The organism is Bradyrhizobium sp. AUGA SZCCT0431 (assembly GCF_018131065.1).
Taxonomy (GTDB): Bacteria; Pseudomonadota; Alphaproteobacteria; order Rhizobiales; family Xanthobacteraceae; genus Bradyrhizobium.
This window is the reverse complement of the sequence record NZ_JAFCLR010000014.1, coordinates 111,663-198,191: the sequence shown is the minus strand read 5'-3', so window position 1 is coordinate 198,191 and position 86,529 is coordinate 111,663. Positions and strand designations below refer to the sequence as shown.

Annotated in this window: 81 protein-coding genes (1 of these 81 cut by a window edge); 35 read left to right on the top strand and 46 right to left on the bottom strand. The window is 63.2% G+C overall.

Annotated elements, in window-relative coordinates; translation table 11 throughout:
• Nucleotides 1-376: 376 nt before the first annotated feature.
• The 6 genes from JQ567_RS16320 to JQ567_RS16295 are packed head-to-tail and all read right to left on the bottom strand — an operon-like array spanning nt 377 to nt 6,540.
• Nucleotides 377-1,318, bottom strand: coding sequence for an ABC transporter substrate-binding protein (locus tag JQ567_RS16320; protein WP_212439768.1), 942 nt, complete (start codon nt 1,316-1,318; stop codon nt 377-379).
• Entirely contained in the window at nt 1,315-2,415 is a 1,101-nt protein-coding gene (locus tag JQ567_RS16315; protein WP_212439767.1) for an LLM class flavin-dependent oxidoreductase, read from the bottom strand. Before JQ567_RS16315 ends, JQ567_RS16320 begins: the two co-directional genes overlap by 4 nt.
• A gap of 37 nt (nt 2,416-2,452) precedes the next feature.
• A complete protein-coding gene (locus JQ567_RS16310; RefSeq protein WP_212439766.1) occupies nt 2,453-3,637 on the bottom strand; it encodes an acyl-CoA dehydrogenase family protein in 1,185 nt (394 codons plus the stop codon).
• Entirely contained in the window at nt 3,631-4,428 is a 798-nt protein-coding gene (locus JQ567_RS16305; RefSeq protein WP_212439765.1) for an ABC transporter ATP-binding protein, read from the bottom strand. Before JQ567_RS16305 ends, JQ567_RS16310 begins: the two co-directional genes overlap by 7 nt.
• Entirely contained in the window at nt 4,422-5,462 is a 1,041-nt protein-coding gene (locus JQ567_RS16300; RefSeq protein WP_212439764.1) for an ABC transporter permease, read from the bottom strand. Before JQ567_RS16300 ends, JQ567_RS16305 begins: the two co-directional genes overlap by 7 nt.
• Entirely contained in the window at nt 5,440-6,540 is a 1,101-nt protein-coding gene (locus tag JQ567_RS16295; RefSeq protein ID WP_212439763.1) for an ABC transporter substrate-binding protein, read from the bottom strand. The genes JQ567_RS16300 and JQ567_RS16295 overlap by 23 nt, the downstream gene beginning before the upstream one ends.
• Nucleotides 6,541-7,027: 487 nt before the next feature.
• Here JQ567_RS16295 and JQ567_RS16290 point away from each other — a divergent pair, with 487 nt between their 5' ends.
• Complete coding sequence (locus JQ567_RS16290; RefSeq protein WP_212439762.1) at nt 7,028-8,011, top strand: ABC transporter substrate-binding protein; 984 nt, start codon at nt 7,028-7,030, stop codon at nt 8,009-8,011.
• Nucleotides 8,012-8,083: 72 nt separating this feature from the next.
• On the opposite strand, the gene JQ567_RS16285 is transcribed toward JQ567_RS16290, so the two are convergent.
• The gene (locus tag JQ567_RS16285; RefSeq protein WP_212439761.1) at nt 8,084-9,295 is read right to left on the bottom strand and encodes an LLM class flavin-dependent oxidoreductase; all 1,212 of its coding nucleotides are present in this window, start codon (nt 9,293-9,295) and stop codon (nt 8,084-8,086) included.
• A 184-nt stretch (nt 9,296-9,479) separates the two neighbouring features.
• Between JQ567_RS16285 and JQ567_RS16280 the strand changes: the two genes are divergently transcribed.
• Nucleotides 9,480-10,589: an ATP-dependent RecD-like DNA helicase gene (locus tag JQ567_RS16280; protein WP_212262780.1), complete on the top strand. Its 1,110-nt coding sequence runs from the start codon at nt 9,480-9,482 to the stop codon at nt 10,587-10,589.
• A gap of 137 nt (nt 10,590-10,726) precedes the next feature.
• On the opposite strand, the gene JQ567_RS16275 is transcribed toward JQ567_RS16280, so the two are convergent.
• On the bottom strand, nt 10,727-12,403 hold the full coding sequence (locus JQ567_RS16275; RefSeq protein ID WP_212439760.1) for a caspase family protein: 1,677 nt from the start codon (nt 12,401-12,403) through the stop codon (nt 10,727-10,729).
• A 263-nt stretch (nt 12,404-12,666) separates the two neighbouring features.
• On the opposite strand from JQ567_RS16275, the gene msrA reads away from it, so the two are divergent.
• From msrA to JQ567_RS16250, 5 genes are all read left to right on the top strand, one after another.
• Complete coding sequence (msrA, locus tag JQ567_RS16270; protein ID WP_212439759.1) at nt 12,667-13,386, top strand: peptide-methionine (S)-S-oxide reductase MsrA; 720 nt, start codon at nt 12,667-12,669, stop codon at nt 13,384-13,386.
• A 24-nt stretch (nt 13,387-13,410) separates the two neighbouring features.
• Nucleotides 13,411-13,809 (top strand): peptide-methionine (R)-S-oxide reductase MsrB, encoded by a 399-nt coding sequence (gene msrB / locus JQ567_RS16265; RefSeq protein WP_212439758.1) that lies wholly within the window; start codon nt 13,411-13,413, stop codon nt 13,807-13,809.
• A gap of 270 nt (nt 13,810-14,079) precedes the next feature.
• A complete protein-coding gene (locus JQ567_RS16260; RefSeq protein WP_249165492.1) occupies nt 14,080-14,454 on the top strand; it encodes a hypothetical protein in 375 nt (124 codons plus the stop codon).
• 269 nt (nt 14,455-14,723) lie between these two features.
• Entirely contained in the window at nt 14,724-14,888 is a 165-nt protein-coding gene (locus tag JQ567_RS16255) for a DUF3309 family protein (RefSeq protein ID WP_212439757.1), read from the top strand.
• Nucleotides 14,889-15,123: 235 nt separating this feature from the next.
• Nucleotides 15,124-15,408 carry a hypothetical protein gene (locus JQ567_RS16250; protein ID WP_212439756.1) on the top strand — a complete coding sequence of 95 codons (285 nt, stop codon included), beginning with the start codon at nt 15,124-15,126 and terminating at the stop codon, nt 15,406-15,408.
• A gap of 172 nt (nt 15,409-15,580) precedes the next feature.
• On the opposite strand, the gene JQ567_RS16245 is transcribed toward JQ567_RS16250, so the two are convergent.
• From JQ567_RS16245 to JQ567_RS16230, 4 genes are all read right to left on the bottom strand, one after another.
• Nucleotides 15,581-16,117 (bottom strand): DUF4112 domain-containing protein, encoded by a 537-nt coding sequence (locus tag JQ567_RS16245; protein WP_212439755.1) that lies wholly within the window; start codon nt 16,115-16,117, stop codon nt 15,581-15,583.
• A gap of 1,047 nt (nt 16,118-17,164) precedes the next feature.
• On the bottom strand, nt 17,165-17,587 hold the full coding sequence (locus tag JQ567_RS16240; protein ID WP_212439754.1) for a DUF5413 family protein: 423 nt from the start codon (nt 17,585-17,587) through the stop codon (nt 17,165-17,167).
• A gap of 111 nt (nt 17,588-17,698) precedes the next feature.
• Entirely contained in the window at nt 17,699-19,306 is a 1,608-nt protein-coding gene (locus tag JQ567_RS16235) for a hypothetical protein (RefSeq protein WP_212439753.1), read from the bottom strand.
• A 37-nt stretch (nt 19,307-19,343) separates the two neighbouring features.
• Complete coding sequence (locus JQ567_RS16230) at nt 19,344-20,636, bottom strand: adenylosuccinate synthase (protein ID WP_212439752.1); 1,293 nt, start codon at nt 20,634-20,636, stop codon at nt 19,344-19,346.
• A gap of 371 nt (nt 20,637-21,007) precedes the next feature.
• Here JQ567_RS16230 and ybaK point away from each other — a divergent pair, with 371 nt between their 5' ends.
• Complete coding sequence (gene ybaK / locus JQ567_RS16225) at nt 21,008-21,481, top strand: Cys-tRNA(Pro) deacylase (protein ID WP_212439751.1); 474 nt, start codon at nt 21,008-21,010, stop codon at nt 21,479-21,481.
• Nucleotides 21,482-21,485: 4 nt separating this feature from the next.
• On the opposite strand, the gene JQ567_RS16220 is transcribed toward ybaK, so the two are convergent.
• The 4 genes from JQ567_RS16220 to JQ567_RS38180 are packed head-to-tail and all read right to left on the bottom strand — an operon-like array spanning nt 21,486 to nt 24,636.
• Nucleotides 21,486-22,685 (bottom strand): MFS transporter, encoded by a 1,200-nt coding sequence (locus JQ567_RS16220; RefSeq protein WP_212439750.1) that lies wholly within the window; start codon nt 22,683-22,685, stop codon nt 21,486-21,488.
• A 16-nt stretch (nt 22,686-22,701) separates the two neighbouring features.
• Nucleotides 22,702-22,905, bottom strand: a complete 204-nt coding sequence (locus JQ567_RS16215) for a hypothetical protein (RefSeq protein WP_212439749.1) — start codon at nt 22,903-22,905, stop codon at nt 22,702-22,704.
• Nucleotides 22,898-23,503, bottom strand: a complete 606-nt coding sequence (locus tag JQ567_RS16210; RefSeq protein ID WP_212034333.1) for an isochorismatase family protein — start codon at nt 23,501-23,503, stop codon at nt 22,898-22,900. The genes JQ567_RS16215 and JQ567_RS16210 overlap by 8 nt, the downstream gene beginning before the upstream one ends.
• Entirely contained in the window at nt 23,500-24,636 is a 1,137-nt protein-coding gene (locus JQ567_RS38180; RefSeq protein ID WP_249165491.1) for a GNAT family N-acetyltransferase, read from the bottom strand. The genes JQ567_RS16210 and JQ567_RS38180 overlap by 4 nt, the downstream gene beginning before the upstream one ends.
• Before the next feature lie 197 nt (nt 24,637-24,833).
• Here JQ567_RS38180 and JQ567_RS16200 point away from each other — a divergent pair, with 197 nt between their 5' ends.
• The 11 genes from JQ567_RS16200 to JQ567_RS16150 all read left to right on the top strand — a co-directional run bounded on the left by JQ567_RS16200 (nt 24,834) and on the right by JQ567_RS16150 (nt 35,409).
• Nucleotides 24,834-25,883 (top strand): LysR family transcriptional regulator, encoded by a 1,050-nt coding sequence (locus JQ567_RS16200; protein ID WP_212439748.1) that lies wholly within the window; start codon nt 24,834-24,836, stop codon nt 25,881-25,883.
• A 9-nt stretch (nt 25,884-25,892) separates the two neighbouring features.
• Nucleotides 25,893-26,282, top strand: a complete 390-nt coding sequence (locus tag JQ567_RS16195; RefSeq protein ID WP_212439747.1) for a helix-turn-helix domain-containing protein — start codon at nt 25,893-25,895, stop codon at nt 26,280-26,282.
• A 292-nt stretch (nt 26,283-26,574) separates the two neighbouring features.
• A complete protein-coding gene (locus JQ567_RS16190) occupies nt 26,575-27,504 on the top strand; it encodes a DMT family transporter (protein ID WP_212439746.1) in 930 nt (309 codons plus the stop codon).
• A 76-nt stretch (nt 27,505-27,580) separates the two neighbouring features.
• Complete coding sequence (locus JQ567_RS16185) at nt 27,581-28,381, top strand: MlaD family protein (protein WP_212439745.1); 801 nt, start codon at nt 27,581-27,583, stop codon at nt 28,379-28,381.
• 42 nt (nt 28,382-28,423) lie between these two features.
• Nucleotides 28,424-29,641, top strand: a complete 1,218-nt coding sequence (locus JQ567_RS16180; protein ID WP_312017411.1) for an alpha-hydroxy acid oxidase — start codon at nt 28,424-28,426, stop codon at nt 29,639-29,641.
• A 141-nt stretch (nt 29,642-29,782) separates the two neighbouring features.
• Nucleotides 29,783-30,079, top strand: a complete 297-nt coding sequence (locus tag JQ567_RS16175; protein ID WP_212439744.1) for an antibiotic biosynthesis monooxygenase — start codon at nt 29,783-29,785, stop codon at nt 30,077-30,079.
• 202 nt (nt 30,080-30,281) lie between these two features.
• Entirely contained in the window at nt 30,282-30,827 is a 546-nt protein-coding gene (locus JQ567_RS16170) for a TRAP transporter small permease (RefSeq protein WP_212439743.1), read from the top strand.
• Between the two features lies 1 nt (nt 30,828).
• Nucleotides 30,829-32,136, top strand: a complete 1,308-nt coding sequence (locus JQ567_RS16165; protein ID WP_212439742.1) for a TRAP transporter large permease — start codon at nt 30,829-30,831, stop codon at nt 32,134-32,136.
• Nucleotides 32,137-32,177: 41 nt separating this feature from the next.
• A complete protein-coding gene (locus tag JQ567_RS16160; RefSeq protein WP_212439741.1) occupies nt 32,178-33,140 on the top strand; it encodes a TRAP transporter substrate-binding protein in 963 nt (320 codons plus the stop codon).
• A gap of 244 nt (nt 33,141-33,384) precedes the next feature.
• Entirely contained in the window at nt 33,385-34,320 is a 936-nt protein-coding gene (locus JQ567_RS16155) for a DMT family transporter (protein WP_212439740.1), read from the top strand.
• Nucleotides 34,321-34,431: 111 nt separating this feature from the next.
• Nucleotides 34,432-35,409, top strand: coding sequence for a tripartite tricarboxylate transporter substrate binding protein (locus tag JQ567_RS16150; RefSeq protein WP_212439739.1), 978 nt, complete (start codon nt 34,432-34,434; stop codon nt 35,407-35,409).
• Between the two features lie 116 nt (nt 35,410-35,525).
• On the opposite strand, the gene JQ567_RS16145 is transcribed toward JQ567_RS16150, so the two are convergent.
• Together JQ567_RS16145 and JQ567_RS16140 are read right to left on the bottom strand one after the other, a co-directional pair.
• Complete coding sequence (locus JQ567_RS16145; protein WP_212439738.1) at nt 35,526-36,887, bottom strand: amidase; 1,362 nt, start codon at nt 36,885-36,887, stop codon at nt 35,526-35,528.
• Nucleotides 36,888-37,134: 247 nt separating this feature from the next.
• Nucleotides 37,135-38,820, bottom strand: a complete 1,686-nt coding sequence (locus JQ567_RS16140; protein WP_212439737.1) for a methyl-accepting chemotaxis protein — start codon at nt 38,818-38,820, stop codon at nt 37,135-37,137.
• A gap of 240 nt (nt 38,821-39,060) precedes the next feature.
• Here JQ567_RS16140 and JQ567_RS16135 point away from each other — a divergent pair, with 240 nt between their 5' ends.
• The 4 genes from JQ567_RS16135 (at nt 39,061) to JQ567_RS16120 (ending at nt 43,618) form a co-directional block, all read left to right on the top strand.
• Complete coding sequence (locus JQ567_RS16135) at nt 39,061-40,104, top strand: C-terminal binding protein (protein WP_212439736.1); 1,044 nt, start codon at nt 39,061-39,063, stop codon at nt 40,102-40,104.
• Nucleotides 40,105-40,261: 157 nt separating this feature from the next.
• The gene (locus tag JQ567_RS16130; RefSeq protein ID WP_212439735.1) at nt 40,262-41,602 is read left to right on the top strand and encodes an ABC transporter substrate-binding protein; all 1,341 of its coding nucleotides are present in this window, start codon (nt 40,262-40,264) and stop codon (nt 41,600-41,602) included.
• A 155-nt stretch (nt 41,603-41,757) separates the two neighbouring features.
• The gene (locus JQ567_RS16125) at nt 41,758-42,723 is read left to right on the top strand and encodes a carbohydrate ABC transporter permease (protein ID WP_212439734.1); all 966 of its coding nucleotides are present in this window, start codon (nt 41,758-41,760) and stop codon (nt 42,721-42,723) included.
• Complete coding sequence (locus JQ567_RS16120; RefSeq protein ID WP_192737599.1) at nt 42,716-43,618, top strand: carbohydrate ABC transporter permease; 903 nt, start codon at nt 42,716-42,718, stop codon at nt 43,616-43,618. The genes JQ567_RS16125 and JQ567_RS16120 overlap by 8 nt, the downstream gene beginning before the upstream one ends.
• Before the next feature lie 8 nt (nt 43,619-43,626).
• On the opposite strand, the gene JQ567_RS16115 is transcribed toward JQ567_RS16120, so the two are convergent.
• The 6 genes from JQ567_RS16115 to JQ567_RS16090 form a co-directional block, all read right to left on the bottom strand.
• Complete coding sequence (locus tag JQ567_RS16115; RefSeq protein ID WP_212439733.1) at nt 43,627-44,451, bottom strand: energy transducer TonB; 825 nt, start codon at nt 44,449-44,451, stop codon at nt 43,627-43,629.
• A gap of 5 nt (nt 44,452-44,456) precedes the next feature.
• Nucleotides 44,457-44,906, bottom strand: coding sequence for a TonB system transport protein ExbD (gene exbD / locus JQ567_RS16110; protein ID WP_212439732.1), 450 nt, complete (start codon nt 44,904-44,906; stop codon nt 44,457-44,459).
• 3 nt (nt 44,907-44,909) lie between these two features.
• The gene (gene exbB / locus JQ567_RS16105) at nt 44,910-45,710 is read right to left on the bottom strand and encodes a tonB-system energizer ExbB (protein WP_409363609.1); all 801 of its coding nucleotides are present in this window, start codon (nt 45,708-45,710) and stop codon (nt 44,910-44,912) included.
• A 26-nt stretch (nt 45,711-45,736) separates the two neighbouring features.
• Entirely contained in the window at nt 45,737-46,246 is a 510-nt protein-coding gene (gene hutX / locus JQ567_RS16100) for a heme utilization cystosolic carrier protein HutX (RefSeq protein WP_212439730.1), read from the bottom strand.
• Between the two features lie 12 nt (nt 46,247-46,258).
• Nucleotides 46,259-46,594, bottom strand: coding sequence for an antibiotic biosynthesis monooxygenase (locus JQ567_RS16095; protein ID WP_212207247.1), 336 nt, complete (start codon nt 46,592-46,594; stop codon nt 46,259-46,261).
• Between the two features lie 149 nt (nt 46,595-46,743).
• Nucleotides 46,744-49,119: a TonB-dependent hemoglobin/transferrin/lactoferrin family receptor gene (locus tag JQ567_RS16090; RefSeq protein ID WP_212439729.1), complete on the bottom strand. Its 2,376-nt coding sequence runs from the start codon at nt 49,117-49,119 to the stop codon at nt 46,744-46,746.
• Nucleotides 49,120-49,381: 262 nt separating this feature from the next.
• Between JQ567_RS16090 and JQ567_RS38175 the strand changes: the two genes are divergently transcribed.
• The 5 genes from JQ567_RS38175 (at nt 49,382) to JQ567_RS16065 (ending at nt 53,956) form a co-directional block, all read left to right on the top strand.
• Nucleotides 49,382-49,588 carry a hemin uptake protein HemP gene (locus tag JQ567_RS38175; RefSeq protein WP_249165490.1) on the top strand — a complete coding sequence of 69 codons (207 nt, stop codon included), beginning with the start codon at nt 49,382-49,384 and terminating at the stop codon, nt 49,586-49,588.
• 20 nt (nt 49,589-49,608) lie between these two features.
• Nucleotides 49,609-50,562, top strand: coding sequence for a hemin ABC transporter substrate-binding protein (locus JQ567_RS16080; protein ID WP_212439728.1), 954 nt, complete (start codon nt 49,609-49,611; stop codon nt 50,560-50,562).
• Nucleotides 50,559-51,662 (top strand): iron ABC transporter permease, encoded by a 1,104-nt coding sequence (locus tag JQ567_RS16075; RefSeq protein WP_212439727.1) that lies wholly within the window; start codon nt 50,559-50,561, stop codon nt 51,660-51,662. Before JQ567_RS16080 ends, JQ567_RS16075 begins: the two co-directional genes overlap by 4 nt.
• The gene (locus tag JQ567_RS16070; RefSeq protein ID WP_212439726.1) at nt 51,659-52,459 is read left to right on the top strand and encodes a heme ABC transporter ATP-binding protein; all 801 of its coding nucleotides are present in this window, start codon (nt 51,659-51,661) and stop codon (nt 52,457-52,459) included. The genes JQ567_RS16075 and JQ567_RS16070 overlap by 4 nt, the downstream gene beginning before the upstream one ends.
• Nucleotides 52,460-52,600: 141 nt before the next feature.
• Nucleotides 52,601-53,956 carry an esterase-like activity of phytase family protein gene (locus JQ567_RS16065; RefSeq protein WP_212439725.1) on the top strand — a complete coding sequence of 452 codons (1,356 nt, stop codon included), beginning with the start codon at nt 52,601-52,603 and terminating at the stop codon, nt 53,954-53,956.
• Between the two features lie 194 nt (nt 53,957-54,150).
• Here JQ567_RS16065 and JQ567_RS16060 read toward each other — a convergent pair whose 3' ends face one another.
• From JQ567_RS16060 to JQ567_RS16000, 13 genes are all read right to left on the bottom strand, one after another.
• Nucleotides 54,151-54,987 (bottom strand): enoyl-CoA hydratase-related protein, encoded by an 837-nt coding sequence (locus tag JQ567_RS16060; RefSeq protein ID WP_212439724.1) that lies wholly within the window; start codon nt 54,985-54,987, stop codon nt 54,151-54,153.
• Between the two features lie 142 nt (nt 54,988-55,129).
• Nucleotides 55,130-56,797, bottom strand: coding sequence for a mucoidy inhibitor MuiA family protein (locus JQ567_RS16055; protein WP_212439723.1), 1,668 nt, complete (start codon nt 56,795-56,797; stop codon nt 55,130-55,132).
• A gap of 156 nt (nt 56,798-56,953) precedes the next feature.
• Nucleotides 56,954-58,927 (bottom strand): methyl-accepting chemotaxis protein, encoded by a 1,974-nt coding sequence (locus tag JQ567_RS16050; RefSeq protein WP_212439722.1) that lies wholly within the window; start codon nt 58,925-58,927, stop codon nt 56,954-56,956.
• 197 nt (nt 58,928-59,124) lie between these two features.
• Nucleotides 59,125-60,714 carry a phosphoglycerate dehydrogenase gene (gene serA, locus JQ567_RS16045; protein ID WP_212439721.1) on the bottom strand — a complete coding sequence of 530 codons (1,590 nt, stop codon included), beginning with the start codon at nt 60,712-60,714 and terminating at the stop codon, nt 59,125-59,127.
• 138 nt (nt 60,715-60,852) lie between these two features.
• The gene (locus JQ567_RS16040; protein WP_212207237.1) at nt 60,853-62,025 is read right to left on the bottom strand and encodes a phosphoserine transaminase; all 1,173 of its coding nucleotides are present in this window, start codon (nt 62,023-62,025) and stop codon (nt 60,853-60,855) included.
• Nucleotides 62,026-62,104: 79 nt separating this feature from the next.
• Nucleotides 62,105-62,317 (bottom strand): hypothetical protein, encoded by a 213-nt coding sequence (locus tag JQ567_RS16035; RefSeq protein ID WP_212439720.1) that lies wholly within the window; start codon nt 62,315-62,317, stop codon nt 62,105-62,107.
• A 177-nt stretch (nt 62,318-62,494) separates the two neighbouring features.
• Nucleotides 62,495-62,965, bottom strand: a complete 471-nt coding sequence (locus tag JQ567_RS16030) for a GNAT family N-acetyltransferase (RefSeq protein ID WP_212439719.1) — start codon at nt 62,963-62,965, stop codon at nt 62,495-62,497.
• A 17-nt stretch (nt 62,966-62,982) separates the two neighbouring features.
• On the bottom strand, nt 62,983-63,573 hold the full coding sequence (locus JQ567_RS16025) for a glutathione S-transferase family protein (RefSeq protein ID WP_212439718.1): 591 nt from the start codon (nt 63,571-63,573) through the stop codon (nt 62,983-62,985).
• 115 nt (nt 63,574-63,688) lie between these two features.
• The gene (locus JQ567_RS16020; protein WP_312017412.1) at nt 63,689-64,492 is read right to left on the bottom strand and encodes an outer membrane beta-barrel protein; all 804 of its coding nucleotides are present in this window, start codon (nt 64,490-64,492) and stop codon (nt 63,689-63,691) included.
• A 231-nt stretch (nt 64,493-64,723) separates the two neighbouring features.
• Nucleotides 64,724-65,569 (bottom strand): outer membrane protein, encoded by an 846-nt coding sequence (locus tag JQ567_RS16015; protein ID WP_212439716.1) that lies wholly within the window; start codon nt 65,567-65,569, stop codon nt 64,724-64,726.
• A 279-nt stretch (nt 65,570-65,848) separates the two neighbouring features.
• The gene (locus JQ567_RS16010; RefSeq protein ID WP_212439715.1) at nt 65,849-67,108 is read right to left on the bottom strand and encodes an MFS transporter; all 1,260 of its coding nucleotides are present in this window, start codon (nt 67,106-67,108) and stop codon (nt 65,849-65,851) included.
• A gap of 266 nt (nt 67,109-67,374) precedes the next feature.
• On the bottom strand, nt 67,375-68,721 hold the full coding sequence (gene glmM / locus JQ567_RS16005) for a phosphoglucosamine mutase (protein ID WP_212269256.1): 1,347 nt from the start codon (nt 68,719-68,721) through the stop codon (nt 67,375-67,377).
• A gap of 208 nt (nt 68,722-68,929) precedes the next feature.
• Nucleotides 68,930-69,109 (bottom strand): hypothetical protein, encoded by a 180-nt coding sequence (locus JQ567_RS16000; RefSeq protein WP_212439714.1) that lies wholly within the window; start codon nt 69,107-69,109, stop codon nt 68,930-68,932.
• A 115-nt stretch (nt 69,110-69,224) separates the two neighbouring features.
• Here JQ567_RS16000 and JQ567_RS15995 point away from each other — a divergent pair, with 115 nt between their 5' ends.
• Complete coding sequence (locus JQ567_RS15995) at nt 69,225-70,361, top strand: alpha-hydroxy acid oxidase (protein ID WP_212439713.1); 1,137 nt, start codon at nt 69,225-69,227, stop codon at nt 70,359-70,361.
• 174 nt (nt 70,362-70,535) lie between these two features.
• Here JQ567_RS15995 and JQ567_RS15990 read toward each other — a convergent pair whose 3' ends face one another.
• The 6 genes from JQ567_RS15990 to JQ567_RS39070 all read right to left on the bottom strand — a co-directional run bounded on the left by JQ567_RS15990 (nt 70,536) and on the right by JQ567_RS39070 (nt 78,047).
• Nucleotides 70,536-71,147, bottom strand: a complete 612-nt coding sequence (locus tag JQ567_RS15990) for a hypothetical protein (RefSeq protein ID WP_249165502.1) — start codon at nt 71,145-71,147, stop codon at nt 70,536-70,538.
• A gap of 186 nt (nt 71,148-71,333) precedes the next feature.
• Complete coding sequence (locus JQ567_RS15985; protein ID WP_409363611.1) at nt 71,334-71,912, bottom strand: hypothetical protein; 579 nt, start codon at nt 71,910-71,912, stop codon at nt 71,334-71,336.
• A 122-nt stretch (nt 71,913-72,034) separates the two neighbouring features.
• Entirely contained in the window at nt 72,035-72,877 is an 843-nt protein-coding gene (locus JQ567_RS15980; RefSeq protein WP_212439711.1) for a shikimate dehydrogenase, read from the bottom strand.
• An 80-nt stretch (nt 72,878-72,957) separates the two neighbouring features.
• Nucleotides 72,958-74,979 carry a WG repeat-containing protein gene (locus JQ567_RS15975; protein WP_212439710.1) on the bottom strand — a complete coding sequence of 674 codons (2,022 nt, stop codon included), beginning with the start codon at nt 74,977-74,979 and terminating at the stop codon, nt 72,958-72,960.
• Between the two features lie 183 nt (nt 74,980-75,162).
• Nucleotides 75,163-77,211: an elongation factor G gene (locus tag JQ567_RS15970; protein WP_212439709.1), complete on the bottom strand. Its 2,049-nt coding sequence runs from the start codon at nt 77,209-77,211 to the stop codon at nt 75,163-75,165.
• Nucleotides 77,212-77,492: 281 nt separating this feature from the next.
• Nucleotides 77,493-78,047 carry a helix-turn-helix transcriptional regulator gene (locus tag JQ567_RS39070; RefSeq protein ID WP_409363608.1) on the bottom strand — a complete coding sequence of 185 codons (555 nt, stop codon included), beginning with the start codon at nt 78,045-78,047 and terminating at the stop codon, nt 77,493-77,495.
• Nucleotides 78,048-78,197: 150 nt separating this feature from the next.
• Between JQ567_RS39070 and JQ567_RS39065 the strand changes: the two genes are divergently transcribed.
• Nucleotides 78,198-78,566 (top strand): hypothetical protein, encoded by a 369-nt coding sequence (locus JQ567_RS39065; protein ID WP_409363607.1) that lies wholly within the window; start codon nt 78,198-78,200, stop codon nt 78,564-78,566.
• A gap of 22 nt (nt 78,567-78,588) precedes the next feature.
• Nucleotides 78,589-80,274 carry an outer membrane protein gene (locus tag JQ567_RS15960; protein ID WP_212439707.1) on the top strand — a complete coding sequence of 562 codons (1,686 nt, stop codon included), beginning with the start codon at nt 78,589-78,591 and terminating at the stop codon, nt 80,272-80,274.
• A 55-nt stretch (nt 80,275-80,329) separates the two neighbouring features.
• On the opposite strand, the gene JQ567_RS15955 is transcribed toward JQ567_RS15960, so the two are convergent.
• The 3 genes from JQ567_RS15955 to JQ567_RS15945 all read right to left on the bottom strand — a co-directional run bounded on the left by JQ567_RS15955 (nt 80,330) and on the right by JQ567_RS15945 (nt 83,121).
• A complete protein-coding gene (locus tag JQ567_RS15955) occupies nt 80,330-80,812 on the bottom strand; it encodes a DUF992 domain-containing protein (RefSeq protein ID WP_212439706.1) in 483 nt (160 codons plus the stop codon).
• A 279-nt stretch (nt 80,813-81,091) separates the two neighbouring features.
• Complete coding sequence (locus tag JQ567_RS15950) at nt 81,092-81,622, bottom strand: DUF992 domain-containing protein (protein ID WP_212439705.1); 531 nt, start codon at nt 81,620-81,622, stop codon at nt 81,092-81,094.
• Between the two features lie 296 nt (nt 81,623-81,918).
• Nucleotides 81,919-83,121: a pyridoxal phosphate-dependent aminotransferase gene (locus tag JQ567_RS15945; RefSeq protein ID WP_212439704.1), complete on the bottom strand. Its 1,203-nt coding sequence runs from the start codon at nt 83,119-83,121 to the stop codon at nt 81,919-81,921.
• A 613-nt stretch (nt 83,122-83,734) separates the two neighbouring features.
• Here JQ567_RS15945 and JQ567_RS15940 point away from each other — a divergent pair.
• The 4 genes from JQ567_RS15940 to JQ567_RS15925 form a co-directional block, all read left to right on the top strand.
• Nucleotides 83,735-84,388, top strand: coding sequence for a glutathione S-transferase family protein (locus tag JQ567_RS15940; RefSeq protein ID WP_212439703.1), 654 nt, complete (start codon nt 83,735-83,737; stop codon nt 84,386-84,388).
• Between the two features lie 182 nt (nt 84,389-84,570).
• On the top strand, nt 84,571-84,747 hold the full coding sequence (locus tag JQ567_RS15935) for a hypothetical protein (protein ID WP_212439702.1): 177 nt from the start codon (nt 84,571-84,573) through the stop codon (nt 84,745-84,747).
• 67 nt (nt 84,748-84,814) lie between these two features.
• On the top strand, nt 84,815-85,975 hold the full coding sequence (locus JQ567_RS15930) for a PQQ-dependent sugar dehydrogenase (protein ID WP_212439701.1): 1,161 nt from the start codon (nt 84,815-84,817) through the stop codon (nt 85,973-85,975).
• A gap of 183 nt (nt 85,976-86,158) precedes the next feature.
• Nucleotides 86,159-86,529 carry the 5' portion of a hypothetical protein gene (locus JQ567_RS15925; RefSeq protein WP_212439700.1) on the top strand. 55 nt of this gene lie beyond the right edge of the window, so 371 of the gene's 426 nt are visible here — the first part of the coding sequence; it begins with the start codon at nt 86,159-86,161; the stop codon falls past the right edge of the window.

Here is an 86,529-nt window from a genome sequence, read left to right as displayed (position 1 = left end):
CCCAAGACTGCCTCCCCAAAAGCAGCCTTGAATCTGATTTGCTCTTAAAAGGGAATCCTTAGAGTCCACACCACCTAGAGCAGGACGACTTTTGCTTCATTCGGTCTGGCCGCGAACTCGCTGCACCTCTCCCGCTTGCGGGGTCGAGACGAGCGAAACTCGCTCTTAGGTCGGATCGCATCGAAGATGCGATCCGGGTGGGGGCTCTCTCCTCGCGAAGAGTGTGACTCGCGGAGGCAACCCCCACCCATAGCCGATGTTGCGCATCGGCGTTCTTTAAACCCAAGGACGGCGGCCGTAGGCCGCCTACGCCTCCCCCGCAAGCGGGAGAGGGAGCGCAGTCCCTTCGCGGCTGCTACTCATCACGCTTAAGAGTCTAAAGACCCGCGCCCTTGCCAATGGCTCCGGAAAACGAACGATCGACAATGTCGGCGGCGTTGAGCTTCTGCTTGATCAGGCCCGATCGGAAATAGAGATCGATGGTTTGCTGCTCATCAGCCACCACACCGTCATCGATCGGGGCGACGCGGATTTTAGCGCGGCTCAGCCAGTTCAGCGGCACCGCGGGCGGAATGTTCATCAGCTTGCCCCACGTCTCGGCATAGGCGCCGACATCGGTCTGCGACCACGCCCGCGCGGCCGTCAGCCGCCTGACAAAATCTTCCAGTTCCGGCCGCTTGTCACGGATTGCGTTCGGCGTCGCGACCTGGAATCCCAGTCCCGGCGTCAGTCCCTCCGCCGTGATTACGCGCCGCGACTGGAACAGGACTTCTTCCTGGCTGACATAGGGCTCCCATGTCGACCAGGCATCGACGGAGCCTTGTGTGTACGCAACCTTGGCATCCGACGGCGCGAGGAACACGATCTGGACGTCGCTGGTCGACCAACCCTTCGATTCCAGAGCTGCAAGAATCAGTTGATGTCCGATCGAGCCGCGGCCGGTCGCGATCTTCTTGCCTTTCATGCTCTCGAAATCGCGGACGGCTGAGTCCTTCTGAACCAGCACCGCAAGGCCCTCGCGGCTCTGCCGGATCGCCGCGATAGCTTTCACCGGAACGTTGGCCGCCGCGGCGAAGGTGAACGGCGCGTCGCCGACCAGGCCGGTTTCGATCGCGCCCGCGCTTAACGCCTCCAACAGCGGCGCCGCAGCCGGGAATTCCTTCCACTCGATCTTGTAGGGAACATCCTTGAGGACGCCGGCCGCTTCCATCACGGCCTGCGAATTCCCCTTTTGATCGCCGACCCGCAACGTGGTCTGGGCATCCGCCGAGGCAATCGCACCCAGCAGCAGGCCCGCAACGAGAAGGGCGCGCATCATTCCGCTGCCACTCCCCGGGCAACACTGCGTCCGGCGATCAGTTGACGCGTCAGCGGGATCAGTTCGCGGCCGTAGTCGATGGCATCGATCAGGGGATCGAAGCCGCGAATCAGGAAGTGGCTGATGCCGAGATCGTAATAATCGCCGAACACTTCGGCGACCTGTTCGGGCGTCCCGACCAGCGCCGTGGTGTTGCTGTTGGCGCCGGTGAGTTTGGCGATCTCGGTCCAGAGCCGTTTGTCGATCCTTGTCCCCTGCTCGGCCAGCGCCAGCAGCCGCTTCGCGCCGGCGGTGGCATGGCCGTCCGCCGGCTTGCGATATCCGGTCTTGTCCTGCAGCGCGGTGGCGCGGGCCAGAATTTCATCGGCCTTGGCCCAGGCCTTCTCCTCGGTATCGGCAAGGATCGGGCGCACCGAGAGGCTGAAGCGCGGCGTCGGCCGGCCGTGTTTCGCAGCCGCGGCGCGAACCCGGGACGTCACATCACGCACCTGCGCATAGGATTCGCCCCACAGCGCGAACGTATCGGCGTGCTTGCCTGCAACCTCGATTGCCGCGTCCGAACCGCCGCCGACGAAGATTGGAATCCCCTCGCTGCGGTACGGCTTCAGCTGTGAGAAGCCGTTCTGCACCTGATAGTACTTGCCCTCATAGGTGAACGGTTTTTCGCTGGTCCATTCGGCGCGAACCACATCGAGGAATTCGCTGGTGCGGGCGTAGCGCTCGTCCTTATCATCGATGACATTGCCGTCCTGCCTTAGCTCGGTGGCGTTGCCGCCGGTGATGACATGCAGGGCGACGCGGCCGCCGGAGAGTTGATCGACGGTCGCAAGCTGCCGGGCGAGCAGCGTCGGCGCGGTGAAGCCGGGCCGCTGCGCGATCAAGACATTGAGCTTGTCGGTGACGCCGAGCACGTGCTGGCCGATCTGCAGACCATCCGGCGTGGTGGAGTGAAATGCCAGCAGCGCGCGATCGAATCCGGCGTTCTCGTGTGCCTTCGCTACGGTCTCGATATAGTGACGGTCGAGAATCGGGCCGTTCCGCACGACGGTTTCGGACGAATAATTGCTGCCGATGTATCCGATGAATTCCACTGACATGGGCTTGCTCCAGAGTTTGGGATTGGTTCGTTGATATTCAGACGCCGAGCGCCAGACGTCCGGCGTTGACGCGGGTGGCGTCGTCCTGCGGCGTGTGAACCCGCCCGCACAGGACATCGCGATAATGCCGCTCCAGCGGATTGGCGCGGGTGAGACCATGATTGCTGGTCAGCGACAGCGCGTCTTCGAGAATCGCGACCGCATTGTTCGTGACCGTGAGCTTGACGATGCTGGATTCGGAGGCGCTGAGCAGCACGCCATCGTCGAAATCGCCGGCGAAACTGTCGATCAGTCGCGCATTGACGGCAAGCCGCGCCTCGATGCCGCCGACGATCTCCTGCACTCTCGGCAGCGTTGCCAGCGATGCGCCGAGATTGGATGGCTTCCGGTTCTTCAGGAACTCGACCAGCCAGTCGCGCGCGGCACGGGCGACGCCGTCATAGATCGCGGCGACGAAGATCGCATGCACCACGGACTGGGTGAAATCCGGCACCTGCCAATCCTCGGGCGTACGCACGTCGATCTCATGGTCGAGCGGGAACACGACGTCTTCGAACACGACGTCATGGCTGCCGCTGGCGCGCAGGCCAAGATGATTCCAGGTCTCGACGATCCGCGTGCCCGGCAATCCCGCGGGAACCAGGAACAGGCCGACGCGCGTTTCCGGCTCGTCAGTCTTCGCCCACACCGCATACCATTTCAGGATCGGCGCACCGGTCGAATAGACCTTGCGGCCGCTGAGCCGCCATCCCGTCTCGGTCTTTCGCGCTGTTGTCGCCGGCAGCCCGCCGCGTGCCGGCGAGCCGAGATCTGGCTCGACCCGCAGCGCATTGATCAGCGCCACGCCGTCGACCGCCTCCCGCGCCAGCTTGCGGGAGAGACGCCCCGGCCAGCGTGTGCTGCGCGCCATCACCAGATGCTGGATGTAGTGCATCGACAACACCAGCGCCGTCGATGGATCGGCCTTGCCGAAGATGCCGAGGATGCGCGCCGTATCGAGCGCACCGGCGCCGTGGCCGCCCAACGCCGTCGGCACGGTCAGCGCCAACAATCCCGCCTCGGCAAGCTCCTTGAAATTCTCATGCGGAAAACTGGCGTCGCGATCGTGCTGCGCCGCCCGGGCCGCGAATTCGGAAGCAAGTGCCCGCGCGCAATCGTACGGCACCGGCGCGGCATCCGTCAGCGGCTCTTTGCGTATCGAACTGTTGATCGCGCTCACCATGTGGCGTCCAATCCGAGCAGGCCAAGGATGTTACGGCGCAGCTCCGCCAGCCTGGGATCGCCGCGGTGCCGCGGATACGGCCGATCGACCGCGATGTCGGCTTTGATGCGCGCCGGCCGGTCGCTGAACACGATGACGCGGTTGGCGAGGAACAAGGCTTCCTCGACGTCATGCGTCACCAAGAGCGTGGTAAATCCCTTGCGCTGCCACAGCGCCACGATTTCGGCCTGCATCGTGATGCGCGTCAACGAATCCAGCTTGCCGAGCGGTTCATCGAGGATGAGGATCTTTGGATCGTTCACCAACGCCCGCGCCAGCGCGACACGCTGCGCCATACCTCCCGACAATTGATGCGGATAGGCGTTGCGAAACTGCGACAGCCCGACCAGCTGGAGTGCGGCATCGACACGATGGCGCTGGGTCTTCAAGATGCCCTGCGCTTCGAGCCCAAGCGCGACGTTGTTCCAGACCGTTCGCCACGGAAACAGTGTTGGATCCTGAAACACCACGACCCGGGATGGGAACGGTCCGGTGACGGGATCGCCGTCCTCGCGGAGCACGCCCGATCGCGGCGCCTCGAGCCCCGCGACCAGCCGCAGCAAGGTCGACTTGCCGCAGCCGGATGGACCGAGCAGCGCGATAAATTCGCCGGGCTTGACGCTGAAATTGACGTCGTCGAGCACCGGCAAGACGCTACCGTCGATGTCGAAGGCGTGGCTGATGCGTTCGACATCGAGCGAGGCGCCGACGGCCGGATAAGTGACCGCTTCGGCAAGGGCATGCGCTACCATTTGACGACTCCCTTCTGCCAGATCAGCAGGCGGTCGCGCGTTCGGAACAGCAGCGTGATCGCGCCCGAGCACAGCAGCGACATCACGATCAATGCGGCATACATGTTCGCGTAGGCCGCCCAGCCCTGCGCCCATTGCAGGTACCAGCCGAGCCCGGCCTTGACGCCGATCATTTCGGCAACCACCAGAACCGCAAACGACGATCCGAGGCCCATGAACAGGCCGACGAACACGTGCGGCAAGGCAGCAGGAATGGCGACTTTCAGCACCAGGAACGAAGGTTTCGCGCCGAGCGTCCGCGCCACGTCGTAGTAGGCGTTGCTGACGCTCGCGACGCCGGACCAGGTCAGCACCGTGACCGGAAACCCGGTCGCGAGCGCGATCAGGAACGTAGAGGCGCTCCAGCTCGACGGGAAGGTGAAGAACGCGATCGGCAGCCATGCCGTCGCCGGCAACGGACCAATGAACCGCAGCACCGGATGCACCCAGTAACCCACGCTGCGCGACCAGCCGATCGACACGCCGGTCAGAAAGCCGACGGTGGCGCCGATGACATATCCGCCGAGTTGAAGTTTTACAGAAGCAAGGATGCTGTCCAGCAATTTGGGCAGATCATCGGTGTAGACCTCGATGATGGATTGCGGCGGCGGGAAGAACGGCAGCGGCAGCCACCCGAACTTTGCGGTCGCGACTTCCCACAGCGTCAGGAACAACGCTGATACCAGCAGCCACGGCGCACGCCGTTGCAGGCCAGCATTGAACCGCCCGAGCCGGCTGCCCGCCACCGTCGCCAGGAAAATGGCGCCGGAGATCACGAAGGCGGCGGCGGCGAGCTGATGGGTACGCGTCCAGTCGCCGATATCCGGCCACCACAGGCACGATATGCCGAACCCGACCCACGCCAGGCTTGCGATCACGCCGGTCCCACCTGATGGAAACGAGACCGCCAGCGACAGCGGCCGCCCTGAAAGTGCTGCGCCTTCTTCCGCCGATTGCGCCAGTGCGACCGTCTTAGACGCCGAATACGTCGACATAGATCCGCTCCGCAAATTTCGCCGTATCGGTGCTCGCCTTGAAGACCGAAACGCTCTTCAGGTCGTCCGCATAAGCCTTCAGTTCCCGCTTCAACACTTCGCCGACGGGATGGTGATGATGGGTGTGGTAGCGGACCATCGCCTGCAGATCCTGCAGGCTCGCCGTCTTGGGGGCGTAAGGCTGGAACGAAGCCGCGGCCACGTCGGGGTTTTGCGCGGTGTACATCGCGGCATCGAGCAGCGCCTGCGTGATGGCGCGCGCGACCTGCGGCTCTTCGCGAACCAGACTGCCGCGCAATCCGAGGATGCAGCAGGTCTTGTCCTTGTATTCACCGTCGAGGTTGGAAGCGACCTCCTTGTAGGCGCTGTCCTTCAGCCAGATATGAGCAATCGGATCGGATGCGAGGAACGCCTGAACCTCGCCCTTCTCGACGGCGAGCTGCAGCAAATTGCCGGGATAGGCGCGCCAGTCGACATCCTTGTTGGGATCGATGCCCTGTTTGGCAAGCTGGATCGAGAAGAAATTCTTGTCCGGCCCGCCGAGATCGCCGACCGCGACGATCTTGCCCTTGAGGTCGGTCAGCTTGTCGACACCGGAATTGGTGCGCGACAACACGCGCATGCAGCCGCCATGGGTTCCAGCCGCGATCTTGACGTCAAACCCCTGCTCCAGCGGCTTCAGCCAGCGCAACGCCATGCCGAGCCCCGCGTCGCTCTTGCCGGTCGCGATCGCCTCCAGCAACTGGTCGGTCGAGCCGCTGTAGTTGATCAGTTCGACGTCGAGATTATGCTTCTTGAAGAATCCGTGGTCGATGGCCACTGGCACCGGCACGAGGCAGACCGCGCCGGCATTCCATGACAATTTCAGCTTTCGCGGCGCTCCGGTGAGCGCCGGTGCATTGGACGCGGTCCTGCAGATCGGGAATTCCGAGAAGTCGATGCCGGGCGCGGCCGCACGAAACGGAAAGGCTTGCGCGCCAAACACGCCTAACGGCGCGGCGAGCGCCGCGGCAGCCCCGCCGCGCAGCAACGTTCGGCGATCCAGCCGCGTTACGCCATTTTTTTCATCTCGTGACATCCTGCACTCCTGCTCTCAAAACGGCATGGCGCCGCCGTCGGCGCAGCACATGGATGCTGCGGCCCGTTATGTTCCACACTGGCGATCGGTTATTTGGTTCAATCCCGGCGAGACTCCGATCTCGCGCCGTTGATCTGACGTTCAAATGATGCGCGGCCGCAACGTCGTCGTCAATGAAATGGAATTTTGAATGTGAAAGCGAACGGAGAGATTATCTCCACGCTGATATCGTCGTGCGATGAAACGGTTTTCGCGCGCTCGCAAGATATGCAGCGCCTTCACATCTATTCAATTCTTCCGGTTTCGAACGAGTTCAAGCCGCACAGCAGACACCTTTCATTCGCCAGTGAGTAGCGAGACGATCGTTGCCGGCACATCAAAATATTCAGTCAGCCATTTCATTGACTGCGGAGCTGTCGCTCGTACGCTTGGTGCATCGCTGATTGCCTCACGCAATGCAGCGGATCACACCGGAAAGAACAAAGGCATGAACAAACTCGAATCAAGAACGGGCTCACGCATCCGTAAATTCAGCGCCACGCTGTTCGGCGCGGCGCTGGGACTGGCGATGACAGCATCGGCCATGGCGGCAGACACCATCACGCTGCGCGTCGGCGACCAGAAGGGCGGCAACCGTTCGCTGCTCGAAATCGCAGGATTAGCGAAGGATCTTCCCTACAAGATCGAATGGTCGGAATTTCCTGCCGCAGCGCCGATACTCGAAGCGCTGAACGCCGGCGCGCTCGATGTCGGCTATACCGGCGATCTGTCCTTCCTCACCGTCTATGCCACCGGTGCACCGATCAAGGCGATTGGCGGCACGCGATCCGACGCCCGCACGCAGGCAATCCTGGTTCGGCAGGATTCGCCGATTAAGACGGCCGCGGATTTGAAAGGCAAGCGGCTGGCGGGAACGCGCGGCGGCTGGGGCCAGTTCCTGATCGACGCGACGCTGGAGAAAGCCGGATACAAGGTCGACGACGCGACCTTTGCGCCGCTCGGACCGGTCGATGCCAAGATCGCGCTGGTCGCCGGCTCGATCGACGGATGGGCGGTGTGGGAGCCCTACGTGTCCTACGCGACGCTGAAGGATAAGGCCCGCGTCGTCGCCAACGGCGAAGGCCTGACGCCGACCATCACCTTCATCGTGGCATCTGATTCCGCCATCGCCACCAAGCGGGCGGCGGTGCAGGATCTCGTGCAGCGACTCAACAAGGCGCGGCTGTGGTCGCTCGATCACCTGCCCGAATATGCCAGGAACACGTCCGAGCTGACCAAGCTGCCGGAAGACGTGCTGCTCAGCGCCTATACCGCGCAAAAAACCAGCCCGATCGTGATCGACGCCGGCATCGTCAAGGAAGTGCAGGAAGCCTCCGACCGCGCCACCCGCTACGGCATCCTTTCCAAGACGCTCGATGTCAGCAAGGCCGTCGATCGCAGCTTTACGGCGGCCGCCGCCGGATCGAACTGACGCCAACGCATCGACCCGAACGAACGGGCCGGCATCGAATGCCGGCCCGTTGCGCGTCTTCCGCCGAACCCGCTATCCCGCCGCCGCGACCTTTTGCGTCGGCGCGACGCTGACCGCCAGTTTGCCGTAGCGATCCCTAAACGCCTCGGTGTCGATTTCCTCGAGCTGGATCGCACCGCTCATCACGCCGGCCTTCCAGGCCTCATGTTCGGGATCGTGCTGGAATTCCGGCATCACTTCCCTGGCGAACAATTCCAGCGACTCGCAAATGTGCTCGTGGCTGTTCTTGCCGGCCTGGTTGAGCAGGATCACCTGGTCGATGTGCGAGGAGCGAAACCGGCGCAATTTCTTGCGGATGGTTTCCGGCGAGCCGATCAGGCCACCACGAAGGGCCGCCTCCTGCGCCTCCGGATTTTCGCGCTTCCACTTGTTGTATTCGTCCCACATGTTGACGGTGCCGGGGTCCGGACGCTGCCGGTTCTGCGACGCGCCGTAATAGCGCAGCGCGAACTGGAAGAAGGTCGCGCCATCGGCGCGCGCCCGCGCCTCCTCATCGGTCTTGGCGCACATGAAGAACGACACCAGCGCCATGTTCGGGTTGATCTCGTAGTCGGCGAGCTTCTTCAGCCGCTTGGTGATCGCGTTGTAATAGGCGTGCACCCAGGCATGCGCCGCTTCGGCGCTGACGAACTGAAAGCCGAGCGCGCCAAAGCCGTTCTCGCCGGCGCGTTCGATGGTCTGCAATTGCGAGCACGCCATCCACAGTGGCGGATGCGGCTTCTGCACCGGCTTCGGCACCACGTTGCGCAAGGGGATGTCAAAATATTTGCCGTGATGCTCGGTGCCCACTTTGGTGAACATCGGAAAGATCGCAGCGACAGCCTCCTCGAACACCTCGCGCTTGGTCTCCATGTCGCGGCCGAACGGCGTCAGCTCGGTGATCGAGGCGCTCTCGCCCATGCCGAATTCGCAGCGTCCGTTGCTCAGCAGATCAAGCACCGCGACGCGTTCAGCGACGCGGGCGGGATGGTTGGTGGTGAGCTGGAAAATGCCGTGGCCGAGCCGGATTTTTTTGGTGCGCTGGGAAGCGGCGGCGAGGAACGATTCGGGCGACGGCGAATGCGAATATTCTTCCAGGAAGTGATGTTCCACCACCCAGGCGTGGTCATAGCCGAGCCGGTCGGCGGTCTCGAGCTGCGTCAGGGCATTCTGGTAGAGCCGGAGCTCATCGCCCTCTTCCCACGGGCGCGGCAGTTGCAGCTCATAGAAGATGCCGAACTTCATGACGTCGCTCCCGATTGTTGTTTTGTTGCAGTGTATTCGCGGCAGGGAGCAAGTCTAGCCTCGGGCATGAAACTCCAATTCCGCGTGGCGGAAGCCGGCTTGCATGGAACGCGCGAATGATTAGTTTGAGGGTCTGCCTGAGTCGCGGCCGATCACGGCCCGCTCGCCCCTCCGCCGAGACCAAATGACCACGTTTACGCCGCATCAGGATTCCGCGCTGAAGGCCGTTGCCGACTGGATGAAGGCAAAGCCCGGCAAGAACGGCACGCCGCCGGTATTCCGGCTGTTCGGCTATGCCGGAACCGGCAAGACCACGCTGGCGCGGCACATCGCCGACGGCGTCGATGGCGAGGTGAAATTCGCGGCCTTCACCGGCAAGGCCGCGCTGGTGATGCGCAACAAGGGCTGCGACAACGCCTCCACGATCCATTCGCTGATTTACCGCGCCCGGGAGTCCGGCGTCGAGCAGCCGAGTTTTGAACTGTGGGATGATGCGCCGGCCTCGAAGGCGAAACTGATCGTGATCGACGAATGCTCGATGGTCGATGCCGAGCTCGGCCGCGACCTGATGTCGTTCGACTGTCCGTTGCTGGTGCTCGGCGATCCCGCGCAGCTGCCGCCGATCCAGGGCGGCGGGTTCTTTACCGATTGCGAGCCCGACGCGATGCTGACCGAGGTGCATCGCCAGGCCCAGGACGATCCGATCGTGCGGATGTCGATGGATATCCGCGAGGGCCGCGAACTCGAGATCGGCCGCCATGGCGAGAGCGAGGTGGTGTCGCGCAACGAACTCGACCCGGACCGGGTGATGAAGGCCGATCAGGTACTGGTCGGGCGCAACAATACCCGCCGCGCCTACAACATGCGGGTGCGCCAGAAACAGAACATCGAGGATCCATTGCCGGTTGCCGGCGACAAGCTGGTCTGCCTGCGCAACAACCGCAAGAAGGGCCTGTTCAACGGCGGGCTGTGGCGGGTCAAGTCGCGCGCGCAGTCGAAATCGAAGATCATCACGATGCGGCTGTCGCCGGATGAGGATTTCGGCCACAAGGTGACCAAGGTCTCCGTGCGCGGCGATTGCTTTGGCGGCGCCATCGAGACCATCCCGTGGGAGCAGCGCAAGCCCTATGACGAGTTCGACTATGGCTATGTGCTGACCGTGCACAAGTCGCAGGGCTCGCAATGGGACGACGTGGTGCTGTTCGACGAAAGTTTTGCGTTCCAGGACAGCCGCGCGCGCTGGCTCTACACCGGCATCACGCGCGCGGCGAAGCGGCTGAGCGTGGTGGTTTAGCGCGACTTGCCTGCCCTCAGCGTCATTGCGAGCGAAGCGAAGCAATCCATAGGGCGGCAAAGCAAGCGTGGATTGCTTCGTCGCTGCGCTCCCTTGCGCAAACGCTTCGCGTTTGTCGCAGGCAATGACGCCATCCGTCACTTCTCCGCGACAAAATAAAAATCCTCCCTGCCCGGCGGCGAGCCGTAGGTGAAGGGCTGTTGCGCGCGCTTGGTCATCGTCCAGACGTCGTCGCGGACGATATCGAACAGTTTCCGCACCTCGACCTTCGGCGTCTTGAGTTCACGCGCCAACACGGTTGCGAACGGGCTGTTGACGGAATCGCCGTCGAGCGCGGTCTCGCCGTGCTTGGCGGCATAGACCACCATGAAGCCGGCCTCCGGCTCGATGTTGGAAAAGCCCTTGTTGACCAGCTTCAGCGCAATGGTCCGCTGCATGTTCTTCTCGAACGGATTGTCGCGGCAGGCATCGAGTATCACCAGCCGCAGCTTGCGCGCGCCGGAAACCGCGGCGATCAATTGCTCAAGCGCCACCGCTTGCGTTTCCGCATCGCGGTCGGCGGCGAGCTTGGCGTCGGTCGGGATCAGATAGTTGACGCCGCCGATCTCCATGCCGTGACCGGCATAATAGACCACCGCCCAATCGGCCTTCTCGGCTTGCGTGCCGAACTCGTGCAGGGCCGCGAAAAATCTGTCGCGGGTGAGGTCCGGCGCCAGCGTCACGGTCGCAAAGCCGAGGTCGCGAAGCGTGGACGCGATCAATTTCGCGTCGCGCGCCGGATTGGCGAGCGGCTGCACGTTCTTGTAGGCGCTGTTGCCGACGATCAAGGCGACCTTGCGCGGACCTGATGACGCGGGGGCTGAGGTCGTCAGCGCCGCCAGGCGCTCCTTGGCGAAGCGGCGCGCAATGGCGGTATCGATATCATCGAACTTGGTCAGGGCCGCGCTCGCCGAACGGTATTCGCCACGCGCACCGGCGACGTCGCCGCGCTTTTCGAACACCTTGCCGCGGTTGGCGTGCGCGCGGATGTTATTCGGGTTGATCTTGAGCGCCTCGTTGTAATCCTTCAGCGCAGCGTCGAGGTCCCCCTTTGCCAGATAGACATTGCCGCGGCTGGTCATCGCATAGACCGAATTCGGAGTGTGGGCCAACGCCACGTTGCAATCCGCGAGCGCTTCGTCAAACTTCCTGATCTCGGTGTAGGTGATGCAACGGTAGGCCGCGACCTGCGGGGCGTCGGGATTGATCTTTTTCGCCTCGGCGAAATCGGCGAGCGCCGCATCGTATTGCTTGCGGTACGTCTGCACGCGACCCCGGTTGAAGCGGTGATTGTAGCGGCTGGCGTCGTTGTTCGCGAGCCTGACGGCGGAATCGAGTTCGGTGAGGGCGCGCTGCAGGTCGCCCTGACGCATGAAAATAAGGGCGCGGTTGTTGTAGGGGCTCGAGAAATTCGGCTGCAGTTTCGAACTCTGCGCGTAGTCGGCCAGGGCGCGCTCGTCCTCGCCCTTGCTGCTATGGGCGAGGCCGCGCATGTTGATGTATCCGGCGTTATCGGAAACCAGATCGATCGCCGCGTTATAGGCAGCGATCGCGCCGTCATAGTCGCGCTTCTTGATCAGCGCCTCGCCGCGAACGGCGAAAGCGCCCGCCCTGGCCTTGGCGGGCATTTTGTTGTCGGCAATGACGGTCTCGCAGGCGGCCAGCCTTGCGACGGGTTCCGCATCCTTATTCCGGCAGGTGTCGACATCGCCCGCCGCCCGCGCGGAGCCGGCGGTGACAAGCGTGACGATGACCAGGAAGAAGGCGCGCAACATCAGTGAAACGCTCCGGCGCATGAATTTTGGTCGCCGGAGGCTGCCGGCGGTTCATTGTGGGAAGCTGTGCGAGGTCCGGTCAAGCGTGGCCAAACATCGCGCCTAACGTGTTGCGCCGGCGCGGTTTTATTCACGAACTCGTGTGTCGCCGGCCGTAACAAAATGAGCCCGGGCCCGTATCTCGGCGTATCGGAGGGAGCTGCGCCGATTGCGAAACGCGGCTCCCGCTTTAAACTGCCTTCCAACAGCCCCAAGAGGAAACCATGTCCCCTCGCCGATCCAGCCGCCTTTCGCTGTGCGCCGCCGCCATCGGCGCGCTCGCCATTGCCGCGTTCGCCGTTACCCCCTCGCGCGCCGCGGAAGAAGCCGTGATCGTCCCCCCGCCCGCCGCCGACGTGCAGCCGGCCAGCGGCCTCCAGACCGCGGTCCTTGCCGGCGGTTGTTTCTGGGGCGTCCAGGGCGTGTTCCAGCACACCGCGGGCGTGGTCAACGCCGTGTCCGGTTACGCCGGCGGCACCAAGGCGACCGCCGACTACAATCTGGTCTCGATGGGAACCACTGATCATGCGGAAGTGGTCGAGGTCAAATACGACCCGAACAAGATCAGCTACGGCAAGATCCTGCAGATCTTCTTCTCTGTCGTGCACGATCCGACCCAGCTGAACCGCCAGGGCCCGGACACCGGCACGCAATATCGCTCGGCGATCTTCACCACCAGCGACGAGCAGAAAAAGGTCGCGGAGGCCTATATCGCCCAGCTCAACGCCGCCAAGGTCTACAAGAAGCCGATCGTGACCAAGGTCGGTCCGCTGGAGGCGTTTTATGCGGCGGAGGCCTATCACCAGGACTACATGACGCTGCACCCGAACCAGCCCTATATTGCCTTCAACGACATCCCGAAGGTCCATAACCTCAAGAAGATCTTTGCGAGCGACTACCTCGATAAGCCGACGCTGGTGAGCAGTGCGAAAGCCAGCAACTGACGGATCGAATTCAAAGGAGACTCCATGTCCGACACCAAGGTGGAAAAGAGCGAGGCCGAGTGGCGCCGCGAGCTGACGCCGATGCAGTATGCGGTGCTGCGCGAAAAGGCGACCGAGCGGCCGTTCTCCGGCGAATACGAGCATGAGCACCGCAAGGGCACCTATACCTGCGCCGGCTGCGGGCAGACGCTGTTCGAATCCGACGCCAAGTTCGATTCCGGCTGCGGCTGGCCGAGCTTTACCGCACCCGCCGCGGAAGGCCATGTCGACGAGGAACGCGACATCAGCCACGGCATGATCCGCACCGAGGTCTTGTGCTCGAAATGCAATGGCCATCTCGGCCACGTCTTCGAGGACGGCCCCGGCCCGACCGGCCTGCGCTACTGCATCAATTCGGCCGCGCTGAAGCTGCAGCCGAAGTAAACGGCCGTACTCTCTCGTCATGCCCGGGCTTGTCCCGGGCATCCACGTTTTCCGTGCCGCCAATAAGACGTGGATGGCCGGGCATAGGCGAGCGGAAGCGACGCCGTCCTTCGGACGGCCATGCCCGGCCATGACGACAGGATGGATAATAATCACCAATCATTCGAACTCGTTTCCCACCCCGTGCGACCAAGTGCTGGTCGCGCGGGGTTTTTCATTTTTCAGGGGTGCTTCTCCGGTTTGCCCGGCGCGCAAATCAAGGAAAGTTCAATGCAAATATCGAAACGTCTGCTGCTCGGTCTCGGCGCAGCCACCCTCATCATGGAGAGCGTTGTGATCCAGCCCGCTTTTGCCGCCGACAAGGTCTCCCTGTTCAAGGTCATTACCGCCAAAGATGAAATCGTCATCGGCATCGCCGAGGACGATCTGGCGCAGATGGACGGCAAGAACGCCGGCGGCATCGCCAAGATGTTGGTGGCCAAGGGCTCGATGAGCGTCTGGCGATACGCCGTGCACAAATCCGCCAGCGGCGACCTCGAACAGGCGCCGCTGCACAAGATCGGCCTGCTCGCCTCGGACTCGCTGCGCGTCGAGCCCTATGCGACACCGCTGAAGGTGCTGCCGATCGACGAGACGAGGAAATGATCTCCTTCCTTCTCCCCCTGTGGGAGAAGGTGGCGCGAAGCGCCGGATGAGGGGTTTGCATCCGCGGAGACAGACCCCTCACCCGTCTCGAATGAGCTGGCGCTCATTCGATCCACCCTCTCCCACAAGGGGAGAGGGGAAGAAGCGCCAGCGGCAATGACACTCTCCCAAGGTTTCGGCGGAGCGAGGACTCGCGGCCTGGAGTATGCTTTGCTCCGGGCCGCGGGGGCGTTTTCACCTGACGCCGGCCACGCTTTCAGGAGGTCGCCATGTCGCTGGGCACGATCCTCATCATCATCCTGATTATTTTCCTGTTGGGCGGCTTCTCCGGCCGTTTTGGCGGCTATGGCTATGGTCGCGGCCATTCCGGCATGGGGCTTATCGGGGTGATCCTGATCGTGCTGCTCATCCTGGTGCTGCTCGGCAAACTTTAGGCTTCGTAGCCCATTGAAATAACAGGGCTTATTTCGGTCCGAAACGGGCCCAAAGCCAGCCATGCGCAGATTCATCATCACCCCCGATCTGCGCATCAGGAGTCGCATTTCTGTCAAACAGGCTTATATTGGGGGTCGAAATGACGTGCACGGCGCGCCGCCAGGGATAGCGGCCCACCGTCATCCAATCCCCACTCGCTCGACGAACGAGCCAAAAAGATTGAGGTCACAAACCATGCGTCCATTCAGCTACGATACCGCTGCCGAACTGTTTCCTGCCGCGATCCGCAAGAAGAAGCGGGCCGGCTTTGCATATCGGCGTTTTGGCACCGCGGCCGAAGCGGTTCGCTTCGCGATCGAGGAGCTGCCGGCGGACTCGCTGAACGGCGCCTATCTGCAGGTCGAGGAAGCGCGCTTCGACCAGAGCGGCATCCGCACTCTCTATGAGAGCGAGGCCTTCCCGCTGACGCGCCGCCCCCGTGCGCCCGTTGCGACCGAAACCAACGCCGACGCTGCGTAAGGTTTAGCTTTCGAGCTGTCTGCCCTCGGACGATGTCCGGGGGCATTTTTTCGCGCGCTCTTTAGTCTCCGTCATGGCCGGGCTTGACCCGGCCATCCACGTCTTTCTTAACTAGCTGAAGGAAGACGTGGATGCCCGGCACAAGGCCGGGCATGACGAAGTTAGGACGCGATTAGCGCGGCTGCTTGTCGAGCCAGCGCTTGAGCATCCGCACATTGCGGACGTTGGCGCGGAACATGACATCGAACGCGTCGCCCGCGACCGGCACCAGGCCGACCACGCCATCGAGCGCGACATTACCCAGCATCCGCGTCGTGATGTACCAGGGCGCGCCGAGCGCGCGCGCCTCGCGCACCACCCACAGCGAGATCGCTGTCGTGATGATGTCGCCGACGACAGGGATCAGCCCGATCAGCCCGTCGATGCCGTAGCGGATATTGGTGCCCGGCACGATGAAGGCGACGTCGAGCAGTTTCGACAGCGCTTCGAGCCGCGCCAGCCGTTGCTCGCGGGTGAGGTTGCCGAACGGGTTGGCGCTGGAATTCCCGAAGTCGATCCGGAAACCCTCGAACTGCCCGCGCAGGCTGGGGTCGGGAATTTCGCGCCCCTCCTGGTCGATCACAGGCCCACGGCCCTTCGCGCGGCCCTGCGAGGGACGTTCGGTGCGGGCGCGGTTCGGCACAAAAATATCGTCGTTTGACATGGTCATCAGATGGTAACGCAAAAGGCGTGCGCAAGTTGCGTCAAATTATCGCTGAACTTGCTGAGCTAGCACCCGTGCGGCCGTCAAGTCCGTCCCAACGGCGCACGAACCCGCTTCCGTCATTGCGAGCCACCGGGTCGCGCGAACGCGCGCCCGATGACAGGCTCCGCGAAGCAATCCATCGGGCCGCAGCAAGAATGGATTGCTTCGTCGCTTCGCTCCTCGCAATCACGCGGAATTCAGATTCAAATTTCAAACAGCAATGTCGTCCCGGCCTAGAGCATGATCCGGAAAAGTGGGAACCGGTTTTCCGAAAAGATCATGCTCAAACAAAAGACTAGAGCGGGATGATGAATCGAAGAGAAATCATCACGCTCTAGTGCGCAATTGCGCACGGGGGCCGGGACCCATAGCCACCGGCAGTGATTGCTTTTGCACGCAGGTCGTTATCTTCCACCTTCAACAATAAGGGCCGCTGCGTATGGGTCCCGGCCTGCGCCGGGACGACGGGGATACAGTTTCGCCTTCCCGCGGCGCAAAGCGCCCGGGGTGTGCGTGTCGTTCGTGCCCTCGAAAAATCAGAGGGCGCAGGGAATGCCGGGTGCGCGCTGCACCCGCGGTCTCGTGTGCGATTGTGCAATAGAAAGCTGCACACGAGCATACAGGGCAGCGGAGAGCATCCGACATTCCCTGCGCAATGGCTTTACGGCTTACTTCGTGCTCTCCTCGGTCGGGCCGAGCTCGTTGTCACCGTCGTCCCTCGGAAGCGCTAGCTTCTTTGGAACTTGACGCCAGCATCGGGGCGTCGGGACCACACGACTTCACCGTACGCTCCTGTTGCGCGCGTCAAATCGCAACAGCAGCGTCCACCGCAACCCGCCCCTCGTTGTGACGATGGCCAACGCCCCTCTGAGTGGGACGGGATGGCTATTGATGTGCAGGTGATTTGGGGTCGCAGGAAACAGAAATCTTTTCGATTTTCAGAAATTTCTGACTTGACATGATTTCTGACAATCAGAACTGATTTGCCCGTCGTGCCAAATTGTCGCGATTTTACGTCGAATGCACCGGCGCCTGTTCGTCGGCATATCTGTGCGCCAGCCACGACGACAGCACCGCGGGCACGCCGCCGACCAGCCCGTAAAGGATGAACTGCATCACGCCGGTGTCCGGGCCGCGCGAGCCATAGAGCAGTTCCGTGATCGTGAAGCCGATCGCGCCCACGATGCATACCCGAACCCACCACGGAATCCGCCGCACGTGGTACAGGATGTCGTCGATGGCGCCGATCATCAGCGCCGGCACGACGCCGAACAGATAGCTGTATTGCAGTGTCTTGGCGAAAGTGCCGAAGAATTTCCCGACCTCCTTCCAGTCGGTCTGGGCCCAGTAGCCGGAAGCCATCGTGATCGCGAACAGCATCAGCAACCCGCCGACGAACGGGCCGATGGCTCCGAAGATCAGATAGCGTTTCATGGACCGTCCTCTTCCAATCGCGGGATCAGATGCGGTCTCAGTCTTACGACGATCTTGCGGAAAATTCGACAGGCTTGACGGAAGCGTTGCGAAACAATCCGCCGCCGCCCTCTACTCGCCCCAGGCCGCAAACGCCTCGTTGAACGCCCGCTCGCCCGGCGCGCCCTTTTCGATCGCGATGATGGCGCGGCGCTGGTTGACGTAGACCAGCGGCACGTCGAACCAGGAACGCTCCTTCAGGAGCTGCAGATTGCGGGCGCGGTCGGCGTCGACGTTGGAGAGGCCGACCAGGAAGAAGCCGTCGGTGACTTTCACCGCGAGCCCCGCCAGCGGCGTGCCGCGCGCCTGCTCGTTGGATTTCATCAAAATGCCCGGCACGTTGCCGACGCCGCCGCCGGAGAAATCCTGCGGCAGGATGAAGGTGAGCTCCGCGGTGTGGCTTGCGGGGAGCGATGTGTCGGTGTTGCGGCGGAACGACATCGTCATCTTGAACTTGCGGTCGGGAATTTCGATGTCGGCGCGCACGCTGATATCAGGCTTCTGGTTGCCGCTCGCCTTGATCGGTTCGGTACGCCAGATCACCGAGCCGACATATTGCTTGCCCTTGGGATCGGACGGGTCCTCGTCATACAGCACCACGCGCTGCGCCACCGGCGCCACCTGGTCCGACGACGGCTGGCCGACGCGATCGGGGATCTTCGGCTTCGACTGCGGCGCTGACGGATCCTTCGGCGCTTCGACGACGGGCGAGGATTTGAACAGGCTGCTCACCACGTTGATGGCGGACTTGCCCCCGACCATCGCAGCGCCGATCACAACAAGCACGATGCCGACCGCGATCGCGCTCTTGAACGGGAAAGCCGCGCCGGCCCGGCGTAGCTTTTTCGGCTCGCGGTCGCGATCCTGCGACAGCCGCGAACGCTGCGGCGGCGGCTGCATCGGGGAAGCCTGCGGCGAATAGCGGTCGGCCTCCTCGAGCGATTCTTCATAGGAATACGGCGCTTCCGGATCGGCGCCGCGGTTCTCCATGCTCGGCTCGAGCCGGTCGAACTCCGGCGAGGGCGAGGGCACGTTGGCGTAGGTCTTGCGCGCCGAGCGGTTGGCCTGGGCGGCGGCGCGGCCGAGATCGTCGGCGTCGGCGGCGATGTCGCGGAAGCCGCGCATGCCCGGCGGCTGCGGCATCTGCGGCGCCGAATTGTCGGGGCCGCGGCGCGCCGCGCCTGTCCGTTCACGGGTCGGCGGCAGTGTCGGTTCCTGCACCGGCAGCTGCGGCGGACGTGGCGGCGGCGGCGGCAAATCGGGCCGCAGATTGCGCGGCGAGCGTTGCTGGTCGCCGTCACCAAGCGGCGGACGGGGCTCGCGCGCGGGCGGCGGCGAAGCCGGGCGCGGGCGGGGTGGGTTAGCTGCTGGCGCGCCGGATTCCGGCGGGCGCGCATTGGCGCGGCGGAAGGCGTCGCCGCCACGCGCAGCCCCGGCGCCGCCGGGCCGCGAGGCGTCGCGGGCGCGCTGGGCGGCCTCGGACTCGACCTTGCGGACGGCCTCTTCCAGCGACAGCCGCTCCCGGGTGATTTCCGATTCGCTCAAGGGCGGCTGCACGCTGCGCAGCTGCGCGATCAGCGCCGAGCGCGCCCGCTCATAGAGCGCACGGCGGCTCTCGCCGGGAGCACTGGGGTCCAGTCCGGCAATGGCGCGGGCGATCAGCGGGTAGTAGTCAGCCATAACGACTCAACAATGCGGACTTATGGGTAACAACTCGTTAAGCCTCGAACGGATTTTGAACGAGAATAGTATCCTCGCGTTCCGGGCTGGTGGAAAGCAAGGCGATCGGACAGCCCACCAATTCCTCGACCCGGCGGACATATTTAATGGCTTGGGCCGGCAGATCTGCCCAGGAACGGGCATTGGCGGTCGGCTCTTTCCAGCCTTCGATGGTCTCGTAGATCGGCACCACCCGGGCCTGGGCGCCCTCGCCGGCCGGCAGATGGTCGATTTCCTTGCCGTCCAGCATGTAGCCGGTGCAGACCTCGATCGTGTCGAAGCCGTCGAGAATATCGAGCTTGGTCAAGGCCAAGCCCGTGATGCCGCAGGTTCTTGCGGCTTGTCGAACCAATACGGCGTCGAACCAGCCGCAACGCCGCGGCCGGCCGGTATTGGTGCCGAATTCGCGGCCCCGCTCGCCGATCTTGCGGCCGATCTCATTGTCCAATTCGGTCGGGAACGGGCCCTGGCCGACCCTCGTCGTATAGGCCTTGCAGATACCGAGCACATAGCCGACCGCGCTCGGCCCCAGGCCGCTGCCGGTCGCGGCCTGCGCCGCCACCGTGTTGGACGAGGTGACATAGGGGTAGGTGCCGTGGTCGACGTCGAGCAGCGCGCCCTGCGCGCCCTCGAACAGGATTCGCTTGCCTTCGCGGCGCTTGAGATCGAGCAGCCGCCACACGGTCTCGGTGTAGGGCAACAATTGCGGCGCCAGCGCGCTGAGGTCCTTCAGGATGACGCCGCCGTCGAACTCCTCCAGCCCGAGGCCGCGGCGCAGCGCGTTGTGGTGCGCCAGCAGGCGGTCGATCTTGTGCGGCAGGGTGTCGAGGTCGGCCAGATCCATCAGGCGGATGGCGCGGCGGCCGACCTTGTCCTCATAGGCCGGGCCGATGCCGCGGCGGGTGGTGCCGATCGCGGTGCCGGCGTTGGATGATTCGCGCAACGCGTCGAGTTCGCGGTGCAGCGGCAGGATCAGCGTGACGTTCTCCGCGATACGGAGATTTTCCGGGCTGATGGCGACGCCCTGGCCCCTCAGCCGGGTGACCTCGTCGAGAAAGGCCTGCGGATCGAACACCACGCCATTGCCGATGACGCCGAGTTTCGAGGGCCGCAGCACGCCCGACGGCAGCAGCGCCAGCTTGTAGGTCTCGCCATTGATGACGAGCGTGTGGCCGGCATTGTGGCCGCCCTGGAAGCGCACGACGATGTCAGCCTGCTCCGACAACCAGTCGACGATCTTGCCCTTCCCCTCGTCACCCCATTGGGCGCCGACGACGACAACATTGGCCATTTCTAAGGTTTTCCCTGCGGCTCAAGTGGTTTCAGCATGACCTCCCCGGAAAACTACTGCCCGACTTTCCGGATCATGCTCTCCGGCATGGTTCAGATTGAACCATACCGTCGAATATCTTTTAGTTCGGGCATGATCTTCTCGGAAAACCGGTGTCCACTTTTCCGGATCATGCCGTAGGTTGCCCAGCCCAAATCACGGCCGGAGGCCGTTCGCATGCGAGGCAGCCCAACCGGATAAAGGAAGCAGCCCGTCTAGGCAAGCAAGAAGCAAGCTTTGGGGGTCGTCAAAAAGGAGGACAACCCTTTGATATCCCCCAAAAATTTGTGGCGGCGCGAAGGCGGCGGCATGAACACGGAGTAATCTGGCAAATGTCTAAAACCACTCCTGCGACAAAGGCGCTGGAAAAGCTCGGCGTGAAGTTTGTGCTGCACAGCTATGCCTATGATTCCACCGCCGACAGCATCGGCCTGCAGGCGGCCGAGGCGCTCGGCGTCGAGCCCGACCGGATGCTGAAGACGCTGATGGCCGAGGTCGACGGCAAGCCGGTCTGCGTGGTGGTGCCGTCGGACGGCGAAGTCAGCATGAAGAAGCTCGCCAGCGCGTTCGGCGGCAAGGCCGCGAAGATGATGCGCCCGGCGGATGCCGAGCGGCTCACCGGCTATCATGTCGGCGGCATCTCGCCGTTCGGGCAGAAGAAGCGCGTGCCGGTCGCGATCGAGGCGGCCGCGCTCGGCCACGCGACCGTGTTCCTCAATGGCGGGCAGCGCGGATTGCAGGTCGAGCTCGATCCGAGCGACGCGATGCAGGCGCTCGGCGCCATCGCGCCGGCGCTGACGATGTGAGGATTCAAGACGCCGCGCGCAGCTTTGCTTCGTGGCTGGGCTGCGCGAAGTCGCAGCGCTTCGCGACGACCAGGAACAGCAGGACCAGCGGCACCATCGATGCCAGCAGCGCGGCGCTGGCGACCAGCGCCGCCGCCGGCGATCCCCAGGCGTCCTGCAGGCTCCCGGCGGCGGTGGGTCCGGCCGCCATCAGGACGTAGAAGCAGGTATAGAACAGACCAAAACCCACCGACCGATCGGCGGTCTCGAGCACTCTTGCGGGCATCGTCAGGATCGCACCCGACATCGGACCGATCGCGACGCCAAAAATCAGGCAGGCGATCGTCGGATGAAAATTCTCCACAAACAGCATCAGCGCACCGGCTGCGATCAAGCTGCAGACAATGATTGCGGTGATCGGCCGGCCCGCGCGGTTCACAAGATAGCCACCGGCCGGAATGGCGAGAATGGTGAACCAGATCGACAGACTCGTCAGCGCCGCCGCACCCGTCGGCGAGGATCCCTGCGCCACCAGCAATAGCGGTGCGTAGCTGAAGAACAAAACGCAGGCGAGATTCATCGCGCCCCAGATCGTGCCCGATATCACCACCGGCATCAGCGCCGCACGCGGCACCCGGCCGCGGCCGGCGGCCTCCGACTGGCTCGGCTGCACGGCGCGGGGAATCATCGCAAACGCGACCAGCACCGCCACCGAGCAGATCGCACCCGACGCCATCACCGCGTGCCAGCCGAGCGAATGGGCGATGAAGGTCTGGATCGGCAGCGCAATCATGGCGCCGAACGGCCAGCTCATCTGCAGGAACGACATCGCCAGCACCATCTCGCGGGCATCGAACCAGTCCGCCACCATCTTGGTCGCGACCAGACCCACGATCGTGCCCCCGACCCCGCCGATGGTGCGCGCCGTCAGTGCGAAGGCGAGATCACCGGAATAAGTCAATGCCAGGCCGGAAACCGCCATCAGCACCAGGCCCACGAGCCCGAGCGTCTTTTCGCGGCCCCGGCTTCCGAGCAATCCGGCCGGGAATGCGACGATGACGCCCGGCAGCATATAGGCGCCGAGCAGCAAGCCTACTTCCGAATAGCCGATGCCAAGATCGGCCATCATGAGATTGGCCGCCGACCCGATCGATTGGAACTGGAATCCGATGGCCGCGCGCGTCGCGAACAACACCGCAAGGATGATCCACCTGCGTCCGGGCATACCGATACTCCTGGGATCAATCCGTTCGTTCGCCGCTGAGCACGTTGGAGAACTCGGATAATTCATCCTCGGAGATCTCGTTCAGAGTCAAGCGCAATTGCATGATCGCGAGATCGACCAGATGGCCGGCAAAGGAAACGCCGCCGGAAACCAACAAATTGCGCTGCTCTACCAGCACCGGAAGCACATTACGCAAACGACGCGCACTCAACTCATCCATAGCGATGCCCTTTGAGAGGTCGCTGCGACGTCGCGACCAGCCACTGGCCCGTGGTGGCGACGTCGGCGAAAAGTTCGATCGCCCTTGTGGCGAGCACATGCACGGCGGCGGCATCGGTATTGGGCCGCGACCGGCTCACGGATGCATCGCTCAGGAAGGTGACGCTGTGCTCCCTGCGCGCGGCATCCATCGCCGTCGCTAGGCAGGTTTCCTCGGCGACGAGACCGGCAATGGCGAAGCTTCCGGCCTGCGAGACCACGCTTTCGAACAGATGATTGCTGTAGCAGGACGGCTGCTGGCGCTCGAACACCATGTCCGACCGCCGCGGCTCGAGACCGGAAATCCAGGCCGACTGGCTCGAGCGTTCGAGTATCCCCGGGCCATCGCCCCGACCCTCGGCTTGCCGCGTGAACGCGATCGGTATGGCGAACTCGCGCGCATGCCGGATCGCGGCCATGCAGTTGTTCAGCGACCGCTGAATGTCGCGCGCGTTGTCCCTGGCCAATGCGGCGTAGTTTTTCTCCTGCAGGTCGACCATGATCAGCAGGCGGCCACGCGAGGCGCCGACATAGGTTCGCAGATCAATAACTGAACTCATTGGACGACATCCGCCGCTTCGCAAATTCCCCGGCTCGTGGATTTTTCGAGGATGCCCGGTCTATCCCAGCGGCCTTCGGGACGAATGAGCACGTAGGGATCGTCGTTGAGGGTGATACTTTGCGGATGCCTCTCGGTCTCGAGTTTGACCTCGACATAGTCAAAGTCGGAAAACACGAACTTGCGGCCGGGCGCGCGCTTGAAGCCACGTTGCTGCCAGAAGCCGAGCAGCCGGGTCTGCGCATGCGCGTACAGCACGCGGTAGCCCTTCTTCCGGCACAGCTCGATGGCCGTGTCCACGATCTTGCCGGCCAGGCCGGCGTTGCGACTTTCGTTGCGGACGGCCAGTCGTTCGAGCTTGGCGAAATCCGCAAAATAGCGGATCCGCATGCAGCCGACCGGCTCGCCATCCTTGTGGCAGATCAGATGGGTGGCGGAGAAATCGTTGCCGTCGAATTCCTCTTCAAACGGGCAATGTTGTTCGCCCATGTAGACCGCTCCGCGGATCGCAATGACGCGCGCCATCTCGTCCATCGAGCGGACGACCTCGACGGTGACCGGCTCGGGCGGCATTGCCTTGACCCGCGGAAGATCCTTCGAGCGGTCGAACATCTGCAGATGCGGCGCGAACAATTCCTCGTAACTTGCGCCCGGTTGGAAGCCGAGCGGCTCCAGCACCCGCAGGCCGCCCTTGGTGATGGGACGCGAATAGAGGTTGACGCCCTGGTAGAGCGGCGAGGAGATTTTCTGCAGCACCAGCGGGATCGCTGCCGCGAGCGTACCCTTGGCATGGATCGCCCAGACATAGATGCCGGCTGGACGCTCCGATTGCCGCGCGACGTAGCACAACTCGGGATCCTTGGTGTTGAGCCGGCCATCGAGCAGCCGGCGCATGCCCTCGTGGGTTAGCGGCAACACCGCAAGGAAGCCCTCGCCCTTGGGGTCGCTGATATCGAACCGGTCGCTTCGCGCGATTGCCCAGAAAATATCGGGGTTGTGGCGCGCCGCCGCCTGGAGGATTTCGTTCTTGGTTAATCCCGGTATGTCGGCGCGGGCCCTGTCAACCAGCGAGGCGATGCCGGCGGCCCCGACGGTGAAAATCACCGTGCGTCTGGCCACTTGAAGATTGGTCATTCTCTCGAGAGAATGGGCCGTAGACCGGCTGGCGGGAACCGACCGGCTGGCGCGAGCATGCTCCCGGGCGGATTTTCTGATCAGATCGATGTCGAGCGCGTTCATTGATCGTCTCTTGATTGTGTAAGATTTGGTTTTCTGCCAATAATAGAAATATGGTTCCCTTAAATTAGAAGGCGACAAACGAGGCGATTTGTATGCACTCAGGTGAGCGCAGGGGCGCGCACAACGGCGCGCACATGCCGGGACGAATGGCGAACTGGGATCTGGTCCGGATTTTCCTGGCGGTCGCCAGAACCGGAAGCTTCCGCGCCGCGGCTGCGCAGCTGAACATGTCCGCCAATTTCCTCAGCAAGCGAATTTCAGTCCTTGAGAATGCCTACAAGACGCCCCTGATGACCCGCCACGTCGACGGGATCAGGCTGACGCCGGAAGGCGAGGCGGTTCTGGACGCCGCCAAGCGGATGGAAGAGGCGTCCTTCGGGCTTGACCGCGCGCTAAGCCGGGCGACGCCGGCGCTCACCGGCGAGGTCCGGCTTGCCGTGACCGAGGGGCTCGGCACTTTCTGGCTGGCGCCCCGGCTGGTCGAATTCCAGCGGGTCTATTCCGGACTGCTGGTCGATCTGAAATGCGAGATGCGATCGGCGGACGTGCTCCGGCTCGAAGCCGATGTCGCGGTGCAGCTCGAGGAGCCCGCTAATCCCAACCTGAAGCGGGTCAAGATCGGCCGGCTTCACATCATGCCGTTCGTCAGTCCGTCTTATGTCGAAATCTACGGCATGCCGACAGACCTGAACGACCTGCAGCAAAATCATCGCATGGTGATTCAGGACGCAGAGCAGACCAAAGGCAAGGAGATGTACGAACGGCATGCCGCACGCGAACAGCTCGGCTTTGTCGCGATGCGCAACAACGTCTCCAGCGCGCATGTCTGGGCCGTCTCCAAAGGCGCCGGCATCGGCTGGTTGCCGACCTACATACCGGCGATCGCCGGGCCCTTGATTCCGCTCGATCTCGGCGTCCAGTTTCCGCTCGACATCTGGCTCACCTACCACCCCGATGCGAAGCGGATTCCACGCGTCAAGCAATTGATCGACTGGACCATCCAGGCGTTCGACGGCCGCAAATATCCGTGGTTTCGGGATGAGTTCGTCCATCCCAACGATTTGCAGAAAACCTACAAGGGTGAGCCGCTGGTGAATCTGTTCGCTGGTTTCATGAAAGAATCACGGTCAAAGATTGGCTGAGTGAGGCAAATGAGCAAGTCGACCGACGGGCAAATCGATCAACTGGTGAAGGCGCGATGGCTCGCGCTCGGGCTTTCGCAGAACGATCTTGCGGAAGTACTCGGAGCCCCTGGCCAGCCGACGCCGAAAACCAACAACGGGTCGGGCCGCGTTAGTGCCGGCCGCCTGATGCAGGTGGCGGACGCGCTCGGCGTCTCCCACGATCTGTTCGAGGGCCTGTCGCCGTCGACCAAGCCGCAATCCGGTATCGCCAATGCCGATACGAAGCAGGCACTGCTCGAACTGCGTTTGCTGCGCGTATTCCGCGAGCTGCAGGACAACAATACCAAGCGGATGCTGATCCAGCTCGCCGAGCAGATCGTCAAGCGTCAGGCCGCGGGTCCCGACCAGGCCGGCTAGAGCCATTTCCGTTCCGATTGAGACAGAACGAGGCTCCAGATTCTTGATTTGACGCGTTTTCTTGACGCGAACCGGCATCCACCCCCGGATCAAGCCCGAGGCATGCTTCGCTGGAAAACGCTCTAACCGGAACGCCCGCGCATCAACTCCCTCCGCGCATGGTCGCGATGCATCTGCCCCATTGATGAACGCGGCAAATCGGTGTCTGTGACACAGGCCGGGCGACCTTCTCCGGCCCGGCTTGCATCGCCGGGCGGGCCGCGGCGTCATGAACCGGGCCCTGTTTTTGCGAATGTCTGCTTCCGAACCCAACGCGCCCGCGCAGCCTGCGAACTGGATCGCCAACCAGCCCTATTTGCTGCTCAGCATCACCGCGCTGTGCTGGGCCGGCAACGCCATCGTCGGCCGCCTCGCCGCCGGGCATATCGCACCGGTGACGCTGTCGTTCCTGCGCTGGTCGTTCGCGTTCCTCATCATCCTTCCCTTTGCCTGGAAGCATCTGATGCGCGACTGGGCCGCGATCCGCGGCCGCCTCGGCATCATGATCTTTCTGTCGATCACCGGCATCGGCGCCTTCAACACCCTGCAATATTGGGCGCTCGAACACACCCAGGCGCTCAACACGCTGCTGCTGCAATCGGCCGGGCCGCTGATCGTCGCAGTGTGGTCGCTGGTCCTGTTCGGCATGCGGCTGACGCTGGCCCAGGCCGGCGGGGTTCTGCTGTCGCTGGCCGGCGTGCTTGTGATCCTGCTGCACGGCGATCTCACCACGCTCAAGAACATCGAGTTCAACAAAGGCGATCTCATCTTCATCGTGGCGCTGGCGATCTTCGGGCTTTATTCGGTGCTGTCGCTGAAACGCCCCGCCATCCACGGCCTGTCGTTCGTCGCCTTTACGTTCGGCGCAGGTGCTGCGTGCCTGATCCCGCTGTTCATCTGGGAACTGTTCGCACGGCCCCTGATGCGGATCGACGCCGCCAACCTGCTGACGCTGTTTTATGTGGCGCTGTTTCCCTCGACGCTGGCCTATCTCTGCTTCAATCGCGGGGTGCAGCTGATCGGCGCCAACCGCGCCGCCCCTTTCTTTCATGTGGTGCCGGTGTTCGGAACCGTGATGTCGATCGCCTTCCTCGGCGAGCACCCGCAGCCGTTCCACTTCCTGGGCTTTGCGCTGGTCCTGACCGGGGTGTTTGTGGCGTCGCGAAAGCAAGCGACCGACTAGTTTTGGACAGCCTGGTTGCGGTGACTTGCAGCGGCAAATCCGCTATCTATCGGGCCTGCTTCGCAGGATTTCACTGATGGCGCGCGCCAGCAATCTGATGATCGGGACCTTGACCCTGGCGTTGATCGCCGGGTCGCTCGGCTCGTTCCTTGGCTATCAGAAATTCGCTGGCAATAAGCAGAAGACGCCGTTCCGGGTGATCTTCGAGGGCTCCGCCTCCGGCCTGCGCCAGGGCGGCAGCGTGAATTTCGCAGGGGTCCGGGTCGGCAAAGTGGTGTCGATGCAACTGGACCATCCGCGCCGCGTCGTCGTGCTCACCATGATCGACGGCAACACCCCGGTACGCCGGGACACCCAGGTCGGCCTCGAATTCCAGGGCCTGACCGGCATCGCCGCGATCTCCTTTACCGGCGGCACGGTCGATCCGCCCCCGCTCGGCGCCGACGGCATTCCCGAACTGACCGCGGATCCGGAAGGGTTGCTGGACATGCAGGAGAGGATCCGCGTGGCGCTGCGCAACGTCGACAAGATCATCGCCGACAATGAAGTCGCGGTGAAAGACACGCTGCGCAATTTCGAAACGTTCACGGCCTCGCTGTCTGGCAGTGGCGAGCGGATCAGCAGCATCATCAGCACGGCCGATGACGGCATCAACGCGGTCGACGGAGCGCTGACCAAGACCACGAACTTCCTCGGCGGCCTTGCCAGCGACAAATATGGCGGCGAACTGCTGCCGACCGTGATTTCGATGCGCGAACTGATCGAAAGTTTCGACAAGAAGTCCGACACGGCGCTGAAAGAAGCTCGAAAAATGCTGATCGATCTCAGCCAGTCCATCAACAATAGCAAGTTTGCCGCGCCCCCCGCCAGGCGATAGCGTATTGCCCGATAATAAACCAAGAACAGGGACTGCTCCGCCGTGCTCGATAAATCCGCTGGCCTGACCGCTCCGCCGCCGACCGTGACCCGCGCCACGAGCGAGGTGCCGCGCGCCTTGAAACGCTATCTCGCGCTCGACGATTTCGAAGCCACGGCGCGGCGGCGGATTCCGAAGTTCCTCTACGGCTACATCGCCGGCGGCGCCGAGACCGACGCCGCGGTCCGCGACAACCGCGCAGCCTTTGACGAATATGGTTTCGTGCCGCGCGTGCTCAACGACGTCTCCGGCCGCGACCAATCCACGACGCTGTTCGGCAAGACCTACGCCTCGCCGTTCGGCATTCCGCCGATGGGCTCCTCGGCGCTGTGCGCCTATCGCGGCGACATCGTGCTGACACGGGCGGCGGCCGCCGAAAACGTGCCGATGATTCTCTCCGCCTCCTCGCTGATCACGCTGGAGGACGTGCGCCGGGAAAATCCGGCCGCCTGGTACCAGGCCTACCTGGCGGGCCTGCCCGCCCGTATCGAGCCCCTGGTCGACCGGGTCGCCGCGGCCGGCTACGACACGTTCGTCGTCACCGCCGACGTGCCGGTGCCGCCCAACCGCGAGAACAACATCCGCAACGGCTTTCAGGTGCCGCTGGCGATCACGCCGCGCGTCGCCTGGGATACGGTAACCCATCCGCACTGGCTGTTCGGCACCTGGCTGCGCACCGTGAAGAACCACGGCATGCCGCATTTCGAGAACATGGACGCGCAGCGCGGCCCGCCGGTGCTGGCCAAGAATCTGATGCGCAACATCGGCGCCCGCGACCAACTCGCCTGGAAGCATGTCGAACTGATCCGCAAGCGCTGGAAGGGCAAGCTTGTCGTCAAGGGACTGGTCTCGCCCACCGACGCCCGGATCGCGCGCGAGAGCGGCGTCGATGGCGTGATGCTCTCCAACCATGGCGGCCGCCAGCTCGACTACACGATGTCGGGCCTGCGCACGCTGCCGGAGATTGCGGCCGAGGCGAAAGGCATGACTATCATGGTCGACGGCGGCATCCGCCGCGGCACCGACGTGATCAAGGCGTTGGCGCTCGGCGCCCATTTCGTCTGGGTCGGCCGTCCCTTCCTCTACGCGGCGATCGCCGGCGGCGAGGCCGGCGTGCAGCGCGCCATCAGCCTGCTCCATGCCGAGATCGACCGCGACCTCGCGTTGCTCGGCATTCGCAGCATCAGCGAGATCACGCCGGATCTGGTGCGGAAGTTCTAGGGCCGGGCCGGCGCTCGGCGGCTCGCAGCACATTGCAGGCTCGGGAATGCTCGCGCGGCGGGGTCAGGGGCCCTATTGTATTGCGCAACCGCGTGCAGGCTGGGTATCCTCGACACCCTCAAAGGCGAGGGGAGAAGGCCGATGACCGCTTTCAATACGGTGCGTTTCCGAGTGAAACCAGGACGCGATCAGGAGTTTCTGGATGCCCACAATAACGTTGAAGCGACGTGGCCGGGCCTGACGCACGCCAACATCATCAAGACCGGTGACCGCTCCTATTGCATTATCGCCGAGTGGAAAGACATGGACGCGTGCGTCGCGGCGCGGCCGAATATGATCGCGACCCTCAATTCTTTTCGCGATACGCTCGAAGACCTCGGCGGCGGCCTGGGCGTCACCGATCCGGCGGCGGGTGAGGTCGTGCTGGCACTGAAATAGTTCGTGGCGGTCCTCTTCGGCATTCGCAGAACGTCCCATTGACGGCTCTGAACAACTCGGAAACCCTGCCCGCGCTTGCGGGATTGACTTCAGTCGCCCGTTTCGAGCACGGCTGACGGGGCATTTCCGGCCAGGGACGGTTAGCTGAAGTGGTACGTCTATTGCTTCCGGGCAATCTGCGCGTGAGGGGAAAGAACACACGATGATCCGCCTGTTTCTCGATCGGCTCTACCTTTTCTCCGGCTATCTCGCCGGACTTTTCCTGATTGCGATTTTCGTGCTGATGATGCTGCTTTCGGCCGGCCGGCCGCTCGGCATCAACATTCCGGCGGGCGACGATTTCATCTCCTGGTGCATGGCGGCGACGGCCTTCCTCGGGCTCGCCCATACGTTCAAGCACGGCGAGATGATCCGCGTCGGTCTTTTGATCGACCGCCTCAGCGACACCATCCGCCACTATGTGGAGATCGCCGCGCTCTTGGTCGGCACCGGCTTCATCGGCTTTTTCGCCTGGCACGCCTCGGTCATGACGTGGCAGTCGTGGAAGTTTTTCGACATTTCGCAAGGCGTGATCGCGGTGCCGCTGTGGATACCGCAGCTCGGCTACAGCGGCGGCCTCGTGATTCTCTTCATCGCCTTTGTCGATGAGCTGCTCCACGTGCTGCGCGGCTTTCCGCCGCGCTACGAGTTGCCGAAACCAAAGAGCGCCGAAGAGATCGTCGAACGCGCCATGCAGAGCGGGGTCTGACATGGAGCTGCTCTCGATCGCCGCCATCCTGCTGGGATTTCTTGCGCTGCTGCTGGGTGCCGGCGTCTGGATCGGCGTCGCCTTGATGGCGACGGGATGGGCCGGCATGCAATTCGCCGGCGGCGCCATTCCAGCGGGCAGCGTGCTGGCGACAACGGTGTGGGGCAACAGCGCGTCGTGGTCGCTCGCGGCCTTGCCGCTGTTCATCTGGATGGGCGAAATTCTCTTTCGCACGCGGCTCTCGGAAGAAATGTTTCGCGGATTTGCGCCGTGGCTGAACTGGCTGCCGGGCCGGCTGATGCACGTCAACGTGCTCGCCTGCGGCGTGTTCGGTTCGGTGTCGGGATCGTCGGCCGCGACCTGCGCCACGGTGGCCAAGATCGCCCTGCCCGAGTTGAAGAAGCGCGGCTATGACGAAGGCCTGAGCCTCGGCTCGCTGGCCGGCGCCGGCACGCTCGGCATTCTGATCCCGCCGTCGATCACCATGGTGGTCTACGCCGTGCAGGCCAACGTCTCCATCATTCAGGTCTTCCTCGCCGGCTTTCTGCCGGGCTTGCTGGTGATGGCGCTTTACTCCGGCTACATCGCCGTCTGGTCGCTTGCCAATCCGAAGCGCACGCCGCCGGCCGATCCGCCGATGAGCTTTCGCAAGCGCATCTCAGAATCGCTCAATCTGTTCCCCTGTCTGCTGCTGATCGCCTTCGTCTTTCTGTCGTTGCTGATGGGCTGGGCGACGGCGACGGAATGTGCGGCCTGGGGCGTCCTGGGATCGCTCGCGATCGCATGGTGGCAGGGCGCGCTGACCTGGCAGGCGTTCTGGGCCAGCGTCATGGGCGCAACGCGGGTCAATTGCATGATCCTGCTGATCCTGGCGGGCGCATCCTACATGGGCACGTCGATGGCCTATACCGGCATCCCGCTGGCGCTTGCGAACTGGGTGAACGGTCTCCAGCTCAGTCCCTATGCGCTGATCGCGGCGCTCACCGTCATGTACATCGTGCTCGGCACGGCCCTCGACGGCATTTCCATGATCGTGCTAACCACGGCCATCGTCATTCCGATGGTGAAGCAGGCCGGCTTCGATCTGATCTGGTTCGGCATCTTCTTGGTGCTGGTGGTGGAAATGGCTGAAGTCTCTCCGCCCGTCGGTTTCAATTTGTTCGTTTTGCAGACCATGAGCGGCAAGGATTCCAACACGGTCGCCAAGGCCGCCCTGCCGTTCTTCTTTTTGCTCGTTCTGGCGGTTGCCATCATCACGATGTTTCCTGGTATCGTGATGCTGCTGCCGCGGATAGCGTTCCCTGGCTAGAGAAAGGTATTGTCATGTTGAGGCTTGTTAGAACGTCCGCAATGGCTGCCGGTGTCGCGGCGTTTGCGGTTTCCGCAACGGTCGCTCCCGCAACCGCGCAGACGAAATGGAACCTTCCGGCGGCCTATCCGGCGGACAATCCGCATTCGGTGAACCTGATCGCGTTTGCCAAGGACGTCGGCGACGCCACCGGCGGCAAATTGCAGATCACCGTGCATCCCGCAGCGTCCCTGTTCAAGGCGCCGGAAATCAAGCGCGCCGTCGCAACCGGTCAGGCTCAGGCGGGCGAGGTCCTGATCTCGCTGCATGAGAACGAGGACCCGCTGTTCGGCGTGGACGTCATCCCGTTCCTGGCAACGAGCTATCCGGCAGCCAAGAAGCTGTGGCTGGCGTCGAAGCCCGCCGTCGAAAAGAAGCTCGCGTCGCAAGGCCTGATGCTCCTCTTCGCGGTGCCGTGGGGTCCGCAGGGCATTTTTGCCAAGAAAGAACTCAACACCGTCGAGGATATGAAGGGCCTGAAGTTTCGCGCGTATAATGTTGGTACCTCGCGCATCGCCGAACTCGTCGGTGCCCAGCCCATCACCATTCAGGCGGCGGAATTGCCGCAGGCGCTGGCGACCGGCGTTGTCAACTCGTTCATGACCTCAGGCTCGACCGCCTACGACAGCAAGGCGTGGGAAACCATGACGCATTTCTATGATGCGCAGGCCTGGATTCCGAAGAACGTCACCTTCGTGAACAAGGCGGCTTTCGACGCGCTCGACAAGCCGACCCAGGAAGCGATCCTCAAGGCGGCTGTCGTCGCCGAAGAACGCGGCTGGAAGCTCAACGAAGAAAAGGCGAAGTGGTATCTCGAACAGCTTCAGGCGAACAAAATGAAGGTGCTGCCGGTGCCTCCGGCGCTGAAGTCCGGCCTTGAGAAGATCGGGGAGCAGTTGACGGCCGACTGGTCGAAAAAGGCCGGGGCCGATGGTGATGCCGTGATCGCCGCCTATAAGAAGTAGGACGATCAAGAAGCAACACGATCGTTATCGCGTTCTGCTAGCAAAACACGTCATGCCCGGCCTTGTGCCGGGCATGACTTCATTTAAACAGAAAGACGTGGATGGCCGGGACATAGGCGAGCGGAAGCGACGCCGTCCTTTACGGCTATGACCAATTCAGACCATTCTAGCATTGCAGCCATAGTAGCATTGCAGACGCGGGACTTGTCGCGCGGCAAAAATCCGGCACAACTCCCGCGAGACCATGACCAGCCCCGCGCCACTGCCGCCCGCCCGCGATCCGGTCGGCTGGCTCAACAACCAGCCTTACGTCCTGCTGACCCTGACCTCGCTGTTCTGGGCCGGTAACATCGTGCTGGCCCGGCATGTCGGCGACCACGTGCCACCGATCACGCTGACCACGATCCGCTGGTTCGGCGTCTTCCTGATCCTGCTGCCGTTCGCCTGGCCGCATCTCAAGCGCGACTGGAAGGTCTTGCGCGCCCATCTGCCGCTGATGCTGTTCCTCTCGCTGATCGGCTTTGCCTACAACAACGCGATCTCCTTCTGGGCGATGCAATACACCCAGGCGCTGAACGCGCTGCTGATCCAGTCGTCCGGCCCGCTGTTCGTGGCGATGTGGTCGCTGGTCCTGTTCGGCGTGCGGCTGACCGGCGCGCAGCTCGCCGGCATTGCCCTTTCGCTGATGGGCGTCCTGACTATCATCCTGCGCGGCGATTTCTCGGCGCTCGCCAGCATCAGCTTCAACAAGGGCGACGTGATGTTCGCCTCATCGCTGGTGTCGTTCGGGCTTTACTCGGCGCTGATGCCGCGCCGCCCGGTGACGCATCAATTGTCGCTGATCTCCTTCACTACCTGTTGCGGCGCGCTGATGCTGGTGCCGTTCTCGGTCTGGGAGTTTTCGACCGGCGCCGTGCTGAAATTCGATTTCCTGACGCTGGCCACATTGGCCTATATCCTGATCTTTCCCTCAACGCTGGCCTACATGTTCTTCAACCGCGGCCTGGCGCTGATCGGGCCGAACCGCGCCGCGCCGTTCTTCCATCTGGTGCCGGTGTTCGGCTCCGCGATGGCGATCCTGCTGCTCGGCGAGCAATTGCGGCTGTTTCACCTGGTCGGCTATGCGCTGGTGCTGGCCGGCGTCGTGATCGCGTCAAGGCGCGCCTCGGCGCGGAAATGAAAACGCGCGGCTGCGACCTCTCGACCATGCTGGACCGCCTTTCGCTTTCGTTCCGGGCAGGCTAGCTTGCCCGCCAACCCCTCAAAAAAACCAAACGGGAGAAACGACCCTATGATCGCGTCTTTGAAACGATACCGGCGCATGGCGGCGGCAACATCCTTGCTGTTCGCGCTGGCATCAACGGCTTCCGCGCAGGCTCCGTATCCGAACCGCAACATCACGCTGGTGCTGCCGTTCGCCGCCGGCAGCGGCACCGACACCACGACGCGGATCATCTCCAAGGAACTCGGCACCGCGCTCGGCGTGGGCATGGTGATAGAGAACAAGGCGGGCGCCAATGGTTCGATCGCGGCGAGCTATGTCGCCCGCTCCGCGCCGGACGGCTACACGCTGTTCGTGACGACCAACACCACGCATTCGGCCAATCCGTATCTGCTCAAGACCATGAGCTACGATCCGATCAAGGATTTCACGCCGATCGCGCGGACCGGCGACCTGCCCTTCATGCTAGTGATCCATCCCGACATTCCCGCCAATTCGGTCGCCGAACTGATCGCGCTGGCGAAGAAGGAGCCGGGCAAATACTCCTATGCCAGCGGCAGTTCGTCGGCGATCGTCTCCGGCGCGACGTTTGCCCGCCTCGCCGGCATCGACCTGCTGCACGTCCCCTACAAGAGTTCGCCGCCGGCGCTGACCGACGTGATCGCCGGCCGCGTCTCGATGATGTTCATCGATGTCCTGACCGGATTGCCGCACGTCAAGGGCAAGGCACTGAAGTCGCTGGCCGTCACCACCAAAAAGCCCTCCGCCCTGCTGCCGCATCTGCCCACCATGGACGCTACGGTGAAGGGTTTCGACATCAGCTCATGGCAGGGCTATCTCGGCCCGGCCAATATGCCGAAGGACATGGTCGCCAAGTTGAACGCGGAAATCCGCAAGGTCGTCGAGCGGCCGGACACCAAGAGCCAGCTCGCCGAGCGCGGCATGGAGGCCTTCTCGAGCACACCGGAAGAGTTCGACGCGTTCCTGAAGGAGCAGCTGGTGCTGTGGGAAAAGCTGATCGCCGACGCGGGGATCGAGAAGCAGTAGAGGGTAGATCGTAGGGTGGGCAAAGGCGCATCGCGCCGTGCCCACCATCTACCGACGGAGCGTGATCTGGATGGTGGGCACGCTTACGCTTTGCCCACCCTACGAAGCTGGCGCGATCACTCGGTCGATGGCGCCAGCCCAAGACCATTTGGGGTGCCGGCCTCGAAGCCCAAAGCGGCTTCAACCCATTTCGCCACCCGCAGCATACGATGATCGTTCAAATAGGTGCCGACGATTTGAACGCCGAGCGGAAGACCATTCTTGCCGAATCCGGCCGGCAGGGTCACGGCCGGCACGCCGAGCAAGGTCCACGGCGCGCAATATTCCGCATCGCCGGTATAGTGCAGGCCGCGCGGGGCTTCGCCAAACGCCGGCAATGTCAGCACGGCATCATAGCCCGTCATTTCCGCAGTCAATTTGTGGCGCCAGGCGTCCTGGAACGCCTTAGCCGCAAGGTAGCTGGTCGCCGAATGAGCCTTGCCGCTCTCGACGAGCGACTTCAGATGATCACTGGTGCGTTCCGGATAATTTGCGACGAGATCGGCGAATATCAGCGCAGCCTCGCTCGACAGGATGCAATTGATCGTCGTCCAGTTCGCGTCGTCGAATTCGGATAATTCAAGTTCCTCCAGAATGGCGCCCTCGCCACACAATCTGGCGATGGCTGTCTCGAACACTTTTTGCTGCTCGCCTTCAACGCGCGACCATTTTGCAAAACGCACGACGGCAAGGCGCGGCTTGTTAAGCGGCGGCAGCCCGGTGCCGATATCGACGGCAAAGGCGGGCAACGGCCGGCCATGGAGATCGCGATCGCTCGAACCGGCTAGATGCGCCAATGCGAACGCGACATCATCGACCCGCCGGGCAAAGAAGCCGACATGGTCAAGCGACGGGCTGAGCGGATGCACGCCGATGCGAGGGATGGCGCCAAAGCTCGGCTTGAATCCGACGATGCCGTTGAACGCGGCAGGCCGGATGATCGAACCGAGGGTCTGGGTACCGAGCGCCAGCGGCACCAGTCCCGCGGCAACGGCGGCCGCCGAACCTGACGAAGATCCGCCCGGCGTATGCTCGCGATTCCAGGGGTTGACCGTCGGTCCCGGATGCCGCCAGGCGAATTCGGTCGATACCGTCTTGCCGAAGATCGTCGCGCCGAGATTGCGCAACCGCTCGACCACCCAGGCATTTGCGGTTGGAACCTGACCGGCATAGACGGGCGAACCGTTCGTCGTCGGCATGTCTGATGTGGCGATGATATCCTTGATCGCCACCGGAATGCCCGAGAGCGGGCCTGGCCGCCGCGCGGTATCGACAGGCAGGTATTCAAACGCTCTCAGCGCGGGCTCGAGGGCTTTCGCCTTCTGCAGGCACCCGGCCGCATATTCGTCCGCCATTGGCTGGCTGTCGCCAAATAGACGCAGAAGCTCAAGAACCCCTGCTTCCGAATTGGATACGGGACGCGCGCGTCGATCGGTCATGCCAGCTTTCCGGAAAAATGAGCCCAAGCCGACAGAATAACAGACAGGGTAGTGTGGACCAGAGGGCCTGGAGAAGCAGTAGGCTCCCACACTCACCGTCATGGCCGGGGCATAGCCGTCTGAAGGACGGCGTCGCTTCCGCTCGCCTATGACCGGGCCATCTACGTCTTTCTTTGTTACGGCAAGCAAAGACGTGGATGCCCGGGACATGCCCGGGCATGACGATGTGGTTGGTGCCGAGAACTGGTTACGCCGCCCGCACCTTGACGAGGAATTCGTCGACCGCGTTGCGCAGCATGCCGGACTGATTGTCGAGCTCGCGCGCGTTCGAGAGCACGTCGGACGCCGCCTTGCCGGTGGCTGCCGCCGCCGTGGTGACGCCGCCGATATGGGCGCTGATCTCGCTCGATCCCGCCGCCACCGACTGGATGTTGCGCGCGATCTCGCGCGTCGCGTCGCCCTGCTGTTCGATCGACGTCGAGATGCTCACGGTGATCTCGCTCATCTGCGCGATGGTTTCGGTGATGCCGCCGATCGAGGAGACCGCCTCGCTGGTGGAAGCCTGCATCGCCGCGACCTGGGCCGAGATTTCCTCGGTCGCCTTCGCAGTCTGGTTGGCCAAAGCCTTCACTTCGGAAGCAACGACCGCAAAGCCGCGGCCGGATTCACCGGCGCGCGCCGCTTCGATCGTCGCATTGAGCGCCAAGAGATTGGTCTGCGCGGCGATCGAGTGGATCAGTTTGACAACCTCGCCGATCTTCTCGGCACCCGTGGACAGCGCCTGGACGGTGGAGTTGGTGCGCTCGGCATCGCCGACCGCCTTGCTGGCGATGTCGCTGGAACGCGCCACCTGGCGGGCGATCTCGGCCACCGAGCTCGACAGCTCTTCGGCGGCCGCCGCGACCGTGCCGACATTGTTCGACGAACTCTCAGATGCGGCTCCGACGGTCGCAGCGCGCGCGCTGGCGTCGCTGGCGGTCGCCGTCATCGATTGCGCCGTGGTCTGCATGCCGGCGGCGGCCGTCGATACCGAGCGGACGATGCCGTTGACGCTGCGTTCGAAATCGCTGGCGATGTTCTCCATCGCGGTCCGCCGTTCGGCTGCCGCACGCGCCTGCGTCGCGGCTTCGGCCTGTTCGAGGCCGCGGATCCGCACCGCATTGTCCTTGAAGATCTGCACGGTTGCCGCCATCGCGCCGACCTCATCGCCGCGCCCGAGACCGGGAATTTCACCGTCGATCTTGCCATCGGCCAGCGCCTGCATGCGCGCGCCGAGTTCGCCAAGCGGCTTTGAGATGCTGCGGCCGATCATCCAGGCGATGCTGCCCGCGATCACGGCGATGCCGAGAATGGCGAGCCCCAACAGCCACGCGATCGGCTTCATCTTGGCGTCGAGATCGTCGAGATAGGCGCCGGTGCCGACGAACATGTTCCAGCCGGGGATTCCGACCGCGTAGGAAACCTTGCGGATCAGGGTCTCCTGGCCCGGTTTCATGTATTCGTAGGGCAAGGTGACTTCGCCCTTGGCCGCGACGCCGTCGCGCAACTCGCGCGCGAGTTTTCTGCCGTTGGTCTCGACGTCGAGGCGATTCTGACCGATCTGCTTGGGATCCGGCGTCACCACCGCGACGCCATCCATCGTATAGGCGAACACGTAGCCGGAGCCCTTGTCGAAGGTCAGCGTAACGCCGCGGCGGCCGAATTCGGCAATCGCCGCTTCCTTGGTGAGTTGGCCCGCTTCAACCTGCTTTTGCAGCCCCAGCGCCATGTTGCGCGCCATTTCGACGATCGCCCTGGTCTGGTCGATACGCGCATTCAGCATCTCGCGCTGCATCAGGTGGCCCGCGAGCACGCCGGCGGCGCACAGGCCGAGCAGCGTCACCCCCACCAAGATACCGAGCTTGGGGGTGATCTTCAGATTTGACAGCTTCACAGGGGGGCTCCGGGGAATGCGCGCGGGACGCGATTGGCGAATTGATTCGCCGCACGTTATAGTCAGAGCCTTTAGCGCTTTGTTACGAAGCCCCTCCGTAGAAGCCCGGACATGCAAAAAGCATTGGTCTCTATGCTGCGGGATTGTGCGAGAAGCTGATCAGGACGTTTATAATTCGGGGGGCAGCGGCACGCCGCCGCAGCCATAATCAACACCGAAGAGTCAAATCGGGAGCAGGAAATGCCGAAATTCAGGATATTGACGCCGAAAGGCGCGAGTTTCACGGTCGCCGGCGGCGGCTACGACTATGAAATGGAGGCGCTGGAGCCGATCGGGGCCGAGATCATCGAGGCGCCGGCCAACGAGGCGGAATTCATCGCCGCCGCCCGCACCGCCGACGCCATCTACGCCAAAGGCATGCGGATCTCGAAAACGGTCATCGACGCGCTCGATAATTGCAAGGTCATCACGCTCGGCAGCGTCGGGGTCGACAGCGTCGACGTCAAAGCCGCTACCGCCCGCGGCATCCCCGTCACCAACATCCCCGACACCTTCATCGAGGAGGTCGCCGACCACGCCATGATGCTGCTGCTCTCGGGCTTCCGCCGCCTGGTCGAGCAGGACAAGATGGTCCGCACCGGCCGCTGGTCCGAGGGCCGGCCACAGCTTTTGAAGATTCCGCGGCTGATGGGGCAGACGCTCGGCTTCATCTCGTTCGGCCGGGTGGCACGCGCGGTCGCCAAGCGCGCAGCCCCGTTTGGCCTGCGGATGATCGCCTATGACCCGTTCATCCAGGAAACCCTGATTTCCGACCATGGCGTGCTCCCGGCGACCCTGTCGGAGGTGCTGTCGCAGTCGGATTTCCTGTCGATGCACGCCCCGGCGCGGCCGGAGGTGCATCACATGCTCGGCGAGAAGCACTTCAAGCAGATGAAGAAGAGCGCAATCTTCATCAATACCGGCCGCGGCGCCACCGTGGACGAGGAAGCGCTGATCAAGGCGCTGCAGGAGGGCTGGATCGCGCACGCCGCCCTCGACGTGCTGGAAACCGAGCCGCCGTCGCACAACAACCCGCTGCTCTCGATGGAAAACGTCACGCTGACGGCGCATGTCGCCTCGGCATCGGCACGTTTCGACGAAGCGCGCAAGCGCCGTGTGGGCTACGAATTGTCACTGGTGCTGTCCGGAATGTGGCCGGTAAGCTGCGTCAATCCGTCGGTGCTGCAAAACACCTCGCTTCGTCGCTGGCAGCCTGTCAGCATGGATCGCGGTCCCAACAGCTAGGACGGCCGAACGCGTCGTCGGGCGAAGCGGAGAACGGTCCGCGCCCGGGAAAACGCACCAGGAAGAAAACTATACCCTTCGGTTCCGCTGGGAACCGGAGGCCGCGAGTTCATCGGCGATCAACGCCGGGAGCAGGAAAAACAGGGAGACGAATATAATGAAGAACGATATTACCCGCCGCGAGGCGCTGGCACTGGGTGTTTCCGCCGCCGCGCTGGCCGCCACCGGCGCATCGGCGCAATCACCCATCAAGGCCGCCGATGTTCCGGTGCCCAAGTTTGCGATCGAAAAAGGCGCCTCCTTGCGCATGCTGCGTCCGGTTCGTTTCGTGCAGGCCGACGAGGACGTGTTCCGCGCCAATGCCGCCAAGTTCACCAAGGAGACCGGGGTCGAGGTCAAGGTCGACTTCGTCGGCTGGGAAGACATCAACCAGCAGACCGCGGTGACCTCGAACTCCGGCGCCGGCCCCGACATGATCATCGGCTTCTCCGACGCGCCGCACATTTACGTCGACAAACTGGTCGAACTGAGCGACGTCGCCGATTACCTCGGCAAGCGCTACGGCGGCTGGCTGCCGCTGGCGCAGACATACGGCAAGCGCAGCAAGAGCAACGCCTGGATCGGATTGCCGTTCGGCGCGACCGCCGGCCCCCTGATCTACCGCAAGTCGATCCTGAAGTCGGTCGGATACGACTCGGTCCCGGAAGACCACGCCGGAATTCTCCAGCTGTGCCAGAAGCTGCAGAAGGCCGGCAAGCCGGCCGGCTTCGCGCTCGGCAACGCCAAGGGCGACGGCAACGGTTTTGCCAACTGGGTGCTGTGGTCGCATAACGCTGCCCTGCTCGATGAATCCGGTAACATCGTCATCAACAGCAAGGAGACCGTCGCCGCGCTGAAATGGGTCAAGGAACTGTACCCGACCTTCATCGCCGGCACGCCGTCGTGGAACGACGTGAGCAACAACCGCGCCTACTCCGCGCAGGAAATCTCGCTGACCGCCAACGGCGTCTCGCTGTATTTCTCGCTGAAGAACGATCCGGCGACCAAGGCGATCGCCGAGGACAGCGAGCATCAGTTGCTGCCGAAGGGCAATGCCAAGATTTCGCCGATGGCGGGCCTGACGCTGAACGCGATGCTGTTCAAGCACAGCCAGTACCCCAACGCCGCCAAGGCCTTCCTGACATTCATGCTGGAAAAGGACCAGTACGAGCCGTGGCTCAACGCCAACTCCGGCTACTGGTCGCAGCCGCTGGCCGCCTACGCCGAAGCCAAGGTCTGGTCCGAGGATCCCAAGGTCGCGATCTTCAAGAACACCATGCAGAGCACGTATTACGACGGCTACAAGGGTCCGATCTCGACCGCAACGGGTGCTGTCAGCGCCGATTACGTGCTGGTGCAGATGTGCGCAGCGGTTGCGACCGGCGCCTCGACGCCGGAAGCCGCCGCCGCGGAGGCGGAGCAGCGTGCGAAGCGGTACTTCCGGCGCCAGGACCGGTAACGGCCGCCGTTGCAGAAGTTAAATTCCGTCATTCCGGGATGGTGCGTAAGCACCAGACCCGGAATCTCGAGATTCTCAGGTGCGCAATTGCGCACCATAGTTCGATGCTTCGCATCGCCCCGGAATGACACTGACCAAGGCGGGACAACCATCTGATGTCTGTGACGACCCTACCTTCTCGACCTCGACGCATCATTGAGCAGCGGCAACCGGGCTGGATCGTGCGCCTGTTCGACTACAAGCCGTTCCTGATCGTGATGTGCCTTGCGCCGGCGATCGGCCTCTTGGCGGTGTTCCTCACCTACCCGCTCGGCCTCGGCGTCTGGCTCGCCTTCACCGATACCACCATCGGCCAGCGCGGCGTCTTCATCGGCCTGGAGAACTTCCAGTACCTACTGAAGGATCCCTTGTGGTGGAACGCGGTGTTCTACAGCGTGTTCTACACCGCGGTCGCGACCATCGGGAAATTTGCGCTCGGCTTCTGGCTGGCACTGCTGCTCAACAACCACTTCCCGCTCAAGAGCCTGCTCCGCGCCATCATCCTGCTGCCGTGGATCGTGCCGACGGTGTTGTCGGCGCTGGCGTTCTGGTGGATCTACGATCCGCAATTCTCGATCATTTCCTATCTTTTGGTCGACGTGCTGCACATCCGCACCACCAACATCGACTTCCTGGGCACGCCGTGGCCGGCGCGGTTCTCGCTGATCGTCGCCAATATCTGGCGCGGCATTCCGTTCGTGGCGATCTCGCTGCTGGCGGGCCTGCAGACCATCTCGCCCTCGCTCTATGAGGCGGCGATGCTGGACGGCGCCACCGCCTGGCAGCGCTTCCGCTTCATCACGCTGCCGATGATGATGCCGATTCTCGCCATCGTGATGACGTTCTCGATTATCTTCACCTTTACCGACTTCCAGCTGGTCTACGCCATTACCCGCGGCGGGCCGGTCAATTCGACGCATCTCTTGGCAACGCTGGCGTTCCAGCGCGGCATCGCCGGCGGCGAGCTCGGCGAGGGTGCGGCGATCGCGGTGTCGATGATCCCGTTCCTGGTTTTCGCAACATTGTTCAGCTACTTCGGCCTCGCCCGCCGCAAATGGCAGCAAGGAGAAGCCAATGACTGACGTAGCTGCCTCACCGGGCAACAGCAATGTCGCCAGCGCCACGCCGGACACCATGTCGTGGGATTCCCGCGCGCGGCGGGTGATGATGATCTATCTGCCGCTGTCGTGCTTCGTGCTGATCCTGCTGTTCCCGTTCTACTGGATGGCGATCACCTCGTTCAAACCGAACGCGGAGCTTCTGAACTACAAGGAGCACAACCCGTTCTGGATCACCTCGCCGACCATCGCCCACATCAAGCATCTGCTGTTCAATACGGCGTATCCGACCTGGCTGAAGACCACGATGTTCGTGGCTGTCGGTTCAACCTTCCTGTCGCTGTTCGCCTCGACGCTGGCCGCTTACGCGATCGAGCGGCTGCGCTTCCGCGGCAGCCCCTATGTCGGCCTCGGGATCTACCTCGCCTATCTGGTGCCGCCCTCGATCCTGTTCATTCCGCTGGCCACCGTGATCGTGCAATTCGGCCTGTTCGACTCGCCGATGGCACTGATCCTGGTGTATCCGACCTTCCTGGTGCCGTTCTGCACCTGGCTGCTGATCGGTTACTTCAAGTCGATTCCCTATGAGCTGGAGGAATGCGCGCTGGTCGATGGCGCGACGCGGCTGCAGATCCTGCGCCGGATCACGCTGCCGCTGGCGGTGCCCGGCCTGATCTCGGCCGGCATCTTCTCGTTCACGCTGTCCTGGAACGAGTTCATCTACGCGCTCGCCTTCATCCAGAGCGGCGCCAACAAGACCGTTCCCGTCGCGATCCTGACCGAACTCGTCACCGGCGACGTCTACCAGTGGGGCGCGCTGATGGCGGGCTCGCTGCTCGGCTCGCTGCCGGTCGCACTGTTCTACTCGCTGTTCGTCGACTATTACGTCTCGTCGCTGACCGGCGCGGTGAAGGAATAGACGACCGATTATCTAACCGTAAACGCCACAGGGATCGTGAAGCTGATCGATCCCTGCGGGATTTCGGATGGGATCGGGGGAAATGGTGAAGCCTGGCGGATCATCGCCGAGGCCTGTGCGTCGAGCGCGGCAACGCCCGACGATCCGCTGAGGCGGCCTCCGCTTACCTGTCCGCTGCGGCTCACCGTAAAAGACAGCCGCGCGACGCCGCGCTGGCCGTTGGCCCCCGACGGGTACTGGTGGAAACGCATCAGATGGGCGCGGACGCGCTGATTATAGGATGCGAGCGCCGAGGCCGATGCACCGGCGCTGGCCGCGGAGACGGCCTGGGCTTGGCGTTCAACACGCGGCGGCGCCGCGGTGCGTGGCGCGGGTGTCGCCTGGTTCGGCTTCTTCGCGTCGGGCCGGACGACCTTTGGCTTGACCGGTGTCGGCGTGGCGGTCGGGACGGGCTTGGCGGGCTCGGCCGCCGGCTTCATCTCCACCTTCTGCTCGGGCGGCGCCACCACCTCCGGCTTCTCCTGCGGCGGGGTCGGTGCGATCTGCTCCTCGACCACCTCCTGCTGTTTGACCGGCTCCGGCGGCGAGGCGTCGGCCTGCTCCATCAGCTGGTCAGAGGCGCGCTCCAGCTCAGTCGATTGCGGCGCCGCCGATACCGGCGACATGTCGACCATGATCGCAGGCAAAATGGCGCCCGGCGGCGGCCGCTGCGTGTACCAGGTCATGAACAGCGCAATCAGCGCGGCATGCGCGGCGAGGATCGCAATACCAGACGTACCCCAGCGCCGCACCCCGGCGTGATCGGTGGCGTCATGCAGCGCGAACGCGTTCATCGCGGTCAGCTACGTCCGTCGAGGCCGACCAGCGCGACCTTGAGATAGCCGGCGTTGCGCAAGAGGTTCATCACCTCCATCAGGTCGCCATAGCTGACCGCCTTGTCGGCGCGCAGATAGATCCGCTCGTCCTTGCGGCCCTTGGTGGCGCCATCGAGCGTCGCGGTCAGCGTGTCGCGCGCGATGATGTCCTCGCCGACCGCGACCGACAGGTCCGGCTTGACCGTAACGAACACCGGCTTGTCCGGACGCGGCGCCGGTTCGACCGCGCTGGCGGGCAGATCGACGCCGAGATCGACGGTGGCAAGCGGCGCGGCGACCATGAAGATGATCAGCAGCACCAGCATCACGTCGATGAACGGCGTGACATTGATCTCGTGATTCTCGGCAAGATCGTCGTCGCCGCCGCGCGAGCGGCCGCCGAAGCTTGCGCGTGTGCCCAATCTAGCGCCCATGATTCACTCCGCGGCGCGCGCCAGCCGGAACGAGCCGCGATCGCCCTCGCGGCTGATCAGCAGCATCACCATGACAGAGGCGTCGCCGAGCAGCGCGCGATGGGCCGAAATCGTGCGCGTCAGATGGTTGTAGATCACGACCGCGGGGATCGCGGCCACCAGCCCCAGCGCGGTCGCCAGCAGCGCCTCGGCGATGCCGGGGGCGACCACGGCAAGATTGGTGGTGTGGGCTTCGGAAATGCCGATGAAGGCGTTCATGATGCCCCACACCGTGCCGAACAGGCCGACAAAGGGCGCGGTAGCGCCGATGGTCGCCAGCACGCCGGTGCCGCGCGCGATCTGCCGCGACATCGCGGCCTCGACCCGCTCCAGCCGCAGCGCGATCCGCTCCTTGAAACCGTCATCGGCGATGCCGCCGGAAAGGCTGGCTTCGCGCGCCGCGGACTGCACGATCTGCGCCACCGCGTCGCCGCCGCCACGGCACTGCTTCTCGACGTCGGCGAGCACCGTATCGGCCTCGAGCAGGGAGATCCGCCGCCTGGCGGTCGCGGTCTTGCGCCTGATCTCGAGCGTTTTCGCCAGCCAGATCGTCCAGGTCACCAGCGAGGCAAACGCCAGTCCGACCATCACGGCCTGCACCACGATGTCGGCGTTGACGAACATGTTCCATGGCGAGAGATTGCGCGGCAGCAACGCGGTGTCGGTCGCGGCAAGCGCCGCCCCCGGAAATACTGCCACGCAAGCGGCGATCGAGGCCGCCAGCCTGCCGATCGCCAATCTGAGCACACTCTGCTGCATGGTCATCTCCCGGCTGACAACACTGCGGACGGCTAGGCCGCCTTTGCCGAAGCAAGGCTGTCCGCGAGCGACTGAAAGCGCTTCAGCTGGTCGCCGCGCAACGCCCGCGTCTCGTCGCGGCCGACGAACACCTTGAACATGATGCCGCCATCGACATTGATGAAGGCGACGAAGGCCGACGACTTGCCCATGAAGGGGCGCTCGACAAAGGCGATCGCGGCGCAGCGCTCATGCCTGAGATGGCCGTGCAGGCCGTTCGGCTGCATCAGGTTGAAATAGCCGCGGCCGACCTCGCCCGCCGGGATCGCACCGGTGAACTCGAAGATCGCGTCGTCGGTATGGACGATCAGCGTCACCTCGCCCCATTGCGCGACGTCCTGCATCGCGGCGGCGAATTGATTGCCGGGGCCGATGCGCACCATCGTCCCGGGCAGCGCCTCGATCACCGCGCGCGGCGTGACATTGCGCTCGCGCGCAACGTCCTCGATCACCGCGCCCGGATTTTCCGTCATATACGCCTTGAGATCGGTAGTGCTCGACATGCAAGCCTCCCGTCAGGCGGCGGCGCTGGTTTTACGCTCGGACTGGATCACCTCAAAGCCTTCGAACTTGGGATGGCCGAGGTAGAGGCTTTCGCCGGTCTTGTTGTCGGCGCGGGCGTGGGCGCGGCGGAACTCTTCCGAGCGGGTCCAGGCCTCGAACGCCGCCTTGTCGACCCAGGTGGTGTGCGACGAATACAGCGTGTGGTCGTCGGCGACCGGACCCTTGAGCAGATGAAATTCGACGAAGCCGGCCATGTTGCCGAGATAGGACTCCCGCGTTGCCCACACCGTCTCGAAAGCCTGCTCCTGGCCAAGCTTCACCTGAAACCTGTTCATCGCGATAAACATGGAAATCTCCCTGGTTGTCGTCGTAGCCGGTTTGGCCCGATCATATCGTAACGCAGAAATGCTCCGAAGCCGCGCTGGGACATCAGCACGGCCCGGAGCCTTGATGGTGGCAATCTCTCAAACAAGACCGCCGGTTGTTCTTACTCCGATCAGGTGCCTCCGAAGTGATATTTGAGACCGCCCTTGAAGACCATTCCAGGACCCGCACTCGCCCACTTCACGTCGTTCTGCGTGTCGCCGGTGCTGCCGACCGGAATGGCATAAGGCCGGTAATACGTGTTGAAAATATTCTCGGCAGACAGATTGAGGGTCAGGTCGGGCGTAGGCTTGTATTGAAGATACAGGTTGACGAGATCGTACGACGTTGCGGGCGTATAGGTCACGGGAATGTCCCTGTTTGCCTTCGCCGACGTCCACATCACGGAGACCACCAGCGTATTCTGGAGGAACCTCAAACCAGCCGTCGTCGTAATCTTCTGCGGCGGGACACTGTACAACCCGAAACCGGTCTGAAGGTTCTTGCCTTCCTGGAAGGTTCCGGCGACCCCGACGAACCAGAGGTTGGCGTCATACATCGTTTCGGCCTCGAAACCATGAATCCTGGCCCGCGCAACGTTCTGGTACTGCAGGAACGGGAAGAAACTACCAAAGCCCGGAACGACAACCGGCGTTCCGTACGCGACCTGATCGATGTAATCGGTAATATCGTTGCGGAAGAAGTTGAACTTGCCGCGGATGCTGTCGCCAGCAACCCACACGTCGTTCTTCTTCAGGTTGAAGCCGATTTCCTTGGTCTTGCCGATTTCGGGCCGCAGGTTCGGATTGGGAACGAAGCAGAATGTCGAATCGGCGCCGGGACCCGGCGTGCCCGACGGACAGCGGAAGAAGGAGTCTTGCGCGGTGGCGCCGGCATGCGGGCCGTTCACGAGCGTCTCCGTGATCGACGGTGCACGGTAGCCTTCCGCGTAGCTGACGTAGGGCGTCAGCACGGCCAGGGGCATCAGGCCGACCGTGATCTTCGGCGACAAGCGATCGCCGCCGGAGGATGTCGTCGCCGATTCCAGCTTGTAATTGTCGTAACGCAGCGCGCCCACCACTTCGAGCATCGAGGTGTAATTGGCCTTCCACTGCACGAAGCCGCCGGACACCGTGCGCCTGCCGCCCGGGGTCGTAACCTCCGAGGTTCCGCGAAGGTCTTCGGTCGACACCTTGTCCTGGAACGCATCGAGCCCGTAGGTGACGGCATGACGCCAGTCATAGGTCTCGAAACGTGTCGTGTTGTGAACGTCGACGCCGACCGTGTCGAGCAGATATCCGCGGTTGCTGCCGATACAGCCGGAGATCGGATTTCCAGGGACGCCGCCGCAATAGACCGACGGAGTCGTACTGGTGTGGAACGTTTTGATCTGATCGTTGTCGGTCCGATTCCAGTAGACCTTCGCATCCCAATCGAACCACTTGTCTTCCGGCTTCGAATATTTCCAGCCGAGCGTGGTCGTGTAGTTCTTCACATTGGTTGCGTAGATCGACGTGCCGAGAAGGTTGTTGGTGCCGTTCGGATTGGTTGAATTCGGATCGCCGGCGCGCCGCGGCGGCTGGCCGACGCTGTAGATACTCTCCTGGAATATGGCGCCGAGCTTGACCTCGTGCCCATCAGCCGGGCGCACCGTCAGCTTGCCGATACCGCTGTTGAGACGGTTTCCGGTATTGGCGACCTCATAGCCGGTGCCGTCCTTGTAGTTTTCCTGCGTGCTGTAGGTGCCGCCGGCAAACAGATCGACGTTCGGGTTGACGTGAACGCCACCGAAGACCGAACCCAGCGCACGGCCGTAATTGGTGCCGAGAATGGTCTTGGCATCCACGCCCCAGCGCTCGCCCGGCCGCACGACGTCCTCGATGTCCTTGGTGCGGAACGAGGCCACGCCGCCGATCGCACCGGAGCCGTAGATGTTCGCGGTCGGGCCGCGCACGATATCGATTCCGGCGATCAGTTCCGGATTGAGGAAGAACGAGCCGTTCGCAAAATGGCCGGTGCGCTGATAGTTCTGCCGGGCGCCATCGACCACCACGGCAACACGGCCGAAATCCTGCAGGCCGCGAATATTGATCGCGGTGGACGGCTCATCGCCGCGGTTCTGCACCCAGACGCCGGGGATGTTGTAGAGGAGATCGCCGACCGTAGAGGCCTGACGCCCCTGGATCTGTTCGAGCGTCACGACGCTGACCGGCGCCAGCGCGTCGATCGCGCGCTCTTCGGTCTTCGATGCCGCAACCGTGATGGTGTCGAGCGACTGCACCGGTGCGCGGCCGACCTGCGCGTACGCATTCAACACCGGCGCGGCGGCCTGCTGTTCCGCTTGCGGCTTGGCGGATTTGCGCTTGGCCTGTTTTTTCCGTTCCGACGGACGACCGGTCTCCTGCGTGTCCGCGGTCTGCGCAACCGCGGCATCGACCATCAGCAACGCAAATGACACCACCGACGCGCCCAAAAGAAGGGCGCGCGGATACCTAGCCCCGTCAGCCATAACAACCCCAACCTGTTATCGAATTTCTTGGGTCTGGCTGGCGGGCGCTGCGCGACGTGCGAGCTGCTTGCTGGCTACCACTTTTCGAACGCAGGCTCCCCCGCCCGCATTCTGTCACATTTGGTTAAGCGGTGGCGTCGGGGCGGTCAATGACCGCAGGGCGCACTTTATATCTATTGTAAATTGCCGCGGTTGGATTGCGCTTCGGCCCAACTATACAAGGTTGGATCATAAGAACTTCTTTGGGGCACAACAGAATTAGATGGCCGCACCTTCCGGAGACAAACTCGGAGACGCCACCGGGAAAGCAGGGAATCCCCCTGTTGCGGGGCGATCGGTGGTCATGAGCGGCAACCGGCTCGACAGCCGCGAGCTGTTTGCAACCGAACGCGAGATCATCATTGCGCACGGCGAAGAGAATTACCGCTTGCGGCTGACGTCGCAAAACAAGCTGATCCTGACCAAGTGATGCCTGCAAGTGATCCCTGGATGACAATTTCCCGCACACTCGCTCTGCTCGCCACGACCTGCGCCTTCGCCATTGGCGGCGCCGCGCTGGCGGCGGGCATTACGGTGCATGACGCGCGCAACCGCGACGTCACGATTTCGGATCCGGCGCGGATCGTTTCGATCGGCGGTGCCATCACCGAGATCCTCTACGCGCTCGGCTTTGAGGACCGGCTGGCCGGCGTCGACGCGACCAGCCTCTATCCGACGTCGGCGCTGCGCGACAAGCCCAATGTCGGCTATATGCGCCAGCTCTCGGCCGAGGGCGTGCTCGGGCTCAACCCTTCACTCGTGCTCGCCGTGCAGGGATCGGGGCCGAAGGAAACCATGGACGTGCTGGAGGCGGCGAAGGTGCCGCTGGTGCTGGTGCCCGAAATCTTTTCCGAACAGGGCCTGCTCGACAAGATCAAGCTGGTCGGCCGCGCCATGGGCGCCGACGCGCGCGCCGAATGCCTGACCGCGGCGGTATCCGGCGACCTGGCGCAACTGCGTGCGCTGCGCGCCAAAGTGACAAAACCCGTGCGCGTGATGTTCGTGATGTCGCTGCTCAACGGCCGCGCCATGGCGGCCGGCCAGAAGACTGCGGCGAATGAAATCATCGCGCTGGCCGGCGGCGTCAATGCGATCGACAGCTATGAGGGCTACAAGATCATCAATGACGAGGCGATCGTCGCCGCCAGGCCCGACGTGGTGCTCTCGATCCAGCGCAGCAAGGATTCGCTGGAAGCCGAAGCGGTCTACGTCCATCCGGCCTTCGCGATGACGCCTGTGGTGGCGAACAAGGCCTTCATCTCGATGGAAGGCCTCTATCTGCTCGGCTTCGGCCCACGCACCGCCGCCGCCGCGCGCGACCTCTCGGTCAAGCTTTATCCGGCGCTAGCGCCGCAGGCAGAGAAGTTCACGCCGGCCGTGCTGACGGCAAATTGCCGGCAATGACCGCGGCGGCGCCGGCCGAGACGGACGGCGCGAAACAACGTCGCAGCGGCACCGCGCTGCGGCCCGCCGCCATGCTGACGCTGGTTGGGTTGCTGCTGGCGCTCGCCGGTGCGGCGCTGATCGCACTCACGATGGGCGCTGCGGGAATTCCCTTGTCGCGGCTTCCGGCTGCTCTCGGCCTGTGGACGGATTCCTCGCCGCATCCGCTGGCGGTACGCGATCAGCTCGTGCTGTGGTCGATCCGGATTCCGCGGATCGCGGCGGCGGCGATGGTTGGCGGCCTGCTCGCCGCGTCCGGCGCCATCATGCAGGGGCTGTTTCGAAATCCGCTGGCCGATCCTGCCCTCGTCGGCGTCTCCAGCGGCGGCGCGTTTGCGGCGGCCAGCGCGATCGTGTTCACCGACAGCCATCTCGGCGAAAGCCTGCGCTTCATGCAGAACCAGTTGCTGCCGCTCGCGGCCTTCTTCGGCTCGCTGGCGACCACCACCGTGCTCTACGGCATCGCCAGCCGTTCGGGCCGGACCTCAATTGCGATCTTCCTGCTGGCGGGGCTGGCGATCGCCGCGATCGCCAATGCCGGCATCGGGCTTCTGGTGTTCATCGCCGAGGATCGCCAGTTGCGCGACATCACCTTCTGGCTGCTGGGATCGCTGAGCGGCGCGACCTGGCCCAAGGTCGCCACGCTGGCGCCGGTGCTGCTGTTCGCCCTGATCGCCTGCCTGTGGATTGGCCGCGGGCTCGACGTGCTGGTGCTCGGCGAGGCCGAGGCGTTTCACAGCGGCGTCGACGTCGAGCGCCTGAAGCGGATTTCGATCGTGCTGGTGTCGGCGATGACCGGCGTTGCCGTGTCGATCTGCGGCGTGGTCGGATTTGTCGGCATCGTGGTACCGCATCTGCTGCGGCTGGTGATCGGGCCGGCGCACCGGCTGCTGCTGCCGGCCTCGGTATTATCAGGTGCGATCCTGCTGGTCGGCGCCGATACGCTGGCGCGCACCATCGTGGCGCCTGCCGAAATGCCGATCGGTATCCTGACCGCGGCGGTCGGCGCGCCGTTCTTCCTTGCCATGCTGCTGCGCCAGCGCGGGCTGGTCGGACTATGAACCCGATCCTCGAAGCGCGGTCGGTCTCGCTGCGGATCGGCGACGCGACCCTGGTCGACGCCATCGATCTTCGCGTCGCTGCCGGCGAGATGGTCGCGATCGTCGGGCCCAACGGCGCCGGCAAGTCGACGCTGGTGCGGATGCTGTCCGGTGACCTCCGCCCGACCCGCGGCCATGTCGAACTCAAAGGGCGCGACATCGATGCCTACAGACCGCGCCAATTGGCCCAGCATCGCGCCATGCTGTCGCAGCACGTCACCGTCACCTTCCCGTTCACGGTCGAAGAGATCGTGGCGATGGGCGCCGGCGACAACAGCCGCGCCGCCGCGCAAAGGCTGGTCGAGACGGCGCTGCACGAGGTCGGGCTGGAGCGCTTCAGCCACCGGCAATTGCCGACCTTGTCCGGCGGCGAACAGCAGCGCGCGCATTTTGCCCGCGTGCTGGTGCAACTCGCCCGCGGCGAGGCGCAGCACGGGCCGGGATTGCTGCTGCTGGATGAGCCGACCTCGAGCCTCGACATGCGCCACCAGATCGACCTGGTGGAAACAGCCAAGCTGCGCGCGCGCAATGGCACGGCTGTGATCGCGGTGCTGCACGACCTCAACCTGGCGATGCGTTTCGCCGACCGGATCGTGCTGCTGCACCGCGGCAGGCTGGCGATCGACGGCGGCCGCACCGACGCCATCACGGCCGAAACCATCCGCCGCATCTTCGAGGTGGATGTCACGGTCGAATATACCGACCATGGCGTGCCGTTCCTGCTGCCGCAAACCATGCGACCGGTCGCGACCCGCTAGCCGCCCAAGGATCCTCGTTCGCGCGGGCGGCGTAAGGCCGCAACTTTATCCAACAGCATCACCGGCGTTTCACAAAACTGTCAGGTGGCTGTTGCAAGGTCCTCCGAGAACACGGCATCGCTTCTCACAGGAGATATTACCATGCGCATGTCACTGCTCTGTTCCGTCGCCTCCGTCTTTCTGGCTACAGGTGCCGCGTTTGCGCAAGGCGAAGGCGAGTTTCCCGCCACGCTGAAGGGCCACGCCATCCTCCCCGCCCAATCCTTTGTCGAGGCCCCCGCCGACGCGCCTGATGATCTCAAGACGTCAGGCAAATACACCACCGGTCGCCGCGTGGATGCCGTTGGCAGCGTGATGGGAAAATCCTATGAGCGCCCGACCGGCGTCGCGCTGCCCTTCAAGGGCCAGCCGCTGCAGGGCCATTCCGGCATCAAGGTGATGGCAGACGGTTCGTTCTGGGTGCTCACCGACAACGGCATGGGCTCGCGCTATAACTCCGCCGACTCGATGCTGTACCTGAACCGCCACAAGATCGACTGGGCGACCGGCAAGATCGACCGCCAGGAAACCGTCTTCCTGCATGATCCCGACAAGAAGGTACCCTTCCGCATCGTCCACGAAGCCACCGCCAAGCGCTACCTCACCGGCGCCGACTTCGACACCGAAGGTTTCCAGATCATCGGCGACACCTTCTGGATCGGCGATGAATTCGGCCCCTACATCCTGAAAGCCGACAAGACCGGCAAGGTGCTCGCCGTGTTCGACACCACCGCCGACGGCAAGCCGGTGCGTTCGCCCGATCACTGGTCGGTGCAGTCGCCGGGCGCGCCCGGAGCCAGCTACACCACTGTCAACCTGCGCCGCTCCAAGGGTTATGAAGGCTTTGGCGGATCGAAGGACGGCAAGTTCCTCTACGGCCTGCTGGAAGGCCCGCTGTGGGATGCCGAGAAAAAAGATTGGGAAAAGGTCGACGGCAAGGAAGCCGCGCGGATTCTCGAATTCGACGTCGCGGCGGAAAAATTCACCGGGCGCTACTGGCACTATGTGTTCGAGGCCAACGGCCACGCGATCGGCGACTTCAACATGATCGACGCGTCCTCCGGCCTGATCATCGAGCGCGACAATGGCGAAGGCACCGCGGACAAGGCCTGCCCGCAAGGCACCCGCGGCGAAAACTGCTTCCCGGACCTCGCAAAATTCAAGCGCGTCTACAAGGTCGAACTATCAGACGCCAACGCCAGCAAGCCGGTGCGCAAGGTCGCCTATATCGACCTGATGAAGATCCGCGATCCCGACAAGAAAGCAAAGAAGCCGCTCAATGACGGCGTGCTGACGTTCCCGTTCTTCACCATCGAGAACGTCGACCGCGTCGACGACACGCATATCATCGTCGGCAACGACAACAACCTGCCGTTCTCCTCGAGCCGCGATCCGAACAAGGCCGACGACAACGAGTTCGTGCTGCTGGAAGTCGGCGAGTTCTTGAAGGCGAAGTAAAGGCCTCCACCCTATCGGCCGTCATTGCCTGCGACAAACGCGAAGCGTTTGCGCAAGGGAGCGAAGCGACGAAGCAATCCATCTATCCCCGCGCAGGGAGATGGATTGCTTCGCGGAGCCTGTCATCGGGCGCGCATTCGCGCGACCCGTTGGCTCGCAATGACGGTGGGGATCTAGTCACTGCACTCGCGCGGTTACTCCTTCCGCGTCCGGTAATCCCCGAACGTCGCGTCGCGCTGGTCGAGCTGTGATTTCACGCTTCCACCGTCGCGGCGGAATGTCGACATGTAGTTGCGGCTGGCCTCCGTCGTGAACGCCAGCGCCTGGATCTCGGTGCCGGCGCGCATCGCGGCGCGGGCGCCCATGATCTCCATCGCGCGGTGCACCGAGCGCTTGTTGAGCTGCTGCAACTCAATCGGCACTTTGGCGGCGCGCTCGGCGAAATCCAGCGTGCGCGCGTCGAGCTCTTCTAGCGGAAACGACCGCGTCGCAAAGCCCCATTCGGCGGCCTCGCGGCCGGACATCGCGTCGCCGGTCAACATCAGCTCCATGGCGCGGCGCATGCCGACCAGCCAGGGGTGATACTGCATGTCGGGCGGACTCATCAGCCGCACCGGCGGATAACCGATCTGCGCATCGTCGGCGACGTAGACGATATCGCAGGCGGTCGCGAGCTCCGTGCCGCCGGCAAGGCAATAGCCGTGCACCTGCGCCACCACGGGTTTTGCAAGATCCCAAATCCCGAACCAGCCCTCGACGACGTGCCGCGACCATTGGCCGGGGCCTGCGGCCGAGTGATAGGGCTGGTCGACGCGGTTATCCGCCGACAGATCATACCCTGCGGAAAAACAGGGACCAGCGCCGCGAACAATCGAGATCGAGATATCAGGATCGCGGTCGGCCTGCTCCAGCACCTCGAACACTTCCGCCCGCAGGCGGTTGTTCAGCGCATTCCGCTTCTCCGGGCGATTGAGCGTGACGCGCCGGACCCGCGGACGGGGATCATCGACGAGAATGTGTTCGTAGGGCATTGGCAGTTTCTCCCTGTCTGCGGACCTGTTCGGCGGTCCTTGGGCTTGCGCTGATGCAGACATCAGAGAGGAAGTCTGTAGTGACAGCAAGGCCGCGGGATGCAGGTCAGCACCCCGCGGCCCCGTGACTAAACTCAGCCGGTCAGCCGGCCGGGGTCATCACGATGCCCTTGTCCTTGGGCCAGCGCACGCGCCACGCAAAGCCGATATCGCGGACTTCGCCGGCCTTGGCCTCGAACGCCCATTCCAGCACGCCGCGCTTGTCGCGCAGGTTGGTCGTGGTCGGCGGCGTCGAGGACGACAGCATTTCGACCTGGATGTCCTCGTTCTCGCTGACCGGCAGTTGATCCTCGATCGCGACTCTGATCGGGAAGTCGTGGCCGTTGCGGATGGTGGTCTTGAACGAGCGCTCATCGGTCTTCGACGTCGTCACGATCAGGCCGGCCGAACCCTCGTTGCGCTTGATTGTCGTGCGCTCGATCTTGATCTTGTCGTCGGCGCCGAAGCCGAGCCGCACCGTTTCGTCCTTGCCTGCGGCGGCCATCTGGCCGCGACCGACGAACACCCCGTCGCGATAGATCGAGACACGGCCGGGCAGCAATGGCGCGTCCTCGGTCTGCTTGAAGCTGGCTTCGAGGAACGCGGTCGGGTCCAGCACCGGTACGGCGCGGACCGCAAGATCGGGCGCGATGATCGCGCTGGAGACGCGCAGGCTTTTGGCCCCCTCGCTCGCGCCGAGGCTGACACGGCCGGGAATTTTGAACACCACCTGGAAACCGCTGACTTCGGCTGAGGCCTGCTGTTCGTCGGCACGCTCACGTTCCGAAGCTGCTTCTGCTACCCTGGCCGCCGGGGCGGCGCGCACCAATGGCTTGGTGGCATCCATGCCACCGCTGACGGATGCGGCAGCCCGCGGCGGCGGCGGATATTGCACGATCAGCGAGTTCAGATCCTGCGCCTTGCCGCCGCGCGCGGTGCGCACGGTGGAAACCGCGAGCGCGACATTCGACCAGTCCTCGCCGGTGTTCTGGGTGATTTCGGCGCGGCGCACCAGTTCGAGCGCGGGCTTGCGGTCCTTGGCGCCGGTATCGAGACGGGCATCATACAGCGGCGTCCAGCGCGCGTTGCGCACCGCATAGGTCACCCGCAACGTGGCCTTGGTCGCGGCCGCCGCGGCGAGCTCGATCCGGACCTCGAGCTTGCTCGGCGGCTTCTGGGCCCGGTCGGCTTCCAGCCGCGCAATCTCGCGGTCGAGTTCGCGCTGCTTGCGCTCGGCATCGCGGATCGCGCTGTCGGCGGTGGCGACCTCCTCGGCCACGGCGGCAAAAGCCGCGCGCCATTCGGCAATCGGGCGCGCCTCGCCTTTGTCGCCGATGCCGGCCGGCGAGGCTTCCGCAAAGCGCTCGGCGAATTTGCGTCGCGCCGCGGCTGAATTGATCGCGCCCTGCAGATCGGCGCGCTGGTCCTTCAACGCCTCGATACGCTTGTCGAGTTCGGGCAGATTGACCGGCGGCGCCGCACGCGGCGGCTTGGCGTCGATGGCGCCAATGGTGAGTTTTGCTCCCGCCTCACCCTCGACCCCCAGCGAGGACGGATCCAGCGTCAGCGGAAAATCCTTCAGCACGGCCGAGTGGTCGCCGGCCGGAAGATCGAGGCTGATGACCCGGGTGATGCTGGCGCCGTCGGGATAGACGGTGACGGCATCGACAGCCGAACTGGCTGCTACATCGGCCGCCCGCGCTGGAGCTGCGGCCAACGCCGCAACCACGACGAGGCTGGTCGTCACAAGACATTTGGCTGAAAATCGCATTGGTTTCCCTCTTCGAAAGGCCGCCTGCTGAACGGCGACGCAAAAAAACCCACCACGCCTCGTGATGAGACGTTGCGAGACAGAAACTGGTTCGATTGGGGTTTCCGTGAGGCTTATGCGAGGCGGCACCGCGGCGGGGAAGGTAGCCGGCGGCTGTCAGGCCGCCCGCACCGAGTTCAGGAATTTGCCGACTTCGAGCTTGAGGCGGTTGCTGTCGCCCGACAGCGATTGCGCCGCCGAGTGCACCTGCTCCGACGCCGCCCCGGTCTCGCTGGCGCCCTGCCGGACGTCGGTGATGTGGGCGCTGACCTGGCTCGTTCCCAGTGCCGCCTGCTGCACGTTGCGCGAAATTTCCTGCGTCGCCGCGCCCTGCTCTTCCACGGCGGAAGCGATCGTCGACGAGATCTCCGACAGCCGCTCGATCGTGCCGCTGATGTCCTTGATGGCGTTTACCGAATCCTCGGTCGCAGACTGGATGCCTGCGATCTGCCGGCCAATGTCGCCGGTCGCCTTCGCCGTCTGTTCGGCCAACGCCTTGACCTCGGACGCCACCACGGCAAACCCGCGCCCCGCTTCGCCCGCGCGCGCCGCCTCGATCGTCGCGTTGAGCGCCAGCAAATTGGTCTGTCCCGCGATGGTGTTGATCAGTTCGACCACGTCGCCGATACGCGCGGCGGCCTTGGACAATTCGCCGACGCGAGCATTGGTTTGGTGCGCCTGGCCGACGGCCTCATTGGCGATGCGCGCCGATTCCTGCACCTGGCGGCTGATCTCGTTGACCGAGGAGGTCAGCTCCTCGGTGGCGGAGGCCACCGACTGCACATTGGCGGAGGCTTCTTCGGAAGCGGCTTCGACCATGGTGGTCAATTCCTGCGAACGGGTGGCGGTCGATGTCAACACGCCGGCCGAAGCTTCCAGCTCGGTCGATGCGGACGACACCGTCTCCACGATCTCGCCGACCGCGCCTTCGAACGCGTCCGCCATCCTGATCATGTCGGCCTTGCGCTCGTGGGCGGCGATCTGGTCCTGCCTGATCTTGGCATCCGCCTCGTCGCGTGCCTTCTGCTCGGCGTTGACCTTGAAGGTTTCCACGGCTTGCGCGATTTCCCCGATCTCGTCGGCGCGGCCAAGGCCCGGCAGCACGATGGCGAGATTACCCTTGGCAAGCTCAACCATGGCCGCCCTCATCGCCGACAGCGGTTTTGAAACCGACCTGCCGATGAACAATCCCGCCCCCATCACCGCAACCGCGATCAGCAGGATGGCGATTTCGATCGTCCTCTGAATGCTGTCGCGTTGCGCAACGTTCAAGCGGTCGGCCTCGGTCCTGATACCGTTGACCGACGTCGACACCGCGTCGATGACGGGCTCGACCGCGGCGAACGATTCAGACATCGCCTTCAGCTCATCGGCCAGTTTCAGGGCCTGCTCCATCCAGGCCTGGAAATCGCGCTGATAGTCGGCGAGCTTCTGCTTGAGTTCGGCCTTCGCGGCTTCCGGAATATTCGCAGCATCCAGTCCAGCGACGAACTCAGCATTCCGCTTTTTCATCTCGTCGCCATATTTGCGGTCACGCCGCAGCATGAAATCCTTCTCGTGCCGGCGCATCCTCAGCATGGTGATCAGCAGCCCGGACTCTTTCAGCTGCTCGACCCGCGATTCGATATCGTGGACCGAGGCGCGCAGCCGTCCCTCAAGGCCGGATTTCTCGTCGAGGCCAAGCTGGCGCTTCTGCTCGACGACCGCGGTGAAATGAGTCTGGTATTTTTTCAGAGAGGCGCTCATCGCCTCGATCTGGCGGGCCAATTCGGGCTTGCCGACGGCGACGATCTTGCCGTGCAGCGTATCGATATCGGCAGCAACGGCTTTGGCAATCTCGACCTGGCCGTCCGCCTTCTTCGCGTCATTGCGCAGCAGGAAATCCTTTTCGGCGCGGCGGCCTTCCAGCAATTCGACTTCGATCTTGCTGTTCAACTCCGCGATGGTGCGCGCGTTGTCGGCGGCATAGCGGTATACCGCCATGGCCTTTTCGCCATACATATGGATGCAGCCGATCAGAACGACACCGATAACGCCGATAACCCCGATCGCCGTGATCTTGTGCGTGAGACGTAGAGAAAAAGGCCGCATGCTGATCCCCTGATGAGGCCGGCTTCGAGAATCAGGAAGCCTGCTCACACAGTTGTAGCGATGGCCGTTGCAACCTTTGTAAATTTTGAACCACGTAAGATTACGTGATTTGTGACAGCTATGCTTGGAAACGGGCATATGAGGCGCCGGATAGTCCCGGCGCCTCATCACGTATGCACGTAGTGGGCAAAGGCCTCCTAGAAAACCAACGCCTTGGCCTGCTTGACCTGCGGCAGTGCCTGCACCTTGGCGAGCACGTCGGCCGGGATTTCGCCGTCGATTTCCACCAGCGCGATGGCGTCGCCGCCCTGCTTGACGCGGCCGAGATGGAAGGTCGCGATGTTGATCTTGGCGTCGCCGAGCAAACCGGCAAAGCTGCCGATGAAGCCGGGCTTGTCCTCATTGGTGACGTAGATCATCGACTTGCCGAACTCGGCATCGACGCGGATGCCCTTGATATCGACCAGCCGCGGCTTGCCGTCGTGATAGACGGTACCCGACACCGAACGCTCCTGGCGTTCGGTGATGACGGTGACGGTGATCAGGCTTTCGTAATCGCTCTGCGCCGCGCGCACGATTTCGTCGACCACCATGCCGCGCTCCTTGGCGACAACAGGCGCCGAGACCACGTTGACGTCGCCCAGCATCGGCCGCAGCAGGCCGGACAGCACCGCCGAGGTGATCGCCTTGATCTTCATTTCGGCGACATGGCCCTCATAGGTGATCTGCACCTTGAGGATGCCGCTCTCGGTGAGCTGGCCCGCGAACGAACCGAGCTTCTCGGCCAGTTCAATGAACGGCTTCAGCTTCGGCGCCTCTTCGGCGGTGATCGAAGGGAAATTGACCGCGTTGGAGATCGCGCCGGTCAAGAGGTAATCCGACATCTGCTCGGCGACCTGCAGTGCGACGTTCTCCTGCGCTTCGGTGGTGGAGGCGCCGAGATGCGGCGTGCAGATCACGTTGGGATGACCGAACAGCACGTTCGAGGTAGCGGGTTCCTCGATGAAAACGTCGAAGGCGGCGCCCGCGACATGCTTGGAATTCAGGGCATCGACCAGCGCCTGCTCGTCGACCAGGCCACCGCGGGCGCAGTTGATGATGCGCACGCCCTTCTTCATCTTGGCGATGGCTCCCGCGTCGATGATGTTTTTTGTCTTCTCGGTCAGCGGCGTATGCAGCGTGATGAAATCGGCGCGCTTCAAGAGATCGTCGAGCTCGACCTTCTCGACGCCGATGTCCTTGGCGCGTTCCGGCGACAGGAACGGATCGAAGGCGATCACCTTCATGCGCAGGCCGAGCGCGCGGTCGGCGACGATCGCGCCGATATTGCCGCAGCCGACCACGCCGAGCGTCTTGGCCGTGATCTCGACGCCCATGAAGCGGTTCTTCTCCCACTTGCCGGCCTGCGTCGAGGCGTCGGCCTGCGGAATCTCGCGTGCCAGCGCCAGCATCAGGGTAATCGCGTGTTCGGCGGTCGTGATCGAATTGCCGAACGGCGTGTTCATCACGATGATGCCCTTGGCGGTCGCGGCGGGAATCTCGACATTGTCGACGCCGATGCCGGCGCGGCCGATCACTTTCAGCTTCTTGGCCTTCTCGATGATCTTCGCGGTCGCCTTGGTCGCGGAGCGGATCGCAAGCCCGTCATAATTGCCGATGATCTCGGCGAGCTTGTCCTTGTCCTTGCCGAGATTGGGCTGGAAGTCGACATCGATGCCGCGGTCCTTGAAGATCTGAACGGCGGCGGGAGAGAGCGCGTCGGAAATGAGGACTTTGGGTTTGGACATTTGATGTTCCTTTGGGAAATCGATCGTCGTCCCGGCCGAAGCGCCGCTTGGCGCGTAGAGCCGGGACCCATACTCCGTGCTGTGGTTATGGGTCCCGGCTCGCGCTTCGCTTGGCCGGGACGACGTCAAACTGGAGAGTTAAGCAGCCTTCGGCAACGCGGCCTTGGTCTCGGCGAACGCCCAGTCGATCCACTGCGTCAGCAGCGCGACGTCGGAGGCTTCCACGGTGGCGCCGCACCAGATCCGCAGGCCCGCCGGCGCGTCGCGGTAATAGGCGAAGTCGTAACCGGCGCCTTCCTTCTCCACCAGCGCGACCAGCTTCTTGGAGAAGTCGGCCTGCGCGTCCGCCGTCAGCGAGGTGATCGCGGGATCGACGAACTTCAGGCATACCGAGGTGTTGGAGCGGATCGCCGGATCCTTGGCCAGGAAGTCGATCCACGGCGTCCTTGCCTTCCAGTCGGCCAGCGCCTTGGTGTTGGCATCGGCGCGCGCGATCAGGGCCTTGAGGCCGCCGATCGATTTCGCCCAATTCAGCGCATCGAGATAATCCTCGACGCACAGCATCGACGGCGTGTTGATGGTCTCGCCTTCGAAGATGCCTTCGTTGAGCTTGCCGCCCTTGGTCAGGCGGAAGATTTTTGGAAGCGGCCACGCCGGCTTGTAGGTCTCCAGCCGTTCCACCGCGCGCGGCGAGAGGATCAGCATGCCGTGCGCGGCCTCGCCGCCCAGCGCCTTCTGCCAGGAGAACGTCACCACATCGAGCTTTGCGAAATCGAGCGGCTGCGCGAAAGCGGCGGACGTTGCGTCGCAGATGGTGAGGCCTTCGCGGTCGGCCTTGATCCAGTCGGCATTGGGCACGCGCACGCCCGAAGTGGTGCCGTTCCAGGTGAAGACGATGTCGGAGGCGGGATCGGCCTTGGAAAGATCGGGGATTTCACCATAGCCGGCGTGCAGCTTGGTGACGTCCTTGAGCTTCAGTTCCTTGACGATATCGCTGACCCAGCCTTCGCCGAAGGATTCCCAGGCGATGGTGGTGACGGGGCGCGCGCCGAGCAGCGACCACAGCGCCATTTCGACCGCGCCGGTATCGGACGCCGGCACGATGCCGATCTTGTAACCGGCTGGCACTTCAAGCACTTCGCGCGTCAATTCGATCGCGAGCTTGAGCTTGGCCTTGCCGACCTTCGCGCGATGCGAACGGCCGAGCGCTGCGTCCTTGAGATTTGCGGGGTTCCAGCCGGGGCGCTTGGCACAGGGGCCGGAGGAGAAATGCGGCACATTGGGCCGCGAAGCGGGCTTCGCTACGGTCATATTCTATCCTTCCAGATAGCAAGCCTCCCGTTGGGGGGAGGTGTCCCGCAGCGGTGATTAGGGGAATCGCGCCCGATCGTCAAGGAACTTCGGGCGCTTCCGATATGTCCCTGACATCACAGGTGATTGAAGCATCGACAGCTGTGGACGCGACCGACTGCTGCTCCAGCAGTCCAGCCGCATCGTTGATCAGCTTGGCGGCCATGCGCCGGCTCGAGGTTTTCAGAACGCTTTTTTCGCCGGCCTGCACGACATATTCGTTGCCGATCCGCACGATCGAATAATCTTTCATCTAAAAATCCCCAACGCTGCCCACGGCCCCATGGGAGACGCTGACATAGCGGAGACGTTCCTCTCCGTAAAATCACGGAGGCCGAGGTAGTTTATCGCCTGTTAATGGGATTGCAGAGTCACGACTACTCCAGGCAATTGCCTGCGCCGCGACTCAACTTTGCACAGATATAAAGTGTCAGAATCTCAAGGTCATGCCGACATGGCTGCGCGCGAATCCAAGCCGTTCATAAAACCGTTGCGCATCCACGCGCGTATGATGCGTCAGCAGTTCCACCAGCTTGCAGCCCTTGGCGCGCGCTTCTGAAACCGCCCATTGCACCAACTGCTCGCCAATGCCCCGGCTGCGGCATTGGCTGGCGACGCGGACATCCTCGAGCAAACCGCGCGAGGCGCCCTGCGAACTCAGGCCGGGCAGGATGCACAGCTGCAGGCAGCCGACGACAACGCCCTCGCCGTCTTCGGCGACCACGAGATGGATATTCCGGTCGCCCGCGACGCGATCGAACGCGTCGAAATAGGCTTGCGGCAGTGGATCTTCGAGCCGCTCGCGCGGGCCACCGAGCGGATCGTCCGCCAGCATGGCAACGATGTGACCGACATCGTCACGGCGCGCGCGACGGATGGTGACTTGCGAAACGGTGGCCATGGGGTTTTCCGGTGAATTCAGCGCGCCGGCGGCAGGCCGAGCAGTTTTTCGGTCTCGCCGATCCAGCGGCGCACGGCGGCATAGCCGTCGAGATGGAAACCGCCTTCATGCGCCAGCCTTGTATAGGCCAGCAGCGAAACGTCGGCGAGCGAGACGGCATCGCCGACCAGGAACGGCGTGATGGCGAGTTGATGCTCCATCCGCGCCAGCGCCGCATAGCCGCGCTTGACCTTGTCGGGGTCGAGATCGGAGGCAGATTTCCCAAGATAGAACATCTGGAAACGGCAGACCGCGATATAGGGTTCGTGGCTGTATTGTTCCCAGAACAGCCATTCGTCCATCTTCGCGGCGGCGAACGCATCCGCTGGAATGAGGTCGCTGCCGCGGGCGAGATAGCGGATGATGGCGTTGGACTGTGCCAGCGTGCGGCCGTCGTCGAATTCGACTGCCGGCACCTGGCCGGCATAGTTGAGCTTGAGGAACTCCGTCGTGCGGGTTTGGCTCTTGAGCGTGTCGATCGCAATCCAGCTATAGGGCAGCGCGAGTTTGTCGCACACCCACTTCACCTTCAGGCAGTTGCCGGAATTGGTATCGCCGTAGATTTTCATGCGCGGCCGCCCTCGTTATGGCGACAGTGCAACAGCCCGCGGCAAATCTGTCAACGGTATCAGGATCGACGACGGACCAGGCCAAGTCTGAGGCCAAGTCAGAGCTTGTAGCCCATCAGAACTTGTAGCCCAGGCCCGCGCGCACCGTGTTGACGGTGGTATCGACACTGGAGGTGAACCGGAGATATTCCCACTCGGCGCGCAGGAAAAGACCCGCATACAGCATCATGTCGATGCCGAGACCGCCGGCAAATCCCGTGATGAACTTGGAATTGGCGTTGTCTGTCAGGAAACCGGCTGCAGAGTAATTGGGAAGTCCTTGCGTGCCGACATAGAGATAATCAATGTTGGCATCGGCCCTGCGATTGATATTCGCCTGCCCCATCGCAACGCCGACAAATCCATATGGCAGAAAGCTGTCGATGGCGTATCCGCCACGTACTCGCAACGAGCCGTAATCGGTGATCTTCATCGAGGCGCTTGAGGACACGCGCGCTGTCGATATGTAATCGGTGGGGTATTGGAACGAGCGACCCTGGGAACCGCTGTTGGCACCGAAGAAGTTGCCGTGGGTATAGTTCAGCTCGATACCGATGAGGGCTTCGCTCCACTGAAAATTATAACCGACGAACCCGCCGTAACCGCTGCTCTGCATGTGGGACTTGCCGAGCAGAGGCCACTGCGAGATGTTGAACTGCGATTCCAGATCGAGATTGTTGAGGAGCTTGGCGAGCAGGTCCTGGCCGGAATTGGTGAAGTCCATGTCCGCCGCACCGTGCGAGACGTGGCCGCCAACATAGACGCCCGACCAGTTGACGCTGCTTCGGCTCAGCCCGTCAGTGAAACTGCCGCGTAGAATCGGCAAGTCCGGCATATCGGCCGCCTGCGCGCCAGCCGCCGCGCCACACATCACCGCCACCAGCAAAAAACGACGCATCGCAGTACTCCATCGAGCAACTCTAACTTGCGTTGATCATGGCTCGTTAACCCTAACCAATCGTTATCGCAGGCTCCGATGAGACGTGATCTTGCGGGAAAAAGCCAAACGCATCGCGTGCTCGCGACGGGCGCCAGGTGCGGCTTCGCCAAAAGCAAAACGGCGCGGGAAGATCCCGCGCCGTTCTCAATCCTTAACAGATGGCAGTCGCAATTAACCTTTGCGCATCAGCGGCGCCGGCGCATAGACCTGCGGGCTTTCCAGGTTCCAGCGCACGCCGAGTTTGAGGTCATGCGAGGTCATGTCGCGGTACTGGAAGGTCGAGGGACCGGCATTGGTGCCATCGAAGAAGCGGCCGTTGCCGTGGATGCCGGTGCCCATGTCGAGGTAGCGGTACGCCAGTTCGACCGTGAAGTTGTTGCTGACCTTGTAGGCAAGACCGGCATGCACGGCCCAGGCGAAGTTGGTCTTGCTCGCGCCCTCGGCGAAGTACGCGCTGCTGCGGCCATCAAACGCAGGGAACGTCGCGACATCACTAAAGCCGGTGGTCTTGATGGTGGCTGCGCCGAAGCCGGCACCGATGAACGGCGTGATGCACCACCAGGTGCCGAGGTCGACGTAACCGTTGACCATTCCGACCCAGCTCTTGTAGCCGCCGCTGTAGGTATCAGCGAGCCCGCCGCCGGGATTGAACATGAAGAAGTCCGTGCCCTTGAAGCTGACCTTCGAGCGATATTCGCCGGTGATGTCGGCACGGAACCAGCTGTTGAACTGGTAGCCGACACCGACGCCGTACATCATGCCGCTGTCGAAGCCATGGCCGTTCTGAGTCCAGACCGTATTGGCCGGCAGGGTGTCGTAGGCGTTGACGTGCAGCTTGCTCTGGGTGTTGGTCATACCGATGTCGCCGCGCAGATACCAGCCACCGAAATCCTGCGCCGGAGCCGGTGCATAGGCCATCGGAGGCGGCGGCGCGATCGAAGGCATGTCCGCGGCGAAGGCCACCGACGACAACAGGGATGCCGCTCCGGCGGCAAGAAGAGACTTAACGCTACGCATTGGCTTCGTCCTTTTGTCCGGTGAGGCGACTGCGGAGGCCTCACATCAAAAACTCACGGGCGGACGATGCCAGCAAATGCTTAAGCGGCGCTTAACCCTAATTTTTAAGGTTGATAATCTCCGAATATTTTTCGCGCGGGCGTTTATGCAGCATGCAACCTGATGCATTTGCAGCACAGAAAATGGCGAAACCGCCATACATCCTAACGATGTGTTGATGGAAATGACACGGATGCTGACCTACCTGCTTGCTTGCCCGCGCCGTTTGCAAACGCTTTGTTAACGCGCGAGCTTCGGCATCTTCGGCAGGAACACGGCGAGCAGGCCGAGCGCCGGCAGGAAGGCGCAGAGATGATAGACAAAGGCGATGCCGGTGTGATCGGCAAGCTTGCCAAGCACGGCCGCCCCGAGCCCGCCGATGCCGAAGGCGACGCCGAAGAACACGCCGGAAATCATTCCGAAGCGATGCGGCATCAGTTCTTGCGCGAACACGATGATCGACGACGTCGCCGAGGACAGGATCAACCCGATGATGACAGTCAGCACCGCACTTCCAAACAGGCCGGCATAGGGCAGCGCCAATGTGAACGGCAGCGCGCCGAGGATCGAGAACCAGAGGACGTATTTGCGGCCAAAGCGGTCGCCGAGCGGCCCGCCGAAGAAGGCGCCCGCGGCATTGGCGGCGAGAAAGATGAAGAGATAGAGCTGGGCCGCCTGGGTCGAGACGCCGAACTTGTCGATCAGATAGAAGATGTAATAGCTCGACAGGCTCGACACGTAGAGCTGTTTTGAAAACAGCAGCGCCACCAGCACCACGAGTGCGATCTTGACGCGGCGCGCGTCCGGCGCATCCGGATGCCGTTCGACCACGGCGGACTTCTTCGTCGTGATCTGCGGCCGGTACCAGACGCCGATCCGCCACAGGATCACGATCGCCAGAAACGCGATCGAGGAAAACCAGGCGATGCTGGGCTGGCCGAACGGCACCACGATCAACGCCGCCAGCACCGGCCCCATCGAGGTGCCGAAGCTGCCGCCGAGCTGAAACACCGATTGCGCAAAGCCATAGCGCCCGCCCGAGGCAAGCCGCGCGATCCGCGCCGATTCCGGATGGAACACGGCCGATCCCAATCCGACCAGCGAGGCCGCGATCAGAATGATCGTGTATTGATGCGCGACGCTGAGCAGCAGCAGGCCGAAGAACGTGAACCCCATGCCGATCGCGAGCGAGAACGGCTGCGCCTTCTTGTCAGTGAAATGCCCGACCAGCGGCTGCAGCAGCGACGCGGTGAACTGGAACGCCAGCGTGATCAGGCCGATCTGCGCATAGTCCAGCGCGTAATTGTCCTTCAGGATCGGATAGACCGACGCAATCAAGGACTGCATGGTGTCGTTGAGGAAATGCGAGAAGCTGATCCCGGTCAGCACAACATAGGCCGGCCCTGCGGCTACCGCCCTGGCGGCGAGCGCCGGCGACACGTCGGGCACCACCACGGGCGCAGTGAGCGCTTCCTCGGAGACGGTGACGGGCTTGTTCAAGGGCGAGATTCCCGAAATATCAGCTGGCAATAATGCCCGTTCCTACGCCGCGCGCGGTGCTGCGACCAGCATCAATAGCTAATGGCTGCGATGCGTTGGGATATTCGAACGGGGGAATTCTTCCCCTCTCCCCTTGTGGGAGAGGGTGGCTTCGCGAAGCGAAGACGGGTGAGGGGTTGTCTCCACGGAGAGAGACCTTTCCATGGAGAGAGACCCCTCATCCGGCGCTTCGCGCCACCTTCTCCCACAAGGGGAGAAGGAAGAATTTACGCCGCGGCGGCGTGGCCGAGGGCGGTGACGATGTGATCGACCACTTCCTCGACCAGGATGCGATCGTCGCCCTCGCCCATCACGCGGATCACGGGCTCGGTGCCGGACGAGCGGACCAGCAGGCGGCCGCAGCCGTTGAGGCGTTTTTCGCCATCGACGATCGCGGATTTGACCTCGGCGTCGTCGAGCGGCTTGCCGCTGCGATAGCGTACGTTCTTCAGGATCTGCGGCAGCGGATCGAATTTGTGGCAGACCTCCGACACCGGGCGGCGGAGCTTTTGCACCACGGCCAGTACCTGCAGCGCCGCGACGAAACCATCGCCCGTGGTCGCATAGTCGGACAGGATGATGTGGCCCGACGGTTCGCCGCCGAGATTGTAGCCCTGCTTGAGCATCTGCTCGAGCACATAGCGATCGCCGACCGGCGTGCGCACCATCTCCAGCCCAATGCCTTCGAGGAAACGCTCCAGCCCGAGATTGGACATCACGGTGGCGACGATGCCCGGCTTGGCGAGACGGCCGTCTTCCTTCCAGCTCTGCGCGATCACCGCGAGCAGCTGGTCGCCGTCGACCACATGGCCGCGCTCGTCGACCAGGATCACGCGATCGGCGTCGCCGTCGAGCGCGATGCCGATATCGGCGCGCATCTCGCGCACCTTGCGGCTCAGCGCCTCCGGCGAGGTCGAGCCGCATTCCTTGTTGATGTTGAAACCATCAGGCTCGACGCCCATGGCAACGACGTCGGCACCCAGTTCCCACAGCGCTTCCGGCACCACCTTGTAGGCCGCGCCGTTGGCGCAGTCGATCACCACGCGCAGGCCGTCGAGCGAGAGTTCGCGCGGCAGCGTGCGCTTGGCGAATTCGATGTAGCGGTCATGGACGCCGTCGATGCGGCGGGCGCGCCCGAGGCTGGCGCTCTGCGCCAGACGCCGGTCGATCGGCTCGTCGAGCAATTGCTCGATCTGCTTTTCGACGTCGTCGGACAGTTTGAAACCCTGCGGGCCGAACAGCTTGATGCCGTTGTCCTCGAACAGATTATGCGAGGCTGATATCATCACGCCGAGATCGGCGCGCATCGACTTGGTCAGCATCGCGACCGCCGGCGTCGGCATCGGGCCGAGCAGCAGCACGTCCATGCCGACGGAGGTAAAGCCCGCGACCATCGCGTATTCGATCATGTAGCCGGACAGCCGCGTGTCCTTGCCGATGACGACGCGATGGCGGTGATCGCCGCGCTGAAACACCAGGCCTGCCGCCTGCCCCACCTTGAGCGCGAGCTCCGGCGTGATCAGACCATTGGCACGGCCCCGAATTCCGTCGGTACCGAAATATTTGCGGCTCATATAACCCCCAGCCATTCCGACGCCTCTTAAGCCATCCGGCAAGAAGCAGCGAACGCCCACCATAGCGTGCACCGGCCTTATAGTCTCTCAGGCGCTAAAATGGCTTCAAAAAATATGATGAATCATTACCGGCACCGGAAACCGCGATCGGCGCCTAACCCATTGCAAAACATGACATTTTTTAATCAATCCGCTGCCTGGGTACCCCTTAATCGCGCCGCTTGATGTGATGGTCGCCCTTCGACGGCGGCGGCTGGGTCACATTCACGGGGTCCGAGCCCGGAAAGGTCTCCTCAAGACCCTCCTCCAGGGCCTCGTCCAACCGGCGCTTTTCAGCGCTCTCGCGGGACTCGCGGGCGGGCTTGGGATGGCGATCAGGTCCGGTCATGAGATGTCCTTGTGACTGTCCCCACGCAGGGTTCCGCGAGCCTGATTTGGCTGACGTATCAACCATGCTAGATGACGACACAGAAAAGAAATTCAAGAAGGGGCCGGGAACGTCCATGAAGCATATTACCTGCATCGAGGATCTGCGTCAGTTGCACAAGCGCCGCGTTCCGAAGGCGTTTTTCGACTATGCGGATCGCGGCTCCTATTCCGAGGACACGCTGCGCGCCAACCGCGCCGATCTCGAAGCGATCAAGTTCCGCCAGCGTATCCTGGTCGATGTGTCCAGGCGCGACACGTCGACGACGATCCTGGGCGAGCCGGCCGCGCTGCCGCTGAGCCTCGCCCCGGTCGGACTGCTCGGCATGCAGCACGGCGACGGCGAAATCGCCGCCTGCCGCGCCGCGCAGGCCGCCGGCATTCCGTTCACGCTGAGCACGATGTCGATCTGCTCGATCGAGGACGTCGCCGCCAATGTCGACAAGCCGTTCTGGTTCCAGCTTTACGTGATGAAGGACCGCGGCTTCATCAAATCCCTGATCGAGCGCGCGATCGCGGCGAAATGCAGCGCGCTGGTCCTGACCGTCGACTTGCAGGTGATGGGACAGCGCCACCAGGACATCAAGAACGGCATGACGATTCCACCGGAATGGTCATTGTCGAAACTGATCGACTTCGCGACCAAGCCGGCCTGGGTCGTCGGCGTGATGCGCGGCAAGCGCCGCACCTTCGGCAACATCGCCGGCCACGTCAAAGGCACCGATGATATCACCCAGCTCTCGCAATGGACCAACGCGCAGTTCGACACCACGCTGAGCTGGAAGGATGTCGAGTGGATCCGCTCGATCTGGCCGGGCAAGCTGATCCTCAAGGGCATTCTCGACGTCGAGGACGCCGAGGAGGCCGTGAAGACCGGCGCGCATGCGATGGTGGTCTCCAACCATGGCGGCCGCCAGCTCGACGGCGCGCCGTCGTCGATCGAGGTGCTGCCGGAGATCGTCGATGAGGTCGGCGACAAGATGGAGATCATGTTCGACGGCGGCATCCGGTCCGGTCAGGACGTGATGCGCGCGCTCGCTCTCGGCGCCAAATCCTGCATGATCGGCCGCGCCTTCGTCCACGGCCTCGGCGCCGGCGGACAACAGGGTGTCGCCAAGGCGCTCGATTTGATTCGCAACGAAATGCTGGTGACGATGGGCCTGTGCGGCGTCAACACCATCGCCGAAATCGACGATCACGTGCTGGCGATTTAGCAAGAGGCAAACTTTATCGTCGTCCCGGACAAGCGAAGCGCGATCCGGGACCCATAGCCACAGGCCTGTATGTTCGCCAAGGCTGGAGCTACAGCCCAGTGCAACAACAGGCATTGGTGGTTATGGGTCCCGGCATTCGCCGGGACGACTCGCTGAGAGTTTCGCGCTCACCCCTCACATCGGCGGTGTGATCCCGTTGCGGCCGACATTGACGCGGGCGGCTTCCAGCGTGCCGTCTTCCTTCTTCGCCGCACCGAAGATGATGATTTTTGCGCCCGGCTTCAGTTCGGACTTGTCGCCGGCGATGAAGGTGACAACAGGCGTATCCGGCGGCACCACGACTTTCTTCTCGCCGTCCTTGTACTTGACCAGGATGTTCTGACCATCGGTGCCCTTGACCGTCTGGGCGACGGTGGCGTTGGTCATGGTCGAGTTCGGGCGCGCATCCCAGGGCCGGAAACCTTCCGCGGCGCCGCGCTGGTTTTCGGGGAAGATGTGAACGGCAACCGCCCGCTGGGTACCGTCGGGCTCCGGCATGCCGGTGACGCCGATGTAGGAGCCTTCCTTGATCTCAGACAGTTCGGTCCTGGCGACGCCGAACACCGCCACATTGTCGGTCATCCGCACCTTCAGGTCGGCGCCCTCGCGCGACTTGATCGAGAGAACATTGCCATCGACAGCCTCGATGGTGCCGCGGATCCGCACCGTCGGCTGTTGTTGCGCCCAGGCGGACGCCCCAAACACGGTGGCAAATGTCAATGCAGCAGCGAGCAGGCGTGACGTCATCCGCATGGCGGTATCCCTTCCGAAGTCTGAGCGTCCCATCAACGCGAACACCGGAGGGAAGTAGCTATTCCATCTCCGTCATTCCGGGGCGATGCGCAGCATCGAACCCGGAATCTCGAGATTCCCCGATGCGCAAATCGCGCATCTGAGGTTCGCGCTTTGCGCGCCCCGGAATGACGCTTCGCGTCACATCGGCGGCGTCAGCCCGTCGCGGCCGACGCTGACGCGGTTGGTCTCGAACGAGCCGTCCGGCAGCTGCTTCATGAACGCGATCACCTTGGCGCCGGCCTTGAGATCGGACTTGTCCGCCGGCACATAGGTCACGACCGGCGTCTCCGGCGAAACCACAACCTTCTTCTCGCCGCCCTTGTATTTGATCAACAGCGTGTGACCGTCATTGCCGGCTACCGACTGATCCACCGTCGCATTGGTCATGGTGCTGTTGGGGCGCAGATCATACGGCCGCGAGCCCTCGCCGGTGCCGCGCATCGCCTCGGGAAACACGTGGACCTCGACCGCATTCTGGCTGCCGTCCGGTCCCGGCACCGTGGTGGCGCCGATGAAGGAACCGACCTTGACATCGGACAGCGGGATTTTGGTAATCCCGACCACCCTGATATCGCCGGTCATGTGCAGCTTGACGTCTTCACCGCCGCGCGACTTGACCGCAAGTATGTCGCCCTCGACACTTTCGATGGTGCCGCGAACCCGCGTCGGCGTGGGCGGCTGCTGGGCGATGGCGTAGATGGTGGACGCGGCCACCATCGCGGCGGCGAACAGCGGGCGGATGAGTGTAGAGCGATGCTTGGACAGATTCTTGGGCATGAGGGATCTCCGGTAGGCCACCACGTAGCCATTGACCCCAATTCCCGCAACGATATTCCCGCTCAAACTTTGTTGAGATCGGCCTCGACGATCGCACGAAGTTCTGATGTCACTTCGGGGCGTTTTCCGAACCACAATTCGAAGCCGCGCACCGCCTGGTGCAGCAGCATGCCGAGCCCGTCGGCGGTCTGCAGCCCGCGCTGGCGCGCAGCTGACAGCAATGGCGTATCCAGCGGCACGTAAACGAGATCGGTGACCACGGCGCCCTGCGGCAACCGGCCGACATCGAGTTCGAGCGCCGGCTGGCCGTGCATGCCGAGCGAGGTCGTGTTCACCAGTAGCCCGGCGCGCGGCAGCAATTCGCTCAATGCATCCCATGCCACCGGCAATACGCTCGCGCCGAATTGATCCGCCAGCGCCTGCGCGCGCTCCCCGGTCCGGTTGGCCAGATGCACGCGCTTGACGCCGCGTTCGATCAGCCCGAACAGAACCGCGCGCGCCGAGCCGCCGGCGCCCAGCACCAGCGCCTCCTCGGCACGTTCCCATCCGGGCGCGCAGGCGTCGAGATTGTTGATAAAACCCTCGACATCGGTGTTGGTCGAACACAGCTCGCCGTTCTCGAACCACAAGGTGTTGGCGGCGCCGACCGCGCGGGCGCGGTCGTCCGGCTTCGACAGCGCCAGCACGCGCTCCTTATGCGGAATGGTGACGTTGGCGCCGACAAAGCCGCGCAGCGAAAGCCGAAAGACAAAGTCCTGAAACTCGTCGGGCGGCACCGCTTCGATGACGTAGCCGCCTTCGATGCCCAGCGTCCGCAGCCAGTAATGATGGATCAGCGGCGAGCGCGAATGCGCGGCCGGCCATCCGATCAGGCACGCGGCGGGGGGTCTGGTTGCACGGGTCATGGCAGTCAATTCGGCCAAGCCGGCGGCGGTGTCAATGCCGGGGTGGTGGGGCGGCGATGTCGTTGACCGGCTTGCTGAACTCAGGGCTCGACTTCACATTGGAATCGTCCGCCCGCCCCTCCGGTGGGATCGCTATCCCTGCATGGGATGCCCGCAACCGCGCGGCCGCGACGGTCGATCGCGCACCACCTGCCCTCGCCCCTGGCCCAGGCGATACCGCGCATGCCCGGGGTAAAATAGACCGGGTCGTCGTAGCGCGGTTCGACCACCACCTGCCCGGCGGTGTCGACCAGCCCCCATTTGCCGTCCCTGAGGAAGGTCAACAGTCCGTAATTGAGGCTGATGCCAATTCGCTCGGCGCCGATGTCGATCCAGTTGTCTCCCGTCCTGGACAGGATCGCGCGCTTACCCGCCGATTGAGACATGATGGCGTTGCTGATGTCGCACATGACGCCGGGACGCGGCGAAACGGCCCAGGACTGGTCCGCCAACCGCAGCACGCCCGTGCCGTCAGAGACGGTCACAAAGGCAGTATCCTTGTCGCGACGCCGCGCGGCATCGAATTTCGGTGCAATCAGCCAAGTGCCGTTCGATCGCATGAAGCCGCGCTTGCCGTCGACCGAGGCGACGAAGATATCGATACCATCCGAAAGGTAATCGAATTTGGGTTCGAGCAGCCAATGCCCATCGGCGCCGATGCGCCCCCACTTCCCCTCGATCTTCACATTCTTGACGCCCCCTGCAACTCGGGCGACCGCGTCGAACTGGACCGGCATCAGCGGGCGCCCGTCCGCGTCGACCAATCCGAACTTGTCACCGATCTTCAGGGTGTATGGCGGTGTGCCACCGCATGCCCCATCGATGAGCCGACCATCCGGCGGCTGCAGCGGGCTGCCATCCGCTTTAAAGTAGAGCCATTCCTTATTCCGGAAAGCGACCAACCGGCCGTCGTCGCACCGTTGGATGCCCTGATCGAAATCGGCCTCAAGCACGACGCGCCCGTCGAGGTCGAGAAGCCCCCACCGGTTGGCCTTCTTGAACTGCCAACCGAAGGGGGAGCGATCCGTGCCGGAGGTGGCGAGATACATCAGCTGATAGCCGGTGCGCAAAACCCACGCGCCCGCCTTGTCGATCAAGCCGCCAGCGCCGTCGCGCTCCGCCCAGGTACGCCCCATCCCTCGCTCGAATGATGCAGCCACGTCGAACACCGGTTCGATGACGAAATTTCCGCTTCGATCGATGAAGCCGACCTTGCCGTCGACCGTTACGCGCGCCAAACCGTCGACCAGTGAACCTGCCTGTTGAAATTTCGGCTCGACCAGCCAGCTCCCGTCGGCGTACGCCAGCCCCCAGAGCTTGTCCCTTCGCACCCAGCGGATCGATGGGTCGTCCTTGTCAAAGGGAGGAGACCAAGGCGCGCCCGGCGGCCCGACCCGTTGTCCCGAAATGTCGATCACACCGGTTGCGATATTGGGGGCTTCTCCAAAAAATAATCCAACGACACTTACAGTCACGCCGCCGGACGGGGGAAACGCGACGTGGGTACCTGAAAAATCTTCACCACCGATCGTTCCGCCAAGCTGCCGCGTTTCCGACACGGCGAACCGATCGGGCGCTATCGCGCGGATGAAGCCGTATATCGGCCCGATCACCATCTTGCCGTCACGATCGATCAGGCCGGACTTGCCGTCGACATCAACCTGCGCAAAGCCGAATTGGTAGTCGTCGACGATGCGATATTGCGGCTTGACGACTTCGCGGCCGTCTTCATCGACGAAACCGTAGAGACCGTTGAGGCGAACGGCGGCGCGGTTGTCCGAGAAGGTACCGACCCAATCATATCGCGGAAGTACCGCGACCGAACCATCGCGCCGGACCGCTCCGCACAAGCCGCCCGGAAACGTGCACATCGCCAATGGGAAGGTCATGGGTTGGCCCGGCCCGGGCCGGTCGTAGAGCGGGCGGCCGTCGATTTCGAGCTTGTCCTGGAGGATCGCCTTGCCGGCCGGCGTCAATTCCGGCCGCTTGTCCTGCGCGAGTGCGGCAGTCGCCAGCATCAACGCGGTCAATAAGGCGGCACTCGACCACATACGCACTGTCACTGCCCTCGTCCGAACCGCCTTATCTGTCATGGACAAATATGGACGATCCGTGGCGAGAGCGTGTTAGCTATTCCACAATGTACGATTGCACGTTGTGCCGAGCGGCAAAGCAATCCTGTTTCCAAACACGAAAATGGATTCCGGGTTCGCGCTTTCGCGCGCCCCGGAATGACAAACGTCAGTTCACGCCGCGACCCGATTCGCGGCGATGATCTGGTCGGCGGCGCGGCCGGTTACTTCGGCCATGCGGTCGAACTGCCGCGTGAAGCCGCCGGCGCCGGCGGTGGCTGACCGCAGCTCCACGATCAGGTCGCCGATCTCGGCTTCCGGCATGGTGGCTCGGACGCAATCCCAGCCGGCCCAGCCCTCGCGGGTGTCGAAGCCGAGGATCTGGCCGCGCCGCGCCGACAGGATGGCGTTGATTTTTGCCGTCGCCTCGGTCGGGCAGACGATCTCCACCATGTGGATCGGCTCCAGCAGCACCGGCTGGCACTGCGGCAGCGCCTCGCCCATACCGATCCGCGCCGCGGTGCGGAAGGCAAGATCGGAAGAATCGACGCTGTGATAGGAGCCGTCGGTCAGGGTGACGTGGAGGTCGATCACGGGAAAGCCGAGCGGCCCGCGCGCGAGGCTGTCGACCACGCCCTCTTCCACCGCGCCGATATAGTTGCGCGGCACCGCGCCGCCGACGACCTTTTCGTGGAATTCAAAACCCGATCCGCGCGGCATCGGCTTGATTTCCAGCACCACGTCGCCGAACTGGCCATGGCCGCCGGACTGCTTCTTGTGGCGCCCGCGTTGCGTGATCGATTTGCGGATCGTCTCCTGATAGCCGATCGCCGGCGCCTGCGATTTGACGTTGACGCCGAAGCGATCCTTGAGCCGCTCGAGCGCGACGCGCAGATGCATCTCGCCCTGCCCCCACAGCACGATGTCGTGGGTTTGCGTGTTGTGGATCATCGTCAGCGACGGATCCTCCTCGTTCAGCCGCAGCAGCGCCTGGCCGAGCTTGACGTCGTCCTTGCGATCGTTCGCGGCCAGCGACATCGCCAGCACCGGCGGCGTCGGCTCGACATGCGCGAGCGAGGCCGGCGCGGTCTTGCCGCTCGAGACCGTGTCGCCGGTCTTGATGGCGTCGAGCTTGCCGAGGGCCACGGTTTCGCCGGCTTCCGCCGCCGCCCGTTTGCTGTCGTGCCCGCCACTGACCGCGAGGATGCCGGAGACCCTGCCCGCTTCGCCGGACGAGGATTGCAGCGTCGCACCGTCATCGAGGTGCCCGGCGAGCAGCCGCACCAGCGACAGCTTGCCGCCGTGCGGCTGATGCAGGGTCTTGAACACATAGCCCAGCGCATCCTTGGGCGAAGACGCGCTCAGGCGCTTGGCGGTCTCGGTCACGCCGGGCGCTTCATGCCGCAACGCCTTCATCAGCCGCAGCACGCCGTTTTCGCGTGACGCGGCACCCAGCAATACCGGGCAGATCAGGCCTTCGCGCAATTCGCGGGCGAGATCGTCGAACACCGCGTCGCGCGGCGGCTGGATGTCTTCCAGCAACTGCTCCATCAGCACGTCGTCGTGATCGGCGAGCTTTTCCAGCATCGAGAAGCGGGCTTCCTTCTCGCGGTCGAGATTGCCGCCGTCCAGCGCGATCACTTCCGAGGGCTTGTGTTCGCGATAGACAAAGGCGCGCTCCAGCGCGAGATCGACAAACCCTTCGATCAATTCGCCGTTCCAGATCGGAATCTGGCGCAATACCAATGGCACGCGCGAGGCCGGCTGCAGCGTCGCCAGCGTTTCGCGGATGCGCTTGTTGGCCTTGTCGATCTTGTTCAGAAACAAAAAGCGCGGAATGCCCATTTCCTCGAGCTCGCGCAGGATGATCTGCAGTTGCGGCAGCTTCTTCTCGTCCGCCTCGCAGACCACGATCGCGGCATCGACCGCCGGCAGCGCGGCGCGCATGTCATGCGCGAACTCGATCGAGCCGGGACAATCGATAAAGGTATAGCTGTCGCCCATGAAACTGGTGGTAGCCGCACTGAGGCCGACGCCCATCTTGTGGTGCCGCGCCTCGGGGCTGGAATCGCCGACCGAAGTTCCGGCATCGACGCTGCCGGCGCGGTGGATGGCGCCTGTGCGCGCCAATATGGCTTCAAGAAGTGTGGTTTTACCGCTCTGGAAAGGGCCCACCAGCGCAATGCACCGTGGACCTCGGGGACTTCTGACGTCTTGTCCCATTGCCGCCTCCTTGTTTGGAGCTCGGCCCATGATTGGGTCGGCGGATCAGATGCTCCGCCCGCGCGTGCGATTTGGCAAGTCAGAAAAAGTTGCTGCGGTGCATCGTGACCGGCGCGGGGGCGGCCGCCTCAACCGCCTCCCGCGGCGGCGGCCCAGGGAGAAAAGTTGACGCGCCGGCCTAAGTTCCAGGCTTTCCGGCCCAACGATGCTGTGCCGGCTTGGGTCGCGTAAGCTCAACGACGGCGCGCGATTAAAATTCGCGGAACGGTTGGCTCGTCACCCTATTTCGTTCGTCGCGACGCTTCGCGCAGTTCGGTCGGCGTCATACCGAAACGGCGGCGAAAGCGGCGATTGAAGTAAGGGACCTCGTTGAACCCGCAGGTCCATGCAATTTCGCTCACCTTCAATCGATCGTGGGCTGCATCCGTCAGCATCACCCTGGCCTCATGCAGCCGCATCTCAAGAACGCGCTCGGCGAAACCAGATCCACTTTCGGCCAGCAGATCGTTCACGTAGCGACGCGACAGGCCCAAACGCTGCGCAACGCTCTGCGACGAGAATTCCGGATCGTGAAAGCCCGATTTGATGGCCGCAAGAACGTCGTGCAATCGTGCTGCGCGCAGGCCGCGGGTCACAGCAATCTCCGACGGATCGCCGCGCGCGCCGAGCGCAAGTGCGACGAGATCGACGAGCGTGGTTTCGATGTGCCGGTCGAGTGCCGGATCGCCATCCTGCTTCAGGCCCATGAGAAACTCGACGTACCGGCCGAGATGACGCAACGCCGGTGAGGACGCATCGAGCGGCTTGCCTATGAGGTCGTCAGCGTTTGGGACCAATGCAAGAAGCCGGGCGCGCGAAATATTGATCGCATACCAACCATTCTCCGGACCTCTGAGCATCTCGCCCGGTTCGGCGGTCAAAAGCACCGCTGCGTCGCGGTTGCCCTCCTGCCCGTTCTGGATGCTGATTATATCGGAGCGACCGTTATGAAGCGCGACGCAAAAATTGTCCGCACTATCGGAAGCGACGTCGCGCTGGCTGCGTCTCATCCCATCGATGCTGCCGTCGAGCCGATCGCTACCGACCGCGCCGATCGGCGCGAATTCAAGGTTCACCGCGAACGGGCGGTCTTCCGCACGCTTCAGATCGACCGAACCGTAAAGCGCGTTCCATTGATCCTGCCAAAGCGAGAATTTTTCCTGATCTTTCAGATGGGACGGAAGTTGCTCCGACGCAAAAACAACTTTCTGAATCCTGCCGCCAACGGCCATTCCGCCCAACTCATCAACGTCCACCGCCTGCGATGCCCTCAAAATTCGCTTCGCTTCGAGCAGATCCCGATCAAGTCAAAATAGCTGCATCGGCACGATCCAGACAGTGCCAGTTAAACCAATTGTGCCAGCCAGTTTCGCAACCCGTGGCGCGATTGCAACGCTCGCCAGCAATCAGGAAGCGATGCCACGCGGTGCAAAATCGAAGGCCAACCAGGACAAGGCGATTATTGCGGCCTTGGTAAGAATGAAACAGGAATTGGTGAACCCGGACCCGACGATTCAGGATCAGGACTCATCCGCAGAATTGTTCGGGGGCGACATCATGCATCATCTATCGCGGACGACGCTTGCAGCCGCAGCCATCTCATGGGGCAGCATCGCCGCTGCGTTCGCAGCCGATCTCGGATCGCGCCCGGCCTATAAGGCGATGCCGATCGCCACCGTTTACGACTGGACCGGCCTGTACATAGGCGGCCACGTCGGCTGGGCGAGCGCCGACCGCACGTTCGAGCCAACCAACATCCTTGGCGTGATCGTCAACCCTGGCTTCCGTCAAAATTCCAATGGATTCCTGGGGGGTGGGCAGGTCGGTTTCAATCAGCAGACGGGCAACTGGGTCTGGGGACTGGAAGCCGATATTTCGGGAACAGACCTGCGCAGGGCCACAACCGTCGCAATGCCCACCCTTCCTCTCCTTACCCAAACGTACGACGTGTCGATCGATTGGACTGCGAGCCTGACCGGGCGCGTCGGCTATGCCTGGGACCGCTGGATGCTGTACGGCAAGGGCGGCGCCGCAACGATGCAAGAGACCTATCGCTTGGCCGCTCCCGGCTTGCTGGCATCCGACCCTTCCTATCGCGACGCCAAGGTTACCCGCCTTGGCTGGACGGTCGGTGCAGGTGTCGAAAACGCCTTTCTGGATAACTGGTCCTGGAAGGCCGAATACAATTACATGCGCTTTGATGCAAACGACAGCATCAGCAATCTTTTCTCCGTCAACACGTTTGGCGCGGCAACGTCGCGCACCGACGTGAACATCCACGCTGTCAAAGCCGGCATCAATTACAGGTTTGGCGGACCTGTGCTCGCCACCGGCATCAGACAACAGCCTGTCTACAAAGCGGCGCCGGCCGCCGCGGTTTACGACTGGACTGGACTGTATGTCGGTGCGCATGCCGGCTGGGCAGGTGTCGAGCGAGAATTCCAGACCACTTTTCGCGGCGGCGTCGTCTTCACGCCAGGCTTCACCCAGAATGCCAGCGGCTTTAGTGGCGGCGGACAGGTCGGCTTCAATCGGCAGGCGGGCAACTGGATCATGGGATTGGAAGCCGACATTGCCGGCACGCGACATCGCGCCCGCAGTTCCGTCATAGATCCAGCAGCGATTGTGGCACAGACTTTCGATGTCAAAATCGACTGGATGGGGATTTTGACCGGCCGCCTCGGCTATTCCTGGGGCCGCTGGATGCTGTACGGCAAGGGCGGCGCTGCGCTGATGCACGAGACCTACGCATTAACAATACCAATCTTCAGTCCGCGCAATGATGCCGAGGTAACGCGGCTTGGCTGGACCGCCGGCGCGGGCATCGAAAACGCATTCCTCGACAACTGGTCGTGGAAAGCCGAATACAACTATCTGAGGTTCGACAACATCAAGACCGTCAGCAACACCAGCATTGGCAGCAATGCGAACGGAATCGCATCTGAAGCGAATGTCGACGTTCACGCCGTCAAGCTTGGCATCAATTACAGGCTCGGCAATTACGGCGGCGTCGCCAAATACTGACTGGGAAAAAAAGGGCCGCTTCACGCGGGCTCTTTTTTATTCCCGTTGATCGAATTTACCGCCCGGGCCGAAGTTCCAGGCTTTCCAATCCGGCGGCGATGCTGACGCCGACCTGGCCCTGCAGGCTCAGCGGCTGCAGCGCGATCGAGTTTGCCGAACCGCCGACCAGCACGTTGCCGCCGACGCCGACGCCGAGCGTGGCACTGCCCTGCGCGCCGACATAATTGCCGGAGAGGCCGCCCGGCCCGAGCTGCGCCGACGGCGCAAACACGCCCCAGGCCAGTGCGGATTCCTGGGTAATGCCGAGATCGAGACCCACTTTACGGATGGTGGCGACGTAACGGTCTTCCGGCATGCCGTCGGCGCGCAGCACGCAACCGAGATTGGTCACGGAGCCGACGATGAAGCCGACGCTGGCGCCGCCGCGGCATTCGAGAACGCCGACCTGCACCCGCGCCACCTGCTGCGCATCGGCGCCGGCGATCGAAGCGGCCCACATGGTGATGGCGGCAGCGGCGAGAATGAGGGAGCGACGCATGAGGAAATCTCCGGCTGAAACGATGTGGTGCGAGAAGAGAGTTGAGAAAGGCGCAGCCAAGCGGTGCGCGCCATTCTATGGCACAACATCCGCAGCGGTTCCAGATTTGGCGGGCGTCGATTTATTCAACCGTCATTCCGGGGCGCGCGAAAGCGCGAACCTCAGATGCGCAATTGCGCATCGGGGAATCTCGAGATTCCGGGTTCGCTTCGCGCCCCGGAATGACGGCCCAAAACAAAAAAGGCCCGCTCCCGCGGGCCTTTTTCATCAAAACTATCTTCAGCCGCGGCGATGGTGCCGGCGGTGGTGACGGCGCGGGGGGGCATAGCCGCGGAACGGCTCCAGCTGGATGTCGGCAATCCCGGCGGCGACGTTCAGCCCGGTCTGGCCCTGCACGCTGAGCGGCTGCAGCGCGTAGGAATTGGCCGGACCGCCGACGAGGAAGTTGCCGCCACCGCCGATACCGACCGACGCGTTGGCGCCGACGCCGCCATAACTGCCGGCGAGATCGCCGCGGCTGACCCGGCTGTTCGGCGCATTCACCGCCCAGGCCAATTGCGTCTGCGCGGTGATGCCGAGATCGAGGCCGTAGCGGCGCACGGTTGCAATGTAGGGTTCCGGCCGGCGGCCTTCGCTCTTGAACACGCATTCGAGGCTGGTCACGGAGCCGACGACATAGCCGACATTCTGGCCGCCCTGGCATTGCAGGACGCCGGCGCGAACCGGCGGTGCTGCATCTGCGCTCGCGATCGGCGTAATCAGCGCCGCGATGGCGATGCTGAAGGTCGTAAGGCGTTTTCCGAAAAGCATGTGTCGTCCCCACTTGATGAACTGAATGTGCGGGGGACAGGAAGGAAGCGCCGTGTTCAAAACATGGCGCTTTGCAAAAAGAAGACTTCAAAACATCATACGGTCTACGCGTGATGTGATTTGACACGCCTTTTTTCGGACGTGTTTTCTTTGCGCGTTTTCTTTGACAGAAATTTTGGGACACAAACCGGAACCTGTCCCGCATCATGTGCGGAACAGGCTTCGCTCGAAAACGCGCTATTTTTTCTGACGCGTTTTCTTAACGCGAACCGGATTCCACTTCGCTCGAAAACGCGCTACCGCAAATTGCCGCAAAAGCGCTGGATGCGTTTGCAGGCGTCTTCGAGATCGCTTGTCTTGGTGGCGTAGGAGATCCGGAACGCCGGGCCAAGTCCGAACGCGGAACCCTGCACCACGGCAACGCCCTCAGTCTCCAGCAGCTCGGTGACGAAGTCCTCGTCATTCGCGATCACCTTGCCGGACGGCGAGGTCTTGCCGATGGTGCCGGCGCAGGACGGATAGACGTAGAACGCGCCCTCGGGCCGCGGGCATTCGATGCCCTTGGCCTGGTTCAGCATCGACACCGCAAGGTCACGGCGTTCCTTGAACACCTTGTTGTTCGCGGGGATGAAGTCCTGCGGACCGTTCAGCGCCTCGACCGACGCCCACTGCGAGATCGACGACGGGTTCGAGGTCGACTGCGACTGGATCGTCGCCATCGCCTTGATCAGTTCGGCGGGGCCGCCGGCATAGCCGATGCGCCAGCCGGTCATGCAATAGGCCTTCGATACGCCGTTCACCGTCAGCGTGCGGTCGTACAGTTTCGGCTCGATCTGCGCCGGCGTGGTGAACACGAAGTCGTCATAGACCAGGTGCTCGTACATGTCGTCGGTCATCACCCAGACATGGGGGTGCTTCACCAGCACGTCGGTGATCGCCTGCAGCTCGCTGCGCGAGTAGGCAGCGCCGGTCGGGTTCGACGGCGAACAGAGGATGATCCATTTGGTCTTCGGCGTGATCGCCTTTTCCAGCGCGTCGGGCTGCAGCTTGAAGCCCTGCGCCGCCGTGCACACCACGGACACCGGCACGCCGCCGGCCAGCGCCACCATTTCCGGATAGCTCACCCAATAGGGCGCGGGGATGATGACCTCGTCGCCCGGATTGATGGTCGCCATCAGCGCGTTGTAGAGCACCTGCTTGCCGCCGGTGCCGACGATGACCTGGTTCGGCTTGTAGGTCAGGCCGTTCTCGCGCTGGAACTTGGCGATGATCGCCTCCTTCAGCTCGGGAATGCCGTCGACCGCGGTGTACTTGGTCTTGCCGGCTTCGATGGCATGGATCGCCGCCAGCTTGATGTTGGCGGGCGTGTCGAAATCGGGCTCGCCAGCGCCAAGGCCGATGACGTTGCGGCCGGCCGCTTTCAGCGCGCGTGCTTTATCCGTGACCGCGATCGTCGCGGACGGCTTCACACGGTCGAGCGCAGCGGACAGAAAAGGCATCATCATCTCCTGGGAATGGCATGAGTGGGCACACTTCGTGCCCGTTTCGGGAATGATCCGTGATTCCAAATGTTGGGATCGGCGCACCCTAAAGCGCTCAGCGCCGCATCGCAAGAAGCTTGGCCCGAAAGGCTCAAATTTTACGGGGTCGCAGGCTCGATCGGCGCAATATTTGGAAAAATTCTGCGCCGAAATGACTCATATCTGGCCAAGGAAACCGGCGCGGCCGCGACGGTCTTGGCGACGGTCTTGGCAACGGCCATCCCCGGCCCGCACGCCGCGCCGGGTATGGCCCTCCGACGCGATCAGGTGCCGCGATGGATTGCTCCGAGGTCAATTCAGAATAGACGTCGATCCATCTCGCAGCGATTTCAAAATCCGCGCCTGCACGCATCGACGACATCGCGAAAGCTTGAAGCGTTCCGATCACAGATCCCGACCACGTGATCCCTGCGTCGAGGCATGGCGTTCTGCGCGCGTGCAGTGCGGTAGAGGTTTTCGACTTTTTCCATAATGCGGGTCTTGCGACGCAACCATAACGGCATCATTGTTTAACCGCGTTGCGGCGATCCGCGCGCGATAGACGTCCAACGGATCGATTGAAATTCATACGATGTACAAGCTCTATTCGATGCAGCGCTCCGGCAACAGCTACAAGGTCCGCCTTGCGCTGTCGCTGCTCAAAGCGCCGTATTGCGCGATCGAAGTCGACATCCTGCGCGGCGAAAGCCGCACGCCGGATTTTCTGGCGATGAACCCGAGCGGACAGGTGCCGCTGCTGGAAGTCGCCGAGGGACGCTACCTCGCCGAATCCAACGCCATCCTCTGGTACGTCGCCGGCGGCACCTCGCTGGCGCCGGAATCGCGGGTCGAGCGCGCGGAGGCGCTGCAGTGGATGTTCTTCGAACAGCATGCGCTGGAGCCCAATCTCGGCGCGGCCTATTTCTGGCTGTCGCTGGTCAAGGGCGGCCGCGACCTGCAGACCCACGCATTGGAGGACTGGATGGAGCGCGGCTATGCCGCGCTTCAAGTGATGGAAAACCATCTCAAGACCCGGGCCTATTTTGCCGCTGACCAGCTCACCGTCGCCGACATCGCGCTGTACGGCTACACCCATGTCGCCGACCGCTGCGACTTTGACCTTGCGACCTTCCCCGCGATCCGCGCCTGGCTGCGCCGGGTCGAACAGACCCCCGGTTTCGTGACCATGGACTGGCGGCCGGATGCCGAGGTCGATGATCCCGCCAGCGTCGCCGCCGGAGCTTAAGGCGCGGGCCGATTCACGTTCGCTTGAAGAGGCCTCCAAAGGTTAAGGACAGCGGGAATAACCTTAACCTTTGCCGTGATTTCGCCATGTTCGGGCTCTGGACGCCCCAATATTGCCGGCCACGATTGTGAAATTCCCCGATGTCGCGGGTGATTCGCCCGCGTCTTGAAGGATTTAGACCCATGATACGGTCGCCCGGCACGGTCGGCTTCGAAAGCCGTCCTGCGCCCGTTGCGTCTCCCCGACTGACCAACGCCATTGCCGCCACTCTGGCGATCGGTACGCTGTCGCTGTGCCTCGTCGTTGCGCTGACAGTGCTCTCGATCAAGGTGACCATGGCCATGCCGATTCCGGCGTGACTTTCGGCATTTGATTGGACCTTTTCCGAGAGCAACGCGCGATGATTGGCATCGCGGGTGAACGATGATGAAGACACCTGTCGGACTTGTGACCGTGGCGCTGACGGCAGCGATCCTGCTGACCGCGACATTGGTGATCGCCACCGGCACCCGCGGCGAAGAGACGGAGTTTCCGTCGTCCGCGGGCAGCCTCGAAGTGCGCACCTTCGCAAGGGGCCTGGTCAATCCATGGTCGCTCGCCTTCCTCCCCGACGGCAGGATGCTGGTGACCGAACGGCCGGGCCGCATTCGTATCGTATCGGCGGAAGGGCAGCTGTCGCCGCCGCTCAAGGGCGTACCCGACGTGTGGGCGTCCGGCCAGGGCGGAATGCTCGACGTCGCGATCGACAAATCCTATGCGCAAAACAAGACGATCTATTTCTGCTTTGCGGAGCGGACCAGCGGCGGCGGCCGTACCGCGATCGCGCGCGCCAAACTCAACGACGGCGGCGGCCGCCTCGACGAAACCAAAATCATCTTCCGCCAGGAAGGGCCGCTGTCATCAGGGTATCATTATGGCTGCCGCATCGCGCAGGCCGACGACGGCAATTTGTTCGTGACGCTGGGTGACCATAGTTCACATCGCGACCAGGCCCAGGAGCTCGGCAATCATCTCGGCAAGGTGATCCGGATCGCACCGGATGGATCGGCCGCCGCCGGCAACCCGTTCATCGGCCGCGCCGACGCCAAGCCGGAAATCTGGAGTTACGGCCACCGCAACGGACAGGGCCTCGCGATCAACCCGGCGTCGGGCGACGTCTGGGAAATCGAGCACGGCCCGCGCGGCGGCGATGAGCTCAACATCATCGGCAAGGCCAAGAACTACGGCTGGCCGGTGATCGGCTTCGGCCTCGAATACAGCGGCGCCAAGATCCATAAAAGTACCGCCAAAGACGGCATGGAGCAGCCGGTCAAATACTGGGTGCCGTCGATCTCACCATCCGGCATGCTGTTCTATACCGGCAAGCTGTTTCCAAAATGGTCCGGCAGCCTGTTCGTCGGCGCGCTGTCCGGCAGCATGCTGGTGCGCCTGTCGCTGAACGGCAACGGCGTCGCGGGCGAAGAGCGCCTGCTGCAAAATCTGCACGAGCGGATTCGCGACGTCAGGCAAGGCCCGGACGGCGCCCTGTGGCTGCTGACCGACAGCTCCAACGGGCGGATCCTGCGGGTGGCGCCCTCTGCAAAGTGACTAGAGCCTTTTCCGTTCCGATAGAATCGGAACGGGGCTCTAGATTCTTGATTTGACGCGTTTTCTTGACGCGAACCGGTGTCCACTTCGCTGGAAAACGCTCTAGACGCCCAACGCAGATGAACGCGTGAACGGGAAGCTGCGACCAAAGGCAAGGTCCAACCGTTTTCGGACACGCAACGCATGAACCGGCGCCAGTTTGTTTTCGCCCTGTCCGGAGCCCTGACACTGCTCGCCGCCACGCGGCCCGGCCGCGCCGAGTGCGGCGGCCTCAGCGTCAGGGAATTCGTCGAAACTACCTATTACAAGCAGGCGCGCCTGCACGCCGCCAAAACCCCGCTTGGCAACGACGACTTCTACGCGCTGTTCTCGCCCGGCATGCGCCGGTTGATGCAGGCGCCGCGGCAATATCCGAAGAACCAGACGATGGGCCCGCTGCTCAACGCCTTCTTCGGCTGGGGCGTGTTGCCGGGCGCCGAGATCAAGGTCGGCAAGGTCGAGCACCATTCCGGCGACGAGATGGGGCCGGCCACCATCCGCGTCGAGATCGAGCA

Coding starts and splice junctions, on each gene's coding strand:
- JQ567_RS16320 (WP_212439768.1), bottom strand. CDS start 1,318: ATGATGCGCGCCCTTCTCGTTGCGGGCCTGCTGCTGGGTGCGATTGCC.
- JQ567_RS16315 (WP_212439767.1), bottom strand. CDS start 2,415: ATGTCAGTGGAATTCATCGGATACATCGGCAGCAATTATTCGTCCGAA.
- JQ567_RS16310 (WP_212439766.1), bottom strand. CDS start 3,637: ATGGTGAGCGCGATCAACAGTTCGATACGCAAAGAGCCGCTGACGGAT.
- JQ567_RS16305 (WP_212439765.1), bottom strand. CDS start 4,428: ATGGTAGCGCATGCCCTTGCCGAAGCGGTCACTTATCCGGCCGTCGGC.
- JQ567_RS16300 (WP_212439764.1), bottom strand. CDS start 5,462: ATGTCGACGTATTCGGCGTCTAAGACGGTCGCACTGGCGCAATCGGCG.
- JQ567_RS16295 (WP_212439763.1), bottom strand. CDS start 6,540: ATGTCACGAGATGAAAAAAATGGCGTAACGCGGCTGGATCGCCGAACG.
- JQ567_RS16290 (WP_212439762.1), top strand. CDS start 7,028: ATGAACAAACTCGAATCAAGAACGGGCTCACGCATCCGTAAATTCAGC.
- JQ567_RS16285 (WP_212439761.1), bottom strand. CDS start 9,295: ATGAAGTTCGGCATCTTCTATGAGCTGCAACTGCCGCGCCCGTGGGAA.
- JQ567_RS16280 (WP_212262780.1), top strand. CDS start 9,480: ATGACCACGTTTACGCCGCATCAGGATTCCGCGCTGAAGGCCGTTGCC.
- JQ567_RS16275 (WP_212439760.1), bottom strand. CDS start 12,403: ATGTTGCGCGCCTTCTTCCTGGTCATCGTCACGCTTGTCACCGCCGGC.
- msrA (WP_212439759.1), top strand. CDS start 12,667: ATGTCCCCTCGCCGATCCAGCCGCCTTTCGCTGTGCGCCGCCGCCATC.
- msrB (WP_212439758.1), top strand. CDS start 13,411: ATGTCCGACACCAAGGTGGAAAAGAGCGAGGCCGAGTGGCGCCGCGAG.
- JQ567_RS16260 (WP_249165492.1), top strand. CDS start 14,080: ATGCAAATATCGAAACGTCTGCTGCTCGGTCTCGGCGCAGCCACCCTC.
- JQ567_RS16255 (WP_212439757.1), top strand. CDS start 14,724: ATGTCGCTGGGCACGATCCTCATCATCATCCTGATTATTTTCCTGTTG.
- JQ567_RS16250 (WP_212439756.1), top strand. CDS start 15,124: ATGCGTCCATTCAGCTACGATACCGCTGCCGAACTGTTTCCTGCCGCG.
- JQ567_RS16245 (WP_212439755.1), bottom strand. CDS start 16,117: ATGACCATGTCAAACGACGATATTTTTGTGCCGAACCGCGCCCGCACC.
- JQ567_RS16240 (WP_212439754.1), bottom strand. CDS start 17,587: ATGAAACGCTATCTGATCTTCGGAGCCATCGGCCCGTTCGTCGGCGGG.
- JQ567_RS16235 (WP_212439753.1), bottom strand. CDS start 19,306: ATGGCTGACTACTACCCGCTGATCGCCCGCGCCATTGCCGGACTGGAC.
- JQ567_RS16230 (WP_212439752.1), bottom strand. CDS start 20,636: ATGGCCAATGTTGTCGTCGTCGGCGCCCAATGGGGTGACGAGGGGAAG.
- ybaK (WP_212439751.1), top strand. CDS start 21,008: ATGTCTAAAACCACTCCTGCGACAAAGGCGCTGGAAAAGCTCGGCGTG.
- JQ567_RS16220 (WP_212439750.1), bottom strand. CDS start 22,685: ATGCCCGGACGCAGGTGGATCATCCTTGCGGTGTTGTTCGCGACGCGC.
- JQ567_RS16215 (WP_212439749.1), bottom strand. CDS start 22,905: ATGGATGAGTTGAGTGCGCGTCGTTTGCGTAATGTGCTTCCGGTGCTG.
- JQ567_RS16210 (WP_212034333.1), bottom strand. CDS start 23,503: ATGAGTTCAGTTATTGATCTGCGAACCTATGTCGGCGCCTCGCGTGGC.
- JQ567_RS38180 (WP_249165491.1), bottom strand. CDS start 24,636: ATGACCAATCTTCAAGTGGCCAGACGCACGGTGATTTTCACCGTCGGG.
- JQ567_RS16200 (WP_212439748.1), top strand. CDS start 24,834: ATGCACTCAGGTGAGCGCAGGGGCGCGCACAACGGCGCGCACATGCCG.
- JQ567_RS16195 (WP_212439747.1), top strand. CDS start 25,893: ATGAGCAAGTCGACCGACGGGCAAATCGATCAACTGGTGAAGGCGCGA.
- JQ567_RS16190 (WP_212439746.1), top strand. CDS start 26,575: ATGTCTGCTTCCGAACCCAACGCGCCCGCGCAGCCTGCGAACTGGATC.
- JQ567_RS16185 (WP_212439745.1), top strand. CDS start 27,581: ATGGCGCGCGCCAGCAATCTGATGATCGGGACCTTGACCCTGGCGTTG.
- JQ567_RS16175 (WP_212439744.1), top strand. CDS start 29,783: ATGACCGCTTTCAATACGGTGCGTTTCCGAGTGAAACCAGGACGCGAT.
- JQ567_RS16170 (WP_212439743.1), top strand. CDS start 30,282: ATGATCCGCCTGTTTCTCGATCGGCTCTACCTTTTCTCCGGCTATCTC.
- JQ567_RS16165 (WP_212439742.1), top strand. CDS start 30,829: ATGGAGCTGCTCTCGATCGCCGCCATCCTGCTGGGATTTCTTGCGCTG.
- JQ567_RS16160 (WP_212439741.1), top strand. CDS start 32,178: ATGGCTGCCGGTGTCGCGGCGTTTGCGGTTTCCGCAACGGTCGCTCCC.
- JQ567_RS16155 (WP_212439740.1), top strand. CDS start 33,385: ATGACCAGCCCCGCGCCACTGCCGCCCGCCCGCGATCCGGTCGGCTGG.
- JQ567_RS16150 (WP_212439739.1), top strand. CDS start 34,432: ATGATCGCGTCTTTGAAACGATACCGGCGCATGGCGGCGGCAACATCC.
- JQ567_RS16145 (WP_212439738.1), bottom strand. CDS start 36,887: ATGACCGATCGACGCGCGCGTCCCGTATCCAATTCGGAAGCAGGGGTT.
- JQ567_RS16135 (WP_212439736.1), top strand. CDS start 39,061: ATGCCGAAATTCAGGATATTGACGCCGAAAGGCGCGAGTTTCACGGTC.
- JQ567_RS16130 (WP_212439735.1), top strand. CDS start 40,262: ATGAAGAACGATATTACCCGCCGCGAGGCGCTGGCACTGGGTGTTTCC.
- JQ567_RS16125 (WP_212439734.1), top strand. CDS start 41,758: ATGTCTGTGACGACCCTACCTTCTCGACCTCGACGCATCATTGAGCAG.
- JQ567_RS16120 (WP_192737599.1), top strand. CDS start 42,716: ATGACTGACGTAGCTGCCTCACCGGGCAACAGCAATGTCGCCAGCGCC.
- JQ567_RS16115 (WP_212439733.1), bottom strand. CDS start 44,451: ATGAACGCGTTCGCGCTGCATGACGCCACCGATCACGCCGGGGTGCGG.
- exbD (WP_212439732.1), bottom strand. CDS start 44,906: ATGGGCGCTAGATTGGGCACACGCGCAAGCTTCGGCGGCCGCTCGCGC.
- exbB (WP_409363609.1), bottom strand. CDS start 45,710: ATGACCATGCAGCAGAGTGTGCTCAGATTGGCGATCGGCAGGCTGGCG.
- hutX (WP_212439730.1), bottom strand. CDS start 46,246: ATGTCGAGCACTACCGATCTCAAGGCGTATATGACGGAAAATCCGGGC.
- JQ567_RS16095 (WP_212207247.1), bottom strand. CDS start 46,594: ATGTTTATCGCGATGAACAGGTTTCAGGTGAAGCTTGGCCAGGAGCAG.
- JQ567_RS16090 (WP_212439729.1), bottom strand. CDS start 49,119: ATGGCTGACGGGGCTAGGTATCCGCGCGCCCTTCTTTTGGGCGCGTCG.
- JQ567_RS38175 (WP_249165490.1), top strand. CDS start 49,382: ATGGCCGCACCTTCCGGAGACAAACTCGGAGACGCCACCGGGAAAGCA.
- JQ567_RS16080 (WP_212439728.1), top strand. CDS start 49,609: ATGACAATTTCCCGCACACTCGCTCTGCTCGCCACGACCTGCGCCTTC.
- JQ567_RS16075 (WP_212439727.1), top strand. CDS start 50,559: ATGACCGCGGCGGCGCCGGCCGAGACGGACGGCGCGAAACAACGTCGC.
- JQ567_RS16070 (WP_212439726.1), top strand. CDS start 51,659: ATGAACCCGATCCTCGAAGCGCGGTCGGTCTCGCTGCGGATCGGCGAC.
- JQ567_RS16065 (WP_212439725.1), top strand. CDS start 52,601: ATGCGCATGTCACTGCTCTGTTCCGTCGCCTCCGTCTTTCTGGCTACA.
- JQ567_RS16060 (WP_212439724.1), bottom strand. CDS start 54,987: ATGCCCTACGAACACATTCTCGTCGATGATCCCCGTCCGCGGGTCCGG.
- JQ567_RS16055 (WP_212439723.1), bottom strand. CDS start 56,797: ATGCGATTTTCAGCCAAATGTCTTGTGACGACCAGCCTCGTCGTGGTT.
- JQ567_RS16050 (WP_212439722.1), bottom strand. CDS start 58,927: ATGCGGCCTTTTTCTCTACGTCTCACGCACAAGATCACGGCGATCGGG.
- serA (WP_212439721.1), bottom strand. CDS start 60,714: ATGTCCAAACCCAAAGTCCTCATTTCCGACGCGCTCTCTCCCGCCGCC.
- JQ567_RS16040 (WP_212207237.1), bottom strand. CDS start 62,025: ATGACCGTAGCGAAGCCCGCTTCGCGGCCCAATGTGCCGCATTTCTCC.
- JQ567_RS16035 (WP_212439720.1), bottom strand. CDS start 62,317: ATGAAAGATTATTCGATCGTGCGGATCGGCAACGAATATGTCGTGCAG.
- JQ567_RS16030 (WP_212439719.1), bottom strand. CDS start 62,965: ATGGCCACCGTTTCGCAAGTCACCATCCGTCGCGCGCGCCGTGACGAT.
- JQ567_RS16025 (WP_212439718.1), bottom strand. CDS start 63,573: ATGAAAATCTACGGCGATACCAATTCCGGCAACTGCCTGAAGGTGAAG.
- JQ567_RS16015 (WP_212439716.1), bottom strand. CDS start 65,569: ATGCGTAGCGTTAAGTCTCTTCTTGCCGCCGGAGCGGCATCCCTGTTG.
- glmM (WP_212269256.1), bottom strand. CDS start 68,721: ATGAGCCGCAAATATTTCGGTACCGACGGAATTCGGGGCCGTGCCAAT.
- JQ567_RS16000 (WP_212439714.1), bottom strand. CDS start 69,109: ATGACCGGACCTGATCGCCATCCCAAGCCCGCCCGCGAGTCCCGCGAG.
- JQ567_RS15995 (WP_212439713.1), top strand. CDS start 69,225: ATGAAGCATATTACCTGCATCGAGGATCTGCGTCAGTTGCACAAGCGC.
- JQ567_RS15990 (WP_249165502.1), bottom strand. CDS start 71,147: ATGACGTCACGCCTGCTCGCTGCTGCATTGACATTTGCCACCGTGTTT.
- JQ567_RS15985 (WP_409363611.1), bottom strand. CDS start 71,912: ATGGTGGCCGCGTCCACCATCTACGCCATCGCCCAGCAGCCGCCCACG.
- JQ567_RS15980 (WP_212439711.1), bottom strand. CDS start 72,877: ATGACCCGTGCAACCAGACCCCCCGCCGCGTGCCTGATCGGATGGCCG.
- JQ567_RS15970 (WP_212439709.1), bottom strand. CDS start 77,211: ATGGGACAAGACGTCAGAAGTCCCCGAGGTCCACGGTGCATTGCGCTG.
- JQ567_RS39065 (WP_409363607.1), top strand. CDS start 78,198: ATGAAGCGCGACGCAAAAATTGTCCGCACTATCGGAAGCGACGTCGCG.
- JQ567_RS15955 (WP_212439706.1), bottom strand. CDS start 80,812: ATGCGTCGCTCCCTCATTCTCGCCGCTGCCGCCATCACCATGTGGGCC.
- JQ567_RS15950 (WP_212439705.1), bottom strand. CDS start 81,622: ATGCTTTTCGGAAAACGCCTTACGACCTTCAGCATCGCCATCGCGGCG.
- JQ567_RS15945 (WP_212439704.1), bottom strand. CDS start 83,121: ATGCCTTTTCTGTCCGCTGCGCTCGACCGTGTGAAGCCGTCCGCGACG.
- JQ567_RS15940 (WP_212439703.1), top strand. CDS start 83,735: ATGTACAAGCTCTATTCGATGCAGCGCTCCGGCAACAGCTACAAGGTC.
- JQ567_RS15935 (WP_212439702.1), top strand. CDS start 84,571: ATGATACGGTCGCCCGGCACGGTCGGCTTCGAAAGCCGTCCTGCGCCC.
- JQ567_RS15930 (WP_212439701.1), top strand. CDS start 84,815: ATGAAGACACCTGTCGGACTTGTGACCGTGGCGCTGACGGCAGCGATC.